109 protein-coding genes and 1 tRNA gene (2 of these 110 cut by a window edge) are annotated in these 115,343 nt (G+C 34.8%); 55 read left to right on the forward strand and 55 right to left on the reverse strand.

All coding sequences use genetic code 11. The features are described 5' to 3' along the window. From D7004_RS18190 to D7004_RS18210, 5 genes are all read right to left on the reverse strand, one after another. A protein-coding gene (locus D7004_RS18190) for a glycoside hydrolase family 13 protein (RefSeq protein WP_123207257.1) crosses the window boundary here: on the reverse strand, positions 1 to 50 show its 5' portion. Its footprint begins 1,795 nt before the window's first position; only the first 50 of its 1,845 coding nucleotides appear in the window; it begins with the start codon at positions 48 to 50; its stop codon lies beyond the left edge, outside the window. 164 nt (positions 51 to 214) lie between these two features. Next, on the reverse strand, positions 215 to 1,249 hold the full coding sequence (locus tag D7004_RS18195) for a SusE domain-containing protein (RefSeq protein ID WP_123207258.1): 1,035 nt from the start codon (positions 1,247 to 1,249) through the stop codon (positions 215 to 217). Between the two features lie 17 nt (positions 1,250 to 1,266). Then, positions 1,267 to 2,871 (reverse strand): RagB/SusD family nutrient uptake outer membrane protein, encoded by a 1,605-nt coding sequence (locus D7004_RS18200; protein WP_123207259.1) that lies wholly within the window; start codon positions 2,869 to 2,871, stop codon positions 1,267 to 1,269. 13 nt (positions 2,872 to 2,884) lie between these two features. Then, positions 2,885 to 5,851, reverse strand: a complete 2,967-nt coding sequence (locus D7004_RS18205) for a SusC/RagA family TonB-linked outer membrane protein (protein WP_123207260.1) — start codon at positions 5,849 to 5,851, stop codon at positions 2,885 to 2,887. A 423-nt stretch (positions 5,852 to 6,274) separates the two neighbouring features. After that, positions 6,275 to 7,300: a LacI family DNA-binding transcriptional regulator gene (locus D7004_RS18210; protein WP_123207261.1), complete on the reverse strand. Its 1,026-nt coding sequence runs from the start codon at positions 7,298 to 7,300 to the stop codon at positions 6,275 to 6,277. Between the two features lie 284 nt (positions 7,301 to 7,584). Between D7004_RS18210 and D7004_RS18215 the strand changes: the two genes are divergently transcribed. From D7004_RS18215 to D7004_RS18225, 3 genes are all read left to right on the forward strand, one after another. Beyond that, on the forward strand, positions 7,585 to 7,944 hold the full coding sequence (locus D7004_RS18215) for a response regulator (protein ID WP_123207262.1): 360 nt from the start codon (positions 7,585 to 7,587) through the stop codon (positions 7,942 to 7,944). Between the two features lie 184 nt (positions 7,945 to 8,128). Continuing rightward, positions 8,129 to 9,229, forward strand: a complete 1,101-nt coding sequence (gene dinB, locus D7004_RS18220; protein WP_123207263.1) for a DNA polymerase IV — start codon at positions 8,129 to 8,131, stop codon at positions 9,227 to 9,229. Between the two features lie 125 nt (positions 9,230 to 9,354). Beyond that, positions 9,355 to 9,930, forward strand: coding sequence for a hypothetical protein (locus D7004_RS18225; protein ID WP_123207264.1), 576 nt, complete (start codon positions 9,355 to 9,357; stop codon positions 9,928 to 9,930). A gap of 49 nt (positions 9,931 to 9,979) precedes the next feature. Here D7004_RS18225 and D7004_RS18230 read toward each other — a convergent pair whose 3' ends face one another. The 3 genes from D7004_RS18230 to D7004_RS18245 all read right to left on the reverse strand — a co-directional run bounded on the left by D7004_RS18230 (position 9,980) and on the right by D7004_RS18245 (position 14,483). Further along, positions 9,980 to 11,470: a glycoside hydrolase family 32 protein gene (locus tag D7004_RS18230; protein WP_123207265.1), complete on the reverse strand. Its 1,491-nt coding sequence runs from the start codon at positions 11,468 to 11,470 to the stop codon at positions 9,980 to 9,982. A 430-nt stretch (positions 11,471 to 11,900) separates the two neighbouring features. Further along, on the reverse strand, positions 11,901 to 13,850 hold the full coding sequence (locus tag D7004_RS18235) for a KUP/HAK/KT family potassium transporter (RefSeq protein ID WP_123207266.1): 1,950 nt from the start codon (positions 13,848 to 13,850) through the stop codon (positions 11,901 to 11,903). Between the two features lie 559 nt (positions 13,851 to 14,409). Further along, positions 14,410 to 14,483, reverse strand: a tRNA-Asn gene (locus D7004_RS18245). A gap of 144 nt (positions 14,484 to 14,627) precedes the next feature. Here D7004_RS18245 and D7004_RS18250 point away from each other — a divergent pair. Next, positions 14,628 to 15,551, forward strand: coding sequence for a PfkB family carbohydrate kinase (locus tag D7004_RS18250; protein WP_123207268.1), 924 nt, complete (start codon positions 14,628 to 14,630; stop codon positions 15,549 to 15,551). Positions 15,552 to 15,601: 50 nt separating this feature from the next. On the opposite strand, the gene D7004_RS18255 is transcribed toward D7004_RS18250, so the two are convergent. The 3 genes from D7004_RS18255 to D7004_RS18265 form a co-directional block, all read right to left on the reverse strand. Beyond that, positions 15,602 to 15,835 (reverse strand): cytochrome b5 domain-containing protein, encoded by a 234-nt coding sequence (locus D7004_RS18255; RefSeq protein WP_123207269.1) that lies wholly within the window; start codon positions 15,833 to 15,835, stop codon positions 15,602 to 15,604. A gap of 775 nt (positions 15,836 to 16,610) precedes the next feature. After that, positions 16,611 to 17,303 carry a lycopene cyclase domain-containing protein gene (locus D7004_RS18260; protein WP_123207270.1) on the reverse strand — a complete coding sequence of 231 codons (693 nt, stop codon included), beginning with the start codon at positions 17,301 to 17,303 and terminating at the stop codon, positions 16,611 to 16,613. Further along, entirely contained in the window at positions 17,304 to 17,834 is a 531-nt protein-coding gene (locus D7004_RS18265; protein ID WP_123207271.1) for a hypothetical protein, read from the reverse strand. Between the two features lie 165 nt (positions 17,835 to 17,999). On the opposite strand from D7004_RS18265, the gene D7004_RS18270 reads away from it, so the two are divergent. Then, positions 18,000 to 19,481 carry a phytoene desaturase family protein gene (locus tag D7004_RS18270; protein ID WP_123207272.1) on the forward strand — a complete coding sequence of 494 codons (1,482 nt, stop codon included), beginning with the start codon at positions 18,000 to 18,002 and terminating at the stop codon, positions 19,479 to 19,481. Between the two features lie 356 nt (positions 19,482 to 19,837). Further along, entirely contained in the window at positions 19,838 to 20,017 is a 180-nt protein-coding gene (locus D7004_RS20770) for a hypothetical protein (RefSeq protein ID WP_167459535.1), read from the forward strand. An 80-nt stretch (positions 20,018 to 20,097) separates the two neighbouring features. On the opposite strand, the gene D7004_RS18275 is transcribed toward D7004_RS20770, so the two are convergent. Beyond that, the gene (locus D7004_RS18275) at positions 20,098 to 20,628 is read right to left on the reverse strand and encodes an RNA polymerase sigma factor (protein ID WP_123207273.1); all 531 of its coding nucleotides are present in this window, start codon (positions 20,626 to 20,628) and stop codon (positions 20,098 to 20,100) included. A gap of 134 nt (positions 20,629 to 20,762) precedes the next feature. Next, positions 20,763 to 21,779, reverse strand: a complete 1,017-nt coding sequence (murB, locus tag D7004_RS18280; RefSeq protein ID WP_123207274.1) for a UDP-N-acetylmuramate dehydrogenase — start codon at positions 21,777 to 21,779, stop codon at positions 20,763 to 20,765. Between the two features lie 108 nt (positions 21,780 to 21,887). Here murB and D7004_RS18285 point away from each other — a divergent pair, with 108 nt between their 5' ends. The 3 genes from D7004_RS18285 (at position 21,888) to D7004_RS18295 (ending at position 23,464) form a co-directional block, all read left to right on the forward strand. Next, on the forward strand, positions 21,888 to 22,409 hold the full coding sequence (locus tag D7004_RS18285) for a DUF6680 family protein (RefSeq protein WP_123207275.1): 522 nt from the start codon (positions 21,888 to 21,890) through the stop codon (positions 22,407 to 22,409). Positions 22,410 to 22,781: 372 nt separating this feature from the next. Beyond that, the gene (locus D7004_RS21335; RefSeq protein ID WP_407946548.1) at positions 22,782 to 23,087 is read left to right on the forward strand and encodes a DUF6804 family protein; all 306 of its coding nucleotides are present in this window, start codon (positions 22,782 to 22,784) and stop codon (positions 23,085 to 23,087) included. Next, positions 23,087 to 23,464, forward strand: a complete 378-nt coding sequence (locus D7004_RS18295; protein WP_123207277.1) for a hypothetical protein — start codon at positions 23,087 to 23,089, stop codon at positions 23,462 to 23,464. The genes D7004_RS21335 and D7004_RS18295 overlap by 1 nt, the downstream gene beginning before the upstream one ends. Before the next feature lie 11 nt (positions 23,465 to 23,475). Here the strand turns inward: D7004_RS18295 and D7004_RS18300 are convergent, their stop codons facing one another. The 4 genes from D7004_RS18300 to D7004_RS18315 form a co-directional block, all read right to left on the reverse strand. Further along, positions 23,476 to 24,483, reverse strand: coding sequence for a P63C domain-containing protein (locus D7004_RS18300; RefSeq protein WP_123207278.1), 1,008 nt, complete (start codon positions 24,481 to 24,483; stop codon positions 23,476 to 23,478). Continuing rightward, positions 24,480 to 25,448: an IS1595 family transposase gene (locus D7004_RS18305; protein ID WP_123207279.1), complete on the reverse strand. Its 969-nt coding sequence runs from the start codon at positions 25,446 to 25,448 to the stop codon at positions 24,480 to 24,482. Before D7004_RS18305 ends, D7004_RS18300 begins: the two co-directional genes overlap by 4 nt. Before the next feature lie 159 nt (positions 25,449 to 25,607). Beyond that, positions 25,608 to 26,051, reverse strand: coding sequence for a hypothetical protein (locus tag D7004_RS18310; RefSeq protein WP_123207280.1), 444 nt, complete (start codon positions 26,049 to 26,051; stop codon positions 25,608 to 25,610). Between the two features lie 13 nt (positions 26,052 to 26,064). After that, positions 26,065 to 26,514 carry a protein-disulfide reductase DsbD domain-containing protein gene (locus tag D7004_RS18315; protein WP_123207281.1) on the reverse strand — a complete coding sequence of 150 codons (450 nt, stop codon included), beginning with the start codon at positions 26,512 to 26,514 and terminating at the stop codon, positions 26,065 to 26,067. Positions 26,515 to 27,127: 613 nt separating this feature from the next. On the opposite strand from D7004_RS18315, the gene D7004_RS18325 reads away from it, so the two are divergent. The 7 genes from D7004_RS18325 to D7004_RS18355 all read left to right on the forward strand — a co-directional run bounded on the left by D7004_RS18325 (position 27,128) and on the right by D7004_RS18355 (position 35,306). After that, the gene (locus tag D7004_RS18325; protein WP_123207282.1) at positions 27,128 to 27,733 is read left to right on the forward strand and encodes a TetR/AcrR family transcriptional regulator; all 606 of its coding nucleotides are present in this window, start codon (positions 27,128 to 27,130) and stop codon (positions 27,731 to 27,733) included. Between the two features lie 261 nt (positions 27,734 to 27,994). Then, on the forward strand, positions 27,995 to 29,335 hold the full coding sequence (locus tag D7004_RS18330; protein ID WP_123207283.1) for a TolC family protein: 1,341 nt from the start codon (positions 27,995 to 27,997) through the stop codon (positions 29,333 to 29,335). A 2-nt stretch (positions 29,336 to 29,337) separates the two neighbouring features. Continuing rightward, positions 29,338 to 30,405: an efflux RND transporter periplasmic adaptor subunit gene (locus D7004_RS18335; protein WP_123207284.1), complete on the forward strand. Its 1,068-nt coding sequence runs from the start codon at positions 29,338 to 29,340 to the stop codon at positions 30,403 to 30,405. Between the two features lie 118 nt (positions 30,406 to 30,523). Next, positions 30,524 to 33,718, forward strand: a complete 3,195-nt coding sequence (locus D7004_RS18340) for an efflux RND transporter permease subunit (RefSeq protein ID WP_123207285.1) — start codon at positions 30,524 to 30,526, stop codon at positions 33,716 to 33,718. Between the two features lie 151 nt (positions 33,719 to 33,869). Further along, a complete protein-coding gene (locus D7004_RS18345; RefSeq protein WP_123207286.1) occupies positions 33,870 to 34,676 on the forward strand; it encodes a hypothetical protein in 807 nt (268 codons plus the stop codon). 97 nt (positions 34,677 to 34,773) lie between these two features. Continuing rightward, the gene (locus tag D7004_RS18350; RefSeq protein WP_123207287.1) at positions 34,774 to 35,013 is read left to right on the forward strand and encodes a hypothetical protein; all 240 of its coding nucleotides are present in this window, start codon (positions 34,774 to 34,776) and stop codon (positions 35,011 to 35,013) included. After that, positions 35,013 to 35,306, forward strand: coding sequence for a type II toxin-antitoxin system RelE/ParE family toxin (locus D7004_RS18355; protein ID WP_123207288.1), 294 nt, complete (start codon positions 35,013 to 35,015; stop codon positions 35,304 to 35,306). Before D7004_RS18350 ends, D7004_RS18355 begins: the two co-directional genes overlap by 1 nt. 16 nt (positions 35,307 to 35,322) lie before the next feature. Here the strand turns inward: D7004_RS18355 and D7004_RS18360 are convergent, their stop codons facing one another. The 5 genes from D7004_RS18360 to D7004_RS18385 form a co-directional block, all read right to left on the reverse strand. Next, a complete protein-coding gene (locus tag D7004_RS18360) occupies positions 35,323 to 36,522 on the reverse strand; it encodes an MFS transporter (RefSeq protein ID WP_123207289.1) in 1,200 nt (399 codons plus the stop codon). 206 nt (positions 36,523 to 36,728) lie between these two features. After that, positions 36,729 to 38,252: a choice-of-anchor I family protein gene (locus D7004_RS18365; protein ID WP_123207290.1), complete on the reverse strand. Its 1,524-nt coding sequence runs from the start codon at positions 38,250 to 38,252 to the stop codon at positions 36,729 to 36,731. A 650-nt stretch (positions 38,253 to 38,902) separates the two neighbouring features. Next, complete coding sequence (gene lpdA / locus D7004_RS18375) at positions 38,903 to 40,309, reverse strand: dihydrolipoyl dehydrogenase (protein WP_123207292.1); 1,407 nt, start codon at positions 40,307 to 40,309, stop codon at positions 38,903 to 38,905. A gap of 167 nt (positions 40,310 to 40,476) precedes the next feature. Then, positions 40,477 to 41,637, reverse strand: a complete 1,161-nt coding sequence (locus tag D7004_RS18380; protein WP_148042838.1) for an esterase-like activity of phytase family protein — start codon at positions 41,635 to 41,637, stop codon at positions 40,477 to 40,479. A gap of 286 nt (positions 41,638 to 41,923) precedes the next feature. After that, positions 41,924 to 42,817, reverse strand: a complete 894-nt coding sequence (locus tag D7004_RS18385) for a DUF6515 family protein (protein WP_123207294.1) — start codon at positions 42,815 to 42,817, stop codon at positions 41,924 to 41,926. A gap of 201 nt (positions 42,818 to 43,018) precedes the next feature. Between D7004_RS18385 and D7004_RS18390 the strand changes: the two genes are divergently transcribed. From D7004_RS18390 to D7004_RS18440, 10 genes are all read left to right on the forward strand, one after another. Beyond that, positions 43,019 to 44,887, forward strand: coding sequence for a CocE/NonD family hydrolase (locus D7004_RS18390; protein ID WP_123207295.1), 1,869 nt, complete (start codon positions 43,019 to 43,021; stop codon positions 44,885 to 44,887). 6 nt (positions 44,888 to 44,893) lie between these two features. Then, positions 44,894 to 46,765, forward strand: a complete 1,872-nt coding sequence (locus tag D7004_RS18395) for a CocE/NonD family hydrolase (RefSeq protein ID WP_123207296.1) — start codon at positions 44,894 to 44,896, stop codon at positions 46,763 to 46,765. 36 nt (positions 46,766 to 46,801) lie between these two features. Further along, entirely contained in the window at positions 46,802 to 48,460 is a 1,659-nt protein-coding gene (locus tag D7004_RS18400; RefSeq protein WP_123207297.1) for a M1 family metallopeptidase, read from the forward strand. Between the two features lie 197 nt (positions 48,461 to 48,657). Further along, the gene (locus tag D7004_RS18405; RefSeq protein ID WP_123207298.1) at positions 48,658 to 49,389 is read left to right on the forward strand and encodes a head GIN domain-containing protein; all 732 of its coding nucleotides are present in this window, start codon (positions 48,658 to 48,660) and stop codon (positions 49,387 to 49,389) included. A gap of 216 nt (positions 49,390 to 49,605) precedes the next feature. Further along, on the forward strand, positions 49,606 to 50,037 hold the full coding sequence (locus D7004_RS18410) for a VOC family protein (RefSeq protein WP_123207299.1): 432 nt from the start codon (positions 49,606 to 49,608) through the stop codon (positions 50,035 to 50,037). Positions 50,038 to 50,111: 74 nt separating this feature from the next. Beyond that, complete coding sequence (locus D7004_RS18415; protein ID WP_123207300.1) at positions 50,112 to 50,489, forward strand: DoxX-like family protein; 378 nt, start codon at positions 50,112 to 50,114, stop codon at positions 50,487 to 50,489. Between the two features lie 4 nt (positions 50,490 to 50,493). Then, positions 50,494 to 51,231: a DUF2071 domain-containing protein gene (locus D7004_RS18420; protein ID WP_123207301.1), complete on the forward strand. Its 738-nt coding sequence runs from the start codon at positions 50,494 to 50,496 to the stop codon at positions 51,229 to 51,231. Continuing rightward, positions 51,219 to 51,977 carry a methyltransferase domain-containing protein gene (locus D7004_RS18425; protein ID WP_123207302.1) on the forward strand — a complete coding sequence of 253 codons (759 nt, stop codon included), beginning with the start codon at positions 51,219 to 51,221 and terminating at the stop codon, positions 51,975 to 51,977. Before D7004_RS18420 ends, D7004_RS18425 begins: the two co-directional genes overlap by 13 nt. 511 nt (positions 51,978 to 52,488) lie before the next feature. Next, the gene (locus D7004_RS18435) at positions 52,489 to 52,803 is read left to right on the forward strand and encodes an ArsR/SmtB family transcription factor (RefSeq protein WP_123207304.1); all 315 of its coding nucleotides are present in this window, start codon (positions 52,489 to 52,491) and stop codon (positions 52,801 to 52,803) included. A 67-nt stretch (positions 52,804 to 52,870) separates the two neighbouring features. Next, positions 52,871 to 53,341, forward strand: a complete 471-nt coding sequence (locus D7004_RS18440; RefSeq protein WP_123207305.1) for a DUF6428 family protein — start codon at positions 52,871 to 52,873, stop codon at positions 53,339 to 53,341. A 147-nt stretch (positions 53,342 to 53,488) separates the two neighbouring features. Here D7004_RS18440 and D7004_RS18445 read toward each other — a convergent pair whose 3' ends face one another. Next, the gene (locus D7004_RS18445) at positions 53,489 to 54,379 is read right to left on the reverse strand and encodes a hypothetical protein (RefSeq protein WP_167459536.1); all 891 of its coding nucleotides are present in this window, start codon (positions 54,377 to 54,379) and stop codon (positions 53,489 to 53,491) included. A gap of 85 nt (positions 54,380 to 54,464) precedes the next feature. Continuing rightward, entirely contained in the window at positions 54,465 to 55,169 is a 705-nt protein-coding gene (locus D7004_RS18450) for a DUF2490 domain-containing protein (protein ID WP_123207306.1), read from the reverse strand. Positions 55,170 to 55,411: 242 nt separating this feature from the next. On the opposite strand from D7004_RS18450, the gene fabV reads away from it, so the two are divergent. From fabV to D7004_RS18465, 3 genes are all read left to right on the forward strand, one after another. Then, on the forward strand, positions 55,412 to 56,605 hold the full coding sequence (fabV, locus tag D7004_RS18455; RefSeq protein ID WP_123207307.1) for an enoyl-ACP reductase FabV: 1,194 nt from the start codon (positions 55,412 to 55,414) through the stop codon (positions 56,603 to 56,605). A gap of 106 nt (positions 56,606 to 56,711) precedes the next feature. After that, positions 56,712 to 57,254, forward strand: coding sequence for a GNAT family N-acetyltransferase (locus tag D7004_RS18460; protein WP_123207308.1), 543 nt, complete (start codon positions 56,712 to 56,714; stop codon positions 57,252 to 57,254). Positions 57,255 to 57,579: 325 nt separating this feature from the next. Beyond that, positions 57,580 to 58,032 (forward strand): cold-shock protein, encoded by a 453-nt coding sequence (locus D7004_RS18465; protein ID WP_109926476.1) that lies wholly within the window; start codon positions 57,580 to 57,582, stop codon positions 58,030 to 58,032. 292 nt (positions 58,033 to 58,324) lie between these two features. Here D7004_RS18465 and D7004_RS18470 read toward each other — a convergent pair whose 3' ends face one another. After that, positions 58,325 to 58,516, reverse strand: coding sequence for a hypothetical protein (locus D7004_RS18470; RefSeq protein WP_123207309.1), 192 nt, complete (start codon positions 58,514 to 58,516; stop codon positions 58,325 to 58,327). Positions 58,517 to 58,620: 104 nt separating this feature from the next. Between D7004_RS18470 and D7004_RS18475 the strand changes: the two genes are divergently transcribed. Both D7004_RS18475 and D7004_RS18480 read left to right on the forward strand, forming a co-directional pair. Next, positions 58,621 to 59,307 carry an SIMPL domain-containing protein gene (locus D7004_RS18475; RefSeq protein ID WP_123207310.1) on the forward strand — a complete coding sequence of 229 codons (687 nt, stop codon included), beginning with the start codon at positions 58,621 to 58,623 and terminating at the stop codon, positions 59,305 to 59,307. A 98-nt stretch (positions 59,308 to 59,405) separates the two neighbouring features. Further along, the gene (locus D7004_RS18480) at positions 59,406 to 59,717 is read left to right on the forward strand and encodes a hypothetical protein (protein WP_123207311.1); all 312 of its coding nucleotides are present in this window, start codon (positions 59,406 to 59,408) and stop codon (positions 59,715 to 59,717) included. A 318-nt stretch (positions 59,718 to 60,035) separates the two neighbouring features. Here D7004_RS18480 and serS read toward each other — a convergent pair whose 3' ends face one another. Further along, positions 60,036 to 61,307, reverse strand: a complete 1,272-nt coding sequence (serS, locus tag D7004_RS18490) for a serine--tRNA ligase (protein WP_123207313.1) — start codon at positions 61,305 to 61,307, stop codon at positions 60,036 to 60,038. Positions 61,308 to 61,422: 115 nt separating this feature from the next. Between serS and rsmI the strand changes: the two genes are divergently transcribed. The 6 genes from rsmI (at position 61,423) to D7004_RS18520 (ending at position 66,045) form a co-directional block, all read left to right on the forward strand. Continuing rightward, complete coding sequence (gene rsmI / locus D7004_RS18495) at positions 61,423 to 62,136, forward strand: 16S rRNA (cytidine(1402)-2'-O)-methyltransferase (RefSeq protein ID WP_123207314.1); 714 nt, start codon at positions 61,423 to 61,425, stop codon at positions 62,134 to 62,136. Positions 62,137 to 62,175: 39 nt separating this feature from the next. Next, positions 62,176 to 62,829 (forward strand): PH domain-containing protein, encoded by a 654-nt coding sequence (locus D7004_RS18500; protein ID WP_123207315.1) that lies wholly within the window; start codon positions 62,176 to 62,178, stop codon positions 62,827 to 62,829. A gap of 75 nt (positions 62,830 to 62,904) precedes the next feature. Next, positions 62,905 to 64,554, forward strand: coding sequence for an apolipoprotein N-acyltransferase (gene lnt, locus D7004_RS18505; protein ID WP_123207316.1), 1,650 nt, complete (start codon positions 62,905 to 62,907; stop codon positions 64,552 to 64,554). Next, complete coding sequence (locus D7004_RS18510) at positions 64,526 to 64,996, forward strand: DinB family protein (protein WP_208646883.1); 471 nt, start codon at positions 64,526 to 64,528, stop codon at positions 64,994 to 64,996. The genes lnt and D7004_RS18510 overlap by 29 nt, the downstream gene beginning before the upstream one ends. Before the next feature lie 6 nt (positions 64,997 to 65,002). Then, the gene (gene lspA, locus D7004_RS18515) at positions 65,003 to 65,518 is read left to right on the forward strand and encodes a signal peptidase II (protein WP_123207317.1); all 516 of its coding nucleotides are present in this window, start codon (positions 65,003 to 65,005) and stop codon (positions 65,516 to 65,518) included. Between the two features lie 110 nt (positions 65,519 to 65,628). Beyond that, positions 65,629 to 66,045 (forward strand): OsmC family protein, encoded by a 417-nt coding sequence (locus tag D7004_RS18520; protein ID WP_123207318.1) that lies wholly within the window; start codon positions 65,629 to 65,631, stop codon positions 66,043 to 66,045. A 69-nt stretch (positions 66,046 to 66,114) separates the two neighbouring features. Here the strand turns inward: D7004_RS18520 and D7004_RS18525 are convergent, their stop codons facing one another. Both D7004_RS18525 and D7004_RS18530 read right to left on the reverse strand, forming a co-directional pair. Further along, positions 66,115 to 66,804 carry a response regulator transcription factor gene (locus D7004_RS18525; protein ID WP_123207319.1) on the reverse strand — a complete coding sequence of 230 codons (690 nt, stop codon included), beginning with the start codon at positions 66,802 to 66,804 and terminating at the stop codon, positions 66,115 to 66,117. A gap of 79 nt (positions 66,805 to 66,883) precedes the next feature. Then, positions 66,884 to 68,524, reverse strand: a complete 1,641-nt coding sequence (locus tag D7004_RS18530; protein WP_123207320.1) for an NAD+ synthase — start codon at positions 68,522 to 68,524, stop codon at positions 66,884 to 66,886. A 226-nt stretch (positions 68,525 to 68,750) separates the two neighbouring features. On the opposite strand from D7004_RS18530, the gene gldB reads away from it, so the two are divergent. Together gldB and D7004_RS18540 are read left to right on the forward strand one after the other, a co-directional pair. Further along, the gene (gene gldB, locus D7004_RS18535; protein ID WP_123207321.1) at positions 68,751 to 69,785 is read left to right on the forward strand and encodes a gliding motility lipoprotein GldB; all 1,035 of its coding nucleotides are present in this window, start codon (positions 68,751 to 68,753) and stop codon (positions 69,783 to 69,785) included. Between the two features lie 98 nt (positions 69,786 to 69,883). Beyond that, a complete protein-coding gene (locus D7004_RS18540; RefSeq protein WP_123207322.1) occupies positions 69,884 to 70,669 on the forward strand; it encodes a patatin-like phospholipase family protein in 786 nt (261 codons plus the stop codon). 50 nt (positions 70,670 to 70,719) lie between these two features. Here the strand turns inward: D7004_RS18540 and D7004_RS18545 are convergent, their stop codons facing one another. The 7 genes from D7004_RS18545 to D7004_RS18575 all read right to left on the reverse strand — a co-directional run bounded on the left by D7004_RS18545 (position 70,720) and on the right by D7004_RS18575 (position 77,998). Beyond that, entirely contained in the window at positions 70,720 to 71,436 is a 717-nt protein-coding gene (locus D7004_RS18545; protein WP_123207444.1) for a 2-phosphosulfolactate phosphatase, read from the reverse strand. A gap of 83 nt (positions 71,437 to 71,519) precedes the next feature. Then, the gene (gcvT, locus tag D7004_RS18550; protein WP_123207323.1) at positions 71,520 to 72,599 is read right to left on the reverse strand and encodes a glycine cleavage system aminomethyltransferase GcvT; all 1,080 of its coding nucleotides are present in this window, start codon (positions 72,597 to 72,599) and stop codon (positions 71,520 to 71,522) included. A 233-nt stretch (positions 72,600 to 72,832) separates the two neighbouring features. Beyond that, positions 72,833 to 74,035 (reverse strand): glycosyltransferase, encoded by a 1,203-nt coding sequence (locus D7004_RS18555; RefSeq protein WP_123207324.1) that lies wholly within the window; start codon positions 74,033 to 74,035, stop codon positions 72,833 to 72,835. Between the two features lie 21 nt (positions 74,036 to 74,056). Beyond that, positions 74,057 to 74,665: a ribonuclease HII gene (locus D7004_RS18560; protein ID WP_123207325.1), complete on the reverse strand. Its 609-nt coding sequence runs from the start codon at positions 74,663 to 74,665 to the stop codon at positions 74,057 to 74,059. Between the two features lie 99 nt (positions 74,666 to 74,764). Beyond that, complete coding sequence (locus tag D7004_RS18565; RefSeq protein ID WP_123207326.1) at positions 74,765 to 75,907, reverse strand: ABC transporter permease; 1,143 nt, start codon at positions 75,905 to 75,907, stop codon at positions 74,765 to 74,767. After that, the gene (locus D7004_RS18570) at positions 75,907 to 77,043 is read right to left on the reverse strand and encodes a glycosyltransferase family 2 protein (RefSeq protein ID WP_123207327.1); all 1,137 of its coding nucleotides are present in this window, start codon (positions 77,041 to 77,043) and stop codon (positions 75,907 to 75,909) included. Before D7004_RS18570 ends, D7004_RS18565 begins: the two co-directional genes overlap by 1 nt. Further along, positions 77,021 to 77,998, reverse strand: a complete 978-nt coding sequence (locus D7004_RS18575; RefSeq protein ID WP_123207328.1) for a lysylphosphatidylglycerol synthase domain-containing protein — start codon at positions 77,996 to 77,998, stop codon at positions 77,021 to 77,023. The genes D7004_RS18570 and D7004_RS18575 overlap by 23 nt, the downstream gene beginning before the upstream one ends. A gap of 42 nt (positions 77,999 to 78,040) precedes the next feature. On the opposite strand from D7004_RS18575, the gene ruvC reads away from it, so the two are divergent. Then, positions 78,041 to 78,628 (forward strand): crossover junction endodeoxyribonuclease RuvC, encoded by a 588-nt coding sequence (gene ruvC / locus D7004_RS18580; RefSeq protein WP_123207445.1) that lies wholly within the window; start codon positions 78,041 to 78,043, stop codon positions 78,626 to 78,628. Between the two features lie 73 nt (positions 78,629 to 78,701). Here the strand turns inward: ruvC and D7004_RS18585 are convergent, their stop codons facing one another. The 11 genes from D7004_RS18585 to D7004_RS18635 all read right to left on the reverse strand — a co-directional run bounded on the left by D7004_RS18585 (position 78,702) and on the right by D7004_RS18635 (position 87,373). After that, on the reverse strand, positions 78,702 to 79,589 hold the full coding sequence (locus D7004_RS18585; RefSeq protein ID WP_244214375.1) for a DUF4349 domain-containing protein: 888 nt from the start codon (positions 79,587 to 79,589) through the stop codon (positions 78,702 to 78,704). A gap of 286 nt (positions 79,590 to 79,875) precedes the next feature. Next, the gene (locus D7004_RS18590; RefSeq protein WP_123207329.1) at positions 79,876 to 80,094 is read right to left on the reverse strand and encodes a hypothetical protein; all 219 of its coding nucleotides are present in this window, start codon (positions 80,092 to 80,094) and stop codon (positions 79,876 to 79,878) included. Between the two features lie 58 nt (positions 80,095 to 80,152). Beyond that, positions 80,153 to 80,917, reverse strand: coding sequence for a 5'-nucleotidase, lipoprotein e(P4) family (locus tag D7004_RS18595; RefSeq protein ID WP_123207330.1), 765 nt, complete (start codon positions 80,915 to 80,917; stop codon positions 80,153 to 80,155). Between the two features lie 305 nt (positions 80,918 to 81,222). Further along, on the reverse strand, positions 81,223 to 82,107 hold the full coding sequence (atpG, locus tag D7004_RS18600; protein WP_123207331.1) for an ATP synthase F1 subunit gamma: 885 nt from the start codon (positions 82,105 to 82,107) through the stop codon (positions 81,223 to 81,225). An 87-nt stretch (positions 82,108 to 82,194) separates the two neighbouring features. Further along, positions 82,195 to 83,769 (reverse strand): F0F1 ATP synthase subunit alpha, encoded by a 1,575-nt coding sequence (gene atpA, locus D7004_RS18605; protein ID WP_121284031.1) that lies wholly within the window; start codon positions 83,767 to 83,769, stop codon positions 82,195 to 82,197. Positions 83,770 to 84,007: 238 nt separating this feature from the next. Continuing rightward, entirely contained in the window at positions 84,008 to 84,547 is a 540-nt protein-coding gene (gene atpH, locus D7004_RS18610) for an ATP synthase F1 subunit delta (RefSeq protein WP_123207332.1), read from the reverse strand. Between the two features lie 108 nt (positions 84,548 to 84,655). Further along, on the reverse strand, positions 84,656 to 85,150 hold the full coding sequence (locus D7004_RS18615; protein ID WP_123207333.1) for a F0F1 ATP synthase subunit B: 495 nt from the start codon (positions 85,148 to 85,150) through the stop codon (positions 84,656 to 84,658). Between the two features lie 87 nt (positions 85,151 to 85,237). Next, positions 85,238 to 85,450, reverse strand: coding sequence for an ATP synthase F0 subunit C (atpE, locus tag D7004_RS18620; protein WP_025144011.1), 213 nt, complete (start codon positions 85,448 to 85,450; stop codon positions 85,238 to 85,240). Between the two features lie 41 nt (positions 85,451 to 85,491). Next, a complete protein-coding gene (gene atpB, locus D7004_RS18625) occupies positions 85,492 to 86,616 on the reverse strand; it encodes a F0F1 ATP synthase subunit A (protein WP_123207334.1) in 1,125 nt (374 codons plus the stop codon). A 14-nt stretch (positions 86,617 to 86,630) separates the two neighbouring features. Continuing rightward, on the reverse strand, positions 86,631 to 87,020 hold the full coding sequence (locus D7004_RS18630; RefSeq protein ID WP_244214376.1) for a hypothetical protein: 390 nt from the start codon (positions 87,018 to 87,020) through the stop codon (positions 86,631 to 86,633). A gap of 128 nt (positions 87,021 to 87,148) precedes the next feature. After that, positions 87,149 to 87,373, reverse strand: coding sequence for an AtpZ/AtpI family protein (locus tag D7004_RS18635; RefSeq protein WP_123207335.1), 225 nt, complete (start codon positions 87,371 to 87,373; stop codon positions 87,149 to 87,151). Positions 87,374 to 87,484: 111 nt separating this feature from the next. On the opposite strand from D7004_RS18635, the gene porW reads away from it, so the two are divergent. The 5 genes from porW (at position 87,485) to uvrC (ending at position 94,984) form a co-directional block, all read left to right on the forward strand. Further along, on the forward strand, positions 87,485 to 90,256 hold the full coding sequence (gene porW, locus D7004_RS18640) for a type IX secretion system periplasmic lipoprotein PorW/SprE (protein ID WP_123207448.1): 2,772 nt from the start codon (positions 87,485 to 87,487) through the stop codon (positions 90,254 to 90,256). Position 90,257: 1 nt separating this feature from the next. Continuing rightward, positions 90,258 to 92,480, forward strand: coding sequence for a transglycosylase domain-containing protein (locus D7004_RS18645; RefSeq protein ID WP_123207336.1), 2,223 nt, complete (start codon positions 90,258 to 90,260; stop codon positions 92,478 to 92,480). Between the two features lie 70 nt (positions 92,481 to 92,550). Next, positions 92,551 to 92,781: a hypothetical protein gene (locus tag D7004_RS18650; protein WP_123207337.1), complete on the forward strand. Its 231-nt coding sequence runs from the start codon at positions 92,551 to 92,553 to the stop codon at positions 92,779 to 92,781. Between the two features lie 2 nt (positions 92,782 to 92,783). Then, positions 92,784 to 93,152, forward strand: a complete 369-nt coding sequence (locus tag D7004_RS18655; protein ID WP_123207338.1) for a type II toxin-antitoxin system VapC family toxin — start codon at positions 92,784 to 92,786, stop codon at positions 93,150 to 93,152. Positions 93,153 to 93,181: 29 nt separating this feature from the next. Next, entirely contained in the window at positions 93,182 to 94,984 is a 1,803-nt protein-coding gene (gene uvrC / locus D7004_RS18660; RefSeq protein WP_123207339.1) for an excinuclease ABC subunit UvrC, read from the forward strand. Between the two features lie 88 nt (positions 94,985 to 95,072). Here the strand turns inward: uvrC and porN are convergent, their stop codons facing one another. The 6 genes from porN to D7004_RS18690 all read right to left on the reverse strand — a co-directional run bounded on the left by porN (position 95,073) and on the right by D7004_RS18690 (position 101,726). Beyond that, positions 95,073 to 95,981, reverse strand: a complete 909-nt coding sequence (gene porN, locus D7004_RS18665; RefSeq protein ID WP_123207340.1) for a type IX secretion system ring subunit PorN/GldN — start codon at positions 95,979 to 95,981, stop codon at positions 95,073 to 95,075. Positions 95,982 to 95,988: 7 nt separating this feature from the next. After that, positions 95,989 to 97,521, reverse strand: a complete 1,533-nt coding sequence (gene porM, locus D7004_RS18670) for a type IX secretion system motor protein PorM/GldM (protein WP_123207341.1) — start codon at positions 97,519 to 97,521, stop codon at positions 95,989 to 95,991. 40 nt (positions 97,522 to 97,561) lie between these two features. After that, on the reverse strand, positions 97,562 to 98,371 hold the full coding sequence (gene porL / locus D7004_RS18675) for a type IX secretion system motor protein PorL/GldL (RefSeq protein ID WP_123207342.1): 810 nt from the start codon (positions 98,369 to 98,371) through the stop codon (positions 97,562 to 97,564). Between the two features lie 48 nt (positions 98,372 to 98,419). Further along, entirely contained in the window at positions 98,420 to 99,742 is a 1,323-nt protein-coding gene (gene porK, locus D7004_RS18680; protein WP_123207343.1) for a T9SS ring complex lipoprotein PorK/GldK, read from the reverse strand. 221 nt (positions 99,743 to 99,963) lie between these two features. Then, positions 99,964 to 100,734, reverse strand: a complete 771-nt coding sequence (locus tag D7004_RS18685) for a uroporphyrinogen-III synthase (RefSeq protein ID WP_123207344.1) — start codon at positions 100,732 to 100,734, stop codon at positions 99,964 to 99,966. Positions 100,735 to 100,748: 14 nt separating this feature from the next. After that, entirely contained in the window at positions 100,749 to 101,726 is a 978-nt protein-coding gene (locus tag D7004_RS18690) for a DUF4271 domain-containing protein (protein ID WP_123207345.1), read from the reverse strand. A gap of 95 nt (positions 101,727 to 101,821) precedes the next feature. On the opposite strand from D7004_RS18690, the gene hemW reads away from it, so the two are divergent. The 6 genes from hemW to D7004_RS18720 all read left to right on the forward strand — a co-directional run bounded on the left by hemW (position 101,822) and on the right by D7004_RS18720 (position 107,487). Next, positions 101,822 to 102,958: a radical SAM family heme chaperone HemW gene (hemW, locus tag D7004_RS18695; protein WP_123207346.1), complete on the forward strand. Its 1,137-nt coding sequence runs from the start codon at positions 101,822 to 101,824 to the stop codon at positions 102,956 to 102,958. Positions 102,959 to 103,041: 83 nt separating this feature from the next. Next, complete coding sequence (locus tag D7004_RS18700; protein ID WP_123207347.1) at positions 103,042 to 103,824, forward strand: SDR family oxidoreductase; 783 nt, start codon at positions 103,042 to 103,044, stop codon at positions 103,822 to 103,824. 308 nt (positions 103,825 to 104,132) lie between these two features. After that, positions 104,133 to 104,684, forward strand: coding sequence for a fasciclin domain-containing protein (locus D7004_RS18705; protein WP_123207348.1), 552 nt, complete (start codon positions 104,133 to 104,135; stop codon positions 104,682 to 104,684). A gap of 204 nt (positions 104,685 to 104,888) precedes the next feature. Further along, on the forward strand, positions 104,889 to 105,665 hold the full coding sequence (locus D7004_RS18710) for a DUF3050 domain-containing protein (RefSeq protein WP_244214377.1): 777 nt from the start codon (positions 104,889 to 104,891) through the stop codon (positions 105,663 to 105,665). A 177-nt stretch (positions 105,666 to 105,842) separates the two neighbouring features. Beyond that, the gene (locus tag D7004_RS18715) at positions 105,843 to 106,721 is read left to right on the forward strand and encodes a cupin-like domain-containing protein (RefSeq protein WP_123207350.1); all 879 of its coding nucleotides are present in this window, start codon (positions 105,843 to 105,845) and stop codon (positions 106,719 to 106,721) included. A gap of 151 nt (positions 106,722 to 106,872) precedes the next feature. Next, positions 106,873 to 107,487: a sugar O-acetyltransferase gene (locus D7004_RS18720; protein WP_244214378.1), complete on the forward strand. Its 615-nt coding sequence runs from the start codon at positions 106,873 to 106,875 to the stop codon at positions 107,485 to 107,487. A gap of 62 nt (positions 107,488 to 107,549) precedes the next feature. Here D7004_RS18720 and D7004_RS18725 read toward each other — a convergent pair whose 3' ends face one another. After that, complete coding sequence (locus D7004_RS18725) at positions 107,550 to 107,975, reverse strand: YybH family protein (protein ID WP_123207351.1); 426 nt, start codon at positions 107,973 to 107,975, stop codon at positions 107,550 to 107,552. 86 nt (positions 107,976 to 108,061) lie between these two features. Between D7004_RS18725 and D7004_RS18730 the strand changes: the two genes are divergently transcribed. Together D7004_RS18730 and rsgA are read left to right on the forward strand one after the other, a co-directional pair. Next, a complete protein-coding gene (locus D7004_RS18730) occupies positions 108,062 to 108,943 on the forward strand; it encodes a carbohydrate kinase family protein (RefSeq protein WP_123207352.1) in 882 nt (293 codons plus the stop codon). Positions 108,944 to 109,058: 115 nt separating this feature from the next. Then, on the forward strand, positions 109,059 to 109,979 hold the full coding sequence (gene rsgA / locus D7004_RS18735; protein WP_123207353.1) for a ribosome small subunit-dependent GTPase A: 921 nt from the start codon (positions 109,059 to 109,061) through the stop codon (positions 109,977 to 109,979). 94 nt (positions 109,980 to 110,073) lie between these two features. Here rsgA and D7004_RS18740 read toward each other — a convergent pair whose 3' ends face one another. Both D7004_RS18740 and D7004_RS18745 read right to left on the reverse strand, forming a co-directional pair. Then, positions 110,074 to 112,533: a hypothetical protein gene (locus tag D7004_RS18740; protein WP_123207354.1), complete on the reverse strand. Its 2,460-nt coding sequence runs from the start codon at positions 112,531 to 112,533 to the stop codon at positions 110,074 to 110,076. Beyond that, positions 112,499 to 113,524: a hypothetical protein gene (locus D7004_RS18745; RefSeq protein WP_123207355.1), complete on the reverse strand. Its 1,026-nt coding sequence runs from the start codon at positions 113,522 to 113,524 to the stop codon at positions 112,499 to 112,501. The genes D7004_RS18740 and D7004_RS18745 overlap by 35 nt, the downstream gene beginning before the upstream one ends. Before the next feature lie 28 nt (positions 113,525 to 113,552). On the opposite strand from D7004_RS18745, the gene dtd reads away from it, so the two are divergent. Further along, a complete protein-coding gene (dtd, locus tag D7004_RS18750) occupies positions 113,553 to 114,005 on the forward strand; it encodes a D-aminoacyl-tRNA deacylase (protein ID WP_123207356.1) in 453 nt (150 codons plus the stop codon). Position 114,006: 1 nt separating this feature from the next. Further along, positions 114,007 to 115,343, forward strand: the 5' portion of a protein-coding gene (locus D7004_RS18755) for a glycosyltransferase family 39 protein (RefSeq protein WP_123207357.1). 202 nt of this gene lie beyond the right edge of the window; the window shows 1,337 of its 1,539 coding nt (coding positions 1–1,337); the start codon lies at positions 114,007 to 114,009; its stop codon lies off the right edge, out of view.

A 115,343-nucleotide genomic window follows, 5' to 3' on the forward strand; every position in this document is an offset into this window, starting at 1 on the left:
AGATTAAAACCTGTTAGAAGAATTATTAAAATAAAATATAATTTTTTCATGTTGAGGTACCGGATGTAAAATGGAAATGGTATTTGTAGATGAAGACATAAAATCAGCATCCTAATTTTATGTAAGATAATTTGAATGATTTATTTGGATAATAGTGAAGAAAAGTAAAAAGCCCTGAAAAACATCAGTTCTTCAGGGCGATATATGTTAATAATTAGTTTTTAACAATGGTATATGAACCACCAGTTACCTTGTCTCCAGATTTTACTAAGGTTAAAGTAATGGTATAAGTTCCGGCTGTGGTAACCTTAATATTATCGCCACCTAAGGCTAGGGTTGCGCCGCCACCTAAATTAATATCCCAGGCATGTCCAAAGCGAAACTTAAATTCTCCAACAGTTAAATTGGCTTTAAGTGTGTATACTAAAGCTTTTCCATCGTTAGTCACTTTCATATCTGTATCATTGTTCCAACCACCTGGTGTAGCATCACCAATCATTGACCATTCAGTAGGAATACCATAAACAATAGTATTCTTTTTTAAATCTACAGTAACTTGTCTAACAATAGCTTCAGGAGATTTTAGATTATCACCAGCACTTGGACTTATAGTTCCAGAACCTGCATCACCGTATGCAACATCCCATTTTTTTGCAGGTGTAATTTTAAATTCTAAATTATTAGGTGTGAATGCAATCATACCTGTATATATTCCATTACTTGTTAATGATACCAAACTATCTGCTGTTGATGGATTCCAACCTTGATATGCACCAGGTACATAAATCCAAGCAGATGCTAAATAAGGAGTTGCGGTTAGTGTTAATACATTAGAAAAGGTGATAGCATTCGCTGCTGCTCCCGATTTTAGTCTAACTTCTATTTGGGCAGCCGTTCCTACTTTTGCTCCTAAAGCCAACAACATTGTGTTAAAGTCGCTTACTGTTGGAGAATATGTAGTGCTACTAACAGCAAATTCTCTAGCAGCAGCAAAGTTGTTTCCTTTTATATCAAACTGCAAACTTGTTGCAACTGGAACAACATAACCTGTTGAAGTAGCAAGTGGATAAGTTAGTGTTAAAGCAGGTTTTGCTGCGTCTGCTTGTACTAAACTTAATGTTGTTGCTGAAGCTACTAAGTTTCCAGCAGAACCAACATTAGATACAACTTGTGTTTCGTCTTTTTTGCAAGACCAAAGCGAAAGGGTAAGCAAACCCAATGCTAATGATTTAAAAAATATTGATTTCATATCTTTTTTTTTTGAAATTAATAACCTGTATTTTGAACCAAGTTTGGATTTGCAATTAAATCTGCATTTGGAATTGGATATAGATTGCGATAAGCAGGTACGCTTGTTCCAGCTTTTACACCCCCTTTAAACGGCCATAAATAAGTAGAACCTGTGAATTTTCCATAACGTACTAAATCTGTACGGCGGTGACCTTCCCAATATAATTCTCTACCACGTTCATCTAAATAAAAATCAGTAGTTAATGCCGCAGCAGTTACATTTCCAGATGTGTTTCCATAGGCTCTAACACGTAATGAATTAACATAAGTTAAAGCTTGAGCAACACTACCGCCAGAACCACCACGAGCTACCGCTTCTCCATAGATTAAATATTGTTCGGCTAAACGGAATAATGCAAAATCTAGTGAACTAAATGTTCCATTTAATGATGCAGGAGTTGTTCCTGTAGAAGTAACATTTTTAAATTTGGTTACTTTTAAGCCATCATTTGGAGCATCGATTGCATCAATATTAGCTTTTGAACCTGCAAAAATTCCACGTTTATCTAAAGTGCCATTAGCATCAGGAAACAACGCTGGAAGATTTTGACGCGTACGATTACCAGCCCATCCACCATTAGGCACACCATAAGCAGTAGAAACCATACCTGCCGCATCAGCAGCAGTGTAAACCATTGCGTTAATTAAGAAAGTTGTACCACCATAATTAGTTCCATTAACACCATCATAATTAATAGTCAAAATGTTTTCAGTGTTATTGATGTTGTTATCGGCTAAGAACAAATCTTTATAGTTTGTTTTTAGAATATAGCTTGCAGCGATTACTTTACTAGAGTAAGTAATTGCCTCAGTATACTTAGCAGTGCCAGTGTAAACTTGTGCGTTTAAATATAATCTTGCTAATAATGCCCAATCTGCACCTTTATCTGCACGTCCATATTCATTTGTACGAGCATCAGCCAAATCTGGCTCAATTGCTTTCAATTCTGATTCTATATAAGCAAACAATGCCGCTCTTTGAATTTGTTTAGGATTTACTTTCCCAATTAAATCATTTTCAGTCAAAAAAGGTGGATTACCAAAGGCATCTAACAATACCCAATATTGATAAGCACGTAAAAAACGAGCTTCGGCACGGTAACGCAGAACATTGGTTGCATCGGTACCAGTAATATTACGACTAGCCAGTTGATCTGGCGTACTTTGACGTAGATATTCATTAACCAAAGTGATTTGAGAAATACTTCTTGAGTATAATCCTCTTAAAAATTGGTTATCGGTAGACCAAGTAGAATTATCTAATTCTGGAATACCAGTATCTCCCCAATTACAAATTGCCTCATCAGTAGTTAATTCCTGACTTGTCCAAAATAACCTTAAAAAATCTGCAAAGCCCGAATTTAAGCCGCCAACATCGCTAATGTCTGAGCCTGATGGACTAGTTAATGCATAATTAGCGTACAACCTAACCAATTCTTGTTTGTATCCAGCAGGAGTAGCATATACTACGCTTTCTGTAACATCATTAGTTGGAAGTACGTTTAATGACTCTTTTTTACAAGAGTTTAACGACAGCAATAAAACTGCTGAGGTTAATAATGTTTTAAATGAGTTTTTCATTTCTATATCTTAATTAAAATCCAACGTTTAAGCCTAATGTATATGTTCTTGGTCTAGGATAAAGATTGTAATCAATACCTGTTACTAATTCAGGATCGAGCCCTTTGTATTTAGATACGACAAAAACATTTTGGCAGTTTGCTGAAATACGCATAGTAGTATTTCCATTTTTAGATAATTTGCCAACATTATATGCCAGCCCTAAATTATCCATTTTAAGAAACGATGCGTTTTTAATATAATAATCGCTTAAATATTGAGTACCTGTAAAGCCTGTATTTAATAAATCGCTACTGGCATTGTTCAATACCCCTACTGAAGTTAAAATATTTGATTTAATGCCATAGTTTGATGCAACATTATCATAAATGTAGTTACCAATATTTGCTCTTAAAACAGTATTGATTGTCCATTTTTTATAACTAAAGGACGTGTTGAAACCAAAAGTGAAATCTGGATTAGGTGATTTATAAAAATACTGATCATCCGGGGTAATTGCGCCGTCTCCATTCAAATCTGCATAAACACCTTCAAGTGGTTTACCATCGCTATTATATACTTGTTTGTACACAAAATATGAACCCGGAATTTGATTAACTGCGTTGTATTTTAAATGCACACCAGTTCCACCAGTAATGTCACCAGCATCAATTTTAAAACCAGAATTTGGGTTCAATGTTAGGTTAGTAACCTTTCTTCTATTGTAGGCAGCATTAATTCCAAAATCCCAAGTGATGTTGTCAGATTTGATTGCTACAAAGTTTAAACTAGCCTCAGCACCTCTTACATCCATATTACCAACATTTGTTGTTAATACGTTGCTAAAGTTTGTTCCCACTGGTATGGTAACCGTACTTAATAAGTCTTTGGTTTTTTTGTAATAAACATCTACACTACCGTACAATCTTCCTTGTAAAAAACCGTAATCTAAACCAGCATTGTAGGTGGTTGTCGATTCCCATTTTAAATCTGGATCATACCCCGCAGGTGCATAATAGTTATAGAAAGTATTACCAATTTGGTATTGACCAGTATTAGTATTAGCATAATATTTAGATAAGTAATCATAGTTACCAATACCATCTTTATTACCGGTTTCACCATAACTTAATCTTAGTTTTAAGTCTGATACCACTTTGCTATCCTTCAAGAAATTTTCGCCGATAATTTTCCATGTAAAACCAACTGAAGGAAAATAGCCCCAACGATTGTTTTCAGCAAATTTTGAAGAAGCATCGGCACGCATTGTACCAGATAAAATATATTTATCAGCTAACGTGTAAACAAATCTTCCATAATAAGAAAGCAATTTATTACGTTCAACCGACAAAGGGAAAACTGGAGTTACTAGTGCGACACCTGTACCTGTATAATTGGTAAAATAGTACAAAGTAGTAGAGTTATCATAATAACCGTAACCACCAGTTACATCAAATCTACTTCGGATACTTTCTACAGTATGTGCATAATTTAAATAAAATTCAGAAAATTTATCATTACCTGTTCTAAGTGCACGAGAAAACGACCCTTGAGTAGAGGCACTTTGCGCTGCAAACGTAGGCACACTAATAGCACCATAACCTTTAGATACATCATAACCTAAATTTAAATTGGCATGCAATTCTGGTAAGAAATGGAAAGAATAATCAAATTTTGCATTACCAACGCTCCTAGCCGCATGGCCATTGTTATCTTGTAATCTAATTAAGCCAACCGGATTACGCGGTGCATTAGGGTTGGGAACCATATCTACTCCAGTTCCTTGAGTCCACTCATAATAGTTACCATATTTATTAGCAACATTAACTGGCTGAGTTGGGTCAAATTGGATAGCATTGCTGATAGCACCTGAGTTTGCAAAATGCGAATCTGTTAATGTACCTTTTAAATTTAAATCAACTTTTAAATGATCTTTAAATAATCTTGGCGATAAAGTGATTGACCCTGTTCCGCGTTTAAGTTTATCAGTAATCAATAACCCATCTTGATCTAAATAACCAGCAGAAACACGGTAAGGAACACCTTTAAATGAACCTGCAATACTCAAATTGTTATCAGTAGTGAAAGCTCGTTGATAAATTTCATCTTGCCAATCCGTATTTGCTGAACCCAATAATGCCTTTTGACTTGCACTGCCATTAGCATTTACATAAGCACGTACTTGATCTGCAGAAAGCACATCAACTTTCTTTATTACAGTCGCAATTGAGTTATTTGTACTGAAGTTAATTACTGGCACACCAGATCCACCCTTTTTAGTGGTAACCAAAATTACCCCATTTGATGCTCTGGAGCCATAGATTGCGGTTGCATTCGCATCCTTTAAAACAGTGAATGTCTCAATATCGTTAGGATTAATTAATGAAAGCGGACTTGGTGCATTATCAATTGTATTTCCGCTGAAAGGGACTCCATCAATTACAATTAAAGGATCGTTACTAGCATTTAGTGAAGCACCACCACGAATGCGGATCGTACTACCTACACCAGGCTGACCACTATTCGAGATTACATTTACACCAGCAACTTTACCTTGGATTAATTGTTCTGGAGTTGTGATAGCCCCTTTTTGGAAATCTTTCGATCCAACTGTGGTAATAGAACCTGTTAGGTTTTTCTTCTCTGCAGTGCCGTAACCGATAACTACAACTTCATTTAATTTTTGTGCATCGGGAGTTAATTGGAAATTAGCTGTTGCATTTGCAGTAACGTTTACTGCTTTTTCCAACGTTTGGTAACCGATAAAACTGGCAGATAAGGTTAAGGACCCATTTGTTAATCCTGTCAATTTGAAGTTACCGTTTCCATCCGTAGATGTACTTCTGGTTGTTCCTTTAACTAAAATGGAAGCACCAGGTAATGGTTGGCCGGTTTCATCAAGCACGGTACCGGATACAGACCCGGTTTGTGCTTTTACGATTAATGCTGTAAAAACTAATAGCACTAAAAGCCCCTGTTTTAGCAGGTAAAATACTTTCATATTCGAAGCTCGTTTAAGTATAAAAATTTGGTTAAATATTATAGTGATTTACACATAGGCCTAATTTACAGCACTTAATGGTAATTCAAAATTTATTTAAAAAATATATTTATGGCACTTCATAAGCATATAATTCGGAGAAAAAATATAGCCTCTTTAGAAATTTTCCGATAAACATATTTGCATAGATTAATTTTTAATTAATTGATTTTCAGATATTTATAAAAGTAAAAATCGATTTTAAAGTGTAAATATTACACTAAGCCATTTTTTGATGTTTTTTCGGGAACGTTCCCGACGATTCTTAGAGAATTTAGGAATAATTTTCGGGAACGTTCCCGACAGATTCTCGAAATTCTGCCTAAAATACACTAAGTGATGAATTTTTTTGTTCAAAAATAGCTATCAAAAAGTCGAAAAAATTTATGGTTTTTGGGGTGATTTTGACGTAGAATTACGCATGATAATTTTAGACTCCAAAACAACTTCTGAAGGAAGATTTCCGTGTGCCCCAGCATCTAAAATTTTAAATAAAAGCTTGGCAGATTCTGTTCCAATTTCTATTGCAGGTTGGGTAATTGTAGTTAATGATGGATTTAATAATGGTGCTATTTCTAAACTTGAAAAACTAATGATTTTCAAGTCTTCCGGTATAGAAATATTTAAATCATAACATGCATAATAAGTTGCAAAAGCCAAACGCTCAACTGATGCAAAAAAGCCATCAGGCTTTAATTGCGTTAAGGCATTTTTTATAATTATGCTGTTTTCTTCATAACTGTTGCTACAATCTACAATCAATTGCTCATCAAATGCAATGTAATGTTTATGCAAGGCATCGATATAACCTTGCATACGGGTTTTACCAATTGATAAACTTTTATTTACCACCAAATAACCTACACGTTTACAGCCTTGTTCAATTAAATGTTCTGTAGCAAAAAAACTGCTTTTATAATCGTTGGTTACTACTCTAGGGGTTTCAATATCCTCGTAAATTCTATCGAAAAAAACCAAAGGCAAACGTTTTGCCCCAAATTTATTTAGGTAATTATGATCGTTAGCCTCTCCAGATACTGACATGATTATTCCATCAGCACGGCCATTGTGTAAATGGTGGATGAAGTTTACTTCCTTACTGTAATCATCATCTGTTACATAAATTAAAATATGGTATCCATTTTCCCGGGCAACACGCTCTATTCCATGTATCGCTTGCGAAAAATAATTGTTGGCCAATTCGGGAACAATCACGGCAATGGTTTTGCTTTTTTGTTCACGCAGATTACTTGCGTAATGATTTGGTTGGTAATTTAACTCTCTTGCTTTTTCTAAAATAAGAGTTTTGGTAGCGGCGTTAATATCACTATTATCTCTAAATGCTCTCGAAATTGTAGATGTAGATAAATTTAGGGCTTCAGCTAATTTCTTAATATTAATACTGTCCATTGGTTGTAAAACCTTGTTGTTAGAAAACTAAGCTGTAAATATAAAATAATAAAGTTCTAAATGAATGTTGATGTATGAAAATCAATAAACCAGATTGATAATACATCATAATAAACAATAATTCAATCGCAACTAGAATACAAATATAGCTTTAGGCTATAAGTTAAAAAATAATCTATATTTATAAAACAAAATAGGAATTTATTCTATTAATAAGGTATCACAAAAAAATCAAAGAACAAAACTGCAATCCTGTGGTAAGATTTGGTATTGGGAATAATTGGATGGAAAATAAACGAATACTAATTGCTGATGATGATGAAGGAATAGTTGATGCAGTGACCATGATTTTACAAGTTATGGGTTACGAAGTTGATTATACTTATGACGGTGGAGCTGTTTTAGAATCTGTTAAGAAAAAACCTGATTTAATTCTATTGGATATTTGGATGAGTGGCCATGATGGTAGAGATATCTGCCGCCAGCTAAAAAGCGATCCAGAGTTTAAAGAAATACCCATATTAATGATCTCTGCCAGTAGAGACATCAAGCAATCTGCACTTGATGCCGGAGCTAATGATTTTATGGAGAAACCGTTTGAAATGGATTCCCTACTAAATAAGGTTACACATTTATTAAATTAATTTCTTGTTTAGCAAGAGAGTTCGATTCTACAATAAGATAGTATATTTTATAAATTCTTAGTTTCTAGGATATTTCCCTAGGTTTAATTTCACATTCAATACTTTAAATACTTCATCCCTTCCTTTGTAAAGAAAAAAATCTTTTTAAATTTTAAAGATAAAAATTCTGAATTTAGAAGATTAAATGTCTGAACAAGGTGCATCGGTTTTAAGAAAGATTATTCATATTGATATGGATGCATTTTATGCATCTGTAGAGCAACGAGATTTTCCTGAATATCGCGGCAAACCTGTAGTTGTCGGCGGCAAACCCGATAGCAGAGGTGTTGTTGCTACTGCAAGTTATGAAGCAAGGCAATACGGCATTCGTTCGGCTATGTCATGCAGCAAAGCTTATCAACTCTGCCCCAGTGCAATTTTTGTTTATCCACGATTTGATGCTTATTCGGAGGCTTCTAAAAGCATCAGAGAAATTTTTCATCGCTATACAGATATTATCGAACCGCTTTCTTTAGATGAAGCTTATCTGGATGTAACAGAAGATAAATTAGGTATCGGTTCTGCCATAGATATTGCGCAATCTATCAAAGATGCTATTAAAAACGAACTGCATTTAACTGCATCTGCTGGTGTTTCAGTAAATAAATTTGTAGCCAAAATCGCATCCGATATGAATAAACCCGATGGGTTGACTTTTATTGGTCCATCGCGGATAAAAGCTTTTATGGAAAAACTTCCGGTAGAGAAATTTTTCGGGGTTGGTAAAGTAACTGCTGCGAGAATGAAAGCTATGCAAATTAATACTGGGGCGGATTTAAAAAAATTAACTGAAGCACAACTGCTTGCTCAATTTGGCAAATCAGGTAAGTTTTATTACAAGGTAGTTAGAGGAATTGATGAACGACCAGTTCAAGCACACCGAGAAACGAAATCCGTTGGCGCCGAAGATACCCTATCTGAGGATACAAATGATGATGCTGTACTCCATGCGCTGTTACAACAAATTAGTGTTACAGTTGCCAATCGTTTGGATAAACACAAATTGAAAGGAAAAACCGTTACACTTAAAATTAAGTTTGAAGACTTTAGGCAGATTACCAGAAGCCGTTCATTTGTAAACCCAATGAATGAATCATCAATCATTTATAATGAAGCCATTAAATTACTAACTGAAGCGGATTTAGGTGTATTAAAAGTGAGGTTATTAGGCATCACCCTATCCAGATTTTACGATGATGTTCCAATTGAAAAAGCAGACAACAATCAATTGGAATTCGAATTTTAAATAGATGATGATTTTATTGCCAAAAATGCCTCGTCAATAGCTTCTCTAGTACTATACTGAAATTTAAGTATAGTTTAATTGATTAAAAGTTCTTAACTTAATTTAACAATTTAAAACAAGCTTTCATGAAAGGCATCATTAAAAAAAACGCTCATGCTTTAACTCGTGAGTTAGACTGGCTATCGGAAGTTATTGATACCAGCATGAAATTGTATTTTAAGCAAGAAACCCCTTACCAAAGCATTTACGATATTCCGCCTCCCGATATTGCCAAGGATGAATCTTTTTATGCAGAAGTACTTAAGCGAGACCAAACCAGCATTGCTGAAAGGATTGTTTTATTATTAAGTTTGGCACCACACGTCAGACCACAAATGCTTGATGTTTTTTTAATAAGAAATAAAAATTTAGATAAGAATTTTACCGAATTTGGAGGTGTTTGCGATACAAAATGCAATTGTTTTATACCGACTGGCGAAACTGCAGCATTTATTTTAGCCATGAACAACCTCGAAAGCCGATTCGATTTGTTCAATCTTTTTTGCGAAGATCATTACTTTAAAAAAAGAAATATTCTTCAAATTGTAAAGCCAAAAAGTTTCGAACCTTACCTTTCTGGTGCATTAATTCTTTCTTTAGAGTATTTAAGTTATTTAAGTGTAGGGCTTTCAAAATTTACAGCTGTTCATGCGTATGATTAAATATAAATTTTGAAAGCCGATGAAAACTATTAATCCAATTTAAATTTCATTATTTATTTAATGATATGCCCGATATGGCAATATCAGTTACCGGCTTATTACCGCCTTTAATAATTTCTAATTTATTTATTGGAGATGTTGGGAAGAATGTATCTGTCATGCTGGTAATTCCTTCATCTGCAAAAAGTTCTAACGATGCGGCATCTAAAATCAAAGAGATTTTACCCGTTTTAGATTTTGAAATCCTAGGAGCAATGTGCTTTCTAGCAAATCCTTTTTCAAAACCAGAAATGCCTGCTTTGGTTCTGTCGATGAAGTAATTACCAAGTTTAACATCATAACCAACAATCAGTTTTTCACCTTTATTGTTTCCTAAGTTAATCGTGAAGCTTTCAGAAGCATCAAAAGTTAGGCTGAGTTTAAAACATCCTTTTAACGATTTTACAGTTTCTGAAAGATTAAGAACTTTTTCTGTTGATAAAGTCTTTTTTACTGCCAAAGGCTTGATTAGGCCAGCCATTTCCTTTACGGGATTTGAGGTTAAATAAAATTCGCCCTCTACTTTGGTTAATCCCAATTCGCGTGGCAATGTTGCGGCACCTCGCCATTCTTTTGTAGGAACCAGATCTGCATATTGCCAGTTGTTCATCCAGCCGATAAAAATCTTCCGTTTACCCGTGTTAGACCAGGTTACACCAGCGTAATTATCTGTTCCGTAATCAACCCATTTTTGTTTATTAGAATCTGGCGAGAATGTTTTGCCATTAAAACTTCCGGTAAAATACTGTGTTGCAGAACCTCCGTTTGGTCCACCAGGATTAATGCTCACCATAAGCACCCATTTGGTTTGTCCATTAACTTCCAAAGGGAAAAGATCTGGGCATTCCCAAACGCCGCCGTGGGCACCAAGATTACTTCCAAAATCACTTTCCTTTTTCCAAGACTTTAAATCAGCAGATGAATAAAATGTAACTCGATCCTTAGTGGCAAGCGTCATTATCCATTTTTTATCCTTTTCAAACCACATTACTTTCGGGTCTCTAAAATCCGTAATCCCAGGGTTTGGCAATACCGGATTACCTTTATATTTAGTCCAGGTTTCGCCATTATCCGTACTGTAAGCAAGACTTTGATATTCATAAAAGCCCGTTTTAGCCTTTTCGATTTCTGCATTATGATGGGTAAAAATTGCCACCAATGCGTTTTTTCCAAATCCAGCCGTGTTATTTTCATCAACAACTGCGCTACCTGAAAAAATCATCCCCAAACTATCCGGATATAGCGCAATCGCCTTTTCTTGCCAGGTAAACAAATCCTTACTGGTAGCATGAGCCCAATGCATTGGACCCCATTTGATATCATTTGGATAATATTGATAAAACAAATGGTAAACGCCCTCATGATAAATCATCCCATTCGGATCATTCATCCAATGTACTTTCGGCGAAAAATGAAACTTTGGTCTGAAATCCTGAGCATATAGCTTATTGGTCTGCAGCTCCAGCAGCATCATAAAAATCATCAATCTTATCGTATTCATATCCTAATATTAAAATTTGGTTTCAGTAAATATTTATTTGGTTCGAAAATTAGTAGAATAAATTAATTTAATCTACAAACTAAAGTTGCAAAGTTTAATGGTAAACTCCGCAATAATGGTTCAATTATAAATGATAAAATTGCTTTTGTTTTAAACGTAATTTAAAATAACATTATTTTGGCCTTAGGGATGGCAAGACTGGGCTAAGATATGCAGGTTTATGCAAAAATCTGCTATTAATATTTGTTTAATTCTTCCAATTCAAATCGCCTGAGAATTAATTTTTAACCAATACTTTTTCTTACATACTTATAGGTATATAATTCTTCCTTTATATTATTTTCCTGATGTGAGCTTCGTTAAATGTTCTATCAGCATAACGTTTTTAAAAAAGTATTGGGGGAATTTCTGCCAGTTGGCGATGATAAAATTATATCCTTTCCAGTTTAAGTGGTTTTCGATCCTTAAACACCAAGGGATACTTTTCAATAATAACATTACTTTGGTCAAGACCATAATTGATGTCGTCACTTACCCCAATTCCTTTCAGATTATAGTAACTACGAATCAATAAGGCTTTCCAGAAGGGCAGTTCGTTATCAAAGGATAGGTATGAATTTATAATGACGAATTTATAATCACCGATATGATTGGCTGCATATTTCATGATTGTGGTACGTTCCATTTCCAGTTCGCCGCTCTTAAGTAATTCATTTGCTATCAACCGGAAAAATAGATCTACCCTTGGATAAACCCTGAAACCAAGCCGTAGGTTAACATGGTACACATTATTAGCCGATAAAGTAGTAATGCTATATTGTAATAAATGAGGCTCATCAGCAATTTCTACATGGTAAAACCAGTACACATCGGCCTTTTTTATGGGATTGGAGAATATGGAAAGGAGTGTCTTGTCTTCGATTTCTGTAGCATTTTTTGATGCCGTTAGGTAAATAAGGTGTGTTGCAAAATTAGCCACATCCTTTTGATGGCTCAGTTCAATCAAACGTTGCAGGTTTTCTGGATTAAAACTTCGGTACTTCACCATTAAACTTTGCTGCAGCCTTCCACTACGCCAAATCAGCATGATGCCAGTTATCACTGCTCCAACAACCAGCATAATCCACCCACCTTCCTTTATTTTCTGCAAATTGGCTATGAGAAATGAAAACTCTACTGACATAAACACTATCGTTACCGACAATACCATAATTAATGGCTTCCGCTTGGCTCGCAACCAAAGTGCGATAAGCCCGGTCGTGGTTAGCATGGTAAGCGTAACAGATAGCCCGAATGCTGCTTCCATGTTTTTCGATTCTCTAAAATAAAGTACCATGCTAATACATGCCACCATTAATGCCCAGTTGAAGAAAGGGATATAAATCTGACCCCTTACCGTTCCTGGAAAAATAATTCGGTGCCGTGGCCAAAAACCTAAATGAATGGCTTCGTTAGCAAGTGTGAAGCATCCGCTGATTAGCGCCTGACTTGCGATGATGGTTGCTAGGGTGGCTAAGATTACCGAGGGAAGATAGATCGCCTGCGGAACGATATTGTAAAAAGGGCTTAGGTCGGTTGCTTTACCTGAAGTTATCAGCCATGCTGTTTGACCTGCATAACAGAGCAAGAGGGATACTTTAATATAGATCCAACTGACGCGAATGTTGTTTCGACCAACATGTCCCATATCACTGTACATCGCTTCCGCTCCTGTGGTACACAAAAAAATCCCACCCAAAAGCCAAAATCCTTTGGGATAGTGAACCAGCAGATCGAACGCATACTTGGGATTAATGGCATTTAAAACACTTGGTTCTTTGCTAAGTGCCAGTAAACCAATAACGCCTATAAAAGTGAACCAAACTAACATAACCGGCCCGAAAAACCTGCCAATTTGTTGCGTTCCAAATTGTTGAATAAGAAAAAGTGCTATAATAATCGCTATAACAATAGGCACGGTTGGTAAATCTGGATAGATGGCCAACATACCCTCAACAGCTGAAGCTACTGAAATTGGTGGTGTAATTATGCCGTCGGCCACCAGAAAAGAGCCTCCTATGATGGCCATTACAATTAGCCACTTGCCATAATAACGTTTGATTAGCGCAAATAAAGAAAAGATGCCTCCTTCTCCTTTATTATCTGCCTGCAAGGTGATGAGTACATATTTGATGGTAGTTTGGAGTGTAAGGGTCCAAATTACACAGCTTAGTACCCCTAAAGCTTTTTCTGGAACAATAATTTCTCCAGAATGAAAAATCGCATTATAGGTGTAAAGCGGAGAAGTACCAATGTCTCCGAAAACAATGCCAGCCGCGATCAAAACTCCTGCGGCTTTTACCCGTTGATGAAAGCTCTGCTGACCATTAATTGCATCCATACGCAAGTTTAATAAAAATCGTGGTCAAACAATAGTCTTTATTTCTTTCTGGGTGGATAAGTTAATGTTCGAAAGATTTTACTATGGCGCCAAAAATTATCATAACCATAAATGTAAAAATCAATAGATGAATGGGTGTAAGTTTTATTCGAAATCGGGTCACTTTTTTAGGGTGACCCCAATGTTGCAGTTTATTTTCCGCAGCTATGATATTAGTTTCTTCTAACATATAAATGAATTTACAAGCCATTAACAATGAGCATACCACAAATTGAAAATACACATAATATCCTGACTATCAATATTATAATAAGATACCGCATCTTTAAAAAGCTATTAAGCCTACCAAAATGGAAAGTAATTTTTCAATTTGAAAGGCAAAATGTTATAAATTGGATTGCCAACAAATCGAAATATTAATTTAGTTAGTTTTTTTGAAGTTGATAACATTGCCCTTCGATATTTGGGCTTGAATACTTTCGATTGAAATAGTTACAGGCATTTTTTATAAATAAAAAGCCCCACTCGGACGGAGTGGGGCTAGCTGATTGATCATCAGCTCCCTCTGCTGGGCTCGAACCAGCGACCCTCTGATTAACAGTCAGATGCTCTAACCAGCTGAGCTAAGAAGGAGTACTGGTTATTCCTAAAACGAGGTTATTGATGCTTTGCAGCGTAAATACCCTTGTTCGTTTTGGGAATGCAATATTAGGGCTTTTAAATTATTTATGCAATATTTGCAGTAAAATATTTTAAAAAAAATTCAAATTAATATATATGAGCCTGATAATCATAGGTACTGTAGCTTTTGATGCTATTGAAACTCCATTCGGAAAAACAGATAAAATAGTGGGTGGCGCTGCAACATACGCTAGTTTAGCTGCATCGTACTTTTATAATAAGACTAAAATAGTAGCCGTAGTTGGCGATGATTTCCAACAAGCGGATATTGATACCTTTAAAGAACATGGAATTGATACCGAAGGATTGCAAATAAAAGCAGGCGAAAAATCATTCTTTTGGTCGGGAAAATACCATAACGACATGAACAGTCGCGATACTTTAATTACAGAATTAAACGTATTGGAAAATTTCGACCCGATTATCCCAGAAAGTTATCAGGATTGTGAGTATTTGATGTTAGGTAACCTCACACCTCAAGTGCAGCAAACTGTAATTAAGCGACTTAAGAATCGTCCGAAATTGATTGTAATGGATACCATGAACTTTTGGATGGACATTATGATGGATGATTTGCTAGAAACCATCAAAATGGTAGATGTTTTAACCATTAATGATGCTGAAGCACGTCAATTATCTGGAGAATATTCTTTAGTTAAAGCAGCGAGAAAAATCCTTGCAATGGGCCCTAAATACCTGATTATTAAAAAAGGCGAGCATGGTGCATTGCTATTTCATGAAGATCAGATTTTTTCTGCTCCGGCTTTACCATTAGCAGATGTTTTCGACCCAACAGGTGCCGGCGATAGTTTTGCAGGTGGTTTTATAGGCTACATGGCAAAAGTTCAAGAAGTAAACTTTCACAACATGAAAAATGCAATTATTTATGGTTCGGCGTTGGCATCTTTCTGCGTAGAAAAATTTGGAACAGAAAAATTATTAAACCTCACTGCCGAAGAAGTTTCAGAAAGAATTCAGGAATTTATTAAATTGAGCGCCTTTACAATAGAAGTTGAATAATTATCTATCATAATAGCTGCAGGTTTGAGGTAAAAATCTTTAATCTGCAGCTATTTTATTTTTCCAATCGGCACAAATTTTTCGAAAACAGCATCGGTATGTGGTGCATCCGGCAGCTCATCAGTTAAATCCTGCCCTGCCCAATGTTCGTAATGTTTCCCGTTTCGCCACAATCTACTTTCGGTCATATCATAAATAAAACCTTTGTAGGCTACCCAAATTTGAGGTTTGTCTTGTCCGTTTCGTAAAGCTAGCTGTTGTTTGGTATAAGCTGGTAAATCCATGTCAATAAATATTTGATACTAGTTTTTTGAAGCGCAATGCTGCTGCAAAACAATTAATTTCTTCCCGCTTTTCACTTTTACGCTTCGCTGCCTCGTTCCTCGTTGCTGCAGGGTAACGTTTCAATCGGGGCTACTGGCTAATTTCGCATTTCATTTTAATGGTTGCATGGCGCAGAACATTGTTTGTAAACCTGATTGCAATGAAAAGCCCCAATTTTTCATTGGGCTTGTAATGTAAAGCAGGACTGAAAACCTACAAGAACCACCCACCTTTCGTTTCCAAATTATTAAATAATCTCCTTTAAAAATACTTTGATTTTAAAATTCCAATTAAACATTTTAAACTGTTTTTTGAAGCGCAATGCTACTGCAAAACAATTAATTTCTACCCGCTTTTCACTTTTACGCTTCGCTGTCTCGTTCCTCGTTGCTGCAGGGTAACGTTTCAATCGGGGCTATTGGCTAAACCCGTAATTCATTTTAATGGTTGCATGGCGCAGAACATTGTTTGTAAACCTGATTGCAATGAAAAGCCCGCGAACCGATTTTTCATCGGGAGCGGCTTGTAATGGAAAGCAGGACTGAAAACCTCCAAGAACCACCCACCTTTCATTTCCAAATCATTAAACAATCTCTTATACGAATGCTTTTTTGAAGCGCAATGCTTCTGCAAAACAAAGCAGGACTGAAAACCTCCAAGAACCACTCACCTTTCGTTTCCAAATAAATAAGCAATCACAACAATACTCGCCTAACTTTCAAAAATTACGATAACCTAAACAATCGCTTTTACAACAGCTCTACTTTTAAAAAATTCGTAAAGATATATATTCATTAAAAGTAATGCCATTAAATAGAAATGATCTTCGAAAGGAATGGTTCCAACCCTGAAGCCAAGATTTTCATTATTATTATATAGCACAACAGGAATTGCTGTTAAATATCCGTTTACAATGTAAAATGGAATTAATGCAACCAGATATGCCCGGTAAAATTTAAACATTAACCTAAACTGAACATTAACATATTCTACATAAGCCAAAACCAGGAGTAAAAACCCAAAATTAATAACGGTGTACCACCTGTTGTAACCTAAGAAAAGCATTGCCACACAAAGGCCTAAAAATAGATTACTCAAAGAGAAACTATATTTCTGCAAGCTATCTTTCGGGAAATAGGCATTTAGGCATTCGTAAATAAAAACGCAAGCATAAGGAACGGTTAAAAAGAAAAGTATTTCTTCGAGCGGTAAGCCAAAAAAACGTATTCCTACTATATAATCCGGGTTAAATGACCATACATTTAGCTTAACGAAAAGCAAATCCCAAATTAAAAAGACTAAGCCTGTTATTAAAATTGCAGGCAAAACAAATTTCCACTTGCTAAAGAAATGCACTTTTTTATCAAAAGACAAAACCAAAGGAAAAAAAATTACCGCAATATTTATGAGTAAATAGATATATGTCATTTAAATAAATTTCTTTAAAACTTTAACTTCATCGGCAGTACATCGCTTACTATCAATCATAAACTTTGCAACATTTTTAATTAAATCTTTATCGGCAACCCCAAAATTGTTGTTTTGATAATGCTTAACAATTTCCTTTTTATCTACAGCCAAATCTTTACTAAAACCTAAAAAAGATGGCGTGAAGTGTTCAATAGAGAAACGCATAAAACGGATTTCCATATTTTCCTTATCCAAATTAATTGCTTTCTGCATGGTTTGCAGCGACTCCTTAATGTATTTTATTTTATTATAAGGATTCCAGGAGTGTTTAGCTTTTAAGGCTTCTAAAGTGCCAGCATAAGCGGTAATTAATCCGGTTTTATTTGGGTATTTATTTAATTTATCCCAAAGATTATTGGTCAGTTTCGAATCATCAACGGCCTTTATTAAATCGGCCTTTAATTCGGTTATTTCTTTTGGTGAGAGTTGTGCTTTGCAAATGGTGATGGAAGCAAAAAGCAATAGTATTACAAATCGTAGTTTAATCATGTGTTGCGCCAAAGGTAATAAAACCGAACGGATTACTAATTATGGATATTTAATAGGCTAAAATATCAATATTTTACAAAAATACGCTGTTACGAGTAGTAGATATTATACCCAAAATCATAATTCCATAAAAAAATATTGCCGAAAAATCCCTTTCTTTATACAATGGATAAAAAACCTATAGTAACCATCATTGGAGCAGGTTTTGCGGGCTTATCCGCTGCCGCTTTATTGGCTAAAGATGGTTTCGATGTTACAGTTATTGAAAAAAATGAAATGGCTGGCGGAAGAGCCAGAACCTGGGAAAAAGATGGTTTTTTATTTGATATGGGACCAAGCTGGTATTGGATGCCTGACGTTTTTGAAAACTATTATCAAATATTCGGCAAAACTGCAGCCGATTTCTATGAACTAAAAAGATTAAGTCCATCTTACCGAATTTATTTTGGTAAAGATGATACCATGGATGTTCCATCTAGCTTGCAAAATTTGTATCAACTTTTCGAAGATTTAGAGCCGGGCAGCAGTAAAAATTTAGATTCCTTTTTAGCACAGGCAAAATACAAATACGATGTTGGGATGAATGAGTATGTTTTCAAACCATCGCATAGTGTTATGGAGTATTTCGACCCAAGACTAGCAGTAAGTGGCATAAAGCTGCAATTGCTTGGAAACATGCGTAAACATGTACACCAGCTTTTTAAAAATGAGAAATTAAGAAAACTATTAGAGTTTCCTGTATTGTTTTTAGGTGCCACACCTCAAAATACACCAGCTTTGTACAGTTTAATGAACTATGCCGATTTAGTTTTAGGAACATGGTATCCGCTTGGTGGCATGCATAAAATTGTTGAAGCCATGCAAACCATTGCCGAAGAACAAGGTGTTAAGTTTATTTTTAACACTGAAGTAACTAAAATTGAGGTAAAAAATAATATTGCCGAAGAAATTATAACCAATAAGGGAAATTTTAAAACAGATTTTGTTGTTGGCAATGCCGACTATCATCATATTGAGCAACAACTTTTAGATAAACCATTTAGGAAATACGATGAAAAATATTGGGATGAACGGACCATGGCGCCATCTTGCCTACTTTTTTATATTGGTTTAAATAAAAAGTTAAATAATATTCTTCACCATAATTTATTCTTCGATGAAAATTTTGATGAACATGCAGAAGAAATATATACCGAACCTAAATGGCCAACTAAACCACTATTTTATGCTTGTTGCCCGTCTGTTACCGATTTAAGTGTTGCACCAGAAGGTTGCGAAAACTTGTTTTTTTTGATTCCGATTGCACCTGATTTGGAAGATAGCGAAAGCAAAAGAGAAGAATACTTTAACTTACTGGTAAAACGCTTTAAAGATTTAACCGGAAACGATATCAGTGATAGCATTATATTTAAACGAAGTTATGCCATGAATGATTTTGTTGAAGACTACCATGCATTTAAAGGTAATGCGTATGGATTAGCAAACACATTGAAACAGACGGCTTTCCTTAAGCCTAGCATGAAAAGTAAGGTAACAAATTTTTTATATACTGGCCAACTTACCGTTCCAGGTCCTGGTGTACCGCCTGCAATCATATCTGGACAAGTGGTTGCAAAAGAAATAAAAAAAAAGTTAAAAAAAGCTTGACAAATATAAAATTTCCCTTATCTTTATAACCACAAAACAAAAACATTGCAAAACAACCTTTAAAAGCATTATTAGTTAAGGTTTGCATTTGTTTCGAAATAAGAGAGAAAGACTATTGTTGAAATAAAACATAAGAATCAACTAACCAAATATATGATAAGCAAAAAGGCCAGGAATTTTTTCCCGGCCTTTTGCTTTTTAAAACGATTAAGATTTCAGGCTTTGTATCGACACAATTCCTAATAACAATAATTTATTGCCGAATGCCGGGCAACCTTTATTAATTGCACTTAACCAAGTTAAATAGCCCCCGATAGAATGGAATTAATGCTTTTCGATTCTACATCGAATATGGCATGATAGCGGGACTGCTTCAAAAAATAAGCATTAAATTAACCATAACTCGACGCATGCCAAACAACCTTTATTACTTACACTTAACCAAGTTAAATAGCCCCGATAGAATGGAATTCCCGTTCTTCGATTATTCATCGAAAACGGAATGGAATGATAGCGGGACTGCTGCGACCGATTAACTACTGCAGCACCGCTTAAAAAAAATAAGCAAAAAAAACCCTGAAAGTAATTTCAGGGCCTCAATGTTATAATTGAAATTCTATGCCATTTCTGCAATTGCAATATCTTTAGAATATGTTTTTAAATATTTTTTTAGAATACCACGAGCAACGTGAATACGAGTTTTAACGGTTCCAATTGGAATATTTAACATATCTGCAATTTCGTGATATTTAAACCCTTCGAAATAACGGATAAATGGAACATAATATTCTTGTGGCAATTGTGCTAATGCTTTATCAATATCGCCTAATACAAATTTACTTTCAGCTTGGTTTTTTGTTGCGCTGAAACAAAGATTTGCAGAAGAAATATCTTCGCTTTGGGTAATTAATGTATTTGTTTTAACTAAACGGCGATAGTTATTAATGAAGGTATTTTTCATGATGGTAAATAACCAACCTTTCAAGTTTGTACCTTCTTTAAATTTGTTGTAGTATGTAATCGCCTTAAGCATCGTATCTTGAACAAGATCATTTGCATCTTCAGCATCTTTTGTAAAGTTTAAAGCGTAAGATCTAAGGGATACAGAGTGATGGTTAACTAGATGGTTGAATTCAAATTTGGTCATGATGTTTTAGCTTTAGGGTAAGATTTAAAAAAACAAAAAATTGCGTCTTATTCTTATTAAACCTAAACAAACTTAGTACCAAAAATTTTTGGCACGGTGCCAAAACCGTAAAACTACCTACGGCACCGTATTCGTCACAGTATATTTACCTCACGTTCCAAAGTGACTCCAAAAGTAGACTTTACACTGTCTATAATTTGTTCAGAAAAATTAAATATTTCTGTGCCAGATGCATTTCCATGATTTACCAAAACCAAAGCCTGATTTTTCCAGGTACCCGTATTTCCCGCAATTTTGCCTTTATAACCGCACTGTTCTATCAACCAACCAGCGGCCAACTTTACTTTTCCATCTGCTGTTGGGTAGTGAACTACGTCCGGGTGATTGGAAACAACATCTGCAAATTCATACTTTTCAATTACCGGGTTTTTGAAAAAGCTTCCTGCATTGCCTATCGTTGATGGATCAGGCAATTTACTTACTCTAATATGTGATACCGCAGCAGAAACATCGGCAATATTGGGCTTTTCGATTCCTCTTTTTTGCAATTCTGTTTCTATTGCTCCATAAGAAGTATTAATGACAGCTTCTGTTTTTAAATTAAATGTTACCGAGGTAATAATGTATTTACCTTTTAAATCGCCTTTGAAAATGCTTTCGCGGTAACCAAAATGGCAATCATCATAATTAAATGTTTTAATATTACCAGTTTCGATTTCGAAAGCAGTGCAGCTATGAAAAATATCTTTTAACTCGACGCCATAAGCCCCAATATTTTGAACTGGAGAGGCACCTACTGTACCAGGAATTAAGCTTAAGTTTTCAGTACCGGCAAAATTATGCGCAACGCAGTAGTTTACAAAATCATTCCAAACCACTCCTGCTCCTGCTGTAACCTTTACCGTATTGCCTTCGATTAATGATTCTATACCAGAGATGCTTATTTTTACAACAAGACCATCATAATCTTGAGTAAATAAAATATTGCTTCCACCACCAATAACCAATAGCTTTTGCGTTTTAGTGATATCTTTATTAAATAGAGCTTTTAAATCTTCTACATTAAATATTTCTGCAAAAAATGCTGCCTTTACATCAATTCCAAAAGTGTTAAATGGTTTAAGAGAAATATTTTGTTGAATCTGAAGCATAAATTTTGTGTTGTGCACAAAAGTAAAATAAAAATTAAGGTAATTATATACAAAGCTAACCTAAGCTTTGAGTAAATGTTTATATTAGTTGTCTAAATTAAAATCATTATGAATGTATCTCAATTTTTAAAAGACTATGGAGAAATAATATCCGTAACTCTAATACCTATACTAATATTCTATGTAGGTAAAAAACTTCAAGATAGGGACTCTAAAAACCAGGCAAAACTAAAATTGTTCTTAGGAATTATGGCTAATCGTAGAAAAGTTCCGCCATCTATTGATCTTGCTGATTGTTTGAATCAGATTGATGTTGTTTTTCAGGACAACAAGAAGGTGCGTATAGCTTGGCGAGCTTATTTTGATAGTCTGAATCCGCATTCTCAACATAACGCAAATGCCAATTCTTTTTTTCTTGACTTATTGTCAGAGATTGCAAATGACCTAAATTATAGAGATTTGAAACAAACGGAGTTAGACCGTTTTTATCGTCCTCAATATTATGATGATTTAGCGAACACTCAAGAGATTTATTTTCGTGAATATCTTCGGATTTTACAAAGGTCAAAGAATCTAGCTGAACCATTCTCGGAAGAGGAATATTTGGAACATATAAAAAATGGAAAATAGGTAAAGTGTTTTTCGTTTTCATTTTTGTAAAGTTTAAATTGTAAATAAATCTGTGAATTTGTTAGTTTTACGGTTATCCGTAAACATTGTTAATGCGGTAATTTACTTTTGGTAGTAATACTCTTTATCGTTAAATACCATTATGAATTGAAATAGTATATAGTAGAATTATTTATTAAAAATAGAAGCGTTAGCTTTTATTCTTGCACTTGGAATCTGGTAAATTCAACAAATACAGCAAGGAATTTAAGTTGTCGTTCACGTCAAAAGCGTGGGCTGTCACTTATTTTGCTGTAAAGGTTTACCAGAACCTCAAGTGCGGATAGGAACTACAGTTCCACGCTTCTTTACTTAAAAAGCTTATTGGAACTTATGAGCACAACTAGAAGAACTCTACTCACACTAACGGTTATATCAATCGTATTACTATTAATTTCTTATTTAAAAATGCCTTATTACTATTATCAGTTTATGAAAATAGCGTTGATGATAATATTTATTTACATGGCATTTTTATCAAGGAATTTATTAAGTATTGTGTATGTTTCTTTGGCAATAGTTTTCAACCCTATAATACCGTTGGTTATTAAGAAACAGCAATGGCAAACTATTGATATTATAGTAATTTTTGTGTTGATTGTTTTACCTATTATATCAAATCTAAATAACCGAAAATAATGAAGTCTACTGTCAAAATTCCATATTGGATTCTGTTAATTATATTTACTCTAATAATATGTTTAACTGTTACCAACCCTTATGTAAATAAGATTTTCAATAAAAAAGAAGAAACTCATGTAAAGGCTAAAGTGAAATTGAAAACATTCTATGCTACAGATAAAGAAGTTAGAAAAGTTTATAACGATTTAATGAATGCAGGATATACAGAAGGTAACTTCGGGACTTTTACCCAATTCAATGAAAGATTGCAAAATTGGATGGAAGCTTACATTACTTGGCAGATGCTTGTAAAAAAGGGTTATCGCGATTATGGAACGGAGAATGAATTTGTAAGAAAATATTCTAAAGATGCTCCTGAGCGTTTTATGAAATAAAAAGCCAAAGACTAATCCTTTGGCTTTCCTTTCTTTAATGCTTTATTGAACTTATCGTCGTATGCAGTGTCGCCACTGCTAATCTTTTTTGGCGGTGGCGTTCCTTTTGGAGAGTCGGGTTCATTATCTAAATCGTCCAAGTCTGAAAATGGTATTTCTTTTTGCCCATATTTTTCTTGTATAAATCTATCAAAAGCTTTTTTATCTTCTGATATAGAGGCTAACGCTTCAACTGTATAGAGAACTTTCTTCAAATGTTCTTTACCTATATCAGTTAAAGACCTATGGAATTGAACCTTATAATTGCCCTTTTCATTTTTTGGTGTCTTTTTCTTAAGTTCTTCCAATACAAAAGACCCTTTTGGTAAGTTAGAATATACATACCTATTGGTTATATGTCCAATGAATCTTGGTTTTCGTTTAATGTTTTCAGGTGTGAATGGAATGTTCCAAAGTTTGAATATCTCTTTATAAAACGAAAGTTGAAATTGTTTTTGATATGCTAATATTTCATCAGAAATAAGAGTTTTTAATATTACCTGTAACTCATTACTTTCTCTTTTATATTGGTAACCCGTAGCTTCATCAATCAAGGCTATGATACCTACCTTAGCTACAGAACGAATGATTATTTCTGCTTGGTCTGCATAAACTATTTGATTAGGCTTTAAAACGCCAGCTTTTTTTAGGTCTATTAACGCATCACAAAAGTCTATTAGCTTGGTAGCTTCATATCCGTAAGTCATTGTAGCAGAACCGCCTGCATTATTTCTTTGAAATTCAATAACCTCAAAAAGACCAGCGGAAATTTCTGGTTTAATCACCTTTGAAACTGCTTTTGAACCTACGAAATTAGTTAACCAATCTCCACTTGTTCCTTTATAACCTATTGCTTTTTGCATACCATTTCTTGATAGCACACGTGTACCATCTGATAGCACATAGCAAGGAATTTCAATCTCCCCAATTATTAAAGGTGTTTTATCAGAGCCATACTCTGCTTTTAGTATTTTACTCATGCTATCAAATCTTTATATTTCAATCTACAAACCATGTTACCTATTATCGTTTCAATTTGTTCTTGAATTGCCAAATTACGATAGTTATGTCTAAAAGAAAATTCGTTGAAGTATTTTTGTAAATGTTTCCTTGTTGGCTTAACATATATACCAATTATAGAACGTTTACATTGACCCCAAAATCCCTCAATAGCATTTGAAGTATAACCTAAATCATTCATGTATTGCCCTTTTCCGTGGTCAACAACTTGATGGTTGTAATCAGAGTTTAAACCTCTGTAGGCATGCCATTCATCAGAAGTGAAATTACTACCTGCTTTTACATTAGCTTTAACTAAAGGTTGAATACTTTTAGCTTTGGTATCCTTAACAACAAAGCATTTAACTTTTGAATGTTTAGTTATTATTCTTTCTCCATCTACCAATTCATATTCGTTGGTTTGCATTAAACCAAGAACAGGCGTTTTGTCTTTAAAACTTCGTCCTTGCGATTGTTCAACTTTCTTATCTCTATGGCGGTTCTTATTTTTGCCTCCTACAAATGTTTCATCCGAAACTACATCGCCAGATAACATATCTTCATCCTCATTACCTAAAGCCCATCTAACACGCTGTAACATGAACCATGCAGTCTTTTGAGTAACTCCAACATCTTTGGCTAATTGAACGCTACTAATACCTTTCTTGTGCATTACTAAATACATAGCAAGCATCCATTTGATAGTAGATAGTTTAGAACCCTCCATGAATGTATTAGTCTTTGCGGTAAATAAAGTTTGGCATTTCTTACACTTGTATCTAATTCCATCGGAAAAGACATAGGATTGGTTATGACCGCATCCATCGTGCGGACAAATGATTTCGCCTGTATCCCAACGTTGCCCCGCTAAATATTGGTGGCATGCTCTTTCATCGGGAAAGACTTTAACTAAATCGATAATTGTTTTGTATCTTGTTTCGGACATAGCAAACTAAGAATTAATTGAACACGACAAATGTAACAATTAATTTGATAATTGGTTTCGATAATATATAAAAATAGCCTAATTGATTAAAAAGGCTATTTAATGTTTTAAGAAGTGGTTTTATTGTTGGTTAGCTTTGTATATAATCACCAAAATTAATTATGGAGTTATCTTACTTATGGCCTTATCGAAATTAAAGCTTAATGTTTCAGATTGATCGCCTTTAATTTTTATGCCTGATAATTTCCAACCTATAAACTTAGGTTTAGTTTTAGCTAGATCTAACAAGCGATACCTTTGCTTTGTAAGTGATGCACTTATCTGCCCAACACTATCAGATTCTACGTGGGCATAATGCTCTATTTCACTTTCTAAAACAGCAAGAACTGAATCCAATTCATTGCCTTTCTTTATACTATCGGCGTAAGCTTTAGGAGAAATATTATAAAGACTATCAAAACTGGAGTTTTCAAAATCGAGTTTTTGGGTACTGCTTTCATATTTCGATTCTACTAAATCTATTGCTCGGTCTTTATCGGTTTTTTTAACGCAAGATGCTAGAATAACCGAGATAAAAAATAATAATGAGATGTATCTTTTCATAGGGATCTAGCTATTAACTCACAGGAATGTTAAATTGAACTTCTTCTGCAGGGCGGCATTCTTTAGCATTACATACCGTAAACTCTAGTTTGCCTGCAACGCTAACTTTGGCTGATTTCATTTTAATTTTCTGCTGAAAAACAACCGTGTGTTCAAAATAACTGACATTGGCTTTCAATACTTTTTCAAATTTTACTAAAGGTTTCGGTTCGATGGTTTTACCTACGAGGACATAACCATTACCATTTGAAAAATTAAAGCTTGTTATTAGTGCTTTGGCAACACCATTTTGCGCATAGATGTGCCAACCTTCTGCTATTGTAGCCTTTAAATAAACGGTTGCCTCGCCACTTTTTTCTTTTTTAGCTGCGTAGCTCCACTTTACAGGAGATGTAATTTTGAATTGGGCATAGGTGAATTGAACTGTAAATACCAGAAAAGCTACTATGAAAAGTTTTCTCATCTTAATTGGATATTAATTTAATATTTTCTTTCTAACAAACAGTAATCCAAAAGCTTTCCCGTTTTTCTTCCCCATATTTTTATGGTGAACTTTGTGAGCCTTGCGAACTGCTTTTAAATAAGTGTTATTGCTTTTAAAGGTTTTAATCTTCTGTGCACAAACCAATCGTGAATAATAAAGTATATAATGCCATATAAGCTTATTCCAAGCCCTATAAAAAATCGGTATCCAAAATTATCTCGTTCGATGAACATTAAATAAAGAGAAATTCCGGCGAATAGAAATGCAAATAGATCATTCCACTCGAAAAACGATTTGTTGTGTTCGTGATGACTTTTATGCATAAACCATAAGACCCCGTGAAATAAATATTTATGAATAAACCACGAAAGGCATTCCATAAAAACTATGGTTAGCAATATAATACCTACATTTAATAAGACTTGCAAAATTCTATAATTTAGTTTGTAAAGATATATAAACCAACGCAAACCGTTTTAAATGTCATAAAATTGTAACGATACAAGTGTTTTCTAATCAATTGATTAACTAATGAATTTTTAGATCTATTTTTGACTAAAATATTAAAAAAGTCAGAAAGTAGAAAAGTAAAATGATTGTAGCCGATAAAAAGCGAGAACAAATTATTGAAGGTGCTATAAAACGCTTTATCCATTTTGGTATAAATAAAACAACCATGAATGATATCGCAGAAGATTTATCTGTTTCAAAACCATCTCTTTACTATTATTTTCCTGATAAGAGGAGTCTTATTGTTGGGGTAATAGAAAAAGTATTTACCGATTATTTTGATGCACTAAAAAAGAAGTACAATCCGGATGCAGCGGTTGAAGATACATTGTTTCAAACGATTGATATCCGCAATTCATTTTTTATGAAATACTTTATGCTTAGGATTTCGGAAGGCATTCCAGATATTTTTACTGACCATACTTTAAAAGAAAAACTTACATCACTTAAAAATTCGGAGAAAGTTTTTTATGCTAAGATTTTCGAAAGAGCCCAAGAAAAAGGCGAAATCAAACATGAAAATATGTCGCATGTAGCCGAACTTTATTTAGAGAGTTTAATGGGCTTAACAAATATGTGCATCATTGAACTCGGCAAAGATTTATTGCCTGATAAAAAAGCAGTGAACAAAATGACCCAGAAGCAAAAAGACCTATCTTCTATATTTATTAGAGGGTTGAAGTGTTGAGGGATGAGGTTGAGGTTAAGAATGAGGATGAGGTTGAGGTTGAGAATGAGGTTGAGACTGAGGACAAGGTTAAGAATGAGACCGAGATTGAGGTTGAGACTCAAGATTAAATAAGAAAGCTGAAATAAAAGGACGAAAAACCAAGAACGAAAAACGAAAACACCAATAACACAATAACCAAGTTGCCCAGTTGCAGGTCTTGATACCTGATACTAGCTACTTGATACTAATAAGAACCCAAAAACAAAAAAACAATACATTATGCTTAAAGTAAAAATGGTAAAATTAATGCTCATACTAATTACTGGCATTGCTTTACCTCAACTGGCAGCTGCACAACAACAGCTAACCCTGAAAGATGCGCTAACCTTTGCGCTTCAAAACAATACCAAATTGCGGAAGGCAAAATTGGATATTGAAGGTGGAAGATACAAGGTAGAAGAAGTAAGAGCACAAGCATTACCTACACTTTCGGGTACTGCGGGTTTAACTTACAACCCAATTATTGGTCAGCAGGTAGTAGATTTCGGCGGACAATTGCAAACGCTTAAGTTTGGTCAGAAATGGAATTCTTCTGCTGGCGTTCAACTTTCTCAACAATTGTTTAACCAGCAGGTTTTTACAGGCTTACAGGCTGCAAAATCTAGTGAAGAATATTACAATTTAACTTCGCAATTAACTGAAGAACAAATTATTGAGTTGGTTGCAAATAACTATTACCAGGTTTTGGTTAACAGACAGCAATTAAACGTTATCGACACTAACATTAAAAATGTTAAAGTGGTTGAGAAAATTGTTAGCAACCAGTACAAAAATGGCTTAGCTAGAAAAATTGATGTAGATCGTATTAACGTAAACCTTACAAATTTAAACACACAGCGTGAGCAGGTGATTAATGGCATTACTCAATTAGAAAACCAATTAAAATTTTCTATGGGCATGCCGGTTTCTACGCCTATTAGTTTACCTGCAACAGAACTAACAGAAGTTACTCAACTACCTGTTCTTACAGATTCTGTTGATTTAACAAATAGAACAGAAGTTAAACTCTTAGATAATCAAGATAAACTTTTGGCGCTGCAACGTAAGGCTTATGTAGCAGAATATTATCCATCCTTATCATTATCAGGAAATTATACATACTCTAGCCAAAGCAATGGGTTCGACTTTTTAAATTCGAATGCTACTGCGATTGGTTTTGGTTCATCGGCAATAGGATTAAGTTTGAAAGTGCCAATTTTTAATGGTTTTCTTACCCGTTCTAAAATTCGCCAAGCTAATGTGAACATTAAAAAAGCACAAGAAGATAGAAAGGAATCTACAAACTCTTTAAATCTTGCTTATGAGAACGCAAAAATTCAACTGCGCAACAACTTAAACACGATAAATTCGCAACGTAAAAATGCCAATTTAGCGCAGGAAATTTACAAAAGCACTCAAAACAATTACAATAACGGCTTAGCTTCTTTAACGGATTTAATCGATACAGAAAACGCATTAACAGAAGCCCAAAACAGTTATACTCAGGCTTTACTAAACTATAAAGTTGCTGAAATACAATTAATCAAATCAAACGGAAATATTAAATCGCTAGTACAATAGAAATGAAAAGAGTAATAATTATAATCGTTGTAATTGTTGTTGCCCTTGGCGCAATAGCTTATGTTTTAAGTAACAACAAGAAGAAAAATGAAGAGAAAACTGCTTTCATTGCTAAAGGCGGTGGTGCTGTTGCAGTTCGTGTTGCAAAAGTAGAGAAAAAAGTTGTTGACTTAGATTTTGTTGCAAACGGAAATTTTGTTCCGAAGCAAGAATTAAACTTCTTATCAGAAAATGCAGGTCGCGTTTCAAAAATTTATGTTGATGAAGGTGCTCGCGTAAGTAAAGGCCAAGTTCTAGCTCGTATTGATGCTGAAATTATCAATACAGACCGTGAAACAGCTCAGGCATCATATGATAATGCAAAAAGAGATGAAGCCAGATACCAAAGTTCTTACGAAACCGGCGGTGTAACGCAACAACAATTAGACCAGGCAAAACTGGCTACCAGAAATGCAAAATTACGTTTACAAGCTTCGCAACGTAAATTAAGTGATGCGAACATTAAATCGCCAATTAACGGAATTATTAACAAACGCTATATTGAGGTTGGTGCTTTCGTAACTGCGCAAGGAACCCAGTTATTTGAAATTGTTGATGTTTCTAAGTTAAAACTTAAAGTAAATGTTAACGAATCGCAGGTTGCAAGTCTTAAAATTGGCGACCAGATTGAAATTAAATCTTCAGTTTTTCCTGATGAGAAATTCTCAGGAAAAGTAACCTTTATAGCTGCCAAAGCTGATGCAACTTTAAATTTCCCAATTGAAATTGAAGTTTCGAATTCGGCAAAAAGTAGCTTAAGAGCAGGTATGTATGGCACTGCAGTATTTAACTTCCCTAAACAAGCACCAAGTATTCTAATTCCCCGCACCTCATTTGTGGGTAGTGTAAGTAGCAACCAGGTTTTTGTTTATGATACTGCTAACAACACTTCAAAATTACGTAAAGTAATTACTGGACGTATTTTGGGCGATAACGTGGAAGTCTTAGATGGATTAAAAGAGGGTGAAACCGTAATTACCAGCGGACAAATAAACTTAGCTGAAGGTACTGCCGTAAGCATTGTTAAATAAGTTATAAGTATAAAGTTATAAGTTATAAGTCCGTAGCCTTAAAAGCTAAGGGATTAAAAAAGGGTGCAAATCATTACATAAGTGTAGATTTTTCTCCTCTAAAACAATAAGCAAAAAAATGAAGATAACAGACATATCTATAAAAAGGCCCTCGCTGGTAATTGTGGTTTTTACCGCACTTACGCTACTTGGGCTGCTAAGTTACTTTTCGTTGGGTTATGAATTGCTTCCAAAATTCTCCAACAATGTAGTATCCATTTCGACGATTTACCCTGGTGCATCGCCAGCCGAGGTTGAAAATACGGTAACCAAAAAAATTGAGGATGCGGTTTCCTCAATGGAAAATATTAAAAAAATAAACGCAGTTTCATTTGAAAGTTTATCAACAGTAACGATAACTTTAACAGATGCGGCGAACATCGATATATCATTAAATGATGCGCAACGTAAAGTTAATGCTATACTTTCTGATTTACCAGATGATGTTAAAACACCATCACTTAGTAAATTCTCTTTGGATGATTTACCGGTTATCACCATGTCGGCTTCGGCAAATATGGATGATATCACCTTTTACGATTTAATCGACAAACGTATTGCTCCGGTAATTTCGAGGGTAAGCGGTATCGCTCAAGTAAATTTAATTGGTGGTTCTGAACGTGAAATTCAAGTATCGTTAGATGCTGATAAACTTCAAGGTTATAATCTTTCGGTTCCTCAGGTTCAGCAATTAATTTTAAGTTCCAATCTTGATTTCCCTACCGGAAGTGTTAAGACAGAAAACCAAGATGTATTAATTCGTTTATCAGGTAAATACAGAAGCATTGAAGAATTAAGAAACCTGGTTTTAACAACATCAAAAGAAGGTGCACAAATCCGTTTAGGCGATGTTGCCGACGTTCAGGATTCGCAAAAAGAAACCGAAAAATTAGCACGTATTAATAGGAAAGCTTCAATTGCGATTCAAATTATTAAACAAAGTGATGCGAATGCGGTAGAAGTAAGTAAAGGTGTACATGCAATTATCGAAAAGCTTAAAACCGAATATGCTGCAAATAAATTAGACATTAAAGTCGTTAACGATAGTTCTATTTTCACTTTAGAATCTGCTGACGCGGTTATTCACGATTTATTTTTAGCTGTAATTCTGGTAGCTTTTGTAATGCTTTTCTTCTTACATAGTTTAAGAAATGCGTTAATTGTAATGGTATCTATTCCAGCATCGTTAATTGCAACATTTATTGGGGTTTCTTTATTAGGTTATACCTTAAACTTAATGTCGCTACTTGGTTTATCGCTCGTAGTAGGTATCCTGGTAGATGATGCGATTGTGGTATTGGAAAACATCCAACGCCACATGGAAATGGGTAAAAACAAAGTAAGAGCTGCATCTGATGCAACCCGCGAAATTGGTTTCACCGTTGTATCCATCACTTTAGTAATTGTTGTAGTGTTTTTCCCTATTGCAATTAGCTCGGGTTTGGTATCAAATATCCTTCGTCAGTTTTGTGTGGTAGTAATTATTGCTACGTTGCTTTCATTATTTGCTTCGTTTACAATTGTGCCATTGTTGTACTCAAGATTTGGTAAGTTAGAACACATAGAAGGCAAAAACGCTTTCGGTCGTTTCATTCTTTGGTTCGAAAGACAATTAAAAAAATTCACCATTTGGATTACTGGAATTTTAACCTGGTCTTTAAATCATAAGAGACGTACAATTGCTGCTGTAGTAGTATTATTCGTTGCTGCAATGTGGTTGGCCGGAGCCGGATTTATTGGTTCGGAGTTTTTCCCTAAATCGGATAAAGGAGAGTTTTTGGTGCAAATTGAGTTACCAAAAGATGCGCCACTAGAGCAAACCAACTTTTTTACGCAACGAGCAGAAACTTTCTTATCTAAACAGCCAGAAATTACACAATTAATTACAACTGTTGGTCAGGCCAGTGGTGATTTTGGTGGAACACAAGCAACTGCATACAAATCAGAAATAAATGTAAAACTGGTTGAGCGTGATAAACGTGAAGGAGTTTCATCAGATATTTTCGCTACCAAAATGAGCCGTGCTTTGGCTAAAGAATTGGTTGGAGCAAAGGTAAAAACAGTGCCAATTAGTATATTGGGTATTGCCGAAAATGCACCAATTAGTTTGGTGGTTATGGGTTCTGATTTAGATAGTGCTTTAAAATATGCCGAAGGTGCAAAAGCTTTACTCGGAACAGTATCTGGAGCAACTGAGATTAAACTTTCTGTAGAAAAAGGAACGCCTGAAATTAATGTTCAGGTTGATAGAGATAAAATGTCGGCCGTTGGTTTAACGCTTGCAACGGTAGGTTCTACCATGCAAACTGCATTTGCCGGTAATACAGATGGTAAATACAGAAAGGGAGAATATGAATACGATATTAACATCCAGTACCAAGACTTTAACAGGAAGAATATTGATGATGTACGTAACCTTATTTTCGTAAACGATAAAGGCGCACAAATTAAATTATCACAGTTTGCTACAATTAGCGAAGGTTCAGGTCCAAGTCAGTTAGAGCGTTTAAATAAATCAACATCAGTTTCTGTTCAAGCACAATCAATTGGTAGGCCAACAGGAACAATCGTTGCCGAGTTTAAACAAAAGTTAATCGACCAACAAAAAAGTGGCAAGCTAAAAGCACCAACTGGTGTAAGCTATACATGGGGTGGTGATGAAGAAAATCAGGCTGAAGGATTTGGTACTTTAGGTATTGCATTATTAGCTTCGATAATTTTGGTTTACCTAATTATGGTTGCGCTTTATGATAGTTTTGTTTATCCGCTTGTGGTAATGTTCTCTCTGCCATTAGCATTAATTGGAGCATTTTTAGCATTGGCTTTAACCAATAATTCAATCGGTATTTTTACCATATTAGGTTTTATTATGCTAATGGGTTTGGTTGCGAAGAATGCAATTATCCTTGTCGATTTTACCAACCACATGAAGGCCGAAGGAAAATCGACAGTAGATGCCTTAATTTTAGCCAACCATGCTCGTTTACGCCCAATTTTAATGACAACCATTGCCATGATTTTTGGTATGCTTCCTATTGCATTAGCAAGTGGTGCAGGTGCAGAATGGAAAAACGGTTTGGCTTGGGTTATTGTAGGTGGATTAACCAGTTCTCTATTTTTAACCCTTATCGTAGTTCCTGTTGTTTACTTAATTTTTGATATTATTTTAGAAAAATTAGGTTTCAACAAAAAAGGCAAAACAATTGATGAGTTGATGGAAGAACCATACGACCATAAAGATGTTTTAGAATATGATATAGATGCCACTCACTAACATCAAAAATTAACAATTATATAAAGCTGCCTTTACCCAAGGGCAGCTTTTTTTATGTTAAGTTTAACCGTAATTCATTTTTATTGTATCTTGATTTTAGTTTGTAAAGCACCAATCCAAACAAATAATATCAAATCTTGTATATTAGTTTATGTTTAAAATTATCCCGCAAATAATTCTGGCACTAATCGTTTTCGTCGCAAATGCTCAGCACCCACCAGTTTTTGATGCCATGCAATCCGATTCATCTTTTATTAAAATTTACGATTTGGATATTGCTTTGGTAAAATATAGCTATAAACCAAATGGCATACGGTTTTTGGTTGTACATGATAATGAAGATACAGGCGTAAAAGCAGGTTTCGATTACATTCGTTGGAATGGCGGCGAAATTATTGATAGTCAGTATGGCAGTGTGCGTGATTATAATTTTACCTACATGGATGATGTTTATCGGATAGACCCAAATGCAATTTACACCGAACGAGGTATTAACACACGCTTAAAGAAAGATGAATTTAGTTCTAACGAAGTAGAGAAGGCTTTAAATAGTGCCGGTAAGCAAATTATTGATTTCTACAACCCTAAATCTTTAGGCTACATTTTAACGCTTCATAACAATGGAGATGGCGGTTTTGGTATATCATCATATTTACCGGGTTATGATCTTTCAAGCGCAGCGGATTCAGTATTTATCAACTTCGAAATGGATGGAGATGACATGGTATATGTTACTGATGTAAGGCTTTTTAATAGCTTTAAAAAAGCAAATGTGAATGTTATGCTACAATCAAAATTTGTAGAAAACGATGGTTCACTTTCTGTTTATGCCATGCAAAATAACATTCCTTATATCAATGTTGAAGTGCAACATGGTCATATAGATGAAAACTTAAGACTGATTGAAATAGCCGTTGCCGTGTTAAAAGAATATAATCTGGTGAAGAAACCGGAATGATAAATTAAAATTTTGTTATGTTAAGTAGGCCTTTTACAAGGCAAAACTAAGATAATAGGCGTCTAGTTAATGTTTTAAATTTTTGTTAAATTTGTATATGAGCGTATTGGTTAACATTAAAAATGAACAAGAAGAAAAAGTATTAATTGCTTTTTTAGATAGCTTGAATTATAAATATCTAGCTGGTTTAAATGAAAATCCAGAATCTTTAGAAGCTGAATTTTTACATCAATACAATAAAGAAATAGAGCAAGCTGATTTAGAAATTGAGAACGGAAACTATATTTCTCACCATGATGTAACCCTTCTTTTTGAAAAACGTAGAAAAACCATTTAATGGAAATTAAATGGAATAAAAGAGCCATTAAGCAATTACTAGATATTGTAGAATATTTAGAAGATAATAATTTGACAGATTACGCATCAAAGATCGAATTTCAAATTCTTCATAAAATCGAGTCGCTTCCCAAAAAATTAGAAGTTTTCCAGATAGATAGATTAAAGGTTAATAATGATGGAAGCTTTTATGCATTTGAAATTTCAAATTATAGAATTTCTTATCGTATATCTAAAAATGAAATAAGAATTTTACGGATTAGATATTCAAGCCGTAGGCCTTTTACAAGATAATTGCAAAGCCCAATACTTAAGCAATGGCTTTAATTTTAGTTACCAAAAAGCTAACAAATAGCCCAAAACATCCAATTACAGCATAAGAATATTGCAAACTTGATAATGCTGAAATATACCCAATTAATGGCGGGCCCATTAAAAACCCTAAATAACTCACACTAGATACCATTGCAATTGCCATTCCTGGTGCAACCTTTCCATTTTTACCGGCAACACTATATACCGTAGGTACAATGCTTGAAACACCAAGCCCAACCATCATAAAGCCAATAGTTGCTGTTACAACAAATGGAAAAAATACGGATATAAACATTCCGGTTGATATGATAATTCCACTAAATTGTATAGTGCGTTTTCGCCCTAATTTCGCGATAATTGAGTCTCCTACAAATCGACCTGTTGCCATCATCACCATAAATGAAGCGTAACCCAAAATCACCAAAGAAGATGGTGCTTTAACAATTTCTTTAAAATAAACTCCGCTCCAATCGAACATCGCTCCTTCTGTAGCCATACTACAAAAGCCAATTATGCCTAGCTGCAATAATACACCCTCCGGCTTTACGAAAAGTTTAGGTTTTCGTTCTGTAGGGGCTCCTTTACCAGGAACCAAGTGTTTATAATTTAAGAAAACGTTCGCCCAAATTAAGCTCACTACAATCCAGAAATGATAGTATGGAATAATATGGAGATTAACCATTAATAAACCAACTAGCGCACCTGTGAAACCTGCAATACTCCATGCTCCGTGGAATGAAGTCATGATTGGTTTTACAAACAACTTTTCTGCTTCAACACCTTGCGTGTTTACAGCAATATTGCACATGTTACCAATTACACCAAACAGAAAAAGGAATACAGCTAAATGCCATGGTGCTGTTGCTAAACCTAAATTGGTTAAAGCTAAAACATATAAGGGTGCAGTGATGGTTAAAATTGCTTTACTACCATATTTTGTTACCAACCTACCAGAAATTGGCATGGTACACAACTGACCTAAAGGAAGCGCTAATAAAATACTCCCCAATTGCCCATCGGATAAATTTAAGGTATGTTTAATATCTGGAATACGACTTGCCCAGGATGCAAATGCAATTCCTTGTCCGAAATAAAATAAAGATACCGCCAGGCGAGTTCTATTTGCACTACTTTGAGCTACTACAGGTTTTACTGTTTGATTTTGATTTTCCTGATTTGCGTTAGACTCTTCCAAAATGCGGGATTAAATGAACATTATCGTTGGCACAAAGGTCTTCAAATCTATCGGAAATATAAAGCGCAAAATATCATTTATAAATAATTATTAATTAGATGAAATTTATAAAGTAAAATATACTTCACTGGCGACTAAATTGAAACAAAAAAGGCTTTTGGAAACAATAAATAATCCAAAAGCCAGCTATTTAATAATTGTTGGTTTTAAGCTTTATCTGGTTGATAGAATCTAACTGTTCCGTCATCTTCGCTCGATACAATCAGCAAACTTCTTCCATTCGGACTATCCTTTGGCTTAACAAACATTAATCCTTCCGGAGCATCACCTGTAGAAAACAATTGAACAAATTTCGGCGATTCTGGCGTACTAATATCATATACAGCAACCATATCAACACGCTCCATTCCAATAAAGGCTAAAGTTTTACCATTTACTTGTGCTACCGTAACACCTTCTACTTCAACTCCTTTATTATCCGAACGGGTATCATCATATTTCCCGGCATCAATAACACGTTGCTCTAAATCTTTACCAACATTAGAAATTAATTGCCCGGTACTTGCATTAATAATACTCATGCTACGTCCGCCTGTTGAGTATAATTCATCGTAATCACCATCACCATCGGTATCACCAAAAGCCTTTGTTACGGTTAATCTACCCAAATTAGCATCTAACTTTAAAGTTGTTGCGGTTGGAAATTTTGTAGGGTCTAAATTTAAACTTTTAACCCTACCCTCTTCATCATAACCTTTCCAAGCACGAGTATCGCCTTCATTTGCTAAAGCCAAATAATTTGAGCCATTTGCAGTAAAATAAGAAATTGCATCTGGCAGGTAAAATGCTTTAATTGGCCATACACCAAGTTGTATTTTACCATCCAAATCACTTACATCAAAAGCATTATCTGCAAGACTAATATCTCTAACCCCTAAAGGCATAATTTTGGTTAATGTACCTGCAACAACATCAAGTTCGGCAACTGCATTATTTTCTTGCAGGGTAATGTAAGCCTTTTTAGAATCAGCAGAAACGGCAACATATTCTGGTTCTATATCTTGTGCAAAAGTTGCTTTTGGTCCGTAAATTCTTAGACCCGCAGCAACAAGTGAAGTTTTTGAACCTTCAAAAGAGGCGAAATCTAAAGTTTTAACTGTATAATTAGCTTTAACATTGATAACAGAAACAGACCCGACAGGATCAATTGTATATTCATCGTTAGGTTCTCCTTCATTTGCGCTTATAATGTAATTGCCATCCGGACTAAAAGTTACCATATCCGGCATTGCACCAACACTAATTTTTTTTACTTCTTCTAAGGTGGATGTTTTTAGCACAATTATGTCGCCATTAGATTGCTTGGTTACGCCGTCCAATGCAATTGCCAATAATCCATTACTAACTGCAACACTATTGATACCTGCATTTGTAGGAAAAGTGAGGGTTTTAGATTTTGTAAGGGTGGGATAAGTACTTAAATCTACCACTTCTACTTTTGTGCCTCCATCATTACTTACAACAAAAAGTTTTTTAGTTGAAGGATCGTAAGCAGATATTTCTGCTGAAGTTACACCACCCAAATCTATCATAGCAATTTCTTTAAAACTAGAAATGTTTTCTGGGATGATGGTTTCTGAAGGATCTTCAATGGGATTATCTGATTTTTTACAAGCTGTAAATGCAACAGAAGCGATTAGCAGAGCGCTAAACAGTTTTTTAGGATTCATGGTTTTTTTGTAATATCTGAATCGCAAAAATATAATGCGGCAACGCTGATTTTTAGCTAGATACTATTATCTTTTTGTTAAGGAATTATGAAAAAACAATAGGAGTTTTAATTGCATGTTACAAAGATTTCTCGGCTGCGCTCGAAATGACGGTGACTTAATTGCCGTCATCTCGACTGGAGCGCAGCGAAATGGAGAGATCTTTGAAACTGGATAAATTGAATATTACAAAGATTTCTCGGCTGCGCTCGAAATGACGGTGCGAAGTTTCGTCCACATGCACAACGAACTGTTGTTTTTAAACCTGACAATAGCGGCAGCCCCGAGTTTTTCTACGAGGGCTACAGCGGTTGGCAGGGCTGCAAACCCCAATGAAATGCTAACGATAATTTCCAAAATAAATAATAAAAAATTCTTTGGCTCCATTCGAAATTACAGAGACAAGGTTTTTGTATTTAGAAGCTGAATCTTTTTTTTTTAACCTAAGGGATAAAAGCGACAGCCCCAACCAATGAAATGCTGACAATAATTTCCAAAAATATAAAGCCCTTTAGCAGCTTGGAACCATACCCAACTTTAATAAAAAAAGCCGATAATTTCTTATCAGCTTTTTTGTAAAGATATGCTGAAGCAAGTTCAGCATGATGTTATTAAATATGTATTGCTCTGTTATCGGTAGCAGCTAATGCAGCCTCTTTGAAAGCTTCTGTATAGGTTGGATGCGCATGGCTTGTACGAGCAATGTCTTCTGCAGATGCTCGGAACTCCATAGCTAGAACAGCTTCTGCAATCATATCTGCAGCACGTGGACCAATCATGTGTACGCCTAAAACTTCATCCGTTTCGGCATCAGCCAATACTTTAATGAAACCATCGGTATCCATACTTGCTTTCGCTCGTCCGCTGGCTTTGAAAGGGAAAGAACCAGCTTTGTATTTTGTACCTTTTTCTTTCAATTGCTCTTCTGTTAAACCAACAGAGGCAACTTCTGGCCAAGTGTACACTACACCTGGTATTAAGTTATAATTGATGTGTGGTTTTTGTCCGGCAATGGTTTCCGCAACATACGTTCCTTCATCTTCAGCCTTGTGTGCTAACATGGCACCGGTAATTACATCACCAATTGCATAAACACCAGGAACTGAAGTTTCTAAATGTTCATTTACCGGAATTTTTTTACCTCTTTCTTCAATGGTAATTCCGATTTTATCTAAACCCAAACCTTCGCTGTAAGCGGTACGACCAACGGCAACGATACAATAATCTGCATCGAAATTTACGGCTTCGCCTTTAGCATTTTCTGCAGTTACGGTTACGGTTTTACCCTTGTTGGTAGCACCAGTAACTTTATGACCCATGTAAAATTCCATACCAAGGTTCTTTTTCAATATACGCTGAAGTTCTTTTCCTAAACTGGCATCCATTGTTGCGATGATGGAAGGCAAAAATTCGATTACAGAAACTTTTGTACCCAGGCGAGCATAAACGGAGCCTAACTCTAAACCAATAACGCCACCACCAATAACAACCATTGATTTTGGAACTTCTTTAATATTTAAAGCTTCTGTTGAAGTGATAATTCGTTTTTTATCTATTGGTAAGAATGGCAATGCTGTTGGTTTTGAACCAGTAGCAATAATTACATTTTTAGCTGTTAGTGTTTCTGTAGAACCATCTGTTTTGGTAACGAGAATGGTGTTTTTATCTACAAAAGAACCAAGCCCTTCGTATGAATCGATTTTATTCTTCTTAAATAAATAAGTAATACCTGCAGTATTTTGAGCAACAACGTCGTCTTTACGAGCAATCATTTGCGGCATGTTTACTTTAAGGTTTTTTAAATCGATACCGTGAGTGGTAAACGTATGTGCGGCGTTATGGAAATGTTCTGAAGAATCTAACAAAGCTTTTGATGGAATACAGCCAACATTTAAGCAAGTACCTCCAAAAGTTTTATATTTTTCTATAACTGCAGTTTTTAAACCTAACTGAGCACAACGGATTGCGCCAACATAACCGCCCGGTCCTGAACCGATAACAACGACATCGTATTGCATAATTTCTTGATAATTTTGATTGACCAAAGGTAGGGAAAAAAGGTTGAAGGTAAAAGGCAGAAGGCTGAGGTTAAAAGACATGATGCCGTAAAATTTCAGCAATCTGAACAGAAATAAGAACTGCAGACGCTGCACCACAAACTGAAAATTGCCAACTGCAAACTGATTTACGGCATTACCTCAAAAAGAAAAAACTGCTGTACCTGTGCTTTAGAAAAGTTATTATCTACGCAGAAAATTAATGTCTTGTGTCCGTTTGGTAGGTTTGGACCAAAAGTTATACCTTCAAAATTGTCGATATGAATATTTAAACTATCAAAATCAAACAGTAATTTCTTTTTTAAAGGCCTTGGAGGGGTTTTCATAAATGATGCATTGTTGATTTCATTTTCGGCATCGTTTAAATCAACAAGATAAAGTTTTATAAAAGTATGATCGTCATGCCCTTTTGCCCAAGCACGCTCCATAATTAGAAGCGTATGGTTATTAATTGCCAAAATTTCTGAGATGCCATTTAAATTCCAATCGCTTGCTGAAGTTGGATTTACTGGCAACTCACCCAAATTATAAGCGTATTGTGCTGTATTTCTTTTACTATCAACATCAAATTTAGAAATCCGGGTTAAGGCTCCAGCGAAGCCGAATGCAGCTTGTTTTCCATCTTGATAAAGCGGCTCTTCTAAACTGGCATACAGCGATTTATAATTATCGGCATAACTTAAGCCTTCAAAGAAAGCATTTTTTCGAACACCATAAGTTTGCTTTGTAATTTCAAATCCCTTTGGCAAAGGCACCGTATCCAAAAATTTTCCTTGCGTAGATATAAATGTTAAAGCGGGTTGTACTAGTGTTGTATCTGTTGCCCTGTATAATCTTTCACCTTCATTACTCCATACTAGCCGATTTCTAATTGGGTCGAAACGAACCGATTCACCATCAGCTTTAGAATTTTTTCCATATTGATATTTTGGATATTGCTGCCCGTTTTTCTGTAAAATTGGTGTAACGCCAGTAAGTCTAATGGTATCAATTTTATTAGCTTTAATATCAATTTTTGCAGTATAAACTCTCGCCGGACTATACTGTGAAGGGTCATCGCTAATTAAAAAATATTGATCGTTCTTTGCATCATAATCGATTCCGGATAAACCACCAACCATTGTACTTTGAAAATTAGTAGTGTGTGGCAAAATATATTCATCCAAAAACTTGATAGATGAAATTGATGTTTCTACTTGCTTTGATATATTTCGTGTTGACGAACAAGAAGCCAACAGCAAAACAAATAGAAAATAAATTAATGAATTTTTGTGTGATGGTTTTTTCAATTTCAAATGGTTTATTAGTAAAAGTATTAAAATGTTGAAGGAAAATAATGAATGAATTATTTTTTAGAAAATTTTAATTCTGCAGAGATCTGTGATATCAGAGGGGAATTCTTTAGCCAAAGAATAATTTTGTAAAAATGCTTATCTGATTGGGCGATTTAAAATCTTCTCCCGTGGATAACGCAGATTTACGCAGAACAAATTTTGAGAACGCTTTTGCGAAGTTGTGAAAACAAAAAACCGCTTTAATAAAAATCAAAGCGGCTTCATCTATCTTAAAAAGATACTAATATAGTTTACCAATAACACGGTAACTTGTAGTGTTTCCACTTATAACCTCTTCATAATAAACGTCATCAGGGGAAACAAAATATTTTTCATTTTTAATGGTAACTTCTCTACAACCTTCTGGCAATACATTAATAACATCACCGATTTGGTGTGTATCAATCGGACCATCAGTTGTATTTAAAACCCCATCTTTACCAGCAACAATATAAACTGTTTTACCATCCTTATCTGTTCCTTGCGTGTAATAAATGCCTTTATACTCGTAATAATCTACACCATCAATCGTAACTAACTCTGCTTCTGATGGTAAATTTGGCACTTCTGCACCTACTGGCGGAACAACAACCTGATAATTATTTTCATATTGACGGTAAAATAACCCACCTGAATAATAAAACTGATCTTGCCCGTAATAAAATGGATAATAACCAAAGGGCAAAACATTTAAACGAAAGCCGATGAATGGTCTGTAATAATTGTAGTAACCGAAGTATGCTCTATTTCTAAATCCTGAACGATAGCCGAAACCCGGATGATAAGCATACCCAGGTCTGTTGTATCCAACACCTGGTCTGTAACCATTATTTGAACGATATCCTGGTCGTTCCGGTCTGCCAGAACTATAGCGACCACCTTGTGAATTATTAAAGCTACCACGATTTGGTGCTTGAGAAATCCTATTGTTTGATGAAGGCGCTTGCGCAGATGGTTGCCTGAAACCGCCACCTCTCGATGGTGATACAGAACTGGAACGACCTCCTCCTCCACCAATGCTACCACCGCCGCCGCCTCTGCTTGGTCTTTGAGCTGAAGCACTGTCTACAGCTAATGTTGCCATCACAGCTACTGCCGCAAAAACAACCAATGTTTTATTTAATAACCTTTTCATTTTTTTGTGTTTAAAACAATTGTATATAAGACGAGAGAAACCTATAAAAGATTATCTAACAATTTTAATTTAACTAAATTCTGATAATGGAATGACTATCAATGTATTTTACATCTTAACAAACCTTTTACCAGATGTTTTTTCTATTCAATTCTGATAAATCCTATATTTAAATTTTATTCCTAAAAACCAACCTCAACAATGAACCCTTGTAAAATTTTAGGTCTATTAATTTGTCTGTTTCTATCCAGCAATTTAATGGCTCAGCAATCCGATTCGGCTTACGTAAAAGAAAATTACACAAAAATAGAACGTAAAATACAAATGCGAGATGGTGTTAAACTTTTTACTTCGATTTATATACCCAAAAATCAATCCAAAAAATATCCTTTTTTAATTAACAGAACCCCCTATACTGTAGCACCTTACGGGGAAGATAAATTCAAGCTTAGTTTAGGAAATTTTCCTGCAATGATGCGTGAAGGTTTTATTTTTGTCTATCAAGATGTGCGTGGAAGGTGGATGAGCGAAGGAACCTTTGAAGATATTCGTCCGCAAACTTTAAAAAAGGGAAAAACGGCTGTAGATGAAAGTACCGATACTTACGATACAATAGATTGGCTGGTTAAAAATATCAAAAATAATAATGGAAACGCTGGTATTTATGGCATTTCCTATCCTGGCTTTTATTCTACCACGTCATTACCAAATTCTCACCCGGCATTAAAAGCGGTTTCGCCACAAGCCCCTGTAACCGATTGGTTTATTGGAGATGATTTTCATCATGGTGGCTCGCTATTTTTAATGGATGCATTTACTTTTATGAGTGGTTTTGGCGTTCCTCGTTTGCAGCCCATTACACCCGATAAAGGCCCAAAAGGTTTCAAATTTCCCATACAGGATAATTATCGTTTTTATTTAGAAGCGGGTTCTGTTAAAAATTTAAAAGATAAATACTTTGCCGATAGCATTAAATTTTGGAATGATTTATTCAAACATCCAAACCTGGATACGTTCTGGAAAGCGAGATTTATTCTTCCACATTTAAAAAATGTAAAACCAGCAGTTATGGTTGTTGGAGGCTTTTTTGATGCTGAAGATGCTTATGGAACTTTTGCAACTTATAAGGCGATAGAAAAACAAAATCCAGCGGCAAAAAATATTCTTGTTGCAGGTCCGTGGTTTCATGGTGGTTGGGTTCGTAGCGATGGCGCTTCTTTTGGAGATATTAATTTCGGTAAAACCACAAGCATCGATTACCAAAAACAATTCGAACTTCCATTTTTTAAACATTATTTAAAAGGTGAAGGTGATTTTAATGCTGCAGAAGCAAATATTTTTGTAACAGGAAGCAACGAATGGAAAAAGTTTACTGCATGGCCACCTAAGGAGGTTGAAACAAAAAATCTTTATTTACAACCCAACGGAAAACTAGCATTTGAAAAAGTTGGCAGAACTGATAGCTGGGATGAATATGTTAGCGACCCAAATAATCCTGTGCCTTACCAGGATGGCGTACAAACCAGGCGTACCCGAGAATATATGATTGATGACCAGCGTTTTGCAGCCCGCAGACCAGATGTTAAAACTTATCAAACTGATGCTTTAACTGAAGATATCACATTAACCGGCCCTGTACTTGCTAATCTTGTAGTTTCTACAACTGGAACCGATGCTGATTATGTAGTTAAATTGATTGATGTTTATCCTGAGGACGAACCGAATCCTAAACCCAACCCAAACAACATTATAATGGGTGGTTATGAAATGCTGGTACGTGGCGAAATACTTCGGGGCAAATACCGCAACAGCTTCGAAAAACCCGAGCCATTTGTTCCAGGTGCAATTACAAAAGTTAATTATGCTTTACCTGATGTTGCACATACTTTTAAGAAAGGACACAAAATTATGGTGCAGATTCAAAATTCTTGGTTTCCATTAGCAGATAGAAATCCGCAAAAATTCATGGATATTTACCAGGCAGAACCCGGTGATTTCCAAAAAGCAACTCATAAAATTTACCACGATACATCAAACAGTTCTTACATCAGCTTATCTGTTTTAAAATAAATCAATATGAAATATCTAAAAGTTATATTATCACTATTCCTTTTATCTGCTACGGCAAGTTTTGCCCAAACCAATAGCAGCTACACGAAAGAAAATTTCACCAAAAAAGAAATCTACATTACCATGCGAGATGGGGTGAAACTATTTACAGCCATTTATACGCCAAAAGATGCTGCGAAAGATAAAAAATATCCGATGATTATGCAGCGGACTTGTTATAGCATTGCACCTTATGGAGAAGACAAATTTCCTGCAAAATTAGGCCCATCTGATTTGATGATGAAAGAAGGTTATATCGTAGTGATGCAGGATGTTCGTGGCCGTTATAAGAGCGAAGGTACCTTTACAAACATGACACCGGTTATTGATAACAAAAAAGCAAAAACTGATGTTGACGAAGGTTCTGATACTTATGATACGATTGATTGGCTGGTAAAAAATGTCGCCAACAATAACGGCAAGGTTGGTCAATGGGGAATTTCTTACCCGGGTTTTTACACCGCAGCAGGTATTTTAAGTAACCATCCTGCTTTAAAAGCTTCGTCTCCACAAGCTCCAATTTCCGATTTCTTCTTTGATGATTTCCACCACAACGGTTCATTTCTACAAAGCTATTTCTTTACTTTTCCTGTGTTTGGGGTTCAAAAAACTCAGCCAGAAACTGCAGCATGGTATGGCAAGCAAACCATCAAACCAAATACTAAAGATGGCTATCAATTTGCATTGGATTTAGGTCCGCTAACAAATGCTGATAAATATTACAAGGATAATTTTTTCTGGCAAGAAACCGTGAACCACCCAAACTATGATGAATTTTGGCAAAAACGCGGTCTGTTAAAACATTATAATACTGTTAAACCAGCAGTAATGGTAGTTGGTGGTTGGTATGATGCAGAAGATTTATCAGGACCATTAAATATTTATAAATCAATTGAAAAGAAAAACCCAAACACATATAATACAATTGTGATGGGACCTTTTGGGCATGGAAGATGGAGCCGAGAAACCGGACACACCATGCACAGTAACGTGTATTTTGGAGATAGCATTGCAACATTCTATCAAAAAAACATCGAAGCCAAATTCTTTAACCATTTCTTAAAAGGTAATGGCGATAAAAATTCTGGTTTACCAGAAGCATACATGTTCGATACAGGAAAAAAAAATTGGGAAACATTTAACAAATGGCCAACCGAAAAAGCGACAAAACAAAAACTTTATTTAGGTGCCGATGGAAAATTAAGCATGACTGCTCCCACATCAGCAGGCGCTGTAAATTACATCAGCGACCCATTAAAACCTGTTCCTTATACTGAAGATTTAACTACAACGCTGGGTTTTACACCGCATAATTATATGAGCGAAGACCAACGTTTTGCTGGCAGAAGACCCGATGTATTGGTGTATCAAACAGAAATCCTGGATAATGATATTACCCTGGGTGGCGAAATTATGTCGCATTTAAAAATTGCTACTACTGGTACCGACGCTGATTTTATTGTTAAGCTAATTGATGTTTACCCTGCCGATGAACCAAACAATCCATACATGCCAAATAAAAGCATTACGTTAAGCAATTATTGGCAAATGGTACGCTCAGAAGTTATGCCTGCCCGCTTCCGTAACAGTTTCGAAAAACCCGAAGCTTTAGTAGCAAACCAGAAAACCGATGTTAATTTTAGATTACAGGATGTTTTACACACATTCAAAAAAGGACATAGAATTATGATTCAAGTGCAAAGTACAGCATTTCCGTTATTTGCACGTAACCCACAAAAATTTGTAGAAAACCCATATAAAGCTACCGAAGCCGACTACATTAAAGCCACTCAAACTATATTTAACGATAGTTTTATTGAAGTTGATGTGATTAAATAGTCTAAAATCAATTTCTGATTGGCTCACAAAAATAAAATGAAAAAGCTACTATTATTATTGACGCTTATTTTAAGCGTTCTTATATCAAATGCCCAATTAATGGGCAAAAAGCAGGTTAATACAAGAGCAGATAGTTTGCGTGGTACTTTAACGCCTTTACGTACTTGCTATGATATTAATTATTACCACTTAGATGTTAATATAGATTTGGAGCAGAAATCTGTAAGTGGCAGCAATGAATTTGTTTTTACGGCAGCACAAGATTTTAGCAAACTCCAATTCGATTTGTTTTCTAATTTAAAAGTTGAAAAAGTTGTTTATAAAAACACAGAGCTACCTTATAGCAGAGAATTTAATGCTGTATTTGTGAACTTCCCAAAAACAATTAAAAAAGGCACGAAAGATAAATTTACGGTTTTCTATTCGGGGAATCCACCTGTAGCACGTAACCCGCCTTGGGACGGAGGCTTTATTTTCAAAAAAGATTCTGCCGGAAATCCGTGTGTTTCTGTTGCATGCCAAGGTTTAGGTGCCAGCGTTTGGTGGCCAAATAAAGATCATCAAAGTGATGAAGTTGACAGTATGTTAATTAGCATCAGCGTACCTAAACAATTACAAGAAATCTCTAATGGAAGATTGAGAAGCATTACAGATAAACCTGATGGCACCAAGCAGTACAATTGGTTTGTTGGAAACCCAATTAACAATTATGATGTTACGTTTTACATTGGTAAATATGCCCATTGGACAGATACTTACGATGGTGAAGCTGGAAAATTAAGTCTTGATTTTTGGGCTTTACAGGTAGATAGTGCAAAAGCACGCCCCCACTGGGAAGCCGACGTAAAACCGATGTTAAAATGTTTTGAATATTGGTTTGGTCCTTATCCTTGGTATAAAGATGGCTATAAGTTAGTTCAGGCACCCCATTTAGGTATGGAGCATCAAAGTGCTGTGGCTTATGGAAATCAATTTAAAAAAGGTTATTTAGGTGGCGATTTAAGTGGCACCGGACATGGATTAAAGTGGGATTATATTACAGTACATGAAAGTGGGCACGAATGGTTCGGAAACAGCATTACATCTAAAGATATAGCCGATATGTGGATACATGAAGGTTTTACAGATTATTCTGAAACGCTATTTACGGAGTGTAGCGAAAACAAACAGGCTGCTGATGAATATGTGATTGGCATCAGAAAAAGCATCGGAAACCGAACACCGATTATTGGTCCTTATGGGGTAAACAAAGAAGGTTCTGGAGATATGTATTATAAAGGTGCAAACCTAATTCATACCATCCGCCAGTTGATAAACGATGATGAAAAATTTAGGCAGATTTTACGGGGTTTAAGTAAAACTTTCTATCATAAAACAGTAACAACCGCCGAAGTAGAAAATTATATCGCAAATAAAAGTGGTTTAAAATTAGACAAGGTTTTCGACCAATATTTACGCTACAGCAAAATTCCTGTTTTAGAGTATAAAATTAATAACAGTATGCTTTCTTATCGTTGGGTTACCGATGTTAAAGGTTTCGATATGCCTGTTAAAGTTTCGCTGAAAACTGGAAATTATTCCTTAATTAAGCCTACCAACGATTGGAAAACCATAAAGGTTGATGCAAGCATTAACGCAGACAATTTTAAAAACGACCCATTATTTTACATTGCAACAAAAAAGGTGGTGGATTAGATAGATTGGTTTTAAACATAGAGATAAAGATTTGGTAAGATATTAAGAGCCGTATTCAATCTTGTTTTTTCAACTTCCAAAATATTTGAATAATAATTTTAAATCGATGCAACTTTTTAAAAAAACCACCGTCTTATTAAAAAACCCTAATCATATTCGCTTTAATGTGTTAAACAAAAAAGCATAATCTTATTACCATGAAAAAAATATTCTCAATTTTATGTGCTGCGTTATTAATCACAGCTAGTTATAATTCATTTGCTAACATATCATTTCCGTCAACCAATGCTATAAAAGCAGAAGACGATAGAGACGTAAGAAATTTTAATGGAGTTGCAGCAGGCGGTCCGATAAATGTTATAATCACTTTAGGCAGCACAGAAAGCTGTAGGTTTGAAGGCGATGCTGATGCCATTTCTACTTTAATTACTGAGGTTAAGGGCAATGTATTAATTATTCGCCCTGAAAACAGCTGGACAAGCTGGGAACATAAATACGATAATAAAAAAATAACGGCTTACGTAACTGCTAAAAATATTAAAAGTTTAACAATGAGCGGTTCTGGCACTATGAGTGTTAAAGGAAATGTATCAGCAAAAACACTTTCTGTAACCGTAAGTGGCTCGGGAACGGTAAATACTACTGCAGATGTTGATGATTTAAATAGTGTTATTAGTGGCTCTGGTAAGTTAAATATTAATGGCTCTGCTGATGAAGCAACGATTGTAATTAGTGGTTCTGGCAATTTTTCTGGAAAAGATTTATCTGTAAATGATTTATCTACAACAATGAGCGGTTCTGGTACAGTTAATATTAAAGCTGAAGAACGTATCAAAGCAGTTATCAGCGGCTCTGGAAATATTAACTATTCTGGCAATGCAACGGTAGAAAAAACTGTAATCGGTTCTGGTAGAATAAGGAAAATATAATATTCAATCTTTCACAGATGGTTAAAGCGTCCCGATGTAAAATCGGGACGCTTTTTTTATTAGCAACAGTTAAGGTATATCCACAGCATAAAAATATTCTAAATCAGCGAGGAAGTTTATTATATTTAGGTTATAAAGTTTGTTGTCTGTAGAAATTGAATACTAAAATCGATTCATTTACTAACCGACTAATTATAAAACTAACAAATATCAATTATGGCACTTATTAATCCTCATATAAATTTTAATGGAAATGCCGAAGAAGCATTTAACTTCTATCAATCTGTTTTTGGCGGAGACTTCGTGAGAATTATTCGTTTCAAAGATCTTTCAAATGATCAGTTTCCTGTATCAGAAAAGGAAGAAAATAAGATTATGCACATTGCTTTATCTATCGGCAAAAATTTTTTAATGGGTAATGATGTTCCAGAAATTTTGGGCACTGTTAATGAAAATGAGAACAGGTCTAAGATTTCCATAACTGCAGAAAGTCGAGATGAAGCCGACAAACTCTTTAACGGACTTTCAGCAGTTGGAAGTGTTGAAATGCCAATGGCAGATAGCCCATGGGGTTCCTACTTCGGAATGTTTAGAGATAAATTCGGTATCGAATGGATGATAGATTATGATTCGCAGCAAAATGGATAGTAAGTAATGGGTTTCAGGTTTGATCATTAAACTGAATTTCATTCTATATATTTAAGCCTATTTTTAACTAATATATGGCGAAAAGCAGAATTTATAAAATTTTAAATTATTGTATTGCAACAGTTTGGCTCATTAATGGCCTTATTTGTAAAGTATTAAATGTAGTTCCTCGCCATGAAGAAATAATATCCAGAATTACTAATGTAAGTAACGCTAAACCACTTGCTATCATAATTGGCATTTTAGAAATTGTAATGGCAATTTGGATATTGAGCGGTTATAAAACTAAATTAAATGCAATTGCTCAAATTGTTGTAATCGCAACAATGAATGTGCTTGAATTCTTTCTTGTTCCTGATTTATTATTGTGGGGAAAATTAAATTCAGTGTTTGCGTTTCTACTCATTTTAATCATCTATTTAAATGAGTTTTATCTAAAAAAATTAAAGTAATGTAATGCTCTCCTATTTAAAAAACCATCCATTTGCAGTTGAAGCCCATTTTGATAGTTCGATTGTTGTAACATTTGCTGTTCCGAAAGAGCAATTGCAAAGCCTTATTCCAGAATGCTTACAACTTGATTTATTTGAAGATAAATGGGCTTTTATAGCTATCGCAATGGTTCAAACAAAGGATTTAAGGCCAAAAGGTTTTCCGGAATTTTTAGGTAACAACTTTTTTTTGATAGGCTATCGTGTGTTTGTTAGATATACCAATCATTTAGGCAAAACCTTGCGTGGATTGTATATCATAAAATCAGAAACTGATAAAAAGAAAATGCAATTGCTTGGAAACTTATTTACACATTATAATTATACAACAACCGATATTAAGCAGCATGATGAAGATGGATCGCTAGAAATATCATCCAATAATTCTAAATTTAAAATTAGAATAGATAGAAATGAAGATGATGTTTCTTTGCCCAAAAACTCTCCATTCTCAAATTGGAAAGAAGCTAGAAGATTCGCAGGACCTTTACCATTTACTTTCACATATAATAAAAACTCAAAAGAAATTTTAATTATCGAGGGAGTAAGAGAAAATTGGATACCAATTCCTATAAAAATTATTTATTACAATTTCGAGTTTTTAACTTCACTCAAAATAGATGCGATAATGGCAAATGCTTTCGTTATCAAAAACATCCCTTATTATTGGAAAAAAGGTAGAAAAGAAATATGGAGCAAATAAGAAAGCCTTTCCAAGGTGTTTTAAATATTGTTCGTTTTAACTGGCATTTTTATGCAATCGCAATAATTTTGATATTAGGAATGCTTTATATAGCAAACTTTTTCGAAAGGCCATACATACATTTTATATATATATTTTGTAGTTTATCTTTTGCATCAATATGTAGTTCTTTGTTAGCTTCATTATATATTTATGATTGCTCAGGATTTTATCTCCTTAAGTGGATCGACAAAAACAATCAGGAAAAAATAATTGTAAACATTAATGCTGGCTTTGATGAAACAAGTTATTTACTGCAAGAGAAATACAAGAATGCCAAACTAATTGCACTAGATTTTTACAATCCATTAAAGCATACCGAAGTTTCTATTAAAAGAGCAAGAAAAGCATATCCGCCATTCCCAAATACAATGCACACAAAAACTTCAAGTATAGCATTAGAAACCAATTCGGTTGATAAAATATTTGTAATTCTTGCCGCACATGAAATAAGAGATGAAATTGAAAGAACAAACTTTTTTTTGGAATTGAATAGAATAATTAAACCTGAAGGGCAAATTTATGTAACAGAACATTTAAGAGATTTTAAAAATTTTCTGGCATTTAATATTGGGGCATTTCATTTCCATTCTAAATCGGCATGGCTGCAGAATTTTAATAATGCAAATCTTAATATCAAAAAAGAAATAAAACTGACTCCGTTTATTTCAACTTTTACGCTCGATAAGGATGGAAATTCACTATAAAGTAATTGGCTTTTTATTAATCATACTTGCACTAATTCATATCGTGTTCCCAAAATATTTTGATTGGGTAACAGAACTTAAATCTTTAAGTTTAATCAATAGGCAAATGATGACAATCCACACCTTTTTTGTAGCACTAACTGTGTTTTTAATGGGTTTGCTCTGTTTAACATCTTCAAAAGAATTAATACACACTATTCTTGGAAAAAAAATATCACTTGGATTGGGCATTTTTTGGAGTATTAGGCTTATTGTTCAATTTTTTGGTTATTCTAGTAGCCTATGGAAAGGTAAAAGATTTGAAACATTTATGCACATTGTATTCTCTTTATTCTGGGCATACCTAAGCCTTATATTTTTCTCAGCATCTTTCAATTGACAATCCAGTGGAAAAGAATATTTTCTAGTAGGATATAGTATTATTATTAAACAAAGCTTACTTAAATAACCATCAAACAAATTTCCAATTGCAAAAACTATATCGTAATATTGCAATATAAAAATATTAACCATGGGTGCTACCAAAACAGAATATTTTACCGATAAGCAAAATCAAATTGCTACGATAGCAAAAGCACTTGGTCATCCGGCTAGAGTTGCAATTATAGATTATTTATTAAAAGTAAATGCATGCATTTGTAGCGATATTGTAACTGAACTGCCATTGGCACAACCAACAATCTCCCAGCATTTAAAAGAACTAAAAAGTGCTGGTTTGATAAAGGGAAATATAGAAGGAAATGCAATTTGTTATTGCATCGATGAAACAGCATTCAACATTTTAAAAAATTACTTTTCAAATGTTACTTCAATCGTATCAGAATAAAAGTGCTGTTAAGCATTTTTTTACTATGCTCAATCGTAATATTGCATTATAACAATAAATAGAAATTATGAATCTTTCAGAAATTAAAAATCATTTAGCTACAGTAGAAACTGTAAACTTTAAATTGCCAACAGGCGATTTTGTTCCAGAACATTTTCATGTTACAGAGGTGGGTTTGGTTACAAAGCATTTTATTGATTGTGGTGGTGTAGAACGCTTAGAAAAGGTTGTAAATTTTCAACTTTGGGATGCGAATGATTTCGAACACCGCTTAAAGCCTGCAAAACTTTTGAATATTATAAGGCTTTCAGAAGAAAAGCTGGGTATTGAAAATTTAGAGATTGAGGTAGAGTTCCAATCTGATACCATCGGTAAATATGACTTGTCTTTTAATGGAAAAGATTTTGAATTGATAGCTAAAAAAACTGCCTGCTTAGCTCCTGATAAATGTGGCATTCCGCAAAGCAAACAAAAAATACAGTTGGTTCAACTTAATACATCATCAGCAGCATGCACACCTGGAGGAGGTTGTTGTTAACATCTAAAAAAATAACGAAATGAAGATTACACTATTCAAGCACCTAACTAAGTAATTGGTCCGCTGGTTGAAGTACCAGCGTTAATTTTACTAGTTAACGTTGCTTTCTGGTTTAAACGAAAATGGTATGCTACAGCATCTTAATTACTAAAATTGCACACCAACTACCCACATGTTTTCTAAGTAATTAATTTTTTGACTTGCTTTATCAGAATCATTAAAGCCAGTTGTGTGTACATTTTTTAGATTTGTAGCACCAACTTTTGTCGTATTTTGAATATAAATATTTTTCCACACGTAAAATTTTAAACCAAGCTTTGCAGATACACCATAACCAGCCACATTAAAATTGTTGTTTCTACCCAAACCAAAAAGTCGCACATCAGAACGCGGAACCATTAATCCCGCACCAATTCCTGTTTCTAAAGTTAATGATGTGTTTCCTCCAGGAGCAACCCAAATATCATCATAACGCTCAACTTCTACATTGGCGTAATTGAAACCATCGGTATGCTCGTAAGTAAGCATGCTTTCTTTCACATTAATTGTTTGCCCGTTATAATTGCCCGCCATTAAACCGGTTGATACATTTTGTGTAGAAATATTTGCGCCAATGTTTCCGGTAATTGCCACGTTTTGAGGAATATCCATCACGTATTTCATATGGTCCCAACCTAACGAGATGCTATAATTATCTTTAATAAAATAACCAACACGAATATTATATTGAGGAACAGTAATTAATCCCGGATTAAGATAGGCCCAACTTAACTTTGATTGTCTGTCGTGAGCAACAACATCTTTTAACGTAAAATCATAATTCGGACCCTGAAACCTGATATCTGACTTATTGTACCAAGAGTGATTATATCCCCAATGGAAATAAAAATCACCTTTACGTGAGTCCTTTCTTTTATGCTCTGGATCAAATAAGCTTTTTGATGTTGGGGCAACATCCGTTGTAGATGTATTAAGCTGTTGGGCATTTATCCGCCTGCCGAATAACAGCGCTAAAAATAGTAACGAAAATCTTTTCACAAAGCAAATTGAGCAAAAAGGATTATCAATTACAACTGCTTAAACATTTTGTAATAGTTCTGATACAAAAAATGACTTACAGATTTTAAAACCTGGTATAAAGAGCTAATTGAACAATATTATTATTGGTATGGCTACTTGTATTTTTTATGGCTTGGTTCATATAGCCAACTTCTGCATCAAATTTTTTAGAGAAACGATAACCGCCCGCAAGGTATATTCGGTTTTGGTCGAAGGTGCTATTGTTTATTTTTGCCTTGTTTTGAAAGTTTAAGAAAACCTCATTTTGTAGCGCAACGAAAGCACCTTTGGTAAATGTTGGTTGGGCTTTTTGTAAAGGCTTAATTAATCTAATAAAATACCTGAAACGTTGTGCAAAAACATCTTCATTTGCCCTTTCTATAAAGCGCTGTTCTACCCTAACTCTATGGCTTGCAAAAATTGATTTGATTTTATGAGTGTAGATGTATTGTTCAAATATTCTATGTTCATCAAAGAAAGTAGCTGCACTTCCGTCTATTTGATTTTGAGTAGTTTGCCACAGATAACCAAGTGCAACATTATGTTTATCGTTTATAAAATATTGAATCGCTGGCCGAACCAAAGTATTTCTAACATACTTACAGTCATCTGCAGAACGAACCTGAACATCAAACTGCAAGCCCCATTTTTTATTAATTTTGGTATTATTCAGCAAAAAAAGCCAACCAGTGTTTTGATACTGAGTTTGTGCAGAAAGATTAGTTAGCGCAGCAAAACACAATAAGATTAGAAATATTAATTTTTTCATAAGGGAATTAAACCGATTTATCTGATGCCGCTAATTTAATAGAAAATTAAGAAAGCAGACCACTTAACACTGCATTAATATACAAAGCCATTCAATTTGGTAATTAAATAACTGTTTATTTAAATTTCATTTAGCGTTAAGCAATTAAAAATTTATCTTCGTTAAAGAATTTTATTGTTAGGCAAGTTTTTAATTCCTAAAATTTAACTTTCTACTTTATACAAAACGTAAAAGAAAAAAAAATGATTATTGAACCAAGAATGAGGGGCTTTATTTGTTTAACAGCGCATCCTGATGGTTGTGCCCAAAACGTAAAGAACCAAATTGAATATGTAAAATCTAAAGGTGCCATCAACGGGCCAAAAAAAGTATTGGTAATTGGTGCATCAACAGGCTTTGGCCTTGCATCAAGAATTACGGCAGCTTACGGTTCTGGTGCTGCTACCATTGGTGTATTTTTTGAAAAAGCACCTTCAGCGGGCAAGACCGCATCTCCAGGATGGTACAATAGCGCAGCTTTTGAAAAAGAAGCACATGCAGCAGGTTTGTATGCAAAAAGTATAAATGGAGATGCATTCTCCAAAGAAATTAAAGAGCGGACATTAGCAACCATTAAAGCCGATTTAGGTCAGGTAGATTTAGTAATTTACAGCCTTGCTTCTCCTGTGAGAAAACATCCTGATACAGAAGTTTTACATCGTTCTACTTTAAAACCAATCGGCGGTACTTACACCAATAAAACAGTTGATTTTCACACCGGAAATGTTAGCGAAATTTCTATCGAACCGGCAACAGAAGAAGATATTTCAAATACGGTAGCCGTAATGGGTGGAGAAGATTGGGCGATGTGGATTGACGCCTTAAAAGCAGAAAATCTACTGGCTGAAGGTGCAACAACTGTTGCTTACTCTTATATTGGTCCGTCGTTAACCGAGGCGGTTTACCGTAAAGGAACAATTGGCCGTGCGAAAGATGACCTGGAAGCAACAGCCTTTACAATTGCCGACAAATTGAAAGATATTAACGGTAAGGCTTATGTTTCTGTTAACAAGGCTTTGGTTACACAAGCGAGTTCGGCTATTCCGGTAATTCCCTTATATATTTCATTGCTTTACAAAATAATGAAAGAAGAAGGTATTCACGAAGGTACAATAGAACAAATACAGCGCTTATATGCAGAGCGATTATATACAGGCAGCGATGTTCCTGTTGATGAGAAAGGAAGAATTAGAATTGATGACTGGGAAATGCGTGAAGATGTACAAGCAAGAGTTGCTAAACTTTGGCAAGAAGCCACAACTGAAACCTTACCTGCAATAGGCGATTTGGCAGGTTACCGTTCCGATTTTTTAAGTTTATTTGGCTTCGAAATTGATAAAGTTGATTATCAAAAAGATGCGAATGAATTGGTAGAAATTGAAGGTCTGGTTGAATAAACAGCGAAATAATAAAATTCTCGAAACGATTGCTTTAACCGCAAATTGATTCAAATTAAACAATTAACGGCCGACCTAAAAATCGGCCGTTTTTAATACCACAAAAATGTATTTCGATTTACAACCATCTTTAAAAAACGAGCTTATAAGTGTTATGCCACTTAAAGCTGATGATTTTAAAAGTCTCTATGCTGTTGCGTCAGACCCGCTAATATGGGAGCAGCATCCTAATAAAGACCGGTACAAAAAAGCTGTTTTTGAAACGTTTTTTAAAGGTGCAATGGAATCAAAAGGCGCTTTTATTGTTTACGATAATGAAACTGGTGAGGTTGTAGGCAGTTCTAGATTTTATGATTTAGAAGAAGATAATTCTATCGCTGTCGGCTATACATTTATTGGAAGGAAATTTTGGGGTAAAGGTTATAATGCATCACTAAAAAAGTTGATGTTAGATTATGCATTCCAATTTGTAGATAAAATAAATTTACACATCGGAGCAACCAATTTTCGCTCGCAAAAGGCAGCTGAGAAATTGGGTGCAGTAAAAGTTAGCGAAATAGAAATAGCATATTACGGCGAAGCAATTAAATGGAATTTCCTATATCAAATTGATAGAGATAAATGGCAGAAAAAATTAGATGCAATATAGTTTTTTGCCACAGATTAAAAGCTTAGCCGAACATCTAACTTCTTTCTATTCTGTGATTTCAGTGCCTCTGTGGCGAAATTAAATACAGATGAATTTGCCACAGAATCACAGATTTGCACTGAACTGGGTATTTAATTTTTAGATCCCTAATTTTCTGAGCCTATGTGGCAAAATAAACCACAAATTTGTGATAATAATTTAAAATTATTCCTTTCAAATAATTACACACAAATTGAATAAAATCGTATTTCTGCTTTAGTATTGTTATATTTGTATCAATCTGATTTCCACTCACTCCACTTAAAAACAAAACAATTAAATAAATATGGCTAAATCTCAGGCAACATACAGTAAAAAAGAGAACGAAAAAAAACGACTAAAAAAGCAAAAAGACAAGCAAGAGAAAAAAGAAGAACGTCAGTCTAATGCAAAAAAGGGCTTAGCTCTTGAAGAAATGTTTGCATACGTTGATGAAAATGGTAATATCTCCTCTACCCCACCAGATCCGAAAAAGAAAAAGGTATTTAACATCGAAGATGTTCAAATTGGTATAACAAGACAAGAAGATATTATTGACGAAAACCCTGTGAAAAAAGGAACGGTTACTTTCTTTAACGATAGTAAAGGTTATGGTTTCATTAAAAACACAGAAACTCAAGATAGTATTTTTGTTCACGCTAATGGTTTGGTTACACAAATTAAAGAAGGCGATAAAGTTACGTTTGAAGTAGAAATGGGTCAAAAAGGACCAACTGCTGTTAAAGTTTCAAAGGTTTAAATACCTAAAATTAGTATTCCAATTTGTAGTTTACTCCAACTGCAACACGATTAAAATTCTGCAGAATATTCTGCTGCGCCAGGTTTTATAAACATTTATATTTCCGTCTATTTAAGCATAAAACCTTGCGCATAATTTTTTTCAATTTCTAGTATTTTTATTTAAAAAATCAAGGTTCTGTAGTGCTTTGGTAACAGCAGTCCCGCCATCGCTTATAGTCCTCATTTTCGCTTCGCTACCATTCCGGGCTATACGCTCTGTCGGGTTTAAGTGGCAAAAACTGCAGTTCTTTTTAAAATAAAATGCCGTTTGAAGAAATATTATCTACAGAAGATAGATAGTTAAATGCCCTTATACATAACATATCTGCTTTTCCACTTTGTGTTATGATAGTTGTACAACCCTTTGTTTTTAAACCCGATAGGAGTGAAAAGCCCACAGCGTAGCGAGGACTTGCAACGAATAGCGGGGCAGGTTTTGCCATCAATTACGTACGTTCATTTTCTATAAAATAAAAAAAATATTAATCTCGGTGTGGAATTTGTATTAAAACAACATCATTACAGCACACACAAAAGAAAAATAAATATGAAAAAGTTAATAGCAATTGCACTCGTTGCATTTTTTGGTTTATCTACAGCGATGGCGCAACAAACAGATTTACGCCGCAAAATTAATGTTAGTGGTAGCGCAGAAACAGAAGTTACACCAGACATTATTTACATCAATATTTCGCTAAAAGAATATTTAAATGGAAAGAAAAAAGTAGAAATTACCGATTTGGAAAAACAACTTTATGCAGCGGTTCAAAAGGCTGGAATTGCTAAAGAAAACTTAACCATTAGTAATTTAAGTAGCTGGAATTACGCTACCGAAAAAAAGAAAAATCCTGATTTTTTGGCTAGTAAACAATATCGTTTAAAAGTTGGCGATTTAAATAAATTTGACGGGATACTAGAAGCAATTGACCCGAAAGGAATTGCCAGCACAAATATTGAAAGTTACGATTACTCGAAAATTGAAAGCTTAAAAAAGGAACTTAAAATTAAAGCATTACTAGCTGCAAAAGAAAAAGCCGCTTACATGGTAGAGGCACTAGGCGATAAATTAGGTGGCGTAATTGAAATACAGGATGGTGGCGACAATGTTATACAACCAGTTTACAGAAACTACATGATGAAATCGGCGATGGCTGATGCAGAAGCTGCACCTGAAATAGATTTTAAGAAAATTAAGCTAAACTTTACTGTAAACGCCATTTTTGAAATTAAATAACCTATTTAACATTTAGTTTAATGCTTTTTAAAGCCTACCGGAACATTTTGGTAGGTTTTTTGTTAAACAGACATTAAACACTAAAAAAATTAAATATTATGAAAAAATTTATTTACACTTTAGCTCTTATTTTTAGTTTAGGAGTTAGTTTTAACACAGTACAAGCTGCTGAAAAAGCTAAAAACCCAACAGAATTAACTTCTGAACAATCTTTAAAGTTAGAAAAGATTAAAACTCGTGTTGAAGAAATCAGAGACATGGATAAATCTAACTTAACTAAAGCAGAACGTAAAGCTTTACGTAGCGAATTAAGAGAATTGAAAGGTCAGGCTCGTGCAGTTTCTGGTGGTGTTTATCTTTCTGTAGGTGCAATTATCATCATCATCTTATTGTTAATTTTGATTTTGTAATCCACAAAGCATTCAAAATACATCTATCTATAAAAACGAAAAGCTTTGCAGCAATGCAAAGCTTTTTTTGTGTTAATATTTTTTTGAAAGATTGTAATTCGGCAGGAGTAATAGTTAGCGTTGGTATTGGTCTAAACCCAGCATCTTTCGTTTGAGGCTGAGGCTGTATCATAAATACGAAATGTCATCCTGAGCCTGTCGAAGGACCTATAACAACTACCATTTGTGGCGTTTCGACAAGCTCAACGTGACAAGATTCAATGATAAATTGATTTATGATACAGCCTCATTCACTAACTGGCTTTCAAAGGGTGAGATCTAATCAATCATATCAAAACCAGTATATTTTACCAAAACCTCAGGAATTTTAATTCCGTTCTCTGTTTGGTAGTTTTCTAAGATTGAAGCTACAATACGCGGCAAAGCTAATGCACTTCCATTTAAGGTATGTGCCAATTGTGCTTTACCTTCTTTGCCTTTAAAACGAATTTTCGAACGGTTACTTTGAAACGTTTCTACATTAGAAACTGAAGAAACTTCTAACCAACGCTCTTGTGATGCACTCCATGTTTCCATATCGTAAGTCATTGCAGAGCCGAAACCCATATCACCTCCACATAAACGTAAAACGCGGTAATGTAAGCCCAATTTTTGTAATAAGCTTTGCACATAAGTACTCATATCTTCCAAGGTTTCATAAGATTTATCCGGATGAGTTACTTGTACTAATTCTACTTTATCAAACTGATGCAAACGGTTTAAACCACGAACATGAGAACCATAAGAACCCGCTTCTCTTCTGAAACATGGTGTATAAGCTGTGTTTTTTATTGGCAACTCATCTTCTTTTAAGATAACATCCCGATATAAATTGGTAACAGGAACTTCTGCAGTTGGTATTAAATACAAATCATCAACTGTTGAGTGGTACATTTGCCCTTCTTTATCTGGCAGCTGACCAGTACCAAAACCCGAAGCGGCATTAACCAAATGTGGTACTTGCACTTCCTTATAACCAGCAGCAATAGCTTCATCTAAAAAAAAGTTAATTAAAGCCCGCTGTAACCTCGCTCCTTTTCCTTTATAAACTGGAAAACCTGCACCGGTAATTTTAACACCAAGTTCAAAATCGATTATATCATATTTTGTAGCCAGTTCCCAATGTGGCTTTGCATCTTTTGGTAACTGAGCTGGTTCTCCATTTACTAAAACAACTTCATTTTCTTCAGGTGTTGTTCCTGGTTTAACTAAGTCGTGAGGCAAATTGGGTAACAGCACTAATAAATTAAACTGAGCTTTCTCCAGTTCAGTTAGCTTTTCGGTAAGGCTTTTTATGTTTTCCTTGCAAGTAGTAGTTTGTACTTTAATGGCTTCAGCTTCTTCTTTTTTTCCAGCCCGCATTAAATCCCCAACTTGTTTAGCAGCTGCGTTTGCTTCTGCAGAAATACTATCAAGCGAAGTTTGAGTTGAACGACGTTCCTCATCAATCTTGATGATTTCATCAACCAACTCTGGTTGTTTAAAGTTACGTACACTTAAACGTTCTAAAACTTTCTCTCTATTTTCGCGGATATAGTTAACTTGCAGCATTATTTAATTTTTTTACAAAGATAATAATTAAGTCGTCATTGCGAACGTAGTGTGGCAATCTCTCTCAATAAGATTGCTTTGTCGTTCCTCCTCGCAATGACGAACTCTTGATACTATGGATGGAAAACTATTTCTCGTACCAACCCCGATAGGTAATTTGGAAGATATAACCTTTAGGGCTATACGCATTTTAAAGGAGTGTGATCTGATTTTAGCCGAAGATACTCGTACAAGTGCACCAATGCTTAAACATTTTGGTATCGATAAAAAGGTATTTTCACACCATCAACATAATGAGCATAAAGCAACTTCAGAAATTATCAAATTTTTAAATGAAGGGCAAAAAATTGCTTTAATTTCTGATGCAGGCACTCCTGCAATTTCCGACCCAGGTTTTTTCTTGGTACGTGAAGCGATAAAAAATGAAATTCCGGTAGAGTGTTTGCCAGGCGCAACAGCATTTGTTCCGGCACTTGTAAATTCTGGTTTACCAGCCGATGCTTTTTGCTTTGAAGGATTTTTACCCGTTAAAAAAGGGCGACAAACAAAATTTAAAAAGCTTGCTGAAGAAGAACGCACCATTATACTTTATGAAAGTCCGCATCGTTTGCTGAAAACATTAGAAGAATTTGCACAATACTTAGGTGCAGACAGGCAAGCATCAGTAAGTAGAGAATTAACAAAAATGTTTGAAGAAACTGTACGCGGTACATTATTAGAAATAAAATCACATTTTGAACACAATACTTTAAAAGGAGAATTTGTAATTTGCATTGCAGGTAAACCAGCTACAAAAAGCAAAAATAAATATGATGATGCTGAAGAGTAGAATCAAAACTTTTAAATTCAATCAATTTTTAAAAACATTATGATTAGCATAGATAGATTTTTAAGTGACGAACAAGACCCAAAAGCGGTTGAAAAAGTTATCGGAAAATTAAACGACCTTTTAACTACAGGCGAAGAAATTTTATATTTAGCAGTGCAGAAAAAACCTGCTGTAAACTTGTTACCTGATAGCATTGCCATCACCAACAAGAGAATTTTTTATTGTGAACCCGGCAACTTAGGTTTAACCATGAATTTTAAAGACATATCGTGGAAAAGCGTTAAGGAAATCTCTTTTAAAGAAGAATTATTTGGTTCGAAGTTTATTTGCGTTCCGCAGCATGGCGAAAATATTGTAACCGAATTTATCCCGAAAGTGCAGGCAAGAAAACTGCATCAAGCCGCGAATCAGCAATTAGAAGAATATAAAGAATTGCTGCATCAACAAAAACTGGAAGAAAACCGGGCTATGGCATCAACAACGAGCACAACTCCGCAACCATTTGCAGATTTTGCTCCAATTGAAACCCCAAAAGCTGAAGAACCTGAACCACTTCAAATTGCAGAAGTTATAGAAGAACCAGAAGATGAGGCAACATTAAAACTTCGTAAACTAAAAACTTTGTATGATAAACACTTAATTACACAAGAAGAATATGAAGCAAAAAAATCGGCAGTTTTAGATAGTTTGTAATGCTCGATCGTTAAGTTGAGCTTGTTGAAAAGCTTGTGTTCTTCGACAAGCTCAACTTGACAAATCTCCTTAAAAATGAAATCGAAACAAACTTACTCCCTCGCCTTATTAAGCGCATTTCTACTTTGGCTGGCCTGGCCGCCAATGCAGTTTACAGCACCTTTGTTGCTAATTGCTTTGGTTCCATTATTTATTGCCCTCGAAAATATTTGTAACAACCAAATAAAAAAAACCGGCAAACGTATTTTCTTAACGGCTGGGTTAACTTTTTTTATTTGGAACACAGCATCAGTTTATTGGGTTTATAATGCCATAAGTGCTTATAATAATGATCCGATTGGTTTAGTCGTTTCATTTTTCGTTTCCTTGATCCCATACGGATTAGGTGCCTTACTCATGACATTTGCTTTTTGGCTATTTTATCGTTTAGGTAAATACGTAAATAATAAAATCGCTTATTTAGGGTTGATTTCCTTTTACATCGCTTTAGAATACTTGCAACAAACCTGGGATTTAGCGTTTCCCTGGATGACTTTAGGCAATGGTTTTGCAGCCATGCACCAATTGGCACAATGGTACGATTATACAGGAGTTTACGGCGGTTCGCTTTGGATTTTAATCAGCAATATTTTAGCTTTCGAAGCTTACAAGAAATTCAAATCACAGAAAGGCTATTTAAAGTTTAGGGCTGTAGGAATTTGGGCTTTAGTGGTTATTATTCCCGTCACAATTTCTTTAACAAAATATTTTAATGCGGTAGAGCAAGGTACACCAAGCAATGTGGTTGTTGTTCAGCCGAACATCGACCCATATCAAAAACTCGAAACAATTCCACCAGCAGAACAAATTCGAATTTTAACACATCTATCCGATTCTATCGGACAAACCAACACCGAATATTTCATCTGGCCAGAAACTGCAATTCCCAATTATGCAGATGAAGATAGAATTCGCAGTAATCCCGATTTCCTTACCTTACAAAGCTTTTTAAGTAAATACAAAAACGGAACGTTAATAACAGGTATCGAAAGCGTCAAATGGTATCAGGATAAGAAAACGATTTCAGCAAAAAAATATCCAGATGGCATGTACCTCGATAACTTTAATTCTGCCATGCAAGTTGAAAATTCGGCTAATGTAGAATTTTACCATAAATCGAAATTGGTTCCTGGAGCAGAGAAAATGCCTTTTCCACAAGTGTTTTCTTTTCTGAATGGTGTATTTTCTAAGCTCGGCGGAAGCGTTGGTGGCTGGGGCTGGCAAGATAAACCTAGCGTTTTATACGCCCAAAGTGGTATCGGTGTTGCACCAGTTGTTTGCTACGAAAGCTTATGGGGCGATTGGATTGGTCAGCAAGTAAAAGAAGGCGCACAATTTATTGCCATCATTACAAACGATGGCTGGTGGGGAAATACTTCTGGAAAAGACCAACATCAAATGTATGCAAAACTGCGAGCCATTGAAACCCACCGCGATATTGCCCGTTCCGCAAATACAGGCATTTCATCATTCATCAATCAACGTGGCGATGTAATTCAAAAAACAAAATGGTGGACTAGAACCGCTATTAAAGCTGATATTAACTTAAATGATGAGATAACTTTTTATGTTAAGGCTGGAGATGTTATTGCCAAAGTTTTAAGTGTATTGGCTATATTATTGGCGTTGATAATTCCTTACAATAAATGGGTAAAAAATGATAGACCTGCTCGCCCAACAATATAATTTAGTTTTATCATCCAGAAAAACAATTTTGGATTACATTAAAACTATATCAGAAGAAGATTTCTTGCAAGAGCACAGCACTTTTGGCAGAGGTTCTATTCGCAATTTGCTAGTTCATATTTGTGATACGTATTCAGCGTGGATTGGAGAAAGAGCTTTAAACAAGATTATAAACTACAAACCATTTGAATATTATAAAAATCTTGATGCATGCATCATTTATTTCGATGTAGTTAACGCTTATCTCAACGAATTTTTTAAAGCCTACGCGGATGATTATAATGTTGTAATAAAAATTAATAGGAATGGGCAAATCCTAGAGGAGAGTCCAATCCATCTTTTTACCCATGTCATAACGCATGAGTTTCACCACAAAGGACAAATCATGTCCTTAAGCAGGCACTTAGGTTATATACCTGTGGATGCAGATATTATACGCTAAACCAATATGACTTCAAAACATACATTCAGGAGAATATTTTTAATTTTTTTTATGCTTCTTAATATCGGTTGTGACCAAATTTCTAAAAATATTGTAAGAAACAGAATAAGTGATTATGAGCATATTAGCATCATTAAAGATAGATTTACACTTACCAGAGTAGAAAATACAGGCGCTTTTTTAAGTCTAGGCGACCAAATGCCATATATTTTTAGACTGATAATTTTATCGGGATTGCCGCTTCTTTTTTTAGGTTATGGCTTATATTACCTTTTCGCTAACCGCAATTTGCCCCATAGCATGCAAATTGCCTTATGTTTTTTAATTGGTGGAGGGATTGGCAACTTATATGATAGAATTGTTCATGGCTCGGTAACAGATTTTATGCACTTAGATTTTAAAATTTTTGAAACAGGTGTATTTAATTTTGCAGATATTTCGATAATGATTGGCGTTGTTATTTTATTATTTCAATCGATAAAAAGCAAAATTAAACATAGAGTTGTAATCGAAAGAGACTAAAATATTCAGTTAAATATCACACATGCTTAATGGGAATTCGTGTTTTATCAACAAACATATAATTATCTTTATTTGTTAAAAGTCTAAAATCAACTCAAAATATATTCAACATGAAAAGAAATGCAACAGCCGTATGGCAAGGTTCGGGTAAAGAAGGCAAAGGAAATTTAACAACCCAAAGTACAACATTAAGTAACACACAATATTCATTTGGTTCTCGTTTTGCTGAGGGCATTGGTACAAATCCCGAAGAATTAGTTGCTGCAGCACATGCTGGATGCTTTACCATGGCCTTATCATTTAAAATTGATGAAGCAGGTTTTACAGCAGAAAATTTGGAAACAAAGTGTGTTATCAATTTAGATCCATCACAAGGCAAAATCACAGAATCTCATTTAACATTAACCGCAACTGTACCGGGTTTATCGCAAGAAAAATTTGATGAGTTGGTGGCCGATGCAGAAAAGAATTGCCCTATATCGAAGTTATTGGATACAACAATTTCGGTTGATGCTACATTACTATAAAATTTAATCATTTTGAGCCAGCCGAAAATTTTTTTAGTATTTCGGCAGCTCAAAGTGATAATTATTGTCTCATATTAAATCGAAAGCCCTTGCATATTGTGCAATTTCGTACGATGTTTTCGCATTAAGTTTATCTCTTATATTTCTCCTATGCGTATCAACCGTAGTAGAAGAAATATGCAATTCTGAAGCAATTTCAATTGAACTTTTACCTAAAGAAATTTCTTTTAAAATGGTTTTTTCACGCCTGCTTAATTTAGAAAAGTTCCCTACGTTTTTTCTTAAAAAATTATTTTCCTCTAATAATTTATCGGCTTTTGCAGCCATGTGGTGCATGGCATCAATAGGTATAGAAACTGTTATAGTTAAAACAGGTTTATCGTCGTTATCACGCAAAAATATGTTAGTGCTAGATAAATGCCATCTCCAGTTATCATCATCAGGAAATTTTAATTGCTGATAATAACTAAGCGTATCTTCTTTATTATTGGCATGCATAAATGCACCTATTTTTGGAACATAGTCTTTAGCATCCTCTTCATTAAAATACCTTGAATAATATTCTGCATTGGTTAAATTACATACTTGCTCTAAGGTGAGTTTAAGCTGTGCCAAACCCCGGTCACTCATATAAACTACCGTCCAGTTTTCGGTTTCATGTAAAATTACTACCCCAGGAATTTGATTGAAGCCTTCTGCATAGCTATCTATTAAAGAATGCATTTCGGCAGTAAGCGTGGGTTTATGATAACTAACCATGAGGAACGTTAAGTTTAATGATTTATACTAAAATACTCAAAACAAAGTAGATAGCAAAAAAATTAAAGCTTTTGATGACTTATATCAAGTACTTACCAACAATTGGCATACGCCTACCCATTCCGAAAGCTTTTGGCGATACACGCAAAATTGGCGGAGTTTGATAACGTTTAAATTCTGCAACGTTTACCATTTTCAAAATTCGCCTTACTAAAGCCTCATCAAAACCTTTAGCAATTAATGCGGCTGAACCTTGTTTTAATTCGATGTGCTGATATAAAATTTTATCTAAAATGTCGTATTCCGGCAGCGAATCTGAATCTTTTTGATCAGGTCTTAATTCTGCAGATGGTGGTTTAACAATCGTATTTACTGGTATAATTTCTCTTTCCTTATTAATGTATTTGGCCAATTGAAAAACCTGCGTTTTGTAAACATCACCAATAACACCAATTGCGCCACACATATCGCCGTACAAAGTTCCATAACCAACAGCGCACTCGCTTTTGTTAGATGTGTTGAGCAAAATATAGCCAAATTTATTGCTCATAGCCATTACGATTGTACCACGAATTCTGGCTTGGATATTTTCTTCTGTTAAATTAAATGGCAAACCTTTAAATGCTGGTGCCAATATATTATCAAAAGCTTCAGCAGCATCTTTTATCGGGATAATTTCGTGCATGCAACCAATGTTAGAAACCAAATCCAATGCATCTTGTACTGAATGATCGGAAGAAAATTTAGAAGGCATTAAAACCGCCATTACATTTTCTGCCCCTAAAGCCCGGCAAGCTAAGGCGCAAACTACAGCAGAATCAATTCCACCAGATAAACCCAAAACGGCCTTTGTAAATCCAGATTTTTTGAAGTAATCTTGAATACCCAGTACCAAAGCGTCGTGGATTTGTTCAATATCTGTTAACCTTTCTGGTTGTGGATATTTATTTCTAACATTTTCTACTTCAGTTAAATCAAACACCTGCAAATCTTCTTCAAAATATTTCATTTCGGCCTTCATCGCACCATCGGCATCAAAAACTAACGATCCTCCATCAAATATTATTTCTGTTTGTGCACCAACCTGATTGACGTAAAACACAGGCAAATGGTATTTTTTTGCGTTATCAGAAAGTACTTTAATCCGTTCATCATCGTGGGTATAAGAAAAAGGAGATGCAGCAATATTTATCATCACATCAGGCTGCTCTTTAATTAAATCATCCATCGGGTTAGAAACGTATAACGGATTATCGTTAATATTCCATAAATCTTCGCAGATGGTTAGCGCAATCCTCTTTCCTTTAAAATCAATACATTTAAATGAGGTAGCAGGTTCAAAATAACGATATTCATCAAACACATCGTAAGTTGGAAGCAAAGCCTTTTTTGCAATAGATTTAACCTTTCCATCTTCGATAAAATAAGCAGCATTAAATAAATCTTTACCCTGCAAAACATCATTTTTTATGGGCAAACCAATAATGCAAGCAATATCTGTACAGTGCTTTGCAATTTCTTGGGCTGACTGCTCACATAGTGATATAAACTCCTCTGATTCGAGAAAATCTCTAGGTGGATAGCCACAGATTGCCAATTCTGCAAATACAACTAAATCGGCACCCTTATTCTTAGCCAATTGGATATTGCTAATTATTTTTTGTGTATTAGATTCGAAATTGCCGATATGATAGTTAAGTTGCGCTAAAGCTATTTTCATGTTATATAATAATTACTGTTGCTATATCATAAGAGTTTTAAGACGAAAAAATTGTGCCCTCTTGTGAATTATCATTCAAATTTATAAATACTCTGATAATAAACCGAGTTTGGATTAATATATATAATTACCTCACAGTATTGTTAGATGTAATCCATGTTGATTGAGAATTTATTTTTTTATTGCATTCGCTTTTGCTGCCCGGTTTTCTATAATTTTGATACGAATGAAAAATCGATTAATACAAAAGCACTTTTATCTATTCTTTCTGTTGGCAATTATCATTGTATCCTGTAAACAAAATCACCGCCCAGATGTAAGCAATATAGCTATTGACGTAAAAATTGAGCGCTTTGATAATGATTTACTTGCCGGGAAAGGAAAAAATGTAGCACAAACTGACGCTTCATTACAGAAAAAATATGGCTTTTTTTACGACGACTATATCCATAAAATGGTTGGAACGCCAGAATATAGCAATGCAGAAATAATAAATACGCTTTACAATGACCCTGCTTACACCGATTTAATGAAGGAGGTGCAAAGTATTTACCCGAACCTTAAATTGCAGGAAGAAGGCTTAACCGAAACCTTTAAATACATTAAATACTACTATCCAAATATCAAAGTACCACGATTTATATCTTTTGTTTCGGGTTTTTCATATCCAACGCCTATTGGAGAAGGCTACTTAGGAATTGGCTTGGATACATTTTTGGGTAAAGACAGTAAATTTTATCGGGGAATTGTAGAAAGTGTTCCCCTTTATTTATCGCGACGGTTTACTCCGGATAATATTGTACCACGCGTTGCTGAAACTTTTGCACATGAAGAACTTTTCCCAGAACCAGATGAAAACAGAACTTTATTATCAAAAATGATTTTTCAAGGGAAGATTTTATACTTTATGGATGAGGTTTTGCCAGAAAGCGTTTCTGACTCTACAAAAATTGGCTACACATCTAATCAGTTAGGATGGGTACAAAATTTTGAATCAGATATTTGGGCATATTTTTTGGAGAACAATAGTTTGTATGAAACAGATTACCAAAAAATTCAGGTTTATTTATCTGACGGCCCATTTACACCGGGATTAGGTGAAAACCGGGAATCGGCACCAAAATTAGGTGTGTGGACAGGCTGGCAAATTGTTAGAAAGTATATGAAAGAGCATCCAAACGTTTCTTTGCAGCAATTAATGAAAGATAATGATGCACAAAAGATTTTAAATGAATCGAAATATAAACCTAAGAGAAAATAGCTTTTTCATTTTTTAATCTAATCTGTATTCAAATTTCATTAACATTTTCGTAACAAATCGTCATTCTTAAATCTAACACCAAGACTACATCTACATATATGAAAGTTGGAATTGTATTATCAGGCGGGGGAATTAGAGGAATTGCACACCTTGGTGTGTTAAAAGCATTTAGTAATTTAGGTATTACTTTTAGCCACATCAGCGGCACCAGTGCTGGTGCAATAGCTGGTGCATTTTTCGCAGCCGGTATCGATCCGGAAGAAGGATTGAGCATTTTTTTAAGAACCAAACTTTGGCGTTTCATTAGGCCAGCAGTTGGTTCTTTAGGACTGATTAACATCGAAAATACCTCGCAAATTCTTAAAGAATATTTCCCAGAAAATTCTATTGAAAAACTAAAAATTCCGTTAACCATTGCAGCCGTAAATTTTAGTGAAGGTAGGCTGGTTTATTTTACAAAAGGTCCGCTGATTCGTGCAATTCACGCTTCAAGCTGTATTTCAGGGATTTTTAAACCAATAATGATAGATGGGCAGATGTATGTTGACGGTGGGATTTTAAATAATTTCCCGGTAGAACCTTTGATGGGAGAATGTGATTTTATCATTGGCTCATCTTGTAATCACCTTAAACCAGTTGATAAAATTACCGGAATAACCAATTTAATGGGTCGAGCAGGCATCATGTCAATCAACCACGATATGGAGCGAAAAGCTAAATTTTGTAATGTGGTAATAGAGCCAAAAGGTTTGGGTGTAATTAGCACCTTTGATATGAAAAGAGCTGAAGATATTTATTGGTTAGCACACGAAGAGGCATTAATAACCATTAAAAATAGTCCTACAATTTCAGAGTTGATAACTAACAATCCATTTAAGGGCTGATTTCGCTATATTAAATAATGATATTTTAAATCGAAGTTTAGACTATGCCATTACTGGTTCAACTTCACCAATCTTTCACCTTCTAAAACCGGTATTGCATTACAAATATTTAACTGTAGGCAAAAAACAACGTCATCTTCAATATTTAATTCTGCAAGGCGATTGCTATGCGAAGATTTATGCAGGTATTTTCTTAAATCATCCTTTGCTAGCAAATATAAATCTTCAGCCGCAACGCTAGAATCATCGAAATGTTCGAAATTTTTACGAAGTTTATTTACAACGGCACCCGCAAATAAGGTATCTTCTAAATTAAACTGGTCTTTCCAGCCTGCGCAAAGTAGAAGCACATTTTTATGCTGATTTTTTAGATAATCACAAAGTGAATCTAAATTTAAAAAAGCGCCAATGACAACTTGATATGCTCTTTTATTTGCCAAATGCAAGGCTTTGGTTCCGTTTGTCGTTGTTAAAACAATCGTTTTGCTACCAACTTTTTCTTTGGTGTAAGAGAATGGCGAATTACCAAAATCATAACCTTTTACAACTTCACCATTTCTTTCTGCAGCCAGCAGATAACCTTTATCTGCATATTTCAAACAATCTTCTACATTGGCTACCGGAATTATAGCTTCAGCACCATTTTCTATACCGTAAGTTATAGATGATGTTGCTCTTAAAATATCGATAACAACTACAATGCTTTCTTCTATATCGTATAAATCGATTAAAGCAGGTGTTAAACAAACTTCTATTTTTTTTGGCATTTTTTGAGATTTGAGTATTGAGATTTGCGATATGTGATTTAAAAACATTTAGCTCTCAAATCACATATCTGATGTCTCAAATCTTATTTATAAAAAGGAAATTTAACAACTTTAGCTTTAATTGGCGTATTGCGTATGTTGATGAAAATCTCTGTGCCTTCTTTACTGAAATCTTTAGTTACGTATCCCATTCCGATTGCTTTTTGCAAGGATGGTGCTTGCGTTCCAGATGTTACTTTTCCAATAATGTTTCCGTCTGCATCGGCAATTTCATAATCATGACGTGGAATACCTCTGTCAATCATTTCAAAACCTACTAATTTCTTCTGAATGCCTGCTTCTTTCTGTGCCAATAAGGCTTCAGAATTGGTAAATTCCTTTGTAAACTTTGTAATCCATCCCAAGCCTGCTTCAATTGGAGAGGTACTATCATCTATATCATTCCCATATAAACAGAAGCCCATTTCTAAACGCAAAGTATCACGAGCGCCCAAACCAATTGGTTTAATATTGTAAGCCTTACCTGCTTCGAAAATTGCATCCCAAATTTTATCGGCATGTTCATTATCAAAATAGATTTCGAAACCGCCAGCACCAGTGTAGCCTGTAGCAGAAATTATCACATTATTTACCCCAGCAAAGGTACCCTTACCAAAGGTGTAATATTCCATTGATGCCAAATCCACATCGGTTAAAGTTTGCAAGGCATCAGCCGCCTTCGGACCTTGAATTGCAAGCAATGAGGTTTTATCCGAAATGTTATGCATCTCAACATCTTTATCATTAAACTGTTTAATCCAGTTCCAATCCTTTTCTATATTAGATGCATTTACCACTAACATATAGCTTTTCTCGTCTATACGATATACCAAAAGGTCATCAACAATACCACCATCTTTATTCGGCAAACAAGAATATTGCACCTTACCATCAAACAATTTTGAGGCATCGTTACTTGTTACCCTTTGAATTAAATCCAAAGCATTATCACCTTTCAAAATAAACTCACCCATGTGGCTAACATCGAAAACCCCAACACCATTACGAACTGTTGCATGCTCTGCATTTATACCTTCGTAAGTTACAGGCATGTTATAACCTGCAAATGGAACAATTTTAGCTCCTAAAGCAATGTGTTTATCTGTTAATGCGGTGTTTTTCATTTGTTATTTGATTTTTCTTTGGTACTGAGGCGATTCTATTATTTACTTACAAAGTATAGCGCAGCAAATAATTATACTTTTAATTTTCTGATGCTTTCGGCAAAACTACTAAGAAATTGGCAATGTTTTGACGCAAAATTTAAAAGGTATTTATTTTGTTTATGATGGATTTAAAACAATAAGTTAGTGTAGAATAAAAATATTTCAGGTGATGTTTGATTATCTTTTCTCTTTTAGCTGCTAATTAACTCTTCATAAATTTTATGCATTTTCGATGAGATAAGATGAACACCATGGTCGTTTTCTACTGTTTTACGGGCATTCTCTCCTATTTCCATCCAGCGTTTTGGGTTAATAATGCATTGTAAAATTGAACGGTAGAATTCATCAGCCGAATCGGCGATTAAAATATCATATCCATGTTTGCAGTTTATACCTTCGGCAGCGGTTGTTGTTGCAATAATGCATTTCTTCATTGCCATTCCTTCTATAATTTTAACCCGCATGCCGGTTCCAGAAATTAAGGGCACAATCATAATTGCTTTTGAATTCATAAACTCAACCGCATCAAAAACCTCACCTTCTACAATCAAGTTATCCGAATCGTAATCGAAAAAGTGCTTTTGCATGTTTTTACCTGCAATGTAGAATCTGAGGTCTTTATTTAGCTTTTCTATATCGGGCCAAATATCATCCAGAAACCATTCCAACCCTTCTTGATTTGGACGCCAATCCATCGCACCCAAATGAAACAATGTAGGAAAACTGGTTTTCGTTTTATCAACTTTATATTTCTCTAAATCGATGGCAACAGGAAAAACAGACATTGGCACTTCGCACCCAAAACGCAAAATGCTTTGTCTATCTGGTTCGCTTATGGCAAATATTTGATGGAAACGGTTAATTTGTTCCATTTCGTAAGCTTTAAGCCTGTGCGAAAGAAAGGCAAGATACTTGCGCCTAATTATAAAATTTTCTGAAAGAGAACGTCGTTCCCACATGGTAAACTCGATATTATGCGCTCGGTAAATCAATTTGGCATTGCTGTTTGCCTTAACAACATCCAGGTAAGGCACAACGAAAAGTCCTTCAAATTGAATAATATCAAAACTATTTTCGCGAAGTAAACTTTCCAATTGTCGAGCAGCTTCTTCAGTATAATACCTAGAAACATTGTAAGATTCGTTTGTGAAAATATTAAAAAATGCCGACCACATCGTTACCTCGGTATCTAAATCGTATGTGTGTGTTTTTACCGAATCAAAAACCGGATCGGAAATATCTTCTAAATCTAATCTGGCATTTGCAGGGTTTAAGCTGAACAAAGTGATATCTGCACCAAGCTGTAGCAAGCCTTTCATGGTGTTATAAACCACAATCGGATAACCACTATTTGGCGGAAAGGGAATCCGCTTAGTAATTAACAGAATTTTCACAATGTGGTGAAAATACGAAATTTAGACTGCTTTTGAAAACAAATTAAGTTGTGGGTCGCTTACATTAAATGTTTTGCGATGATATGGCGATAAACCAATTTCTATAACAGCTTTACGGTGTGAAATTGTAGGATATCCTTTGTTTTGTTGCCAATTGTAGTGGGGATAATCTGAATGTAGATTGGTCATATATTCATCACGGTGCGTTTTCGCTAAAATTGACGCTGCAGCAATGTTTAAATATTTTCCATCGCCTTTTACAATGCAGCTATGCGGAATTTGAGGATAAGCTTTGAACCGATTACCATCGATTACTAAATATTGGGGTTGACATTGCAACTTTTCAATTGCCCGGTGCATGGCAAGAAATGAAGCATTTAGAATATTTATTTTATCAATTTCCTCATGGTCGCATGATGCCACAGCCCAAGCTAAAGCTTCTTTTTCAATTACTGGTCTTAGTAATTCTCGTTGGGCATGAGAAAGTTGTTTAGAATCGTTTAAGCCATCTAGGAAGAAGCCTTCAGGTAAAATTACAGCAGCAGCAAACACCGGACCAGCTAAGCAACCTCTACCAGCTTCATCACAGCCTGCTTCTAAAAACTCTTCCTGAAAACATCTCAACAACATGCAATGTGATTTTAATTCTAAGCAAAGATAACCGCCTTACCTTAAATTATGGAATATTATGTTTCCACATAAACAAAAAACATAGAAAAATATCAGAATCTATACCGTTACATTTTGTCCTTTTACATCAAAGGCATCGCGTAAACCTATTGCCAAAACATTAAAAGCGTAAACTGTTAGCATAATTGCTAAACCAGGTAAAACGGCTAAATATGCAGCATCCATAATGATATAACCAAAATGCTCTTTTATCATGCTGCCCCAACTTGGCATTGGTGGTTGAGCACCGAAACCTAAAAAGCTAAGTCCGGTTTCTAATAAAATTGCAGAAGCAAAATTTGCCGATGCCACAACCAAAATCGGTCCGGCTATATTTGGCAATATGTGTTTAACAATTGTTCTTGTGGTGCTAAATCCTAAAGCTCGGGCAGCTTCTACAAATTCAACTTCCTTTAATGCCATTACCTGCCCCCGAACCAGTCTGGCTACATCTACCCAGGTTGATAAACCAACAGCAATAAAAATTTGCCAAAACCCCTTGCCCAGAGCAAAAGATATGGCGATAACCAGTAATAGAGAAGGTAAAGACCAAACCACATTCATAAACCAACTGATTGCCGCATCAACCTTTCCGCCAAAAAAACCTGCTACTACGCCTAAGCTTATCCCAATAATCAATGAAATTAATACCGCCATTAAACCTACCGACAACGATACCCTAATCCCTAAAATTAAGCGGCTCAATAAATCTCGACCATAAATATCAGTTCCTAAAAGAAATGTTTTGGTGTAGATATTTTTTTTAGCGAAAAGCATTTCGGGTGTTCCAAGTTTCGATAGTGGCGTGCAGCTTGGACAAAGTTCTTTCAAATCATATTTGGTTTCTTCAGCCTTTTCATCCTCACCAATATATTCTCTTACCAAAATAGTATTGTTTAAAATTTGATATGATGTAATCGGAATACTTTTTAAATTAGGCTCTTGCCCGTAAAGCATTCTATGGAAAAAATTAACCTGTTTAACTTTCGCATTTCTGCTTACAATTAAAAATTTAAAGCTTTGACCAGGTTTTTTGTTAGTAAGTTGCAAATGCATTATGTTGGCATTTGGAGAGTTATCTGGCATGATTAAATAACCCAAAACGCCAATCAACATCAAGAGCAAAATAAAAATTAAGCCACTTAAAGCGAGTTTATTACGCTTAAATTTTAACCAAACTTTCTTCGATGGGCTATTATCCATTACCTAACCATTCTGCCTTTCCAATTGTATTTACCGCTGTTGCCTGCAATGCCTATGTATATAATGTAAAGTATGTGCAATACATTTAAAACGGGGATTAAAATCATCAGGCTGCGTCTTTTCGCGAAGCCCGTTACGTTCCATAAAAATAAGCTTTCTAAAAACATTTTAACCAACAATTGATAAAAGGTAATGGCCATAAAACCTGGCATAAATAAACCTGCAATAAAATTAGCCAAAATACTGATGTTAAAAACCCAAACAAATACACCTAAAACGATGATGGCTTTATTTTTATAACGCGTACTTTTTGATGCCCAGCGTTTTCTTTGTTGAATAAATGAACTTAAATTTTCCTTCGCATGCGTATATACAATAGCATCTCTGTTTTTTAAGAAACCAATTTTTTCTGGATATTTTGCCGCAATTTTGTGTAGTAATAATTCATCATCACCAGATGCCAAATCATCAATACCCTGAAAGCCGCCAACTTCGTAGAAAGTAGATTTTTCGTAGGCTAAATTTGCGCCATTGCAAGTTGACGGTGCTTTGTTACCAATGGTTGATGCACCTAAACCTATCAGATATAAAAACTCTAAAGATTGTAATCTCTCGAACAAATTTTTCTCTTGAAAATATGCCACCGGAGATGAAATCATTTTCAAATCTTTTGTTTCATAAAATTCTACAATGGTAGTCAACCAATCTTTGCCCATTCGGCAATCTGCATCTGTGGTGATAATTAAATCGCCGGAACATGTACCAATAGCCGTTTGAATTGCCTTTTTTTTGTAAGAATTTAAAGCCCTATCCTCATTAAGTTTTATCAGTTTAACGTTTCTGTCAGCATATGCTAAAACAATCTCAGCGGTTCTATCGCTCGAATGATCATCAATAATAATAATTTCTGTAAGGTTTTTAGGATAGTTTTGCGCTATTAAATCATCAATGGTTTTACCAATATTCTCTTCCTCATCTCTAGCGGCAACTATTATAGATACTTTCGTTTTTGGCTCAAAATGTTGAGGAATAAAGTAAATTAATTCATGCCATCCTCTAATAAAGCTGCAAACTAAAATGCCATAAACCAAGGTTAACGATGCAGATAATAGACTAATTAGATTTAGGTGTGCCAAAAAAGTTGAGTTTAAAAACGAAATAAGTGCCTAAGATAGCAGGAATAATGATATTTATAAGCCAAATACTTGCCGTACATGCAATAACTGCTACATCATGATTGGTTATATAGCCAAAAAAATACGATGCTGTTACACTCCTAATGCCTACATCAAACAAATCTAAAGATGGTAATGTAGATTGAACAAAAAATAAAATGCTTATCATCATTACAATATCTGCATAGTGCAAACCTGGTATTAACCAGATAAACAGGATGAAATATTGAGAACTGAAAACTGCATATCGAGCCAAACAAAAAAGTAATATTTTAAAAAGTTCGGCTTTTCTATATCTACCTAAAATACTATAGAACTTTTTATATTTTCTGGTAAATTTTATAGATAACAAGATGCCATTAAGCCATTGAATATTGAAATAAAAAACAGCAAAGAACAGACAGAAAACAACTACCAATATCTGGATAGCAAAAAATAGCCGATAATCTAAATCGATGAATCGATAAATGAAAGCACTTAGGGCTATTGCCCCAAAAATATTGGTTAAAACCAACTGACCAATATTGCCAACAGCCATAGCCACTACACCAATAACTCTTCTTTTTGGCGATAAAAAGAAAACTCTACCGCCATATTCGCCTAAGCGATTTGGCGTAAAAATAGCTAAGGTTAACCCACAAAAAACCGATTCTATTGCTCGATAAAAGCTAATGCTCTCTATTCGGCTCATTAATCTTTTCCACTTTGCTGCTTCCAAAAACCAGTTTACAAACATCAGCAAAAAGACTAGGCCTATTACGCAAATAATTTCTATCCGGGGTAGATTGCTTAAAAGTGCTTCGAAATTTTGAAGGTTTTTATTCGCAACTATTTTATGATAAATAAACCAAAAAGCAAATACTACGATTACAGCTTTAGTTACGATCGAGAATATTTTTTTGTTTTTGGCTGTCAAGATTATCTGTTTCTTTTTGCAAATATGCTTAATATTGCTGTAATGTTGAACGAAAAAAAGGAACGTGTAATTATGGGTATCGACCCAGGCACCGCGGTGATGGGTTATGGCGTAATTTTAGAGAAGGGAAATAAAACAGAATTAATAAGTTTAGGGGTAGTAAAAATGACTCATCTTGATGATCCTTTTTTAAAACTTCAACGAATTTTTGAAAAAACTGTAGTGCTAATTGACGAATACAAACCCGATGTATTAGCCATTGAAGCTCCATTTTATGGAAAAAACATTCAAGTACTTTTAAAATTGGGCAGAGCACAAGGCATTGCAATTGCAGCAGCATTATCAAGAAATGTTGCGGTAACCGAATACTCGCCGAGGAAAATTAAGCAATCCATTACTGGGAATGGTAATGCCACAAAAGAACAAGTTGCAGCGATGTTGCAACGTTTATTAAATTTTAAAGAAACACCTCAATTTTTAGATGCTACAGATGGTTTGGCCGTTGCAGTTTGCCATTCATTTCAAAAAATAACATCTGGCGGTAAAGCTAAAACCTATTCTGGTTGGGAATCTTTTGTTACTGATAATAAAACAAAAGTTAAGGGTTTGGCTGTTAAGGTTAAAAAATAACATTTGATGTTACGAAGTACGAATAATATCTAAAGGATAAATTAATTCGTACTTCGTTAATGAATTATGATGCCTATTGGTGTTGATTAACCAGGTTTTTAGTCGCTAACTCCATTGCAGATTTATTCTTTCTTACAAAATACCTTATTGTAAAAAACGTCCCAATTCCTAGCACAAACAGCATCCAAAGGTTAGTTAAAGCAAGAATAATTTCTTTAAATATTGTCCAGCCATTTGTTATGCTAAGCCAAAGTCTGTTTGCAAAAGCCGGACGATAATCGTACAAATTATCGTTAGCAACTATCATGGTTTTAACAGTATTATCTTGATAAAAATTTAGCGTAATAGTGCTAAACTTAACTTTTGAATCGATGCTCATGTTATCGATTTTTTTGTCTACATAATCGTCGTTCAAAGCTATTGAGGTTTCAACATTCTCTACTTTTTTGGATGGAATTTCACCAATTTGTTTAGATGCTACTACCCTGTTATGTGCCTTCATTTTATTGGCTAAATAGGCAATGCTTTGATCATCCATCTTCATTGAGGAACTATTTACAAAAACAGCCATTTTTGAAATGGTGTTGGTAAATTCATCTAATTTCTCTGAGGGAACTTTGGCTACCAAATATCCTTCCGTTCGGTATGAAGTAATTTCTTTTAACGAATCGGTAGATTGTTTAATCTTATCGGTTTCTTGGATGTTACTTTGAATAGAAAATTCTGCAACCGTTCCACCTTGCGCTTTAATGGTTTGGCTTAACCGTTCTTTGGTATGCTGCACATCTTTAACCCTGAAACGCATATCAGCAGTTTTGATAATTTTTGATGTAGCGGTATCAATACCTTCCTTGTTTAATTCATCGATGCTCATCGCATCAGCGCTTTCAGCCTTTCTTTCGGCATTTTGGCAGCCAAACATGGTTACAATTATGGCAATAGCAATTATATTCCTTTTCATGATTTTGTGGTTCTAAAAAATTAATCATTTTAAAATATTGCTTCAAATGGCCATTAGAAGTTGGGCGTTTCGATTAGATTTACAGCCCTATTTTCCCTTTATACAAAAAAGTGTTTTAGGTAACCCATAATTGTTTTCGGCAAGAGCTAAGCTTTAATATATTCTAGGCGTAGAACCGCTATTGGATGATATAATGTTGAAAATATTTTTTCAAAAAACCTTTATACCAAAAAAGCCAATTACTTAAGAATCGTAATTGGCTTTTATATTTAGAAAGAAAGAATCTTTATGCGTCTAAAATTTTGAATACTCCTTTAATGCAAATAAATGCACCAATAAATAAAATTATCCATGATACTAATGATAACATCCAAGAATCGAAAGCGAAACGAGCATAAGTACCTACCATGCAAACCAGTACGCCAAAAATCATTAATTTATATATTCCGGGCTGGTTAGCCGTTTTCATACTTTCTGTATTGTGCTTTAATTCGTTGTTCTCCATAATGTTTATTTTTATGATGCAGCAAAAGTAATACTTATTGCTGAATATTTACACATACTTAGTAACTTTTTAATCGTTCTAAACGCTGTTTAGCTTTATCTTTATCACTAAGGTTTTCTCCTTGATATAAGGGCTTTTCCCAATCGCCGTACATTGGGTTTGGCAACACAATATATTTGGTACCAAATAAGGTTTGATTTGAATTTACCTGCGCAGCAGTATTATTATTTTCACGATAAAACACATTCGAAAAATCGCTTAAGTTATCACCGCAAAACAAAAGGATATTGTGTGTTTCTGAAATTTTCTGTCTGCGTTGTTCTTTGTTAGATGTGCCTATAGAAACCAACAAATGCCCATCATCTGCGTATGGAAATCCGAACTTTTGTAAATTCTTTAATGTTGCCGAATAGTCTTTTTCATCACGATTGCTTAGGTAAAAAGTTTCTATATTTTTTGATGCTGCGAATTTTAAGAAAGCCAAAGCACCAGGAACGGTATCTGCCAGAGCTAAATTTGTCCAAGCCGTCCAATCTGTAGGATTATAACTCAAACCCTTCTTAATTTCATGTCCCTGAAATGGCGAATTATCTAAAACGGTTTCATCTATATCAACGATAACACAATTGGGTTTTCGACTTGTATCTGCCCATAGTGACTCTTTTAACGATAACCGGGCAAAGTTATAAGCCTGAAAACATAAAGCTCTATACTCGCCACTGGTTTGCTGCCAAACCACGGCATTGATGTAATCTCTGGCAGGAGATTGGGCATAGCTTAGAAATGGGGCAAGTGCGATAATAATAAAAATGTACTTCTTCATGAGTTGATATTATTGGGTAAAATTGAATTATAAATCCAATAAAAACATAATCATTCTGGATTTCATTCCAAAATAAACCTAATAATTTTGGATTCTGAAAATAAAGCTGCTTCAAATCATATGGAAAAATGCCTAATTAATTAACCATAAAAGAAACAGAGGACTTTATTAGAACCAAAGTAAAAATCAAACTTTAGTTTTCTTTGTGATTTTTATGCTCCCCCTTTAAACTTGGGGTATAAAAAAACCCATTTCAATTAAGAAATGGGTTTATATTTTCAAGTCCCCTTTAGGGAATTTAGGGGCTATCCGTTCAACGCTGCTGCTCCACTTACAATCTCTGTTAATTCAGTTGTAATTGCTGCTTGTCTAGCTTGGTTATAAGATAATTTCAGTGCTTTTAATAACTCACCGGCATTTTCAGTTGCCTTATCCATTGATGTCATACGTGCGCCATGCTCTGATGCGTGAGAATCTAAAACTGCTTTGTACAACTGAATTTTAACCGATTTAGGAATTAATTGTTCTACAATTTCTTCTTGTGATGGTTCTAAAATATAATCAACATTAGTTGTTTTATTTTCAACTTTAGCCTCTTCTGCTTTTGGTAACGGCAACAATTGCTCTGAAGTAATAATTTGAACAGCTGCATTTTTAAATCGATTGTAAACCAATTCTACTTTATCAAAGTCGCCTTTGATAAAACCAGCCATAATCGAATCAGTAATTTTGGTTACGTTTTCGAAAGTTAAAGCCGAGTAAACTTCATTGTTGTTACCAATAACGTTGTAGTTACGTTTTTCGTAAAAATCCTGCGTTTTCTTACCGATAGAAATAATGCTCACGTTACCGTTTTTCAACTGTTCGCTATATTTCTCAGCAATTAAATTGTTGGCCGCTTTAATTACGTTCATGTTAAAGGCACCAGCCAAACCACGGTTTGATGATACCGTTACAATCAATACCTTATTGGGTTCACGCTCTTGGATAAAAGGCGATGAAGAACCCTCTAAACTTGCTGATAGATTCGCTAAAATCTCTTTAAGTTTAGTTGCATAAGGACGTAAAGCGATAATTGCATTGGTTGCACGTTTCAACTTCGCCGCCGAAACCATTTTCATAGCTTTGGTAATCTGCTGGGTTGATTGTACCGACGCAATTCGGTTTCTTACTTCTTTTAAATTAGCCATTCTTTATTTAGATGTGAGATGTGAGATGTAAGATGTGAGACGTTTCCGGCCCAATCTCAAATCTCAAATCTCATGTCTCAAATCTTATTAATATTTACTTGAAATCTCTTTTGCTACTGTATCTAAAACACCAGTAATGGTATCATCAAATTTACCAGCTTTTAATGCCGCTAAAGTTTCTGGGTGACGCATTTCCAATTGAGTTAAATATTCAGTTTCGAATTCTTTTACTTTATCAACTGGTACGCTACGCATTAAGTTTTTAGTACCTGCATAAACAATTGCAACTTGTTTCTCAACCGTAAATGGTGTAAACTGTGCTTGTTTTAGCATTTGTACGTTACGTGCACCTTTATCTAAAACCGATTTCGTTGCAGCATCTAAATCAGAACCGAATTTAGAGAATGCCTCTAATTCACGGTATTGAGCCTGATCTAACTTTAAAGTACCTGCTACTTTTTTCATCGATTTGATTTGAGCATTACCACCCACACGTGATACCGAAATACCTACGTTAATAGCCGGACGAATACCCGAGTTGAATAAGTTCGACTCTAAGAAAATCTGACCATCAGTAATCGAAATTACGTTAGTTGGAATATATGCAGAAACGTCACCCGCTTGAGTTTCGATAATTGGCAAAGCAGTTAATGAACCACCACCTTTAACGATATGTTTAATCGACTCAGGCAAATCATTCATCGCTTTAGCGATATCATCATTCGCGTTAATTTTTGCAGCTCTTTCTAACAAACGACTGTGTAAGTAGAAAACATCACCTGGATAAGCCTCACGACCTGGTGGACGACGAAGTAATAAAGATACCTCACGGTAAGCAACAGCTTGTTTAGATAAATCATCATAAACGATTAAAGCTGGTCTACCAGTATCACGGAAAAATTCACCAATTGCAGCACCAGCAAATGGAGCATAGAACTGCATTGGCGCAGGGTCTGCAGCCGAAGCAGCAACAACAACTGTATATGGTAAAGCACCGTTTTCTTCAAGTGTACGTACAATGTTTGCAACGGTAGAGTTTTTCTGACCGATAGCTACATAAATACAGAACACAGGCTGACCTGCTTCATAAAATTCTTTTTGGTTAATAATGGTATCAATACAAACTGCAGTTTTACCAATCTGACGGTCGCCAATAACCAACTCACGTTGACCACGACCGATTGGAATCATTGCGTCGATTGCTTTAATACCAGTTTGTAAAGGCTCATTTACCGGCTGACGATAAATTACACCTGGTGCTTTACGCTCTAAAGGCATTTCGTAAGTTTCACCTAAAATCGGACCTTTACCATCTAAAGGCTCTCCTAAAGTGTTTACCACGCGGCCAAGCATACCTTCACCAACTTTAATAGAGGCAATTTTTTTGGTACGTTTAATTGTATCACCTTCTTTAATCTCGTCAGATGCACCTAAAAGTACCACACCAACGTTATCTTCTTCAAGGTTTAATACAATGCCTTGCAGGCCGTTCGCAAATTCAACCAACTCACCCGATTGAACTTTAGTTAAACCGTAAACACGGGCAATACCGTCGCCCACTTGCAACACGGTACCAACTTCTTCCAGTTCGGTTTCTGATTTAAAGCCCGCCAATTGCTGTCTGATAATTGCCGAAACTTCGTCTGGTCTTACCTCTACCATAATTTTAATTTATATCTTTTGTAAATGTAAATCTTGTAATTCTTTTGTTATTCCAGTCCCGCTTTCTGCTTTAGTCTTTTTGCTTTCAGCTTCAAAGCCTATCGCTGCCAATCGGGTTTATATATTTTAGTGCTGTAGTTCTTCGGTTATTTCAGTATCCCTCAATTTTCAAAAAATTTCAAATTACAATTATCAATTTCAATCTTGATACTTGATACTTGATACTCAAATCTCGATACTACAGTGCAAATTCTTTTTTCAGTTTACTTAAACCACTTGCAATACTTGCATCAAATTGTTTATCGCCCACTTTTAATATAAAGCCACCAATTAGTTTCTCGTTAATTTTCTCTCTAACAATAACTTCATTAGCACCTAATTCTCTTTTTACAATTGCAACAATCTGCTCTTTGGCTTCAGCGCTTAACGCTGTTGCTGAAGTTACATGGGCAGTAACAATTCCCTTTATTTGATTGTATTGTTGTATAAACTGTTTTGCTACAGCAAATAAAATTGCCGAGCGACCTTTGTTTACCACAATTTTGAAAAAGGCAATGGTTAACTTACCAACCTTATCAGCAAAAATTCCATTTAATATACCAGTCTTTTTATCTAAAGGTACAATTGGGTTTTTTAATATTGCTTCCAGTTCAGGGGTTTCATCAACCACTTTCTCAAACAAAACCATATCATTAAAAGATTCGGCTAAACCGTTGTTTTCAACAGCTAAGTCGATTAATGATTTGGCGTATCTGCTTGCAACTTTAATTTCTGACATATATCTTGAGTCGTAAGTTGTAAGTCATAAGTTGTAAGTTTTAGTTGTCGATTAAAAATCTTTCAACTGCACCACACTACTTAAAACTTAAAACGTAATACTTATAACTTAATTTAATTCAACGTCTTTTAACAAATTAGCTACTAAAGCTTCTTGCTTGGTTTTATCATCTAATTGAGTACGTAAAACACGTTCGGCAATTTCTAATGATAAAGTAGAAACCTGATCTTTAACTTCTGCTAAAGCTGCTTTCTTTTGGTTTTCAATTTCAATCTTAGCTTTCTCAATTAATTTAGCACCTTCTACCTGAGCTTGTTTTTTAGCTTCGTTTAAGATACCATCTTTTAAGGTTTTAGCTTCCTTTAAAATTTCATCGCGTTCAGCACGTGCTTGTTGCATCAAATCTTGATTTTGGCTAGTTAAACGAGCCATTTCTTGTTTTGCCAACTCAGCTTTGTTTAATGCTTCATCAATGCTTTGCTCACGTTCGTGAATAGCACCTAAAATAGGTTTCCATGCAAACTTTCTAAGCAAAATCAATAAGCAGATAAACGCTAATGATGTCCAAAAAACCAATCCTATGCTTGGGGTTACTAATTCCATTTTATCTAATTTTTAAAAACAATCTTTTTAATAAGGTCGGGTAAATAACCAATCGTTAAATACCCAACCTAATTTCTTCAGTGATTATTAACCGTTTAAGCCTAATAATGCAACTACTACACCGAATAAAGCAGCACCCTCAATAAGGGCAGCAGCGATAATCATTGCAGTCTGAATTTTTGATGCAGCCTCTGGTTGACGAGCAATACCTTCCATTGCTTTACCACCTACTTGACCGATACCGATACCTGCACCGATTACTGCTAAACCGGCACCAATTGCCGCGATTGAACCTACCATAACTAATTTAATTTATATTAATTGTAAAAAATAGTTTTCTGTTAATGATGTTCTTCTACTGCCATACCAATAAACAAGGCAGTAAGTAATGTAAAAATAAAGGCTTGTAAAAATGCTACTAACAATTCCAATACGTCCATAAACAATACGAATGCGACTGAAACCGGAGCGATAGCCAATGTTTCGAAAATAAAGATTAAGGAAATTAAACTTAATACGATAATGTGACCAGCTGTAATGTTCGCAAACAAACGAACCATTAAAGCGAATGGTTTTGAAATAATACCAATTAACTCCACAGGAATCATAATTGGATACAACCAAAGTGGTACATCAGGCTTAAAAATGTGCTTCCAATAATATTTGTTACCATTGATATTAACAATGATTAAAGTACCTAAAGCCATAACAAAAGTTAAAGCAATATTACCTGTAACGTTTGCTCCTCCAGGAAAAATAGGAATCAAACCAAATAAGTTATTAAAAAGTATAAAGAAAAACGTAGTTAACAAATAAGGCATGAATTTCGCATATTTATGCCCGATGTTTGGTTTAGCAATATCATCTCTAACGAAGATTACAATCGGTTCAATGAAAGATTGTAATCCTTTTGGTGCTTTACCAACACGTTTTTTGTAAGCCCCAGCAACTGAAATAAATACGATTAAAATAACCGCAATCGCAACAAACATCGCAGCTACGTTTTTAGTAATGGAGAAATCTAAGACAGATGCTTCTTCATCAATTTTACCATCGGCACCAACAACTTTAATATGGTCTTCTTCTAAACGATAAGTATTGTATTTACCAACGTAATCTTGCTCTCCATGATGAAAGTTACCCGAAGAAAAAACTTCTAAACCACCATTTGTATATAAAATTACTGGCAAAGGCAATGACGTATGACCCCACAAATGCCACATGTGCGAATCTGCAATGTGTTCCATAATAACTTTAGTAGGCTCGAATTTTTCTTCTCCGTGCTCCACCGTACCATGTTCTCCAGAAACAGCTTCAGCAGTTTTAGCAACAGCACTATCAACAGGAACAACAGCACTATCAGCTTGAGCGAAAGTATCAATCTTGATAGATAAAAACGCGATTAAAAGCGTAAAAACAACAATTACCTTCTTAACTTTAGATACTAAAACTTGGTTACAATCCATTTATTGGCAGATTTTTACTTTAAATTTTGGTGGCGCAAGTTACGTAACAGACAGTATATTTCAAAGACTGAAAACAATAAATATAAAGAAAAAAAATTTAGGAGAAATAGAACCCCAATTCCCTTGCCTTTTATACTGTAAATCAATACAAAAGCCATACAAAAAATCATCTTCACGGCAATCGATCCCATAATTGCCATTATACCCACTTCAGGATCTCTTTTTACACCAATGTCTACAAGTAAATAAGCGATAAAAGTAATGCCCGCCAGAAAACCAAACATTAACCAGAAGTTAGGTACGAATAAATCAGAACCCGGAAAAATGGAAGGCAAAATAGCTACCAATCCGATTAAAACACCGATGAAAATAAAATAGATACTTGTAAATTTGGTTAGCGACAATGGATAATTTCTTTACGAATAAAAACTTTTACAAAGATAGGATTTTAGCATCAAGTAATTAGTGTAGAATAGAATTAATGTGAGGTTGGTTAGTTAGGTGTATTCACTGAAAACTGCCAACTGAAAACTTACGGCTTAGTTGCCTGCCGAATGGCTAGATATAATGCTATTCCAACGCCAACTAAAGCAAATAAAGCTGTTATAATATTTGTTTTACTATTTCTATGCTCATCAATTTTATAACCAATAAAAGTTAATAAGCCGATTGTTGCAATCATTTGGAAACCAATTGCAGAGTATTTTGCAGCCGCGTTCACTTTTTTAGTTGGTATTTCATCTTTAGGTTTTTCCATTATTAAATACAATAATTAAGTTAACTTTGAATAATAAACTTGTTGCCGAATAAAATAATTTTGCTTACATTTTGTTAATTGTATATATCCACCAAAAGCGATTTATTATACTTGAAAAAATTTATAACCAAAACCTTATCTCCCTTCCTCTTCTTTTTTAGCTTATTCTTTATTTATGGCTGCGTGGCTAATAAAGATACAGCCATTGACCGTAAGATGCAAAACTTAACGGCTAGGTATAACTATATCTATAACTCAAATGTTTTATTAACTGAATATAATGAAGCACAATTGCAAGTTTACCCGGATAATTACGAGAAAATTTTGCCTGTATATCTCGATCCAGAGCCTCAAATAAACCTAACTTTAACACCAAGTGCAGCCAACAAACCTTTAGATGATGTAATATTTAAAGGCCAGGCAATTATCAACGAAAAAAGTTTTAGCAACTACATTGATGATGCTTATATGCTTTTGGGCGAAGCCAATTATTTAAAGGGAAACTATTTTATCGCATCAGAATATTTTGATTATACCGCTAAAACGTATAGCAATAATTTAAAAACATTCATCATGGCAATGAACTGGAAAGCCCGAAGCCAGATGGAATTAAATAATATGGCGTACGCAGATAAAATTTTAGATACCATGCTGCGTGCTGTAGATCAGTTAAAAAAAGATTTACCAGAGCCATTGGCCACGACGGCTCAAATGCGTATTTATCAAAAAAGAAATAAAGAGGCAATTTTATTGCTAGAAAGTGCAATCAGAACTGCTGATGAAAAACAATTGAGAATTCGCTGGCAATATATATTAGCCCAATTACAGGAGAAGGAAAATGATTTGCAAAATGCATTCATTAATTACACCAAAGTAGAAAACAGTAATGCTCCTTTCGAAATGTATTTCCACGCAAATTTGCAGCGAATAAAAGTTCGTGCTTTAATAAGTGGATATAAAGTGGATGAGGATAAAGCGCTACTGGCCCTACTGAAAGATGATAAAAACTTTGATTATACGGACCAGATTTACTACCAGGTTGGCGAGCTTTTTTCTAGAGAAGGCAATTTTGTTAAAGCAGAAGATAATTATCAAAAGTCTGTTTTGAATAGCACAAAAAATCAAACTCAAAAAGCCCTTTCGTATTTAAGAATTGCCGATTTAAACTTTAAAGAGTTTAAGAATTATATTAAGGCTAAATTATATTATGATAGTACGGTAATGATTTTACCAAAAACTTTTCCTGATTATGATAACATTGCTAAGAAAGCAAACAATCTTCAATATTTATCAGATAGATACACGATAATTTCGAGGGAAGATACCTTACAGGTTTTTGCCAAACTACCTGAAAGTGAACGCGAAGCTAAAATAAAAGAATATTTAAGACCAAAAGTTGAGGTTGCAACTGTTTCTAGTATAAGTAATCTTTCTTTAAACGACCCAACTTTTCCGAATCAAACTTTAAATGCTAATCCATCAACTGGAAATGGAAATACATTTTATTTTAACAACAATGCGGCAATAAGCAATGGATATGCAGATTTCAAAAAGCGTTGGGGTAACCGACAATTAGAAGATAACTGGAGACAAAGTGTTCGAACCTCGGCACAAGAAAATAACCAAATCTTAGCTGGTGGTAATGTTGCAACAGGTATTTCTTCAGTAAATGATCCAAGCTCACAGTCATCTGCAGGGCAAACTTCTGTTGAAAAACAATATTTGGATTCTTTACCCGTAACACCTGCATTATTAGCATCATCAAACCAAAAAATTATTGAAGCTTATTTTGAAATTGCAAGTTTTTATCAGCAAGAATTAAACGATAAAGATGAAGCAATTAAAGTTTATCTAGAGTTATTAAGGCGATTCCCGGAAAACAATCACCTTGCCGCGATTTATTATAGTTTGTATTTAAATTATAAAGGCAGCGAAGAAGGCAAAGCCAACGAATACCGCCAATTGGTTTTAACTAAATTTCCTGAATCCAATTTTGCTAAAACCATCCTCGATCCATCCTATTCAACCCGACAAAATGATTTAAGTAACCTGATAAATGCGAACTATAACCGCACTTTTGATGCTTACGCGAAAAAAGACTATCGAAGCGTTATTAATCAATCTAATGAAAACGTTAAATCTTATCCAAACAGTGACTTAGCGCCGCAATATGCTTATTTGAAAGCGATTGCAGTTGGACGAACATCGAAAGTTGATGCACTTTTGACGGAATTTAATTTGATTACGCTACTCTATCCGAATGATTTAATTGTTGTTCCATTGGTTAAAGACCATCTAAAATACATCAATGCCAATCTCGAAGAGTTTAAGCAAAGACCAGTCGCTTTGATAGATTTTGATGCCAATGAGCCAAGGTTTGTTAGTCAGGCAGCACCTGTAGATGCTAAGCCCAAGCCAATTGAAAATATAAATGCAGCCGCTGTTGAATTACCAAAGGCAGAAGTGGCTAAAGTTGAAGAAAAACCAACGGAAACAAAAACAGAAAATGTTAAACCTGCAAGCATATTTAGTGCAGCTACATCAAATACTTATTATTACGTGATAGATGTTGCAGATGCTTCCTTAACTTTGAGCTCTTCCAGATTTGGAATCGGACAATTTAATCGCGGAAATTACCCTGATAACGATTTGGCTCATAAATTGGTAGAGTTAGATGATGATCAACTAATCTACGTAACGAGTTTTGTTGATTTAGAAGATGCAAAAATATACGAAGCGAGTATTAATGGCCAATTAAAAAACATAATGAAAGTGCCTGCAACAAAATATAAAAGCTTCATTATCAGTAAAGAAAATTTCGAAAAACTATCAGATAGGAATCGTATAAACGAATATTTGGAGTTTTACAAAAACAATTATTAAAATGAATAAACCCCTATCCGAAGCCGACGTTAAAAGATATAATCTCCGAATTTGGAAAATTGTAATCGGCGGAATTGCACTTTTTGCCATATTTATTTCTATGATGGGTTTTGGGCTTTTCGGTAGCCTACCATCTTTCAGAGATATTGAACACCCTAAAAGTAACCAGGCATCTGAAATTATGGCAGATGATGGTAGAACACTTGGAACATACTTCGTTCAAAACCGTTCAAACGTTACTTACAAAGAAATTTCTCCTAATGTAATAAACGGATTAATCGCTACTGAAGATACTCGTTTTAAAGATCATTCAGGAATTGATTTCCAACGAACATTTACCATTATTGGTTACAATTTAATTGGCAAAAAACAAGGTGGTAGTACCATTACACAGCAATTGGCGCTAAATTTATTCTCTGAAGAGGGCAGACAACGCAATTTTTTTAAACGTGTAATGCAAAAATTTAAAGAGTGGGTTGTTGCAGTAAAACTCGAACGAAATTATACCAAAGAAGAGATTATCACCATGTATTTAAATACGGTAGATTTTGGTAATCAGGCTTATGGAATTAAATCGGCAGCACGTGTTTATTTTAATACTACACCAGATAAATTAACAGTACCACAGGCGGCTACTTTGGTTGGAATGCAAAAAGGGATTACCATGTATTCGCCAACACGAAACCCTGAACGTTCTAAAGAAAGACGTAATACGGTTATGGCTATGATGGTAAAATCCGATTTTTTATCGCAACAACAGTTTGATGAAGAAAAAGAAACTCCACTTAACTTACACTTTAATGCGGCCACAGTAAACGATGGTATTGCTCCTTATTTTAGGTCAGTTTTAAAGAACGATATAAAATCGATATTTGAAGAACAAGGAATTTTGAAACCTGATGGAACACCTTACGATTTAGATAGAGATGGCTTAAAAATTTACACCACCTTAAATTATGAAATGCAAGAATATGCAGAAGAAGCTCAAAAAGAGTACATGCGCATTTTGCAGGCTCAGTTTATAAAAAGCTGGAAGGGTAGAAATCCATTTAAAGACAAAGCTTTACAAATTGAACAAGGCGTAAAACGATCTGACAGATATAAATCATTAAAATTAGAAGGAAAAACCGACGAGGAAATAAAAACCAATTTCAATACACCTACTGATTTAACCATTTTTACATGGAAAGGCAATGTGGATACCACCATGAAACCAATCGATTCGGTTCGGTATTATAAAATGCTTTTGCGCAATGCCATGATGACGATGGACCCGACCAATGGCTACGTAAAAGCTTGGGTTGGTGGCATCAATTACGAACATTTTAAATACGATCAGGTAAAAATGGGAACTCGGCAGGTAGGTTCAACAGCTAAACCATTTACATATGCTGTTGCTGTAGAAAATGGATTTTCACCTTGCTTAACTGTACCAAATGTACCTGTAACCATAGAAGGTTATGGCGATCCATACACACCTAAATCATCTGGCCAACCTTTAGCAGGTTCAATTACTTTACAAAAAGCACTGGCATATTCTCAAAATTATGTTACGGCTTACTTAATGAAACAGGTTGGACCAGTAGCAGTAGCCAATTTAGCCACTAAAATGGGCATAGCCAATGTTCCGGCCTATCCATCCATCTGTCTTGGTTCTTTTGATGCCTCTGTTTATAATATGGTTGGTGCTTATGGTGCTTTTGCAAATAAAGGCATTTATACCAAGCCTATTTACCTTTTAAGGATTGAAGATAAAAATGGAGTGGTACTATTTTCTCAAAAACCAATACCAAAACCAATCATGAGCGAAGAAGTTGCTTATGTAATGACAAGAATGTTAAAAGGCGTAGTTACAAATGGCACAGGTTCTCGATTAAACTACAAATACCATATAAATGCACCTATTGGAGGAAAAACCGGTACAACGCAAAACAACTCCGATGGTTGGTTTATGGCAGTTACCCCACAACTGGTAACAGGAATTTGGACAGGCTGTGAAGACCGTGCTTTTCACTTCTTAAGTACGAATCAAGGTGAGGGTGCAAATACTGCACTACCTATTTTTGCTGGTTTTATAAAAAGAGTTTATGCAAATCCGAAACTAAAGATTAGTCATGCTGATTTTGAAGCACCAAAATCTGGAGTTTCCATTGTGTTTGATTGTAATCAATACCAGAAATTAGAAGAAGGCCCGACAGAATTAGATGAGAAACTAGGTTTTTAAGTAATTAGTGCTGCCTTAATTTGCCCTGATTATAAAAGATATATGTTAAATTTGTGGTAAATTGAAATATATGAAAGTTACATTAGAAATTACCGACTTTGAAGAGATGGAAAAATTTCTTTCCTTATTTCGAACTATGAAATTAGAAAACATTAAAATTATTTCCTCAAAAGAGGATTTTGAACCTGAAATAGTTAAAGGTAACAAATCACTCAATCCAAAAGAACTTTTTGGTATTTGGAAGGATACACCAAGAAATATAGAAGATATTAGAGCAAAATCTTGGCATCGTAATAAATAAATATGATTTTATGCGATACCAATATTTTAATACACGCCTTTAATGGCAATATTTCTACTATTGAAGCATTAGAAGATATTGGCTTTGAAAATATTGTGCTCTCATCAGTCACCACAATGGAATTACTGCAAGGCATGGGAAATAAAATAGAGTTGGCTCAAATGAAGAAAAAGATTAAATATTATGATATTATTCATTTCGACATCAACATATCACAAAAATCAATAGAACTAATCGAAAGGTTTAAGCTAAGTCATCACCTTCAGATTCCAGACGCAATTATTGGAGCGACAGCAATTGTAAATAGAATAGAACTATCTACTTACAATAAAAAAGATTTCGATTTCATGCCAAACATCATTCTTTATTAATCACCACACCCTTTGCTCCTTAACTTTACATGAGCAGTTTCGATCATAAAACAGCATTAACAGCAATTCCGCATAAACCAGGTGTTTACCAGTATTGGGATGCAGATGGAAAGTTAATGTACATTGGAAAAGCAAAAGATTTACGAAATCGGGTTGGCTCATATTTCAATTCAGACAATAGACAATTTAATGGTAAAACGAGGGTTCTGGTTTCTAAAATCAGGAAGATAACTTTTACCATCGTTGATACAGAAATTGATGCATGGTTATTGGAGAATAGCTTAATTAAGAAGCATCAACCAAAGTTTAACATCAATTTAAAAGATGATAAAACTTATCCGTGGATTATTGTTAAAAACGAAAATTACCCGCGAATTTACTGGACAAGAAAAGTAATTAAAGATGGTTCAACTTATTTTGGACCGTACGGCTCGATAGGTATGATGCATACCATTCTTGATTTAATTAAAGAAACGTATCCATTAAGAACTTGCAATCTTCCTTTAAACGATAAGAATATTGCGGAGGGTAAATTTAAAGTTTGCCTTGAGTTTCAAATCGGAAATTGTAAAGGTCCCTGCCAGGCTTACCAAACAGAAAGCGATTACGATAAAAACATTGCGGAAATAAAAGAAATATTGAACGGTAAAATTGGCAATGTTATACGTGATGTAAAAGGCGTTATCAAAACCGCATCAGAAGAATTAAACTTCGAGTTGGCTCATCAATATTCCAGACGATTACAGGTTTTAGAAAAATACCAGAGTAAATCTACTGTTGTTAATAGTGCGATTACAAACGTTGATGTGGTGAGTATTGCTTCAGATGAGCGCTATGCCTTTGTAAATTACCTGAAGGTGATGAATGGAACCATCATTCAAACGCAAACCATTGAGGTTAAAAAGCAATTGGATGAAAGTGATGACGAAATTTTAACACTTGCGCTTTTAGATTTCAGAACAAAATTTAATAGTACATCAAGAGAGATCATTGTACCCTTTGAACCTGTTTTGGCAGATGAAAGTTTACGTTTTACCGTACCAAAGCTGGGTGAAAAAAAGAAGCTTTTAGAGCTATCGCAAAAAAATGTTCTATTTTTTAAGAAGGAAAAGCTGAATCAATATGAAAAACTAAATCCAGATTTACGCACTGATAGGATTTTGACAACCATGCAAAAGGATTTACGTTTAACCCAACTTCCTAAGCACATAGAATGCTTTGATAACTCAAATTTTCAAGGTAAATACCCTGTTTCAGCAATCGTAGTTTTTAAAGATGCCAAACCATCCAAAAAAGATTATAGGCATTTTAATGTTAAAACAGTTGAAGGTCCGAACGATTTTGCAACCATGGAAGAAGCTGTTTTCCGACGCTACAGGCGCATGCTTGAAGAAGATCAGCCGTTGCCTCAACTTATTATTATAGATGGCGGTAAAGGGCAGCTATCGTCTGCTGTTAAAAGCTTAAAACTGTTAGGTATCGAAAATAGAGTTACCATAATTGGAATTGCCAAAAGGCTAGAAGAATTATTTTATCCGGGAGATTCCTATCCTTTGTATTTAGATAAGAAATCAGAAACTTTGAAGATAATACAACAGCTACGTGATGAGGCACACCGCTTTGGAATTACCTTCCACAGGAAAAAAAGAGATCAGGGAACTTTGAAAACCGAGCTGGAGCAGATACCAGCAATAGGTAAAACAACGGCAGACAGATTGTTAACTCATTTCAAATCGGTTAAAAAAATCAAGGAAGCTACAGAACAGCAGCTTAGTGAAGTTTTAAATAAGAAACAGGTTGCTACGCTGTTAGAATATTTTAAGCAAGCGTAATTTTCTAGCCAGAGATTAACTTACAGATTTGATTTTAGATAGATATTTAATACCAAAAAAGGCCTCGATAAATCGAAGCCTTTTACTTTTAATATTCCCAGAGTCCTTGTTCGTAATCAAGAACCGACTTTTTAATTCTTTCAGATTCCATTAATCTTTCTCTTGGGTCAGATATAATGTCTCTTAATTTATTGTCACCAGGATTAGATTCTTTTACAATGTAGCTGCTAAATAATCGACGAAGAAAGAAATCATCAAAACTTAAAGACGATGCATCATTATTTGTATTTACCAATCTCTTGTGTGCAATAATTGGTCTTAACTCATCATAACTTACCCAAAATACCGGCTGCCAAACTTTAGATATTTCATTAAATTTTAATGGCGCAATACCTACTATACGAGGTTCGAAAATAGAGCGCTTAGTGTCAAAAATCCAATCTTCCTTAATTCTAAATTTTAAAAAAGCTTCAGGATTAAAATCATTAACAACTGTTGTTACTGTACCAGTTTTGTTGTTGGAAATTTCTGATGTTCCTAGAGCACCTCTAGCTGCAGAATCTGCACTTAAAGGCATTTGGAACGTATCATCTTCATTTAGCATACTATCAATTGGAGCATAAGCTGTCAATTCCTCAGATTTTATCGATGAAATTAAAACATCAATTAATCTTGATTTCGGTGATCTTAAAACAGAATTAACAGTATCACGTAAATCAATTTCACGCCAAATACGCTTAGCATAAAAAACGTCTTCTTCACGTACATCGGCCAAAGGAACCATTTCGGTGCTATCTATATCCTTACGGGCGTAAAAACCATCTTTAGGTGGTACCTTTAATTTTTTCTTTACTGTTAATTTTTTAGCAGTATCTGCAGGAAGCGTATTTGCTGCAACACCTGGTTTTGGAGTTGTAGCTTTCTTCTTTAATGGTGTTTGCGCAAAAGCAACTCCAGTTGATAAAACTAATACAGCAATGCTTAAAATCCTTTTCATCTTTTCTTTATTTTACATTAAATGAAACCGAAGGCAAAATCCTTTGGCGACCATCTGGACCTTGAGAAACGATATCATCGAAAAATACTTTAGAACCAGGAGTAATTGCATTCATTGCACTTCTTACAGCACCTGCAAAATTGCCTCCACTACCAGCAATGGTAACCGCTTCTGAGCGTGGTTTGATAACTGTAATTTTATATCTTAATATTCTAAAGCTTACGTCAAAAGGAAAATCATCTAAATCCGCTTCAATTTCAGTTTCACTTTTTAATTGTACTGATGAAACATCTCCACCAATTCTACCGCCTACTTTAGCGATAGGAGCTGGAATGGCTTTAACTCTAAATTTTTGAACGCCAAGATTTACCGTTTTACCAGCATTGCTTGCACTCACATTAATCGATACTTCCGAACCAACTTGTCCGCCAGAAACGTTTACCATATAGTTTCCATTTCCACCAGACATGCTGCCTGCAGAAATTGAAGCCTTTACACTTTCTAAAGGGAAACCTGCTGCCGAAACAGAAAATGGGTTTGGAATACCTGCGTAAATAACATTCATTTTTGTTGATGAAACCGTAGCGGATGGTTTTGCTACTTGATACGTTTGCTCTGGCGTTCTGTATTCTTTTATCTGCCCGTCGGTTTGTTTAATACGAACCGTACCAACCCATTTAAAAACACCTACACTACCCGTACTTCCTGTATAAGTTCCTTTACCATCTCTAACATTTAGTTTACCACCGCCTACAATTATTTCAGGATTTGATTTTGAATCACTTGCAGTTAAAAATACTTCAGCAGTATAAGGCTGACCTTGAATAACATAAGACGTTGGTGCCACAGCAACCGCAGCAAATTTATCTATGTTAACTACAGCCTTATCCATATTTCCGAATAATTTTTTTACTACTTCAGCTTCTGCATTTTTGGTGTCAGTTTGAAGTTTGGTTAAAATCGTCATTGCAGCAGTTAAAGGTGTTCCTTCACCAAACAATGTTTCTTGCCAATTTCCTTTTCTTTTTCTAGCCGGATCTTTTGCTTCCAATGAAAATGTAATTCCTTCTCTATCTTTCGGATCAAGAAGTGAAATTAACTTTTCGCGGGTTGCGTTGATTTTAGCTTTTAACTTTTCACCTTCCTTTTGGTTAATCATTAAATTAGGAGCAATATCCTGATTATCACGATTGGTCAAATCTCCGGTTTCTGGGTTTATGCCATCACCAGCTGCTGTAAATTGCTTCTTAATGCCTTCAATATAATTATTCAAGTCATCTGCAGCTGCTTTTGCCTGTTTAGCTTTGTCGTAAATTGGTTGAGCACGAGCAGGTTCTTCTTTTAGTTTTGAATTTTCGAAAGAAGAAAAAAGCTGATCTATACCGGTATTTACGTTTGTTTTTGATGTATCTAAACTATCATTGATATTTTTAAATGCATCTAATATTGTATCTGATACGTTTAAGGCCAGCATGGCTAACAATACCAAATACATGATATTGATCATCCGCTGCCTTGTTGTTTCTTTTCCGCCTGCCATTTTTTATTTAGCTTTCTATTTAAATTAAAAACTATATAAATTATACGCGTGGGCTATTCATAGCCGATAACATATTGCCATAAATTGCATTTAGCGACGATAAGTTCTTAGCTAACTTATTCACTTCTTCTTTAAACTGTTTCGAATCTTCCATCGATTCGTTAAAGTTTTGCATAGTAAGCGACAGGTTTGAATAGAATTTATTCATCGATTTTAAATGAGCACTTGAATCTTGTAATTCTAATTCATACACAGCATTTAAAGCAGATAAGTTTTTAGCTAAATTATTTACCTGATCATGATAAGCTTGCGAATCTACTTTGCTTTCGCCCATGGCCTTTAAGTTCGCAGTAGCTTTTTCGAAGGATGAACTTAAGTTATCAAACCCTGCAGAAGCAGTTTTTACTTTACCTGTAAATTCATTTGTCGCCAATGATGCATCTGCAACATTAGAAATAGAAGCTACCTTATCGCCAAAAGTGCGTAAGCCAGTACCTAAACTTTCGATTAACTCTGGCCCTATTTTAGCTTCTGATAACATTTTATCTAAAGCAGCTGTATTTGGAGATGAAACAGCTGTTGCTACCGGTCTAGTTGTTGCAACTGGTAACTCACCTTTAAAATCTTCTCTTAATTCTGGATAAACCCTTTCCCAAGCTGGTTCAGGCTCAGGTGGAAAGAAACCAGTTAAAAAGAATAAAATCGCCTCAACACCAAGACCAATACCTATCATATAATTACCTAATATTCCGCCAATGTGCAGAATTTTAAATAATGCCCCGATAATTACAATACTTGCTCCCCATGAAATCGCTACGTGTAACCAGCCTGGTTGTTTCTTTGCCGCCATAAAATTTTAATGTTTTCTTTAAGTTATAGTTTTTTGGTTTGATTTTTTTTAGTTTCTCAGGTCAGTTCCAGGATAAGCAGAAACGCATCTGAAACCGATGTAAGATCTTTGTTGGTCTTGATATTCGTAAGTTGATACTGCATTTTGAAGAAAGTAACCTGTATCTTTCCATGAGCCACCTTTAACTACTTTACGTTTTAAGTATTTGCTATCGTTTTTACCTGCAACATAAGTAAAGTTTGGATTTAAATCATGTAATAGTGGTCCTGATGATTTATTATAAGCCGTTTTTGTCCATTCTGAAACGTTACCAGACATGTTATACAGACCATAATCATTAGGAAAATAAGATTTTACGCCTACAGTATAAATACCACCGTCGCTAGAATAATCTCCACGACCAGGTTTAAAGTTTGCCTGTAAACATCCTTTTGTATTTCTGATGTATGGACCGCCCCAAGGATATTTAGTTTTCGTATTTCCACCTCTTGATGCATATTCAAACTGGGTTTCTGACGGTAAGTCATAATCCATTCTGGCATTTAATGGCATTTTTCTAGCAGCCGCAACACCTTGATAAAGCTGTGTACGCCAGTGCGAGAAGGCTTGAGTTTGCTCCCAGCTTACACCAACTACAGGATAATCATCATAAGATGGATGGTTGAAATAACCCCTAACCATCGGGTCATTTTGAGAATATGAGTAATCTGTTTTCCAAACCATTGTATCTGGATAAACAGCAATAGTATATCTATCTATATAATCCTGGCGTTTGCTATTCGGGTCTTTATGCCCAATTGCTGCCTTATCTAAATTAAGAATACCATAAGAATATTCTAACTTACGGACATCAATTTCTTTTCTACCTGGTAAAGCATCTAAACCAGAATAATACATATTATCTAATTGACTTGCATTGGCCGCATTTGCGCCCTTACCTTTTCCGCTCCAAATTGCCGAGCCGTTTCCAACTTTTTTCCAATCAATGTATTTTTCACCACCTAGTGCATTTGCTGCTGCCCCTTTTGGAGTTATCATAAATTGTTGTGGATTCCCCATCATCACAATTGCAATCGAATCTCTAACCCACTTTGTAAACTGGCGGTATTCTGCGTTTGAAATTTCAGTTTGATCCATGTAAAATGCACTAATTGTAGTCATCCTACTCGGACCAGATTGAGAGAAGGTAATATCTTCATCAGAACCACCCATTGGAGTATGACCTGGCGGAATATACACCATGCCCAAAGGAATACTTTGGTTCTTAAATTTACGATTGTAAGCGCCAACCAACTCGCCTTGGCCACCACGGCCACAGCTTGAAAGTAATACAGTTACAGCCATTATAGCTAGAAAGTAGATTTTCTTCATATATTAATTATAGTGTACAAAACACAATTAGCAATTGTATCAAAAATCATTTAAATAAACAACTAAACTAAAAATTTTACACGAAAGTACCCTTATTAGGGTATAAGAATGCTTTTTAGGTATTTATACGCTAATATTTTCGTTACAATCGCGACATTATTCTGCTATAACTCAAAAAGTTACAGTTTATTGTTGCTACAGGAAATAATTTAGAGGGAATCTTATTTGTTAGATACTTTAATGTAATTTTCAATAGCCATAGTCATTGAAGATATGCCCGGTGTTGGAGCAGCAATATCAACGATTAAACCTAAATCTGTTACAGCTTTACTTGTATTAACTCCAAACGCTGCAATTCTTGTATTATTTTGTTGGAAGTTAGGAAAATTCTTAAATAATGATTGAATACTCGATGGACTGAAGAATGCGATCACGTCGTAGAAAACTTCTGCTAAGTCAGAAAGGTCGCTTACAACCGTTTTAAACAATACTGCAGGTGTAAAATCATAACCACTTTTTTCCAAAAACTTCATAGTATCTTCAGTTGCTACATCCGAACATGGATACAAAAACTTTTCGTTAGCATGTTTTTTTAAAACCTCAGCTAAATCGGAAGCCGTCTGTTTTCCAAAGAAAATTTTACGTTTTCTATATTGAATGTATTTCTGCAAATACAAAGCGATTGTTTCTGAAAGACAAAAATATTTTAATTCTGCCGGCACATCATACCTCATTTCTTCACAAATTCTAAAGAAATGATCGGCAGCATTACGACTAGTAAAAATAACAGCTGTAAAATCTCCCAAGTTGATTTTATCCTTCCTAAAATCACGTGCGGGTACACCTTCAACATGAATAAATGATCTAAAATCTACTTTAAGGTTATGCTTTTTAGCTAAATCGTAGTAGGGAGATTTTTCTGTATCAGGTTTCGGTAGAGTAACTAAAATACTTTTTACTTTACGGATTCTAGAGTCGTTCTTTTCTTGCATTTTCCTTTTTTCAGCTACAATCCTATCGTTTTAATTAGTATTAAAACGGGACATATTTCGAGGGCGCAAAAGTACAAAAATAAATGCATTTTGGAAAACTTATTGTTAGAAAGTATTGTGATTCCGGCACGTAACAATTGGAAAGCAAAGATTACCACTAATAACAATATCGCTAGGCCTATATAAATTACACCATATTTTAATGGAGAAAGTGCAAAAGCAATAACTAGAGGTATGAACAGTAATGATGCATTAAAATAGCTAAGATACAATATCGAAATATACTCATTTACAGGCCTTTGTATATTAAATAGATAACCTAAAAATCTTAAAATTATCAGCTTTAATGCGTAAAATATGATAATAAGAATTGATATGCTGAAGAAAAATTTGAATCCATCTTTAGCCTGATACATATCATAATATTGGGCTACGAGGAAAAAAAACATTCCTAAAATGAATCCGAATTGTATAAATAAAAGCAAAAAAGGCCAGGAACTGAATAAGTTATCCTCTTTGTTTATGTTATTTAGGATTCTATTGCTATAAAAAGATTCTATAATTGCGAATAGCTGTTTAGAAAAAGCGTTCTTTAAAATGGCAAATACAACCAGCATTATAAAGATAAAACCCAAAAGCCAAACATTTCCTTTAGGAATAGAACGACCTAATTGATATGGGTTTTCCTTCTTTTTATAATCCTTATATTTCTTTTGCCATCCCAATAAATCCAAACTGGGGAACATAAATTCTTTCTCAACACTATCCAACAATGCATTTTTATTTAGCAAACTATCAGGTAAAACCCAAGTATGGCGAATGATAGAATCGGTAACAAAAGTTTGCTTTGCAAGCGTGGCAGAATCTACTCGATAGCGCCTGTATTGATATTTTACAACTGAATTAGAATCAATCTTGACCGGGATTTGATGCGCTGCAATAAACTCTGCAGACAATAAAAACGCGAATAAAATTAGTAAGAATCTCTGCATCTGGTAAAACGAAATTAATGTTGCAAAAGTAATTGAATAATCATTGTTTACCTAAACAAAAAAATGGTTTAGAATATCGCGTATCTTTGCGATAAATGTCCGGTATTTATATTCATATTCCCTTTTGCAAAAAAGCTTGTCACTATTGCGATTTTCACTTTAGCACTTCTTTAAAATATGCTGATGAAATGGTAGAGGCAATATGCAAAGAAATTAAGATGAAGAAAGACAGAATTTATGGCCAGGTTGGTAGCATTTATTTTGGTGGTGGAACGCCTTCTATCCTATCTCAATCTTCTTTGCAAAAAATTTTTGATGCCATAAACAGCACTTTTTCAGTTGATGCAAATGCAGAAATTACCATCGAAACCAATCCGGATGATTTAACCACACAGAAAATAAAAGAGTTGAGGCAACTTCCTGTTAACCGGTTCAGCGTTGGCATTCAATCTTTCTTTAATGAAGATTTGGTTTGGATGAATCGGGCGCACAATGCTGATGAAGCAGAAAACTGTATTAAAAGAAGTCAGGATGCAGGCTTTGAAAACCTTACTTTAGATTTGATTTACGGCTATCCACTTTTAACGGATACCAAATGGCTGAGCAATATTAATAAAGCGGTTGAATTGGAAGTACCGCACATATCGGCTTATGCACTTACTGTTGAACCAAGAACTGCACTTGCACATGCTATTAAAGACAAAAAGCAAAGCCCTATTAATGATAATCAGAGTGCAGGGCAATTTGTTATTTTGATGGATAAACTGGTAGAAGCCGGTTTTGAACATTATGAAATCTCAAATTTTGCTAAACCTGATTGCTATGCCAATCACAACACAAATTATTGGAAAGGCGTTAATTACATTGGCATTGGTCCATCTGCACATGGTTTTGACGGACAAAATCGATACATGAATCCGGCAAGCAATTCGCTATATATGGAGCAATTAGAACGAAACAAATTACCAGAGCTAATTGAAGAATTAAATTTGAACGACCGATTTAATGAATACATTATGACTTCATTGAGAACCATGTGGGGAACGGAATTAGAAAAAATTAAATCAGACTTTGGCAAAGATTTTCTTGAAGAAACAAAACATAATCTGCGTGGTTTTGAAGATAAAGATTGGCTTATACTAAGTGATAAAAAAATTAAATTGAGTCAGAGTGGGAAACTGTTTGCCGATCATATTGCTTCGGAGTTGTTTATTGTAAATAGCAGTGAATGAAAGAATTTCTAGATGATGTTTAGTCATTCAATCCTTAAATCACTCACTCATTCAATCATTCAATAATTCAATAATTATATAGTATGTCAAAAATTGTATGGATTACTGGTGCTTCATCTGGAATTGGCGAAGCATTAGTTTACCAATATTTTAAAGCTGGAGATAAATTGATTATTTCAGGCCGTAATCGCGATGAATTGTTCAGAGTAAAAGGTAATTGTCAAAATTACTTTAATGTACATGTTTTACCATTTGATTTAAGTGAAACATCAATGCTGCAAGCAAAAGCAGAAGATGCAACTAAAATTTTCGGAAAAATAGATTTGCTAATTAATTCAGGAGGTGTTAGTCAACGCGGATTAGCTTTAGATACTTCATTAGAAACCGAACAGCAAATCATGAATACAAACTTTTGGGGAACAGTAGGATTAAGCAAGGCTGTTTTACCATTGATGATTAAAAATGGAGGAGGGCAAATTGTGGTTGTAAGTAGCTTAGTTGGTAAATTCGGCACAAAATTACGCTCGGCTTATGCTGCTTCTAAACATGCATTACACGGATATTTTGATTCTCTGCGTTCGGAGGTTTATGATAAAAATATAGATATTACGATTGTTTGTCCGGGTTTTATAAAAACTAAAGTATCGGTAAAGGCTTTAACTGCAAATGGTACGGAGCAAGGAACTATGGATGATGCGCAGGCCAATGGTATGAGCGCCGAAGAATGCGCAAAGCAAATTGTTGCCGCTGTAAAAGCCAAAAAAGAAGAAGTTTACATTGGTGGAAAAGAAACGAAAGCTATATTCTTAAAGCGATTTTTCCCGGCATATTTCTCGAAAAAAGTGAGGGCTGCTAAAGTCACTTAAATTATGCGCACATCTTTTATGTGCAACTGATATAGAAATTTAGTGCTTTTCACAAGCTTATTTAGCTAAACCGTATTGCAGCGATATACTTTTTTGGTGCATACACGTGCCTTAATAATAGTGCATTGCCAAAAAAGATTTAGCGAAAAGACGGACTGGTTCATCCGAAGAATTACCGCAGCACATTTTCATGAAATTTTAAACCCCTCATTATTAATTAATTATAAATTTTTATTCTTTCTAAAAATCCAAGTAGCTGTTACTCGTCGTAAATGAGGGCAAATAACAGAACTTAAAAATCAGAAATAATGAAAAAATTAATCTTATCAGCAATTGCCGTTGTTACTATGGCATTTACAAGTCAAGTTTACGCTCAAAAAAATCCAATGGTTGGTGGCGCAGAAATGTATGCAACTAAAGACATTGTTGACAATGCAGTAAATTCAAAAGATCATACTACACTTGTTGCAGCAGTTAAAGCAGCAGGATTAGTAGAAACTCTAAAAAGTGCTGGTCCGTTCACAGTATTTGCACCTACTAACGAAGCTTTCGCAAAATTACCTGCAGGCACTGTAGAAACTTTAGTAAAACCAGAAAACAAAGCTACTTTAACCAAAATTTTAACTTACCACGTTGTTGCTGGTAAAATGGATAGCAAAGCAATTGCTAAAGCAATTAAAGCTGGTGGTGGTAAAGCAGAACTTACAACTGTAGAAGGCGAAAAATTATCTGCACACATGATGGGTAACAAATTGATGTTAACTGATGCTAAAGGTGGTATGAGTACTGTAACCATTGCAGATGTTAATCAATCAAATGGTGTAATCCACGTGATTGATACTGTTTTAATGCCACAATAATATTTCACATCCCTATAATGATTAAACGTTTCTGCTCTGCAGGAACGTTTTTTTTTGTGGAAAATTAATCGACCGCTGAACAATTTGTCAGCTGTTTTTCAGGTTTTTAGTTTGCGGCGAAACAAGCCGTAGAAGTAGGTATTTTTACACCGAAAATAATAAGCGGTAATAAATTTTTATCAAATTGATATGCATCCCAACATTATGAAAATTCAACAAAATATAGAGCCATTAAGGCAACAAATTGTTAACCACAAGGTATATTCTGAAATTAGCGAATTAGAAGATTTGCAGATATTTATGGAGCATCATATTTATGCCGTTTGGGATTTTATGTCGTTACTTAAAGCTTTACAGATAAACTTAACCTGCACAACTTTGCCCTGGTTCCCGGTTGGCGATGCCGTAACCAGACAATTAATTAATGAGATTGTTGCGGGCGAGGAAAGTGATGTAGATGCCAATGGCGCTATAAAAAGCCATTTCGAATTGTATTTAGATGCGATGGAACAATGTGGGGCGAATACCGATGCGATTAACAATTTTTTAACCTCGGTAAAAAACGGAAGGGATTTTGATATGGCTTTTGAACTAGCCTCGGTACCAGAAGCGGCAAGAAGTTTTGTTCGCTCTACTTTCGAAACCATTAACAGTGGAAAAACCTACCTGCAGGCAGCGAGTTTTACCTTCGGCCGTGAGGATTTAATTCCAAACATGTTTTTTAGCATGGTTAACGATTTAAATAGTACACAACCAGATAAAGTTTCGATTTTTAAATATTATTTGGAAAGACACATCGAAGTTGATGGCGACCACCACAGTCATTTAGCTTTAGCAATGACAGAAAAACTTTGTGAAAAAGACGAAAATTTTTGGCTAGAAGCTGAGGAAACGACCAAGCAGGCATTGCAAAGACGTATCGATTTATGGGATGCTGCTTACACAGAAATTGTCGGTAGGAAAGTAAGTTCGGCGATATAATTTTTATTTGCCTTATTATTAAGTTACTTGATATTAATTGTTTATTCAGAAATGTTTGCTCAATCTGGATACTCTATAACAGTTTCTAATTTGCGTCACATTTCATTTAAGCTATATTATTTGTAAAATAAAATTTACACATTTGTTATTCGGCAATAAATAACCGATTTAAAACGCATGAGTTTCATATTAAAACCTGTAGATATCGTCGAGAATATTACTCCCGAAGATTTCAAAAAAAATTATTTGAAAACTAAAAAACCATTAGTAATCAGAGGCTTAACTAAAGATTGGCCGGCGAGAGAAAAATGGACTACCGAATATTTAAAAGAAATTGGCGGTAATTTAGAAGTGCCTTTATACGATAATTCTAAAGCCGACCCATCAAAGCCGATAAATGCTGCTACGGCACACATGAAGTTTGGTGATTACCTCGATTTAATTAAACGCGAACCTACTGAATTGAGGATTTTCTTCTTCAATTTATTTAAAAAAGTGCCAAGTTTAATTAATGATATTAAAATACCGAAAGATTTAATGGGCGGCTTTATAGAAAGCATGCCAGCAATGTTTTTTGGCGGCTCTAATTCGGTAACATTTTTACATTACGATATCGACTTACCACACATTTTCCATACTCATTTTGGCGGCAGGAAACACATTGTTCTGTTTGACAATAAATGGAAAGATAGGCTTTATTGCTTACCCAACGCAACTTATGCTTTAGAAGATTATGATGTTGCCAACCCTGATTTTAAGAAATTTCCGGCCTTAAATGGTGTTGAAGGTTACGAAGTCTTTTTAGAACATGGCGATACTTTATTTATGCCTACCGGCATGTGGCATTGGATGAAATACCTTGATGGCTCATTCTCATTAAGCTTACGGGCCTGGGATCAATCAATTTCTAGAAAAGTTGCTAGTGTATGGAGTTTATTTACCCACGGTGCTATCGACAGTTTAATTAAAATGACTTTCAAAGAAAAGTACGCAAACTGGAGAGAAAAAAAAGCAGTTAAAATTGCTGAAAACGCATTAGCAAAGGGAAGACCTTAATTTCTTTGAACGATATACGAACGGGGCATCTTTAATGGTAGCCCCGTTTTTGTTTTTAGCTGATGGTTGATTCGCCGTTATGAAATAACCTTTAAAATAATAGGTAGAGTTTCATAATGTTTTATAAATTCGGTAATTATTAAAGCATTATATGGAACCCATTATACTTACAGAAAAGCAAAAAATGCTTGCGGGAAAAGCTTACCAAGCCGGCGATGCAGAACTATCTAAAGAGCGATTAAAAGCCCGTGAAGTAATTTTTGAATTTAATAATCTGGCTCCAAAATTTATTAAACAGCGAAAAGAATTATTAAAAAGATTATTCGGTAAAACCGAAAAGATGTTTTATATAGAACCTCCATTTCGTTGCGATTACGGATATAACATTGAGATAGGAGATAATTTTTACGCCAACTTTAATCTGGTTATTTTAGATTGCGCTAAAGTAAGCATTGGCAATAGTGTGTTTATCGCACCTAATGTGGCAATTTATACCGCTGGTCACCCAATACACGCACACCTCCGCGACCAGGAACACGAATGGGCACAAGAAATTACTATCGGTAACAGCGTTTGGATTGGCGGAAACGTAGTGATAAATCCTGGGGTTAAAATCGGCTCGAATGTAGTAATCGGTTCAGGAAGCGTTGTTACAAGAGATGTTCCTGATAACGTTTTCGCTGCTGGAAACCCATGTAGGGTAATCCGCCCAATTACCGATGAGGATAAAGATTTTTACTATAAAGATTTTAAGTTGGGAAAATAGTAATTCCAGGATTAATTTGAGCTTCCATTTTACATTTCACCTTCTTACATTTTACATCTATCTTAGCTCGAATGATCTACAAAAATCTTCCATTCGCCCTTAAGTTTTTTAAATAGCAAAGTGAAATATCCTTGAGGCTCATCTTTTTCCCGCTTTAAATGCCAGCTGCCCAATACAAAAGCAACATCTTTATTCAAAAAATCTATTTTCTTTATTCCAAAAGTTAAAAATCCCATTCCTGCTTTACCTGGATAACTCTTTTGATAGTTTTCAAAGGTTTTTTGCCAGCCGTATGTTGGTCCGCTTTTGCCAACGAAAAGCAAGCTATCACTTTTTACATAAGCATCCATAAAGGCTTGCAAGTTTCCCTTATTCCACTCTCCTCTTTGCCTTTCCAGCACATTTAGTATGGTCTGCTTATCCGTTGAAGTTTGCGCAATCGCTGAGTATGAAATCAGGAAAAAAGCAATGATTAAAAATTTTTTCATTTTTTATGGTCTTTGGGTAAAGATATAAAACAAATTATTTCGTTCCATGCATAAAAATTGTTTCTTTACATTTTCAATTTTTATACATGCAAAATAAAGTTATCACAATAGGAGAAATACTTTGGGATGTTTTCCCAGATAGCAAAAAAGCTGGCGGTTCAAGTATGAATGTTGCCCTAAATCTTCATAAACAAAGCATTGAAAGCAGTTTTATAAGTGCGGTAGGTGATGATGACAATGGAAAAGCGCTATTAGATTTCTTAAGCGATAACCATTTTTCAACCGAATTAATACAGGTAAATGAAAAGCTGCCCACCAGCACAGTCGTTGTTCAATTAGATGAAAAGTATCAAGCCACTTACACCATAAAACAACCAGTTGCCTGGGATGATATAAAAATTACTGACGAAAATATAGCGGCAGTAAAGCAAGCTGATGCTTTTGTGTATTGCAGTTTAACCTGTCGTGAAGATCAATCCAAGCAAACCATTTTAGCGCTGTTAGAAAGTGCAAAAATTAAAATCTTCGATATTAATCTTCGTGCTCCATTTTATGAGGAAGAATTAATTAAGCAACTTTTAACCAAAGCAGATATTTTAAAAATTAATGAAGATGAAATTATTTGGGTTCGTGATGCTTTTGGGTTAACAGGCAATAACGATGAGCAAATTTTGAAGCAATTATCAGCAAAATTTAACATTGAAATAATTTGCTTAACGCTGGGCGATAAAGGTGCCTGTGTTTTAAAAGATGGCAAATTATTTAAACATAGTGGATATAAAGTTCAGGTTGTAGATACGGTTGGTGCGGGTGATGCTTTCCTGGCGACTTTTATAGCTTGCCATTTACAAGGTTACCCGATGGAAACCATTTTAGATAATGCTTGTAAAGTTGGTGCATTTGTGGCTTCGCAAGCTGGAGCAAATCCTGAGTATAATAAGAAGATTTATAGCATGGCTTTAGGCTAGAGATGAAATAATCATAAATCTATTAAAACCTTTATTTTCAAATTCATTTTTCAAAGCCTATTATCAAAACAATAAGCCTAATCAATAAAATCATATTATTACCTTTACACCAAATATGCAGGGCTTAGTTATTAAATCTACTGGTAGTTGGTACAGCGTTTTGGCCGATAGTGGCGAGCGTTACAATTGCCGTATTGTTGGGAAATTCAGAATCAAAGGAATTAAAACAACCAACCCGATTGCGGTTGGCGATCGCGTGAAATTTGATTTGGAAAAAGACAGCAATCAAGGTTTGATACATGAAATGCTGCCCCGCAAAAACTACATCATCCGCAAATCAATTAATCTAAGTAAGCAAGCTCAAATTCTAGCCGCAAACTTAGATATGGCAATTCTACTGGTTACACTGGCATCGCCAAGAACATCATTAGGTTTTATCGATAGGTTTTTAGTTACCGCCGAAGCCTATGATGTGCCTGCTGTTTTGGTTTTTAACAAATTGGATTTGTTTAGCAAAGAAGGTTTAGAAATTCTACAAGATTTTAAAGAAATCTATCAAACTATCGGTTATCCCTGCTACGAAGTTTCAGCACTTAAAGGCATCAACATAGAACTTATACAAGAATTAATCACAGATAAAATAACGCTAATTTCCGGTCATTCGGGTGTTGGGAAATCTAGTTTAATTAACGCTTTGCTGCCCGATAGAGATTTAAGAACTGGCGAAGTTTCTGATTGGAGTGATAAAGGGCAACACACAACAACCTTCGCAGAAATGTTCGAACTGCCGCAAGGTGGTTTTATAGTTGATACGCCAGGCATAAGAGAACTGGGTGTTATTGACATTGAAAAAGAAGAACTTGGACATTTCTTTAGAGAGATTTTCAAAACTTCACACGATTGCCGCTTTAACAATTGCAGGCACATTAACGAACCAGGTTGTGCGGTTTTGGAAGCAGTAAACGAAGGAAATATTGCTGTTTCGAGATATGAAAGTTATCTAAGTATTTATCATGGTAATGATACGAGGCATTAGGTTTAAAAACGAAGACTAAAGCGAAAATGCCTATGTTTATGACAGTACAGTCGACCTGGCTTTAGGGGTCTTTTGTCTTTAAGCTTTAGTCTTTTTACTTTCTTGTAATAAAATCCTTCATATAACTACATTCGCCCGCAGCGGCAGCAAAAAACGGGGTTTTAGCATACTTCAGTTTTAATTCTTTAAAATACGGATTTTGATAGTTTGCGGTTAAAAAGTTTTGATATTTCACATCCTTTGCATCATAGTAACTAAAAGAAAGCGTGTTGTAATTCATAATGATTTGTTTCTGCGCACATTTAGCCAACATAAAAGTACATTTTGCTTTAAAATCAGCATTGGTACTCAAAGCCCTAGCCTTTAAATACCATACCTTTGCCGTTTGTGCTTTTTTATAATCCACATCGTAACCAAATTTTGGGGTACTATTGTTATCGTATGATGACCAATCGTAGCTTATTAAAAACCAACTGTTACCGTAGTAGCCTGTTTGGTAAACAGCGTTGGCCATCTTGTAATAATAGAGCGAAGCATTTTTTTTATCAGTTAAAGTCAGTTTTTGCAAGCGCAACATTTCTGCAGCAAAAACTTTTTTATTAATTGATTTTTTACTTGAAACATACTTTTTCGGGAAATCGTTAATGGTTTCTATAAAAGGATTGGCATAAAGCTTAGCTTCCTCTTCACTTGCATACCAATTCTCGGGACCAAAATATTTGTAATTCGCCGAGACTTTATTAAACATTGTAACAGCCTTATCGTATTGGTGTGTACGCAAATAAGTAGTTCCATAAAGCTCATAAAAATCATCATCTTTTAATATATTTAAAGCTTTAGTCAGTAATCCGCTAATATCATTTGCGGGTTTTGAATTCTTAAAAGAAGCCAACCTCTGCATACTTTTCGGGCTTAAATATTTTTGCCAAAAAGTTGTGGTTTGGTAGCTCATATTTTTAAAAAGTGAGTTTTCATTTAATGTTTGATATTTTAGATCTCCCTTAACCATAGCCAAAGCAGCTTTAGCGGTATCACCCATTTTCATATAAGCTGGAGCCAAAATTTGCTGATAAAAATTCCTTGCAGTTAGGGTGAAACGACTATTAGCACTTCCTGCCCAATTGTAATAATAGTTTTGATTTTTAAGTTGCTCTTTATTCTCCGCAAAGCGTTTCTCATCAAGCCATTTAAGTGTTGGCAATAAATCATTCTCATTAAATTGATTGCCTTTCTTAATATTTTTCGATTTAATCAATAAATCAACAATTCGATATTGATTAAGAAGTTTTTCTGGAAGCCTATCTGGATTTAATGTTTTAAGATAATTTGAAGCAAGCACATCCTTATTTTCCATCCACGATAAATAAGAAGCAGTTAATGTACCCAATTCTGGTTGGGGATATTTCTTTTCAGCGGCAAGCTTAATAGCAAAGTCCCGGATTTGATTCAAATGTTTCAAATTCAAATTTTGCATACTGTCTTCATACTTTTTACTGTTTCCACTATCGGAGAAATAATAATTGTAGCCTATTTTTGCTATATCATTATCTTTAATTAAATCTTGCTCAAGCTTATTAATTTCACGAACCAAAAGAGCACCATTTAATAAACTTTTAGGATTATATTGATATACCTTTTGTAAACTTTCTAGGTCTGTGTCTGAATTACCAAAGCCATTTATCGCCCAGATATTTGCTTTCTCATCGTTATTTTTTGCATACTTCAGCGCTCCATTTACAGGTGAACTTGTATAGTAGTAATTTTTATAAGCTTGTGTTCTTCGCTCAGGATTACTTGCAAAAACCTTAGAGAAAATATAAGCGGCCTCCTCAGGATTACCTAATTTCCGTACCGAACCAGCATACAAAGCTTCGGCCCAGCCTTTAACAGCACTAGTGCTTTTTGATGGCTTTACATACTTTTCGTAAACCATTTTGCAATCTTTAAAGTTTCCAGAATAATGAAACATCCGTGCTGATTGATAAGCGTAACGCAATTTTAGAAAATCGTTTTCTTCTGCCATTGCTAACTTTAATGCCTCTTTTGCTTTGGTTTCCATAGCCGTAGAATCTCTAGGTTCAGGATTCCATTCATTCCAGGTTGCATTTGCCAGAGGCTCGCAGCTTTTAGCAAAAGTATAATAGTTTAGTGCGTTTTTCTTTTTGGTTAGCGCCAATAGATAAGTGTTTTTATGCAAACTATCTGGTAATTCATTTATTGATTTTCCATTGTAGCCAGCAAGTTTAACACTTGTTGCGCTATCTACATTATACATTACTTTATGTACATCCTTTTCATTAACATCGAGGTATTTTGCCCATTCACTGCTATTTATTTCTGCTTCGTTTGCTACATTATCTTCGCTGTATAAATAAGCCATTTCTGTAAATGCAAACGAAGTATATTCATCACCTTGTGTGTTGTTATGAAAATAGGAAACATAATAATCATAAGGGTCAACTTCGCCACCACAAGCTAAATTAACTGCGATTTCGGCAAAATATGCAAAAACAAAAGCACTAAAAGTTATTGATAACTTTTTGAAGGTCTTCATATTTAAATGTTTTTAAAAGGTCATTATCAAGATGATAGAAAACGAGATTTCGTTCTTCCGGCTTTAAATATCGGGATAAAAATTTAGAAGTCGCAAGCAGATTATCCACCGAGATTTCTTCCCACCTAATAACATCCCCATTTTTTAATCCAGCCTGAGGATAATCCATTTGCAAATCATATAGAATGGAATTTCCTCTCCTTTTAAAAAGCCTTTTATTGTTTAATTGTTCTCTATTTATTTGCCTCGAAATACCAGCATATTTTTCTTTTCTAAAAACAACTGCCCAACTAAAAAGCGGCAATGCAACATCCATTTTAAGCGGATATTTATCTAACTCATTTTTAAGATAAGCTTGCATTTCTTGCATATCTAAAATAGAATTCTGCTCTCCGTATTTCCGTAGATTTCCCATGTTATAACACATAAGCATAACCTTTTTTACTGGCGGAATGCCACTTGAAACCAAATTTTTTACCTGATGTAACCGCAGCGTAACCGAAATTTCTTTACCTTTTAGCGAAGGATTGGATTGGAGCTGTTTTAGAAAACTAAAGTATTTATCTCTTGTGTTCTTCGTCCAATCGCAATCTATTTGAAGTTCTTTATAGGTAACTTTACCGGCTTGAATAACCTTTGCATTAACAAATTTTGCAATTCGGCTAACCAATAAATTACTTTGTGCAACGGTTAAATTGTTAAAAATATTATTAACCAGATAAACTACCGGAATAATATCAGTTTGCTTTGGCAAAGCATCATCAAAAGTTATCGGCGAAACCGGAGCAGGCTCTTGTGTTATGGCATTTAAATCTACATCCATTATGCGCACATAAATTGATTTCGATTTTAAATCCTTTATTACTTTGGTTTCTGCCGCCTGATTTTTATAAACTGTTCGCCAAAAATAGAAAGTAGCATTTAAACCAACCTTAGGTTTACAGGTGGTAAATAAAAGTGTAATAAATAGTAAAATACTTATCTTGCGCATATCAATCTAATTCCCAAAAGTAGTTAAAATGCGTGCAGTTTTACAAAGAGTTACACAAGCAAGGTGCGTTGTTAACGGCAAAATCACAGGACAAATAGATACTGGCTTTTTGGTTTTGTTGGGTATCGAAGATGCTGATACAAATGAAGATTTAGATTGGCTTGCGCAAAAAATAATTGGCATGCGGGTTTTTTCTGATGAAAACGATTTAATGAATAAGGCACTTGCAGATGTTGGTGGCAGTATTTTGTTAATCAGTCAGTTTACGTTATTTGCTGCCACCAAAAAAGGCAACCGACCAGGCTTTACCAGAGCAGCAAAGCCAGCTGTTGCTATTCCGCTGTACGAAGAAATGATTAACAAACTTTCTGTTTTATTAGGCAAAAAAGTAGAGACAGGAATTTTTGGCGCCGACATGAAAATTAGTTTATTAAATGATGGGCCGGTAACGATTCTAATCGACACCAAAAACAAAGAATAAAATGAAGAACAGCAATTCTCTTTTGATTGAGCGGGCTTCACTCATCGGATTTGTTCTCCTGAAATTTATTTTAAGCTACGCATTAGTCAACTCAGTTTACGAACTTCACCGAGATGAATTTCTACACCTCGACCAAGCCAATCACCTTGCCGCTGGTTTTACTTCTGTTCCTCCGCTAACTTCATTATTTTCATTACTCATAAAATTTTTAGGGAATGGTGTTTTTTGGGTAAGGTTTATTCCAACTCTTTTTGGCGCATTAACTATGGTTTTTGGATGGCTTATCGTTGGTAAATTAAAAGGAAATCTTTTTGCAAAATGTCTTTTGGCCGTTTCTTTCATTTTTTCAGCGTATCTAAGAACCAATATTTTATACCAGCCAAACTCTTTTGATGTATTAGCCTGGACAGCAATATTTTACTACCTCATCAGTTACTTTGAAAATAATAAACCTAAATATCTCTATGCTTTTGCTATTTGGATTGCACTGGGTTTTTTAAACAAATACAACGTAATGTTCTTGGTATTTGGTTTGTTGCCGGCAATAATAGCTACACCAAATCGAACCATTTTTACAAATAGGCTTCTATATTTTGCCATTCTATTGGCGCTAATAATTATTTCACCGAATGTTATCTGGCAAATAAACCACAACTTCCCGGTTATCAGTCATATGCAAGAGCTTGCCGAAACGCAATTGGTGCATGTTAAGCGATTTGATTTTTTTAAAGAACAGGTTTTATTTTTTATAACTGATATTTTCGTGCTTATTGCTGCGTTTGTTGGCTTTACCATTTACAAACCATTTCGCAAACACATTTGGGTAATTCTGACTTACATTTTTACATTAACTATTTTTAGTTATTTCAATGCAAAAGCTTATTATGCGCTAGGCTTATATCCTGTTTTACTGGCTTTTGGTAGTGTATTTATCAGCCTCATTTCTACCAAAAAATATGCATTGCGAACACTTATATTTGTGTTCACCATTGGAATGCTTATTTACATCACACCTATAATGATGCCTGTGTACTCGCCTGCGAAAATAATCGAAAATCACAATCGATTTGAACGAGTTGGGGCTTTGCGATGGGAAGATGGAGAGAACCACAACCTACCTCAAGATTTTGCTGATATGCAGGGTTGGAAAGAACTCGCCCATTTAACCGACATCGCTTATGCAAAAGTTAAAGACAAATCGGCGGTGGTTGTGCGTACAGATAATTACGGGCAAGCGGGTGCCATTAATTATTACTCGAAATTTAAAAATATTAATGCGGTATCGTACAATGCCGATTACCTGTACTGGTTTAAAATGGATAAGCCAATTAAAGATTT

It is taken from the genome of Pedobacter jejuensis, from assembly GCF_003725795.1.
Lineage (GTDB): Bacteria > Bacteroidota > Bacteroidia > Sphingobacteriales > Sphingobacteriaceae > Pedobacter > Pedobacter jejuensis.

Coding starts and splice junctions, on each gene's coding strand:
- D7004_RS18195 (WP_123207258.1), bottom strand. CDS start 1,249: ATGAAATCAATATTTTTTAAATCATTAGCATTGGGTTTGCTTACCCTT.
- D7004_RS18200 (WP_123207259.1), bottom strand. CDS start 2,871: ATGAAAAACTCATTTAAAACATTATTAACCTCAGCAGTTTTATTGCTG.
- D7004_RS18205 (WP_123207260.1), bottom strand. CDS start 5,851: ATGAAAGTATTTTACCTGCTAAAACAGGGGCTTTTAGTGCTATTAGTT.
- D7004_RS18210 (WP_123207261.1), bottom strand. CDS start 7,300: ATGGACAGTATTAATATTAAGAAATTAGCTGAAGCCCTAAATTTATCT.
- D7004_RS18215 (WP_123207262.1), top strand. CDS start 7,585: ATGGAAAATAAACGAATACTAATTGCTGATGATGATGAAGGAATAGTT.
- dinB (WP_123207263.1), top strand. CDS start 8,129: ATGTCTGAACAAGGTGCATCGGTTTTAAGAAAGATTATTCATATTGAT.
- D7004_RS18225 (WP_123207264.1), top strand. CDS start 9,355: ATGAAAGGCATCATTAAAAAAAACGCTCATGCTTTAACTCGTGAGTTA.
- D7004_RS18230 (WP_123207265.1), bottom strand. CDS start 11,470: ATGAATACGATAAGATTGATGATTTTTATGATGCTGCTGGAGCTGCAG.
- D7004_RS18235 (WP_123207266.1), bottom strand. CDS start 13,850: ATGGATGCAATTAATGGTCAGCAGAGCTTTCATCAACGGGTAAAAGCC.
- D7004_RS18250 (WP_123207268.1), top strand. CDS start 14,628: ATGAGCCTGATAATCATAGGTACTGTAGCTTTTGATGCTATTGAAACT.
- D7004_RS18255 (WP_123207269.1), bottom strand. CDS start 15,835: ATGGATTTACCAGCTTATACCAAACAACAGCTAGCTTTACGAAACGGA.
- D7004_RS18260 (WP_123207270.1), bottom strand. CDS start 17,303: ATGACATATATCTATTTACTCATAAATATTGCGGTAATTTTTTTTCCT.
- D7004_RS18265 (WP_123207271.1), bottom strand. CDS start 17,834: ATGATTAAACTACGATTTGTAATACTATTGCTTTTTGCTTCCATCACC.
- D7004_RS18270 (WP_123207272.1), top strand. CDS start 18,000: ATGGATAAAAAACCTATAGTAACCATCATTGGAGCAGGTTTTGCGGGC.
- D7004_RS20770 (WP_167459535.1), top strand. CDS start 19,838: ATGATAGCGGGACTGCTTCAAAAAATAAGCATTAAATTAACCATAACT.
- D7004_RS18275 (WP_123207273.1), bottom strand. CDS start 20,628: ATGACCAAATTTGAATTCAACCATCTAGTTAACCATCACTCTGTATCC.
- murB (WP_123207274.1), bottom strand. CDS start 21,779: ATGCTTCAGATTCAACAAAATATTTCTCTTAAACCATTTAACACTTTT.
- D7004_RS18285 (WP_123207275.1), top strand. CDS start 21,888: ATGAATGTATCTCAATTTTTAAAAGACTATGGAGAAATAATATCCGTA.
- D7004_RS21335 (WP_407946548.1), top strand. CDS start 22,782: ATGAGCACAACTAGAAGAACTCTACTCACACTAACGGTTATATCAATC.
- D7004_RS18295 (WP_123207277.1), top strand. CDS start 23,087: ATGAAGTCTACTGTCAAAATTCCATATTGGATTCTGTTAATTATATTT.
- D7004_RS18300 (WP_123207278.1), bottom strand. CDS start 24,483: ATGAGTAAAATACTAAAAGCAGAGTATGGCTCTGATAAAACACCTTTA.
- D7004_RS18305 (WP_123207279.1), bottom strand. CDS start 25,448: ATGTCCGAAACAAGATACAAAACAATTATCGATTTAGTTAAAGTCTTT.
- D7004_RS18310 (WP_123207280.1), bottom strand. CDS start 26,051: ATGAAAAGATACATCTCATTATTATTTTTTATCTCGGTTATTCTAGCA.
- D7004_RS18315 (WP_123207281.1), bottom strand. CDS start 26,514: ATGAGAAAACTTTTCATAGTAGCTTTTCTGGTATTTACAGTTCAATTC.
- D7004_RS18325 (WP_123207282.1), top strand. CDS start 27,128: ATGATTGTAGCCGATAAAAAGCGAGAACAAATTATTGAAGGTGCTATA.
- D7004_RS18330 (WP_123207283.1), top strand. CDS start 27,995: ATGCTTAAAGTAAAAATGGTAAAATTAATGCTCATACTAATTACTGGC.
- D7004_RS18335 (WP_123207284.1), top strand. CDS start 29,338: ATGAAAAGAGTAATAATTATAATCGTTGTAATTGTTGTTGCCCTTGGC.
- D7004_RS18340 (WP_123207285.1), top strand. CDS start 30,524: ATGAAGATAACAGACATATCTATAAAAAGGCCCTCGCTGGTAATTGTG.
- D7004_RS18345 (WP_123207286.1), top strand. CDS start 33,870: ATGTTTAAAATTATCCCGCAAATAATTCTGGCACTAATCGTTTTCGTC.
- D7004_RS18350 (WP_123207287.1), top strand. CDS start 34,774: ATGAGCGTATTGGTTAACATTAAAAATGAACAAGAAGAAAAAGTATTA.
- D7004_RS18355 (WP_123207288.1), top strand. CDS start 35,013: ATGGAAATTAAATGGAATAAAAGAGCCATTAAGCAATTACTAGATATT.
- D7004_RS18365 (WP_123207290.1), bottom strand. CDS start 38,252: ATGAATCCTAAAAAACTGTTTAGCGCTCTGCTAATCGCTTCTGTTGCA.
- lpdA (WP_123207292.1), bottom strand. CDS start 40,309: ATGCAATACGATGTCGTTGTTATCGGTTCAGGACCGGGCGGTTATGTT.
- D7004_RS18385 (WP_123207294.1), bottom strand. CDS start 42,817: ATGAAAAGGTTATTAAATAAAACATTGGTTGTTTTTGCGGCAGTAGCT.
- D7004_RS18390 (WP_123207295.1), top strand. CDS start 43,019: ATGAACCCTTGTAAAATTTTAGGTCTATTAATTTGTCTGTTTCTATCC.
- D7004_RS18395 (WP_123207296.1), top strand. CDS start 44,894: ATGAAATATCTAAAAGTTATATTATCACTATTCCTTTTATCTGCTACG.
- D7004_RS18400 (WP_123207297.1), top strand. CDS start 46,802: ATGAAAAAGCTACTATTATTATTGACGCTTATTTTAAGCGTTCTTATA.
- D7004_RS18405 (WP_123207298.1), top strand. CDS start 48,658: ATGAAAAAAATATTCTCAATTTTATGTGCTGCGTTATTAATCACAGCT.
- D7004_RS18410 (WP_123207299.1), top strand. CDS start 49,606: ATGGCACTTATTAATCCTCATATAAATTTTAATGGAAATGCCGAAGAA.
- D7004_RS18415 (WP_123207300.1), top strand. CDS start 50,112: ATGGCGAAAAGCAGAATTTATAAAATTTTAAATTATTGTATTGCAACA.
- D7004_RS18420 (WP_123207301.1), top strand. CDS start 50,494: ATGCTCTCCTATTTAAAAAACCATCCATTTGCAGTTGAAGCCCATTTT.
- D7004_RS18425 (WP_123207302.1), top strand. CDS start 51,219: ATGGAGCAAATAAGAAAGCCTTTCCAAGGTGTTTTAAATATTGTTCGT.
- D7004_RS18435 (WP_123207304.1), top strand. CDS start 52,489: ATGGGTGCTACCAAAACAGAATATTTTACCGATAAGCAAAATCAAATT.
- D7004_RS18440 (WP_123207305.1), top strand. CDS start 52,871: ATGAATCTTTCAGAAATTAAAAATCATTTAGCTACAGTAGAAACTGTA.
- D7004_RS18450 (WP_123207306.1), bottom strand. CDS start 55,169: ATGAAAAAATTAATATTTCTAATCTTATTGTGTTTTGCTGCGCTAACT.
- fabV (WP_123207307.1), top strand. CDS start 55,412: ATGATTATTGAACCAAGAATGAGGGGCTTTATTTGTTTAACAGCGCAT.
- D7004_RS18460 (WP_123207308.1), top strand. CDS start 56,712: ATGTATTTCGATTTACAACCATCTTTAAAAAACGAGCTTATAAGTGTT.
- D7004_RS18465 (WP_109926476.1), top strand. CDS start 57,580: ATGGCTAAATCTCAGGCAACATACAGTAAAAAAGAGAACGAAAAAAAA.
- D7004_RS18470 (WP_123207309.1), bottom strand. CDS start 58,516: ATGGCAAAACCTGCCCCGCTATTCGTTGCAAGTCCTCGCTACGCTGTG.
- D7004_RS18475 (WP_123207310.1), top strand. CDS start 58,621: ATGAAAAAGTTAATAGCAATTGCACTCGTTGCATTTTTTGGTTTATCT.
- D7004_RS18480 (WP_123207311.1), top strand. CDS start 59,406: ATGAAAAAATTTATTTACACTTTAGCTCTTATTTTTAGTTTAGGAGTT.
- serS (WP_123207313.1), bottom strand. CDS start 61,307: ATGCTGCAAGTTAACTATATCCGCGAAAATAGAGAGAAAGTTTTAGAA.
- rsmI (WP_123207314.1), top strand. CDS start 61,423: ATGGATGGAAAACTATTTCTCGTACCAACCCCGATAGGTAATTTGGAA.
- D7004_RS18500 (WP_123207315.1), top strand. CDS start 62,176: ATGATTAGCATAGATAGATTTTTAAGTGACGAACAAGACCCAAAAGCG.
- lnt (WP_123207316.1), top strand. CDS start 62,905: ATGAAATCGAAACAAACTTACTCCCTCGCCTTATTAAGCGCATTTCTA.
- D7004_RS18510 (WP_208646883.1), top strand. CDS start 64,526: ATGATAGACCTGCTCGCCCAACAATATAATTTAGTTTTATCATCCAGA.
- lspA (WP_123207317.1), top strand. CDS start 65,003: ATGACTTCAAAACATACATTCAGGAGAATATTTTTAATTTTTTTTATG.
- D7004_RS18520 (WP_123207318.1), top strand. CDS start 65,629: ATGAAAAGAAATGCAACAGCCGTATGGCAAGGTTCGGGTAAAGAAGGC.
- D7004_RS18525 (WP_123207319.1), bottom strand. CDS start 66,804: ATGGTTAGTTATCATAAACCCACGCTTACTGCCGAAATGCATTCTTTA.
- D7004_RS18530 (WP_123207320.1), bottom strand. CDS start 68,524: ATGAAAATAGCTTTAGCGCAACTTAACTATCATATCGGCAATTTCGAA.
- gldB (WP_123207321.1), top strand. CDS start 68,751: ATGAAAAATCGATTAATACAAAAGCACTTTTATCTATTCTTTCTGTTG.
- D7004_RS18540 (WP_123207322.1), top strand. CDS start 69,884: ATGAAAGTTGGAATTGTATTATCAGGCGGGGGAATTAGAGGAATTGCA.
- D7004_RS18545 (WP_123207444.1), bottom strand. CDS start 71,436: ATGCCAAAAAAAATAGAAGTTTGTTTAACACCTGCTTTAATCGATTTA.
- gcvT (WP_123207323.1), bottom strand. CDS start 72,599: ATGAAAAACACCGCATTAACAGATAAACACATTGCTTTAGGAGCTAAA.
- D7004_RS18560 (WP_123207325.1), bottom strand. CDS start 74,665: ATGTTGTTGAGATGTTTTCAGGAAGAGTTTTTAGAAGCAGGCTGTGAT.
- D7004_RS18565 (WP_123207326.1), bottom strand. CDS start 75,907: ATGGATAATAGCCCATCGAAGAAAGTTTGGTTAAAATTTAAGCGTAAT.
- ruvC (WP_123207445.1), top strand. CDS start 78,041: ATGTTGAACGAAAAAAAGGAACGTGTAATTATGGGTATCGACCCAGGC.
- D7004_RS18585 (WP_244214375.1), bottom strand. CDS start 79,589: ATGAAAAGGAATATAATTGCTATTGCCATAATTGTAACCATGTTTGGC.
- D7004_RS18590 (WP_123207329.1), bottom strand. CDS start 80,094: ATGGAGAACAACGAATTAAAGCACAATACAGAAAGTATGAAAACGGCT.
- D7004_RS18595 (WP_123207330.1), bottom strand. CDS start 80,917: ATGAAGAAGTACATTTTTATTATTATCGCACTTGCCCCATTTCTAAGC.
- atpG (WP_123207331.1), bottom strand. CDS start 82,107: ATGGCTAATTTAAAAGAAGTAAGAAACCGAATTGCGTCGGTACAATCA.
- atpA (WP_121284031.1), bottom strand. CDS start 83,769: ATGGTAGAGGTAAGACCAGACGAAGTTTCGGCAATTATCAGACAGCAA.
- atpH (WP_123207332.1), bottom strand. CDS start 84,547: ATGTCAGAAATTAAAGTTGCAAGCAGATACGCCAAATCATTAATCGAC.
- D7004_RS18615 (WP_123207333.1), bottom strand. CDS start 85,150: ATGGAATTAGTAACCCCAAGCATAGGATTGGTTTTTTGGACATCATTA.
- atpE (WP_025144011.1), bottom strand. CDS start 85,450: ATGGTAGGTTCAATCGCGGCAATTGGTGCCGGTTTAGCAGTAATCGGT.
- atpB (WP_123207334.1), bottom strand. CDS start 86,616: ATGGATTGTAACCAAGTTTTAGTATCTAAAGTTAAGAAGGTAATTGTT.
- D7004_RS18635 (WP_123207335.1), bottom strand. CDS start 87,373: ATGGAAAAACCTAAAGATGAAATACCAACTAAAAAAGTGAACGCGGCT.
- D7004_RS18645 (WP_123207336.1), top strand. CDS start 90,258: ATGAATAAACCCCTATCCGAAGCCGACGTTAAAAGATATAATCTCCGA.
- D7004_RS18650 (WP_123207337.1), top strand. CDS start 92,551: ATGAAAGTTACATTAGAAATTACCGACTTTGAAGAGATGGAAAAATTT.
- D7004_RS18655 (WP_123207338.1), top strand. CDS start 92,784: ATGATTTTATGCGATACCAATATTTTAATACACGCCTTTAATGGCAAT.
- uvrC (WP_123207339.1), top strand. CDS start 93,182: ATGAGCAGTTTCGATCATAAAACAGCATTAACAGCAATTCCGCATAAA.
- porN (WP_123207340.1), bottom strand. CDS start 95,981: ATGAAAAGGATTTTAAGCATTGCTGTATTAGTTTTATCAACTGGAGTT.
- porM (WP_123207341.1), bottom strand. CDS start 97,521: ATGGCAGGCGGAAAAGAAACAACAAGGCAGCGGATGATCAATATCATG.
- porL (WP_123207342.1), bottom strand. CDS start 98,371: ATGGCGGCAAAGAAACAACCAGGCTGGTTACACGTAGCGATTTCATGG.
- porK (WP_123207343.1), bottom strand. CDS start 99,742: ATGAAGAAAATCTACTTTCTAGCTATAATGGCTGTAACTGTATTACTT.
- D7004_RS18685 (WP_123207344.1), bottom strand. CDS start 100,734: ATGCAAGAAAAGAACGACTCTAGAATCCGTAAAGTAAAAAGTATTTTA.
- D7004_RS18690 (WP_123207345.1), bottom strand. CDS start 101,726: ATGCAGAGATTCTTACTAATTTTATTCGCGTTTTTATTGTCTGCAGAG.
- hemW (WP_123207346.1), top strand. CDS start 101,822: ATGTCCGGTATTTATATTCATATTCCCTTTTGCAAAAAAGCTTGTCAC.
- D7004_RS18700 (WP_123207347.1), top strand. CDS start 103,042: ATGTCAAAAATTGTATGGATTACTGGTGCTTCATCTGGAATTGGCGAA.
- D7004_RS18705 (WP_123207348.1), top strand. CDS start 104,133: ATGAAAAAATTAATCTTATCAGCAATTGCCGTTGTTACTATGGCATTT.
- D7004_RS18710 (WP_244214377.1), top strand. CDS start 104,889: ATGAAAATTCAACAAAATATAGAGCCATTAAGGCAACAAATTGTTAAC.
- D7004_RS18715 (WP_123207350.1), top strand. CDS start 105,843: ATGAGTTTCATATTAAAACCTGTAGATATCGTCGAGAATATTACTCCC.
- D7004_RS18720 (WP_244214378.1), top strand. CDS start 106,873: ATGGAACCCATTATACTTACAGAAAAGCAAAAAATGCTTGCGGGAAAA.
- D7004_RS18725 (WP_123207351.1), bottom strand. CDS start 107,975: ATGAAAAAATTTTTAATCATTGCTTTTTTCCTGATTTCATACTCAGCG.
- D7004_RS18730 (WP_123207352.1), top strand. CDS start 108,062: ATGCAAAATAAAGTTATCACAATAGGAGAAATACTTTGGGATGTTTTC.
- rsgA (WP_123207353.1), top strand. CDS start 109,059: ATGCAGGGCTTAGTTATTAAATCTACTGGTAGTTGGTACAGCGTTTTG.
- D7004_RS18740 (WP_123207354.1), bottom strand. CDS start 112,533: ATGAAGACCTTCAAAAAGTTATCAATAACTTTTAGTGCTTTTGTTTTT.
- D7004_RS18745 (WP_123207355.1), bottom strand. CDS start 113,524: ATGCGCAAGATAAGTATTTTACTATTTATTACACTTTTATTTACCACC.
- dtd (WP_123207356.1), top strand. CDS start 113,553: ATGCGTGCAGTTTTACAAAGAGTTACACAAGCAAGGTGCGTTGTTAAC.